Genomic DNA, 115,343 nt, shown 5'->3' with positions numbered 1-115,343 from the left:
AGCAGAAGATTTCGATCGGTCTGTTTCTTTGCGTTCACATACTGAGCATTGATCAGTACCGGATTCTGCAGAATGCCATCGGTATAATACAGACTGCAGTCTGCATGAGCACCATTGCAGAGTCTCCGGTCTGTTCTCTTCTGCTCTGCTTCCGATAAATAGGACTTTCCAAAGTTCAGCTGCATATAACTGTTCATTTTCTCCAGCGCTTTTTCATCCAGTACCACGACACTCTTTTTCTTCGGTCCATCCTGTTTCTTTTCTTCCGCTGACTCTTTTTCCTCCAGACTGACCACCTGCTGATTCACCTGATCTACCATCTGCTCCAGAACTGATTCATACATCTCTTCATCCAGGAAATCCTGCCAGGTAGCTTCTGCCAGCTCTTCTATCGAAGTATTCAGCACAAATTCCAGATCTCCATGTTTTCGTTCAAAAGAACGATCAATGGCAAAATTATAGATCCGGTCAACTGCCTGAATAATCTCCATAGTATCGGATGCCTCTTCCAGCGGATAGAGTACATCCAGCACATCCTGAATTCTTTTTTCAGCCGTTCCCTTTCCGTTTAAGAACTGACGGATGATCTCCAGCTTCACTCTTCCGATAAAAGAATCATTCATTTTTCGAAAATCTTTATCCAGCATTGCTTCAAATGCTTTCCTGCGAATGTTGCATACACCCGGTCTCTCTTCCACAATCTTCTGATACACTGCCAGATCTACACAGATCTGTGCAATATTCATCAGGACCGGCTCTTCGACTCCATAAAACAGCTTTTTCACAATATACATCGAGAGTGCATTGGTATCAAAATATTTGGCAAATGCTCCCTGCTTGATGGCGTCGTACATGGAAATATATTTACTTTTGGAAAACGAAGCTACATCCAGCCTGGTATTCAGTGCATAATCCCCACTCACTGTCCACATCAGATTGCGAATGCGATTCTCGATCTCCATTTCATACTCTTCTATTTCATAAGAAACTTCTTGCATAATAACCTATATACCTTTCTGTTTATCACTTCTATTATAATAGAAAGATTGCCTTTGTGCATCCTCCCATGTTAAAATGTGAAAAGAATCTTATACGAAAGGATCTTATCATGAAAAGGCATACCCGTATTTTACTTTTTGAATTTCTCCTTGTCCTGATTCTTCTGACTGCTTTTCCAGTTATCTCCAATGCCGCTTCAAAGGTTCCACGCAATAAATTGGTAACCGAACAGGGGACTTCTTACTATTATAATCACAAAGGGAAAATAGTCAGGGATCGCATGATTACATGGAAAAAGAATACCTACTATTTTGACAAAAACGGTCAGATGTACCGGAACCGTACTTTCTCTTATCAGGGGCACGTTTATCATGCCAGAAATAGCGGTGCTCTCGCCAGAAACACCTGGATCGACGGATATTACTATAACAGTTACGGACAGCGTACCGGAAAGCCTTTCAACAGTTCTTCTTCTGGAACAGCCTCTTCTGTTCTGAATAAGAAGCCGCAGAAAAAAATAATCTCCATGAAGAACATCCGTCAGAATCCTCAGCTGCCTACTGGCTGTGAGTCGGTTGCGCTTACCATTGTTCTGAAACATATGGGCTTTCCTTTATCCAAGACAACGATCGCTTCCAGATATCTGTCCAGAAGTAGTTCCAACTTTGTGACAAAGTTCTGGGGAAATCCATTCAGTGGATCTGGTGGCGGAATCTATGCTCCTGGTCTGACCATCACAGCCAATAAATACCTGAAAGCAAAAAAATCAGCCAAACGGGCTTATGATCTTACCGGCATTCGTTTTTCTGATTTGTATACCTATCTGGATAACAATATCCCGGTGATCGTCTGGAACTCCATGTATATGCGCAATCCGGTAGCCGTACATTCTTATCGCTACGCTGGCAAGACCTGGCACTTCTACCGTTCAGAGCACTGCGTTGTTCTGTGCGGTTATGATAAAAAGAATAAAAAAGTGCTGATCAATGATCCATTGAGCGGACTGGTATGGCGAAAAGCCAGTTCCTTTGAACGGATCTACAACAAACTAGGAAAAATGGCCGTTGTGATTCAGTAACGTATCGCTTTTAAAAAAATCCAGGAACAGATGTTTTTTCTTTCTGTTCCTGGATTTTTATTTTTATTATTGCTGAGCTTCTTCGCCTGTAATCTCAGTTTCTGTATGTTCTGTTGGCTCGGCTGACTGATCCTTCACAGCGTCCACTCCATCATCCTGTGCCTCGGTCTGCTGCTCTGCTGCTTCCACTTTCTCATCAACATTCTCCGACACATCTGTCTGTTCCGCTTCCTCTACTTCTTCCTCTTCCCGGCGTTCTACTTCATGGAAGATCTCCATGAACTCTTTTCCGGTGATGGTCTCTTTCTCTATCAGGAAAGCTGCGATCTCATCCAATGCCTTTCTGTGACTGCGCAAAAGTTTCAGTGCCTCTTCATATGCTTCTTTGATGATCTTCATCACTTCACGATCAATCTCGGTTGCCGTCTGGTCACTGCAATTCAGCACATTTCGTCCGCTTAAGTACTGGTTTTCCGGTGACTCCAGACCCACCATACCAAACTTGTCAGACATACCATACTGCGTAATCATGGCTCTTGCCATCTTGGTAGCCTGCTCAATATCATTGGCTGCCCCTGTGGTAATGCTGTTAAACACAATCTCTTCTGCTGCACGGCCACCGACGCACTCTACGATACGTGCCTGGATCTCTGCCTTGGTATTCAGATATTTTTCTTCCTCCGGTACATTCATCACATATCCCAGAGCGCCCATAGTCCTCGGTACAATGGTGATCTTCTGAACCGGTTCAGAATCCTTCTGAAGGGCACTGACCAGTGCATGGCCGACTTCATGATAAGAAACAATTCTGCGTTCTTCCTTGCTGAGAATCTTGTTCTTCTTCTCTTTACCCACCAGAACTACTTCCACAGATTCAAACAGATCCTGCTGGCTGACTGCGTTTCGTCCCTTTTTTACTGCAAGAATCGCTGCTTCATTAATCATATTGGCCAGATCCGATCCCACTGCACCTGAAGTAGCCAGTGCAATCGCTTCCAGATCTACGGTCTCATCCATCATCACATTCTTGGAATGTACCTTCAGGACATCGATACGTCCCTGAAGATCCGGCTTGTCTACTACTACCCGGCGGTCGAAACGTCCCGGTCTCAGCAGTGCCTGATCCAACACTTCCGGACGGTTAGTCGCTGCCAGAATCAGAAGTCCTGAGCCGCTGTCAAAACCATCCATCTCAGCAAGCAGCTGATTCAGTGTCTGTTCACGCTCATCATTGCCACCGCCAAACCGGCTGTCACGGCTTTTACCGATGGCATCAATCTCATCGATAAAGATGATACAAGGCGCATTCTTCTTTGCTTCTTCAAACAGTTCACGGACACGGGAAGCTCCCACACCCACGAACATCTCTACAAACTCAGAACCTGACAATGAGAAAAACGGCGCATGTGCTTCTCCCGCTACTGCCTTGGCCAGAAGTGTCTTACCGGTACCAGGAGGTCCCACTAACAGGGCTCCCTTCGGAAGCTTTGCTCCGATATTGCTATACTTGCCAGGATTCTCCAGGAAATCTACCACTTCCTGAAGGGACTCCTTGGCTTCATCCTGACCTGCCACATCTTTAAACGTAACGCCGGTCTCTTTCTGTGCATAGACTCTGGCTTTGTTCTTGCCGATACCCATGACACCGCCGCCTCCGCCGCCCATTCTTCTCATGGCAAATCCCATAATTACCCAGATCAGAATCAGTGGTAATACAAAAGATAAAATGCTGTACAGCAGTTCGGATGACATATCCGGGATCTCTTTCTTAAAGTCCACGCCTGCCTTCAGCAGCTTCTCAGATAAATTCGGATCGTTCACCACACCTGTATAATAGGTAAACTTCATTCCCTTCAGAGATGAGAAACCATATGGCTGCTGCTTCGGTGTGATCACATACTGGTTCGATTCTATCACAACGCTCTCTACTTCATCATTGTCCAGCATCTCCATGAACTTATTATACGTAATCTCCTGATTCGTCGTACCGTTCATCATGCTGTTAAACAATGCCATTACAATCAGCGTAATCACCGTTACAATCAAAAATATAATAATCGTCTGACCGTTTTTCGGTCCTTTCCGATTGCCCGGTCCATTATTTGGTCCATTTTGGTTATTGTCCATTTTTTTCCTCCTTAAGTGTTAAAAACACTCATTATTTAGTATAAGGATTATCCGGTCAGAAATCAATATACACTTTCGAAAAAGATTTCTTTATTTCATTAAAAAAGTATAAAAACAAAGGCACTGCCAGACAGTTTTTCCCATCCACAGTGTCTTTTTTCTACTATTATTCTACATTTTTCAGTGCCTCATCCATTGGCACCTTTTTTATCTTACAAAACTCCAGCAATGCAACCACCGCATAAGCAACCATACCTGCCCCAAACATCTGCACATAGATCATCGGATTCACCCACATGGTAATCCATCCTGAGATGCTGGACAACATCATTTCCCGAAACAATACTTCCATCACCGCACGTTCTGCCGGAAAACTCACCAACAGGCAGATTACCACCACAATGGTCGTAGACAGAATATACAGCCTGCTGATTTCCCAGTTAGTATAACCAAGAATCTTTACCATAGAAATAGACTGTGCATTTTTTTCAATAATGATCTTGGACAGCAGATAAATCAGTACTATATAGATCATGATGGCAAATCCATTTACCATTTCCATCATACTTCCCATAGATACATCCAGCTGACGGGATATCTTCGTCAGAGCATCCAGATCCACCACGGATCCTATATATTTCTTTCGGATATCCGTAATCGGCGTGTCGGAAAAATATCCGCTGTAGTAATCATCCTCCAGATCAAATGTCTCATTCAGCTTATCCCTGGACATAAAGATACAAAGTCCTGCCGTATAGTCATAGATGCCGTCCACTGTAAAGGAATATTCATCCTTTTCATATTTTTCCTTTAAAGTAATGGTGTCTCCCGGTCTGATCCTGAACTTATCCGCATAGGCACTGGAAATATAAACTCCGTCTCCCAGATCTGCTGTCACGTATTTGCTGTCCTTCTCCACTCCATACAGCAGCACCTCTTCTGACTTATACTTGCCCGGCAGGGTATTCAACGCATAGGCAGAAAACTTCTCCGCTGTCTCATTATCGGTACGCACTTCTGCATAGAACGTCAGCAGATTCAACAATTCCTCCAGCTTACTTCCTGTCATGGCTCCCATCGGTACCTGCAGCATATACTGATAATTGGCCAGCATATTTTCCTGTATCTCCGTCTGATAATGAGCTAATGTAGATGGAAGCAAGAGTCCAAACATTAATAACAGATTGGCAAACAAAATGCCGATTAAGAGCACCAGATAATTGCTCATATTCTGAAAAATGACTCTCAGCCGGAATCTCGAAAAAATCTTGATATGAGGACTCAGCCGCATGGCTCGTTTCTGTTTCTTTCCAGACAGATCCCTGCGCAGGAACTTCAGCGGAGACAGACGCAGCTTTTGCCGCAGTACGCAAAAGTTAACCACCAGCATAATCAACACCGGTACGACTGTTGTCAGTAGAAAAGCTTCTGCATTCCATACGGTCTCATAGGTTGGAAGGCTGTAGCTTCCATAATACATGGCTGCACACACATTTTTCAGTACCGTATACCCCAGCACATTTCCTGCCAGTGCCCCAGCCAGAGTGACCAGAACCGGCAATGTCATATAATGAGAGATCAGTTCCCGTCTGGTATAACCGGAAGCCCTTAAGATTCCGATCACGGCTGCTTCTTTTCGAATAGTATTGCTAATGGTGATACCAAACACAAAGGCCATAATTACCATGATGATATAAAGCAGCATAATCATCATGGCTTTATCACCGCCCATATCCTCACCGGTAAATGTAATCGCCTGATTCGTATATCTCGGCACAAAGGATTCCAATGATACAATCTTGCCAGTCTCCTCCATCAGATCTTCGGAAATCTCTTTTTCTTCCACTTCATCCGCCGGTTCCTGCTCATATTTCCAGGAATAATTGTATTGCAGTTTGTCCTGATTCAGAGTATCAAATTCCTCCGGGGTCACCACACCCACTCCGAATTTTACTGCATCGAACATAGAATCACTATTATTCTGAAACAGACAGCTGTAATCTGACAGTGCCACAAGCCCGGTGATCTTCCAGGAACGTTCCCCACCGGTGATGGTATCTCCCACCGCCAGCTGATTGTTATCAGCATACATACGATCGATGGCAACTTCCCCGGCTGCTTTTGGAAGTTCGCCTTTCATCAGGCATACTTTATTGATTTCTTCACGGTTTTTAAAAAATCGCATGGTACTTTCGTTGTCCAGTGTTGCTTCTATATAATAGTTCTCATACAGCGTAATCCCCAGCTTCTCAATATCTTCTCTCTGACTGCGGTATATCCTGTCTGCGGTGCGGAAATTGCCATCCTCTATATTGTATTTCTCGAATCCATCCTGATAAGCAAGCAGCATACTGTTGTCTGCCACCAGGAACCCGGATACAAATCCAATTGTGGCCACCATAAGCAGAAATATTACGATATATTTTCCGAATTCGCTTCGAATCTCTCTCGGAAGACGTTTGTGCAAAGGATTTTTCATAACACGTCCTCCTTACCAGTCCAGCTCATCGGCAGAAACTTTATGTTCATTCCGGTAATTTTTCCGGATCATGCCATCACGCAGCTTTACTACCCGGTCAGCCATGTCCTTAATGGCATCATTATGCGTAACCATCACAATCGTATTGCCATACTTCTGATTGACCGTCTCAATAAGCCTGAGAATTTCCTTGGATGTGTTGTAGTCCAGCGCACCGGTCGGCTCATCACACAGCAAAATATCCGGGTTCTTTACAATGGCTCGGCCAATGGCACACCGCTGCTGCTGTCCTCCGGATAATTGATTGGGCAGTTTTCGCTGATGTTCGTAAATTCCCAGTGTATGAAGCAGTTCATCCACATCCAGAGGTTGATCGCTCAGGTAAGCCCCTACCTCCACATTTTCCCGCACTGTCAGATTCGGGATCAGATTATACATCTGAAAAATATAGCCAAGATGTTTTCTGCGATAAACAGACAGCTTTTTTTCCGACATTTCTGCCAGACATTCCCCGTCAATGATCAGCTTTCCTCCATCTGCACTGTCAATTCCTCCGATAATATTCAAAAGTGTGGATTTTCCAGAACCGGAAGGCCCCAGCAGTACACAAAACTCTCCTTTTTCAATTTCCAGATCCAACCCTTTTAATACATCCACACGACTGTCTCCCGATCCAAAAGATTTTTTAATTCCCTGGATTTGTAAAAACATAAATTTCCTCCTCACTATGTTCCCTTTTTACTATCTCTCATCTAACACATGTTGTTTTTCCCTAACTCTATGTTAGTTTCAACTCACCTCATTGTCAATTGTTTTTCGTACTTTCGTGAATTTCCTGTAAAAATATCTGGTAAAAATGAACCGGTTAGTATATGATAATTACGTTGTAGAAAAATCGAGTTAATATATAAGGATAGGATGAAACATGAAAATAGGATTTGATAATGACAAATATCTGAAAATGCAGTCAGAGCACATTAAGGAACGAATCAGTCAGTTCGGTAATAAGCTTTATCTGGAATTCGGCGGCAAGCTTTTTGATGATTACCATGCTTCCCGTGTACTTCCAGGCTTTGCCCCGGACAGTAAGCTGCGTATGCTGATGCAGCTTTCCGATCAGGCGGAGATCGTGATCGTCATCAGTGCCGGTGATATTGAAAAGAACAAGATCCGCGGTGACCTGGGCATCACTTATGATTCTGATGTTCTTCGTCTGATTGACGTTTTCAAAGAACGCGGTTTATATGTGGGAAGTGTTGTCATCACACAGTATGCAGGTCAGAACAGTGCCGATGTCTTTCGCAGCCGTCTTCAGAAGCTGGGTATCAAAGTATATACCCATTATGTGATCCCTGGCTACCCGAGCAATATTCCTCTGATCGTCAGTGATGAAGGTTATGGAAAAAATGATTATATCGAGACTACCCGTCCGCTGGTTGTCATCACTGCACCTGGACCAGGAAGTGGAAAAATGGCCACCTGTCTGTCTCAGCTGTACCATGAACACAAGCGGGGCATCCATGCAGGCTATGCGAAGTTTGAGACCTTCCCGATCTGGAATATTCCACTGAAGCATCCGGTAAATCTGGCTTATGAAGCTGCTACTGCTGATCTGAACGATGTGAATATGATTGATCCGTTCCATCTGGAAGCCTATGGCGAAACAGCCGTTAACTACAATCGTGATGTTGAGATCTTCCCGGTACTGAATGCCATGTTTGAAAAGATCTCCGGTGAAAGTCCATACAAGTCCCCTACCGATATGGGTGTGAATATGGCCGGAAACTGCATCTGTGACGATGAAGCCTGCAGGGAAGCTTCCCGTCAGGAAATTATCCGTCGTTACTACAATTCTCTGAACGGACTGGTGTATGGTTCTTCTACTGAAGATGAAGTCATGAAGATTGAGCTGATCATGAAGCAGGCCGGTATCAGTAAAACAGACCGAAAGGTTGTCAATGCTGCTCTGCTGCGTAGTGAAGAGACCGAAGGTCCTGCTGCTGCCATGGAACTGAATGACGGAACCATCGTTACCGGTAAAACCACCGATCTTCTGGGTGCATCCGCAGCTCTTTTACTGAATGCACTGAAAGTACTGGCCGGTATCGACCATGAAAAGAACGTGATCTCTCCTGCTGCTATCCGTCCGATCCAGAAACTGAAGACAGAATATCTTGGAAGCCGCAATCCTCGTCTTCACACCGATGAAGTTCTGATTGCCCTCTCTACCAGTGCTGAAAATAATCCAGATGCACAGGCTGCTCTGGATCAGCTGCCAAAACTGGCCGGCTGTCAGGTACACACTAGTGTACTGCTCTCCAGCGTGGATATTAAGACCTTTAAACGTCTGTCTATCCAGTTCACTTCCGAGCCGGTATACGAAAGTAAACGAAATTTTCATTAATAAAATGAATCATTTTCATCAGAACTAATCATAAGTAAATTAGGATTTTCCATTCCTTTTTGGGGAAAAATCCGCTATAATCAGTTGCATGGTATGATTACATGCCATGCAATTTTATATTGCTATGTTGCACAATGGGGTGTAATCTTCCTTAGGAGATTACACCCTTTTTGCTGATTCAAAACAACTGTTCATACCTCACTGTCCCGCGAGGTGTTTTAGTATGTATCTGTGAAGGTACTGAACAGATACGATTTAAGGAGGAACTGATTATGCCAGTAAAATATGTATTTGTAACGGGCGGTGTTGTATCCGGTCTTGGGAAAGGTATCACCGCTGCATCTCTTGGACGTCTCTTGAAGGCCCGCGGCTATAAAGTCACCATGCAGAAATTTGACCCATATATCAATATTGACCCAGGTACCATGAACCCAATCCAGCACGGAGAAGTCTTTGTCACGGATGATGGTGCGGAGACAGACCTGGATCTTGGACATTATGAACGTTTTATCGATGAGAGCCTGACTAAGAATTCCAACGTTACCACCGGAAAGATTTACTGGTCCGTTCTTCACAAAGAGCGCCGGGGGGATTTCGGCGGAGGTACAGTACAGGTTATCCCTCATATTACAAATGAGATTAAGAGTCGTTTTTACCGCAATTACAACGAAAATGAAACTCACATTGCTATCATCGAAGTAGGCGGTACTGTGGGTGATATTGAGAGTCAGCCATTCCTGGAAGCAATTCGTCAGTTCCAGCATGATGTGGGTCGGGAAAATGCTATTCTGATTCATGTATCCTTAATTCCTTACCTGAAAGCTTCCGGCGAAATGAAAACCAAGCCTACACAGACCAGTGTCAAGCAGCTGCAGGGCATGGGAATCTGGCCTGATATTCTGGTATGCCGTTCTGAGCATCCACTGGAAGATGGCCTGAAGGAAAAAATTGCTCTGTTCTGTAACGTACCGGTCAGCCACGTTCTTCAGAATCTGGATGTGGAATATCTCTATGAAGCACCACTGGCCATGGAAGAAGAACATCTGGCTCAGGTAGCCTGTGAATGTCTGAATCTTCCTTGCCCGGAACCAGATCTGGACGACTGGAAAGCCATGGTAGAGGCACTTCGTCATCCGACTAAGGATGTGACCGTTGCTCTGGTAGGTAAATATATTCAACTGCATGATGCTTACATCAGTGTGGTAGAAGCTCTGAAACATGGTGGTATCGCAGAACATGCGACCGTTCATATTAAATGGATTGACTCCGAACAGTTAAATGAAGGAAATGTGGATGAAATGCTGGGAGATGTCAGTGGTATTCTGGTGCCTGGCGGATTCGGCGGCCGTGGTATCGATGGAAAGATCGTTGCCATTCATTATGCACGTACCCACAAGATTCCATTCCTGGGACTGTGCCTTGGCATGCAGCTGGCTATCGTAGAATATGCCCGCAATGTGGCAGGTCTGAAGGATGCACACAGTATCGAACTGGATCCAGGCACTTCCCATCCGGTGATTGCACTGATGCCAGATCAGGAAGATATCGAAGACATTGGCGGAACCCTGCGTCTGGGATCTTATCCATGTGTTCTGGACAAAACCACGAAAGCTTATGAGCTTTATGGTACCGATCAGATCGCAGAACGTCACAGACATCGTTACGAAGTCAACAATGATTACCGTAAGATCCTGACTGACCATGGTCTTACTCTCTCTGGACTGTCACCGGATGGCAGAATTGTAGAAATGATCGAGATCAAAGATCATCCATTCTTCATCGCCACCCAGGCACACCCGGAACTGAAATCCAGACCAAACCGCCCACATCCTTTATTCAGAGGATTTGTGAAAGCATCCATCGAAAAAAATTAAACCATTGGGGACGGAGTTTTGTGGCTTTTTAAGCTACAAAACTCTTTTTTCCTGACACAAGTCCGAAATCAGACTATGCTAAGGATTGCTGTTTTCATGAAAGCAGAATGGGAACTGTTATAAAATTGTATTTTATACAGAAGACTGAGTAGTATTTCCCTGACAGCATTTATGCTGTAGAATGTATCGGCGACCTGACTTCACTTCTATATTTTAGCAGAAAATATGGCATTATGCCTGATTTGCTTTTTTCTTCGTCTGTTCTGCATTATTCTGCATCTGCAGCCAGATCAGACCGATCATGAATAAAATGGTTCCTACCACGATGTAGATACTGATCTTCTCATGGAAGAACAGGACACCCCACATGATCGCAAAGATCACCATAGTACTCTGAATCAGCGGCACCATATACAATGGAACCAGTGGCAGTGCCTTAGCATTTAGATAGAAGCCCAGTCCGGTGATCACACCAAAGGCCATCATAGCAATGATGCAAGCTGCATTCGGGCGAACCTGAAGGGCGCCGTCTGCGATCTTGGGTACCAACGGGCAGAAAGAAAATACGGCAGAAAACAGGAAAATTGTCAGGTTGCTGTCGATAATATCCATCTTGTCACCGATCATCTTCTGAGCCAGTACATGTGCTCCGGCGCAGAAACCTGATACGATAAACATCAGAGTAACCAGCACGTTTTCATGTAAAAATACGGACAGGTCTTTTCCATTCCAGGAAATACACAGTACACCAACCATACATATCATAATACACAACACTTTTTTAAATGTCATTTTGTCCTTGAACAGGATCACACTGGATAAGGTCAGAAAAACCGTCTGAGCTGGCTGCGTAATAATGTTGCCGTAGGATGGTCCTAAGGTAAATCCTGTATTTTCCAGTAGATATGCCATCCATTTGCTGACTGCTCCGAACAGTATCCAGCCAATAAATATTTTGACAGCCACCTTATAATCCTTGCGAAATGGCTGTCTCAAAATTAATTTTAATAAAATCAAAAAAATAACTCCGAAAAAGAATCGGAAAAATGTCACAAATGCCGCATCAAAGTATGGACTGATCATGCGACTGCAGGTGCCGCCAAAGCTGAACATCAGGGCCACTGCAAGCAGATAAAGGTATCCCATTATTGTATTCCTCACTCAAAAACTCAAACGTGCTTTTTGCACATTTTTCAGTATAAAATATAGGAAGAAAAATGTCCAGAAAAAATGGAGAAGCACATAGTAAAATGTTACTTCTCCACCATCTTCTTATTATTTCTCTGCCGGCTTCACTGAGCGAAGTATGGAATCCATATAATGCAGCGACCCTTCATCATCTGTATTTAGCATAATCATGTAGAGTCTGTCATCATTTCCTCCAATAAAAGATGTCAGGCTGATTTCTTCCTCCGGAACAGTACAGGTCTCGCATAAAATACCATTGATCTTCATCTGCTTCACATCACTGTAACCTGCTTCCCGATAACTTTCTGCAATTGCATCACTATCCAGCTTTGTCTTATCAATCAGCGCATAATTGACAATAAGAGATACATCCTCTGATTCACATTCTGCTTTATATAAAATTCCCTGCTCTGTTTCCTCATCTGTCAGATTGTAATAATCCCAATAAGATGGAAGATAAATCTGAAATTCGTCCTCAAAGGATACCCAGGTTCCCTCATATTCAGCCTTGCTTTCGTCAAATGTATACTCTTCCACAGCATTATCCGCTTCCTTCGAGTTCTCCTGACTGTCACCGCCAATTTTTCCGGCTATAGTGCCACCTTTATCTTCTTTCTTTCCTTCTGCTGCATTTTTGGCAATTCTGGCAGCTTCTGCACTATCTTCCATCTGCTCATAAAACTCATCATCCGGTTTTGCTGTCAAGGTGATGCTGTCACATACTTCATCCAGTTCTCCCAACAGCTGATCAAATTCCGCTTTTACATCTGTATCCTTTGTATACGCCTGATAATCAGTCGGCGTGGAATAATAAAAATTCAATGCCTCTTCTTCATCGAATCCAATATACTCATATCCCGGATTATCTTTAAAATCTGTGTTTACCGAACAGCCAATCTTCAGCAATTCTCCTCCTGCGTCATAACCGTCTTTCTTATATTTCTCATAGCTGTCCTTATGATAAAAGGTAACATAGCTTTCTTCTGCTTCTACTGTTACATTCTGATACCAGTCCTCTGGCATCTCTAATTTTATGCCATTTTCAAAATAATAAACATACTTTCCGTTTTCTGCCTGATAATCATAAAAGTCTTCAAAATCACCTGCAAATGCTGTCATTGGAACGACCATCACGGCCAAAGCTGTCATTGCTGCTGTTGCTTTCTTCTTCATAACTGACATCCTCCTGTTCTGCTTCCTACTGTTTCCACGTTGCATTCGGTCTCAAATTTCTGCTTTTCTATGCTTCCATTCTATCATCCATTCTGATATGACTCAATTCTTTTCTGTAAACAGGCAGGAAGCTGAATCATAAGTTCTGCGAAACCTGCTTAATATGCAATGATCTCGTATCCGTCTTCCGTGATCAGCACCTGGATCTCCCACTGTGCGGATGGTTTGCCATCTTCGGTATAGACCGTCCAGCCGTCTTCTTCATCCTGGAAGATATCAGCACTTCCCATGTTGATCATCGGCTCGATGGTGAACATCATACCTGGTACCATCAGCATCTCTTCGCCTCGTCTGGATACGTAGCTTACCCACGGATCTTCGTGAAACTCCAGTCCTACCCCATGTCCACCGATCTCACGCACTACGGAATAACCATGTGCCTGTGCATAATCATTGACAGCCTGTCCCATGTCACCTAAAAAGCCCCATGGTTTTACTTCTTTCAGTCCCACTTCGATACTTTCTTTTGTCACTTCCACCAGTTTGCGTTTTTCTTCCGATACTTCTCCGATACAGAACATTCTGGAGGAATCCGAAAAATAGCCATTCAGAATTGTGGATACATCCACATTTACGATATCGCCTTCTTTTAATACCACTTTATCAGATGGGATTCCGTGGCATACCACTTCGTTGATGGAAGTACACACGCTCTTCGGAAATCCTTCATAATCCAATGGTGCCGGAATACCACCCCGCTTTGTAGTCTCATCATATACCCACTGATCAATCTCTTCCGTGGTTATCCCTGCTTTGATATGCTCTGCCACATAGTCCAGCACTGCAATATTAATCTTCGCGCTTTCTTTGATCGCTGCAATCTGTTCCGGTGTCTTGATCATAGAATGATCTGGCACCTCTGCTCCTTCTCTCTCAAACTGTGCAATCTTCTCATCAAATGCTTCATGGCACTTTTTATATTTTTTCCCACTGCCACACCAGCAGGCATCATTTCTTCCAAGCTTCAACTCTATTACTTCCTTTCCTTCCAGACCAGGTTCTGTCTGACTCCTCGTTTGTAAAAACTGCGAAAAGCCGGCCGTAATCACAGCCAGCTTTTTCGTTTCATTTTTTCAATTATGCATGAATTCCGGTTACTTCGTAATCCTGTGCTTCTACTGCATTTTTCAGTACGTCATCTGCCACTTCACTGCTCATGGTCACTACAGCAGTTCCGCTCTCATGACTTACCACTGCTTCTGTTACACCATCGATTGCTTCCAGAGTCTTCTTTACTCTTGCTTCGCAGTGTCCACACATCATACCTTTGATTTCCATTGTCTTTGTCATTTTGTCATTCTCCTTTTCTTCTTTTTCTATACTCTCTATATTCGAATCATTCTGTAACTTTTCCTGATGGGCATTCCCCTTCTTACTTCTGTGCTTCTTGTCTTTTCTTGCGTCGTACATGGAAAACAGGTTCAGACGCAGGGCATTACTTACCACGCAGAAACTGGAAAGGCTCATGGCCGCTGCTCCGAACATCGGATTCAGCTTCCAGCCAAATATAGGATACCACAAACCTGCCGCCAGTGGAATACCAATTATGTTATAAAAGAATGCCCAGAACAGATTCTCATGAATGTTGCGTAAGGTTGCACGGCTCAGACGGATAGCCGCCGGCACATCCAGCAGACGACTCTTCATCAGCACCACATCCGCCGCATCAATAGCGATATCTGTCCCCGCACCGATGGCAATCCCAATATCTGCACGAGTCAGAGCCGGTGCATCGTTGATACCATCACCTACCATGGCTACTTTTCCTTTTTCTTTCAGTTTCCGGACTACTTCTTCTTTTCCATCCGGTAAGACCCCTGCAATGACCTCATCCACACCAGCCTGTTTTCCGATGGCTTTTGCAGTCCGTTCATTGTCACCAGTCAGCATAACTACATGAATACCCATATTCTTCAGTTCCTGAATGGCCTGATAGCTATCTTCCTTGATGACATCTGCTACAGCAATCATGCCCAGAAGTTCCTCATCTCTTGCAAAGAAAAGAGGGGTCTTTCCTTCCTCCGCCAGACGGTCTGCCACATTCTGAATATTAGCCGGGATCTTCACTCTGTTCTCAATGAACTTCCGGTTGCCACCGGTCAGCTTTCTTCCATCCAGCGTTCCAGTCAGACCATTTCCGGCTACTGCCTCAAACTCGTCCACTGTTCTGCCAGACAGATTCTTTTCTTTTCCTCTCTGTACAATGGCTCTGGCCAGTGGATGTTCACTCTTCTGTTCCAGATCAAAAGCTGCCTGAAGCAATTCTTCTTCGCTGTGTCCATCTGCCGGAACCATATCCGTCACCTGCGGTTCTCCACTGGTGATTGTTCCGGTCTTATCCAGTGCTACCACATCGGTTTTTCCGGTTTCTTCCAGAGACACGGCTGTCTTAAACATAATACCATGTCTGGCACCCATGCCATTTCCTACCATGATCGCCACCGGAGTGGCCAGTCCCAGAGCACACGGGCAGCTGATTACCAGAACAGAAATACCTCTTGCCAGTGCAAATCCCACACTCTGTCCGGCCAGCAGCCAGATCAGGATCGTAGCCACTGCGATCGTAATAACAGCCGGAACAAAAACTCCAGATACCCGGTCCGCTACTTTAGCAATCGGTGCCTTGGTAGCTGCCGCATCACTGACCATCTGGATGATCTGAGATAAAGTAGTATCTTCTCCAACTCTGGTTGCTTCACAGCGCAGGAAGCCAGACTGGTTCAATGTTGCAGCTGATACACTGTCTCCTGTTTCCTTATCCACCGGAATACTTTCGCCGGTCAGTGCTGATTCATTCACCGCACTGGTTCCTTCCAGTATGATACCGTCTACGGGTATATTCTCTCCTGGTCGTACCACGAACTGATCTCCGATCCGTACCTGCTCGATTCCTACTTCAATCTCCACTCCGTCCCGCAGAACAGTAGCCATCTTTGGCGCAAGCTTCATCAGGCTCTTTAATGCATCTGTGGTCTTGCCCTTGGATCTGGCCTCCAGCATCTTTCCTACCGTAATCAATGTCAGGATCATGGCTGCTGATTCAAAATAAAACTCATGCATATAGCTCATCACAGCCTCTGCATCTCCTGCCATCTGTGCTCCTGTCATGGCAAACAATGCGTAAACACTGTAAATATAGGACGCACCTGATCCCAGTGCTACCAGAGTATCCATATTCGGTGATTTATGAACCACACCCTTGATTCCGTTGATAAAAAACTTCTGATTGATCACCATAATCGCTGTGGTAAACAACAATTGTACCAGCCCCATAGCCACATGATTACCATCAAAGAAAGACGGCAGAGGCCAGTTCCACATCATATGTCCCATCGACACATACATTAGTGGAATCAGAAGCACCAGGGATGCAATCAGTCGCTTCTTCATCTTTGGTGTCTCTGTGTCTTTTAGCATATCGTCATAATTCGGAGCCGATGCTGTCGCTGTTCCATTCTCTTTCTTTTTCAGTGATGCTCCATAACCGGCATCGGTCACTGCCTGGATAATGGCCTCCGGAGCAGCCGTACCCTCTACTCCCATGGAGTTTGTCAGCAGGCTGACTGAACAGGAGGTCACACCCGGCACCGCCGAAACAGCTTTTTCCACACGGGAACTGCAAGCTGCACAGCTCATTCCTGTTACCTGATATTGTTCCATTTTCTTCACCTTCCTTATATTACTTCATCAGTTTCGGCAATACATCTACCAGTTCCTGAATGACTTCATCATGCCCTTCCCGGATATTCTCTGCCACACAGGTCCCGATGTGATTCGCCAGCAGTTTCTTATTAAAACTGTTCAATGCTGCATTAATCGCTGACACCTGAACCAGAATATCGATACAGTAAGCATCCTTCTCCAGCATTCCCTGAATGCCCCGCACCTGCCCTTCGATCCGCTTCAGGCGGTTCATCAGATCCCGATATTCTTTGTCAGACCGCTCTTTATGTTTTTCACAGCAGCAACAGACTTCTTCTTTTTTATCTTCTCCCATTTTTCATCTCCTGTTAAATCATTGCTTTTCACAACAGCATTATCATACCCCTGCGGGGTATTTTTCTTTACAGTTTGTAATATATACCCCCATAGGGTATTTGTCAATGCTTAGATACAAATTTTATAAAAAAAACACTGCATAGTATTTCTCTACTACCATGCAGTGTTCTTGATCGTTCTTATATTCTTACAATGCTTTTTTGATGGCGTTCATCAGTTCCTCATAGGTCTCATAAGCCTGCAGTTCCGGATGCTCTGCCTTGATCTCCGGTGTACTGCGGAATAAGAATCCAGCCTTGCTTGCTCCGATCATCCCCAGATCGTTGTAGCTGTCTCCGCTGGCAATTGTCTCAAATCCAATGGACTGTAATGCCTTTACCGTGGTCAGCTTGGTTTGGTCTACACGCATACGAAAACCAGTAATCTCTCCGTTCTCTGCCACTTCCAGTGTATTGCAGAAAATCGTCGGCCAACCCAGCTTCTTCATCAGCGGCATGGCAAACTGTTCAAAGGTGTCACTGATGATGATCACCTGCGTCATAGAACGTAGTTCATCCAAAAATGCTTTTGCTCCTGGTATCGGCTCAATCTTCTCAATCGTCTGCTGAATCTCCTTCAGCCCCATTCCATGCTGCTTTAATACATCCAATCTGTACTTCATCAGCTTGTCATAATCCGGTTCATCCCTGGTTGTCTTCTCCAACTCCGAAATACCACTTTCTTTTGCAAACTCAATCCATATTTCCGGTACCAGAACACCTTCCAGATCCAAACATACAATATTCATAATCTTTCGCCTCCAGCTTTCTCATTTTCAGACACGTATTCGTTAATTTCTATCCTACAACACCTGTTTTCATTCGTCAAATCCTTTTCCGGAAAACATCATAAAAAAAGATCACAGCACCTGTTCTGAAAACAGACACCATGATCTCTTTTTTACTTTTCGACTGCTGTTGTCGCGCCGAATATGGTATGACGATACTTGCTCAGTGCTCCGTAAAGAATCATTCCCAGCACACCGCAGGAAATCACTTCACCAATTCCGACTGTCAGCATCATAAACGGGATCGGCAGATTTACTCCATATCCATAATAAAGAGTAAACGGAACGATCAGGGCATTTGCCACAATCGGAGGTACCGGAGCCAGCCACTTACTGCTATTTCGCAGCTTGTAGGTAAATACTGCACCGATCAGTGTTGCAATACTTCCAAAGATCACATCCATCAGAATTGCTCCTCCCAGGAAGTTGGAAATGATGCATCCCACAAACAGACCCGGAATCGCTGCCGGTGTAAATACAGGTAAAATCGTCAGGGCTTCTGAAATGCGCACCTGCACCTCTCCAAAGCTGAATGCTGCAAATACAGTGGTCAGCACTACATACACTGCTGCAATTGCTGCAGCCTGTACCAGAAATAAAGTACCTTTGTTTTTCATATTCTCTTTTCTCCTTTAGTTTTGTTTTACGAGTGGAAGGTCACGAACACTCGGCACATTTATAGGCGGTGACCGCCTTGCAAGCCCTGTACGACCTTGTTTTTGTGGGCTTACAACGTGTGTGAGTATAACATAGTACTCACAAAAAAGCAAGCCCCGAATCTCTTCAGAGCCTGCTTTGTTTCTTACTTTTTCTCTTATTTGCAGAGTTCTTCTGCCATGGCGTCCAGCTGCTGAAGATTTTCTTCTTTTACTGCTGACATAATGGTGCAGCTGTTTTCCAGCCATGTGATATCTTTGCTCTTTTCAAATTTTGCACGAATGACTTTTCCTGCCATTGGTGCCCAGGAACCATTCTCAATAATACCAATCGTACGATTCTGATAGTTACGTTCTACCAGTTCTTCTACGAAGGTTCTCATAAATGGGAATGCTTCTCCGTTATAAGTCAGGGAAGCCAGCACCAGCTTGCCATAACGGAAGGAATCTTCTACTGCTTCTGCCATATCGCAGCGTGCCAGATCAAAGAGAGATACCTTCGGGCAGCCTTTTTCTTCCAGCTTCTGTGCCAGAATCTCTGCTGCTTTCTTTGTATTTCCATAAACTGAAGCGTAAGCAATGACAACACCTTCTGATTCTACTTTATAAGAAGACCAGATATCATATTTTTCAATATAATGTCCCAGGTTCTCTGTCAGAACAGGTCCATGAAGCGGGCAGATGATCTGAATATCCAGTGCTGCAGCCTTCTTCAGTAAAGTCTGTACCGGTGCACCATACTTTCCTACGATACCGATATAGTAACGACGTGCTTCGCAATCCCAGTCTTCTTCCACATCCAGTGCGCCAAACTTTCCAAATCCGTCTGCGGAAAACAGTACTTTTTCTGTGCTCTCATAGGTAACCATGACTTCTGGCCAGTGTACCATCGGTGCAAATACAAAATTCAGTACATGCTTTCCAAGTTCCAGTGTTCCGCCGTTCTTTACTTCCAGCTTCTGATCCTTCAGATCCATCTCAGGGAAGAAATTTGCCATCATGCCAAAAGTCTTCGCATTTGCTACAACGGTAGTCTCCGGGTATGCTTTCATGAAATTGCAGATATTCGCTGCATGATCTGGCTCCATATGCTGTACTACCAGATAATCCGGCTTCCTTCCATCCAGAACTTTAGCAACATTTCCCATCCATTCTTCTGTAAAATGGATATCTACTGTATCCATCACTGCAATCTTCTCATCCATAATTACATAAGAATTGTAAGCCATACCATTCGGCACATCATACTGTCCTTCAAACAGATCCACCTGGTGATCATTCACTCCTACATAAAAAATACTATCTGTAATAAACATAGGTCTTCTCCTCCGTTCGTAGCGTAACTATTTATTTTCCATTTTCAATCGCCATGCCCTCATTGTAGCACAGGCACTCACTTTCTTCAATGTACTTTTCTTTTATATTTCCGTAAAAGAAAATCGTTCTTTTGTGCCGGTAGCATCCACATCATAGACCAGTGTTCCATCCTTCAGTTCCTGCTTCTCCCAGGTCAGTTCCTGATCCTTCACCTTGCTCCGGATCCAGGCATCTGTATCTTCTGTCTCAATCTCTTCGATAAAAATATCCCGCATCTGGTTGTTAGCACATTCATTAAAAATCTCCCATACTACCTCATAGCTCTTTTTCATGCCTGTTCCCCACTCTTTCTGTACTTCTTTACGGTCTGATGGAAAATATTGCGTATCTTGGACTTACGTTCGGTACCGTATCCTTTAAATCCCTTGACACGGTTCAAAGCTGCACGATGACCGCTGCCCATGCGCTTTGTCACACGTTCCAGACTTTCTCTGATAAAACGAAGTCTTTCCTCTGCCAGACGATCGCTGGCTGCCTGTTTCTTTTCCTCCAGAGCCTCTCCTGCTGCCTGACTCCTCTGCTGCACGGTACTGACGAACTGCTCCATATGCTGGTTCAGTGCTTCTTCCATAGCTGCTACATTCCGTTCAAATCCAGTCAGTGCAGATACGGTCAGTGTGGCATCTGCTGCCAGCAGAGCCATGAAAATCAACGAAAACAACTCCATCAGAATCGGAGTAATCCATGTCGTAGCATCCCTGGTGACCGGTGCGATCACATAGATAACCAGCAGCCCTGCCACACCAAATCCTACCGAAGCCGGAAAGCAGACTCTTCCGTTGATATTCAGTGGCACATCACTATAATCCCACCAATATGCATGAAACAGCTTCTCCAGCCCCCAGGAAGTTACATACTCCAGTACAATGCTTCCAAAAAACGCTACCAGAAATACCTGCCACCAGGTATAACTGATCTCACCCTGATTCTGACTGGTAAACCAGTCCATTAATGCCATAATCGTTGCTGCTCCTACTCCATAGATCGGACAGACCGGACCATACAGAAAGCCTCTGTTCTGCCAGGATCCGCTCTTCACGGTGCAAAAAATGGATTCATAAATCCAGCCCATGCAGCTGAATATGACAAAATATACAAAATACTTACTGATCCACATATGATTCTTCCCCTTACTGTCGGTTTTGGTTACTGCCATCATTCTAACACAGGCAAATCCTTCTTTACAAGTTCCAACATTCTTCCTGGCTTTTCCAGGATTCCCATAAATACAGGCTTTCCGACTGTCAAGTAGAAAAACCCGCTATTTTTTTCTCCGATTTTTAGTAATTATTTTCCTTTTCATTTCCTGTATAATGAGTTATCATAGTACTCGGGCACCAGATATTGTGTTTGCATAATATAATTAAAACTATATCTGGTTGCCAGAGCAGAGCTTTTTCTGTTAGAGTTTTGCCCTTTATTTTAAAGCATTTTATTCTGTCCGGTCTGTCCATGGCAGAATATTTTCTTGATTAACATAAGTTTTTTAGATCTGAGGGGTAATTATGAGTACAACTATCACAACCAATGTTATTAAACGAAATGGAGAAGAGGTTCACTTCGATCTGGATAAAATCGTGAACGCTATTAAAGCAGCGAATAACGAAGTAGACCGCCTGCATCAGCTGAATGATTATCAGATTATGGCCATTGCTGATACCATTTCACAGCAGATTCATCGGATGACCCATGCGGTGAACGTGGAAGATATCCAGGATATGGTAGAGACCGGTATCATGGAGATGCGTGGGTATGAGGTAGCACAGAAGTATGTCCGCTACCGCTACAAGAGAGAGCTTTCCCGGAAAAGTAATACCACTGACAATGGTATTCTGGCACTGATTGACCATATGAATGAAGAAGTCAAGCAGGAAAATTCCAATAAGAACCCGGTGATCAACTCTACCCAGAGAGATTATATGGCTGGTGAAGTCAGCAAGGATCTGACCCGCCGCGTTCTGCTTCCGGAAGATATTGTGAAGGCACACGAAGAAGGTATTATTCATTTTCATGATTCTGATTATTTTGCTCAGAAAGAGCATAACTGCGATCTGCTGAATCTGGAGGATATGCTTCAGAATGGTACTGTCATCAGTGAAACTATGATTGAGAAGCCACACAGCTTCTTTACTGCCTGTAACGTTACCACACAAATTGTTGCACAGGTAGCCAGCAACCAGTATGGCGGACAGTCTTTCACCTTGTCTCATCTGGCACCTTTTGTCGATATCAGCCGCCAGAAGCTGCGTAAAGCGGTTATCGCAGAGCGTACCGAATGTGGTGAGTCTCTGGATGAGACGATTATCAACAAGATTACCGAACGCCGTCTTCGTGAAGAAGTCAAGAGCGGTATCCAGACGATCCAGTATCAGCTGATCACTCTGATGACCTGTAACGGTCAGGCTCCTTTCGTTACGATCTTCATGTATCTGGATGAGGTTCCGGAAGGGCAGACCAGAGATGATCTGGCTATGATCATTGAAGAAGTACTGATCCAGCGTATGCAGGGTGTGAAAAATGAAAAGGGTGTATGGATTACTCCTGCATTCCCAAAGCTGATCTACACACTGGATGAGGACAATATTACCGAAGATTCCAAGTACTGGTATCTGACAGAGCTGGCTGCAAAATGTACTGCCAAGCGTATGGTTCCGGATTATATTTCTGCCAAGATCATGCGCGAGCTGAAGAACGGCAATGTCTATACCTGTATGGGATGCCGCTCTTTCCTGACAGTGGAAGATTCTCAGCGCAATCCGGATGGCAGCCACAAGTTCTACGGCCGTTTCAATCAGGGCGTAGTTACCCTGAATCTGGTAGATGTAGCATGTTCATCCGATGGTAATATGGATAAATTCTGGAAGATTCTGGAAGAACGTCTGGAGCTCTGCCACCGTGCTCTGCGCTGCCGTCATGAGCGTCTGCTTGGCACCGTATCCGATGTGGCACCTATCCTGTGGCAGCATGGTGCACTGGCCCGCCTGAAAAAGGGTGAGACCATCGACAAATTATTATACAATGGTTATTCCACCATCTCTCTTGGCTATGCCGGCCTTCATGAGATGTGTGTATGTATGACTGGCCACTCTCACACTGCACCGGAAGGACATGACTTTGCCCTTGCTGTCATGCAGAAGCTGAATGACAAGTGTAAGGAATGGAAAGAGGCCGAGAACATCAGCTATTCTGTTTACGGTACTCCACTGGAATCTACTACTTACAAGTTCGCCAAGTGCCTGCAGAAGCGTTTTGGCATTATCCCAGGCGTTACCGATAAGAACTATATCACCAACAGCTATCATGTACATGTCGCAGAAAAGATCGATGCCTTTAACAAACTGAAGTTCGAGTCGGAATTCCAGAAGCTTTCTCCTGGCGGAGCCATCAGTTATGTGGAAGTACCGAATTTGCAGACCAACATTCCAGCTGTTCTGTCTGTGATGAAGTTTATCTATGAGAACATCATGTATGCTGAGCTGAATACCAAGAGTGACTACTGCGAGAACTGTGGCTACGATGGTGAGATCAAGATCGTGACCGATGATTCCGGCAAACTGGTCTGGGAATGCCCAAACTGCGGCAACCGTGATCAGGCAAAGCTTTTTGTAGCAAGAAGAACCTGCGGATATATCGGTACTCAGTTCTGGAATCAGGGACGTACACAGGAGATCAAAGACCGAGTGCTTCATATGTCCTGTGGAACGTGTGAGTAAGTTTCCCGAAAAACGAAAAAAAGGATTCGATCAGATCGGATCCTTTTTTTAGGAGATCTAGCGCTCACTTACAAGGAGGTATTTAAGTATGTATGTTGGCGAAATCATGAAAGCGGACTGTGCAAACGGAACCGGTACCAGGGTATCTGTCTTTGTATCCGGCTGCCTGAATCATTGTAAAGGATGCTTCCAGCCACAGACCTGGGACTTCCATTATGGAATACCGTTTACGCAGGAACTGGAAGATATGGTACTAAACGAGCTTTCCGAATCTTATTATGAAGGCCTGACCATTCTGGGTGGCGAGCCCTTTGAGCTCCAGAACCAGCCAGATGTTCTGGCTTTGATTCTCCGGGTCAAGAAAGAACTTCCAGAAAAAAATATCTGGATGTACACCGGATATACCTATCATCAGGATCTGGTACCGGGCGGCTGCCGTTATATCCCAGATGTGACAGACACAATTCTGGATCATATCGATGTTCTGGTAGACGGCCGGTTTGTAGAAGAGAAAAAGAATCTTTCTTTATACTTCCGCGGTTCCGAAAACCAGCGGATCATTGACATGAAAAAGACACGTGCCGGGAATGAAGTTATATTGATACCATTTCCATAAACATTTACAGGATCTGAAAAATATCAGATCCTGTTTTTTTGGGAGTATCCCAAACAGGTACCTGACAGACAAGCCCAGCTCTTTCACAAAACTATGTGAAAGAGCTGGGCTTGTCTTGTAGTTATCATGAAATAGCTTTTTACTCTGTCTCTGCTTCTGTAAACTTTTCTTCTGCACTTTCTATTTCTGTAGATGTCTCTTCTTCTCTGCCAAGGTTCTCGCTGCAGAACAGTTCGATACAGTTATCCATCATTTTGTCATCATAGTCTTTAGAAATAGCTGCTGCATTCCAGTATACGCAGTTCCCTTCAAACCAGCTTTTCCAGTTTCTCTGCGATACTAATTGACTCCATGATGTTCCCTTCGGTTTTGCACCAACCTGAGGTGTCTTTATCGTGGAGTAGATTACTCTGCTACTTCCTGTCTTTCCGGGGACAATCTGATTTCTTTTCACATCCTCCCGGCCACGATTTTCACTCACTTCTTACTTTCCGGGGACATAACCTGAAAAGGGCGTAAGTTCCTGGCACAAAAGCCAGAAACTTACGCCCTTATAGCCTCTATTATCCAGAAGGGATACAAATGGTCCAGTAGCTACACGAACTGATTCCGCTGTGCATCGTATTCGTAGTCGATGCCTGCCAGCTTCTTTACCAGGTCTTCCTGATCTACTTCCAGTCCTTCTGCCAGGGCTTCCAGACTTGGATAGAAGTCTCTCAGCTGTGTATTTACGTAACTTAATAATATCATTGGATCTTTTGGTATCATGCCTGCTCCTCACCATGCTCGATTCTGGTGACCAGTGCTCCATCCTGCGCATCAATCACGATCGTGTCGCCGCCTCGTACTTCTCCGGACAGGATCTCTCTGGCTGCCAGTGTCTCTACGTTTTTCTGAAGGAATCTCTTCAGCGGACGTGCGCCATACATCGGCTCATAACCACCTTCAATGACGAAGTTCTTACCGGCTTCTGTCAGCTTCAGGGAAATCTCCTGCCCGGTCAGTCTCTCATTGATTTCATCCATCATCAAGTCAATGATATGACCAATGTTATCTTTTGTCAACGGCTTGAACATAATGATCTCATCCAGACGGTTCAGGAATTCTGGTCTGAAATGTGCACGCAAGTCATTCATCACCATCTTTTCTGCTTCTTCTGAAATCTCACCGTTGTCATTGATACCATCCAGCAGATACTGAGAGCCAATATTGGATGTCATGATCAGAATGGTATTCTTAAAGTCTACCGTACGTCCCTGTGAATCGGTAATACGTCCGTCATCCAGTACCTGAAGCAGTACGTTAAAGACATCCGGATGTGCCTTCTCGATCTCATCAAACAAAACTACGGAATATGGTTTTCTACGAACTGCCTCTGTCAGCTGACCGCCTTCTTCATAGCCTACATATCCTGGAGGAGCTCCGATCAGTCTGGATACGGAATACTTCTCCATGTACTCACTCATATCGATACGTACCATATTCTGTTCATCATCGAACAGACTCTGTGCCAGTGCCTTCGCCAGCTCTGTCTTACCAACACCGGTAGGTCCCATGAACAGGAAGGAACCGATTGGCTTGCCAGGATCTTTGATACCGGCCTTGGATCTCAGGATCGCATCTGTTACCTTCTGCACACCATCGTCCTGACCAACGACTCTCTTGTGCAGTTCTTTATCCAGATTCAGGATCTTGCTTCGTTCACTCTCAGTCAGCCTGGCTACCGGAATACCAGTCCATCTGGAAATGATCCTGCTGATCTCCTCTTCTGTTACACTTTCATGTACCAGGGAAAGATCTTTATTCTTTACCTTCTCTTCTTCGATCTTCAACTGCTGCTGCAGCTTCGGCAGTTCTCCATATTGAAGTTCTGCTGCCTTATTCAGATCATAATTTCTCTTTGCCAGCTCGATGTCTTTATTCATCTGCTCGATCTGCTCACGCAGCTTTGACAGATTCTCTACTGAATTCTTCTCATTATCCCACTTTGCCTTCATATTGGCAAATTCAGCCTTCAGTTCAGCCAGCTCCTTTTGAAGTACCTCCAGACGGTCAGCACTCAGATGATCTGTCTCCTTCTTCAGGGCTGCCTCCTCGATCTCCATCTGCATGATCTTACGGGACAGCTTATCCAGCTCTGTCGGCATGGAATCCAGTTCCGTCTTGATCAGGGCGCAGGCTTCATCCACCAGGTCGATAGCTTTATCTGGAAGGAAACGATCGGAAATATATCTGTGTGACAGGGTTGCTGCCGCTACCAGTGCACTGTCTGTGATCTTCACGCCATGATATACCTCATAACGATCCTTCAGTCCACGCAAGATAGAGATGGTATCCTCTACGGTCGGTTCATCTACCATGACCGGCTGGAAACGACGTTCCAGAGCCGGATCCTTCTCAATGTACTTCCGGTACTCATCCAGTGTGGTAGCACCGATACAATGCAGCTCACCACGAGCCAGCATAGGCTTCAGCATATTGCCCGCATCCATGGCACCATCTGTCTTACCTGCACCAACAATCAGATGCAGCTCATCAATAAACAGGATGATCTCACCTTCGCTGTTCTTCACATCCTCCAGGACTGCTTTCAAACGTTCCTCAAACTCACCACGGTACTTGGCACCTGCTACCAGTGCTCCCATATCCAGTGAGAAAATCTTCTTATTCTTCAGGCCTTCCGGTACATCTCCACGTACAATACGCTGTGCCAGTCCTTCTACTACTGCCGTCTTACCAACACCAGGTTCACCGATCAGAACCGGGTTGTTCTTTGTCTTCCTGGAAAGGATCCGAACGACATTACGAATCTCGGCATCTCGTCCGATGACCGGATCCATCTTCTGCTGACGTGCCTTCTCCACCAGCTCCTGTCCATATTTGCTTAAGGTATCATAAGTAGCTTCCGGATTATCCGAAGTCACTCTCTGATTGCCCCTTACGGTAGACAGAGCCTGCAGGAAACGTTCACTGGTAATCCCATATTCACGAAACAGCTCTTTCACTGTTCTGCTTGGATGATGAATCATGGCAAGGAACAGATGCTCTACTGAGACATATTCGTCTCCCATGTTCTTCGCCTCATCCTCTGCTGTGATCAGCACCTGATTCAGATCATTACCGATATATGGCTTACCACCGGATACCTTGGTTCTCTTCTCAATGGCAGATTCTACGCTGTTGGCAAAATACTGCGGCTGAATCTCCATCTTCTCAATCAGTTTCTTAATCAGACTGTCTTCCTGATTCAACAATGCATACAGCAGATGCTCCTGTTCTACTTCCTGATTGCCGAACTGATATGCGATCTTCTCCAGATCATTCACTGCCTGTAATGACTTCTGTGTAAATTTATTAATATTCATAACTGTCACCTCCTGCTGTCGGAATGTTCTATCAAATTTAAGTAATAACAAACAAATATCTGCATTTCATTATCTGTTCTATAACTACTATAACACAAGTTTTTAAAAAAGCAAGTACTTTTTTTATTTTTTTAAAGTACTCGCTTTTTTAATTTACAGTTCTTCCACAGCTTCCATGCTGCCATCACCTGCTCCGGCCTCTCCGCCTGATGCAGCGCCGGAAGGATCCGGCGTTACTGTTGTGCCGCCATCTCCGCTGCTGTCTCCTGAGGTATCCGGCGTAGAAGTGTCCGGTGTGAAAGACGTATCTGGTGTGGAAGACGTATCCGGTGTGGAAGACGTATCCGGTGTGGATGTGTCCGGTGTATAGGACGTATCTGGTGTGGATGTATCCGGCGTATAGGATGTATCCGGCGTATAAGACGTATCCGGCGTATAAGACGTATCTGGTGTATAAGACGTATCTGGTGTATAAGAAGAATCTGGCAGTTCACTGACAAAGTCTTCTTCGTAGTATTCGTCTTTTCCGTTCCGGTTTTCACTCTCTTCGCTCTCTGTTTCTTCTACCTCTCTGGCTTCAGATTTATCTTTATAGGTATGTGCCAGACCTTTCAGAATCGTCTCCAGTTCTTCATCTGTCACCACCTGTTTTTTACAGAGTTCCCGGTATGTCATCACATCATCACGGAAATCTTCCCAGTAGTCTTCATGTTCTGTATAATATATCGGGCAGTCTTTTCCAGTCACATCATGGTGACGGATGATCTGTTCTCTGCCCAGATTGTAAGTCTCCGTCAGATATGCCGTCAGCTTCACCAGCGAAATATACGTATCCTTCAGGAATTCTCCTGTGGTATCCATGTGACAGTTTTCAATGGAAATTGACTCGTGGTTCTCCTGGTTCGATGCATAGGCTACTTCCCCGTCCGGTACACACTGAATGATTTCCCCTTCCAGTCCAACCACGTAGTTAGCACTCATATAACAGTTCTGAAGATCCTTCAGACTCTCGAAATAATCATGATTCTCCTGTGCCGTTGTCTTAGGATTGCCCAGATAATGAATGACTATGTATTTGATTCCGTCTGTCTTCTCTCCGGGTCTGGAATAATCATTCACCGTAAGCAGCTGTTCAGACACATCCGGCTTTGGTACTTCATAGTTTACCTGCTCTGTTTCACTTGTTTTTTCCGTTTCACTCTCTGTTTCCTGTTGCATATCCATTTTTTCCTCTGCCAGATTCATAGCTACCGTCACCCCGGTTGCAGAAATCACTACAACCAGCAGCAGCAGCCAGAACAGCAGTCTGCCAATTTTTCTTTTCTTCATTTCTCTTTCTCTTCTTTTGTTTTCTTATTTCTGCGGAAGTTCCGCTTCTATATCGGTCAGTTCTTCCAAGAGCTTTAGCGCCCGTTCGTATTTGGCCCGGCGCCTCTGGTCTTTTTCTGTAGGATTGGGTATTCTGGAAATATCCATATTATGCATCAGATCTGCACGTTTCACCACTGCTGCCATCGTATTTCCTGCTACTCTTCGGATATAATCCAGATAGGCCTCATCATTCCCATCCTCATGGGTAAGAACAAGGATCGCATCTACGATTCTTTCAGGGAATCCTTCCCGTCTTAAGTCCTCTGCAGTTATTTCACTGTCTTCCAGCGTATCATGCAGCATGGCAACAATCTTCAGTTCCGTGGTATCTACCTGGGATGCCACATACAACGGATGCTCAATATACGGATTCCCGCCTTTATCCGTCTGTCCCTTGTGTGCTTCCTGTGCAATCCATATTGCCTTTTTATATAAGCTTTCCAGATTTTCCATCATTTTTTAAAATCTCCCATAACGGTTTCCCAGTTTCTACAGCCAGCTTCTTTGCACTCTCATATTCAGGGTAATCCCGGTATCCATCTTCCAGTATCACACGCTTCACCTGAAGTTCTCCGTAAGCAGTCGGCACCACAGCCTTCTCTCTCTTCAGAATTCTTCTCTGATCCAGATGCCTGCGAATCCCAATGGTCGTTGTGTGCAAAAAGATCAGTCTCTCCATCTTTTCTGTATCTTCCGGTCTTGCCAGTACCGTCAGGCACCATGCAGGGCGGTTTTTTTTCATAAAAATCGGTGTATAAAAAGCATCCAGCGCACCGTTTTCCATCAGGATCTCCATTGCTGCTCCCAGCATCTCTCCGGTGCAGTCATCCAGATTGGTCTCCAGCACCATGATCTCATCCTGTTCCGTATAGTTATCAGAAACAGTCTCCTGATATCCCAGCGTCACCTTCAGCAGATTCGGGATCTTCAGGATCTTCGTTCCGGCTCCCCATCCCATTTTATCAATAGTCATCACTGGCATAGTGCCAAAGGAATCTGCCAGTTCGGATATGATCGCTGCTCCCGTTGGGGTCACCAGCTCAGTATCCACATCAATCTGGCGAATCAGCACATCCGATTCTGCAAAGATTTCACATACTGCCGGCACCGGCACTGATAACATTCCGTGCTGGCAATGGACAAAGCCATGCCCGTCCTGTACTACGGAAGCGCAGATACGATCTGGCTTCAGCATCGTGATCAGGATCGCACTTCCCACAATATCCACAATCGAATCCACAGCGCCTACTTCGTGGAACTGTACTTCTTCCATATCCCTGTGATGTACCTTAGCCTCTGCTCTGGCCACTCTGGTAAAGATGCGAAGGGAAAGATCCTTCACTTCTTTTGACAGCTCACTGTTCTGAATCATCTGACGGATATCCCGGAAACTCCGGTGAAAATGTCCGTGTCCATGATCGTGACTATGATCATGCGTATGTTCGTGATCGTGTTCATGCGTATGATCATGAGCCTGCTCCTGTCCGGTCAGAATCACATTCACATGTGTTGCTGTTATGGCATTTCTCTGAGTTGTCTCAAAAGCGATCTCATATCCTTCCAGATGAAGTTTTTCCAGCTCTGCCAGGAACACTTTCTTATCTGCACCCAGGTCAAGCAATGCACCAAGAGTCATATCTCCACTGATTCCTGCGCTACAGTCAAAATACAATATTTTTTCTCTCACTTATCTTCCTCCCGTTTTCCAGTCAGACAGTTGATGCTGTGCGCCATATAGCCGGCACCGAATCCATTATCAATGTTCACCACACTGGTTCCGCTGGCACAGCTGTTCAGCATAGCCAGAAGTGCTGTCATACCGCCCAGGTTGGCTCCATATCCCACCGAAGTTGGCACTGCAATCACAGGCTTATCCGTCAGTCCGCCAATCACAGAAGCAAGTGCTCCCTCCATTCCGGCCACTGCTACAATCACACTGGCACTTTCGATAATATCCAGCCTGGCAAACAGTCTGTGAATCCCGGCCACGCCTACATCGCAGACCTCTTCGACTTCATTTCCAAGGAATCTGGCAGTCTGTGCCGCTTCCCTGGCCACCGGAAGATCTGAGGTACCGGCACAGGCCACCAGAATCTTTCCTCTATTCAGTGGGAATGGCTCTGGCTGATACACCATAATCTGGGACATTTCATCATACTCCAGTTCCGGGCACACCTCTCTGGCAGCTTCATATTTTTCCCTGCTGCATCTGGTTCCAAGGATATGCTTCTGTCCGTGTTCTCTCATATTCTGCACAATCCCCCGCACCTGTCCTGCGGTCTTGCCGGCACAGTAGATCACTTCTGGCACACCGGTGCGTTCTTCCCGTTCATAATCAATGTTGGCATACTCCAGTTCCTGCTTTTCTTCTCCATTTTGCAGCAGCTGCTCTGCCTCTTCTACGGTAATCTCCTTTTTTTCCAATCTTCGTAAAATGTCTGTTGTATTCAAATCTGTGTCACTCTTTTCTGTTTTTGTTCTATGCAGGGTAAGACACCGGTCACGGTGTTGTCCGCACCTTTTTCAGCAGCGCAATCTCTGCTGCATAGCCGACATCGTCATTCGGTGTCTCCAGTATAAATGGAAGTTCCTTTAAAACTGGATGATTGATGACTCCCGCCAGTGCTTCCAGTCCGATCTTTCCCTCTCCGATTCTGGCATGACGATCCTTATGGCTGCCTCGTTCATTCATACTGTCATTCAGATGAACAGCCTTCAGGCGTTCCAGTCCGATCACCCGGTCAAACTCATCCAGTACCCCGTCCAGATCTCCGGCAATATCATAGCCGCCATCCCATACATGACAGGTATCCAGGCAGACACCCATCTTGTCCTGAAGCTCTACACGATCCAGAATTGCCCTGATCTCTTCAAAGGTTCTTCCCACTTCACTGCCTTTTCCGGCCATGGTCTCCAGAAGAACCGTGGTTGTCTGTTCCTGTGTCAGGACTTCATTTAACATCTGTGCTATATAATCGATCCCCACATCGACTCCCTGCTTCACATGACTGCCCGGATGGAAATTATAATAATTCCATGGTGTATATTCCATACGCTTCAGATCATCCGCAAAGGTATTCTTTGCAAATTCTCTTAACGCCGGATCCGCAGAGCAGGGATTCAGGGTATAAGGCGCATGGGCCACCAGCTTCTGAATCTGATGTTCTGTTGCATACTGCAAAAAAGCTTCCACATCCTTCGGATCTATTTCTTTTGCTTTTCCTCCTCTGGGATTGCGTGTAAAAAAAGCAAAGGTATTCGCTCCCAGTTTTACAGCCATTTTTCCCATGGCTTCATATCCTTTTGCGGAAGAAAGATGATTTCCAATCTTAAACATGTCATTTCTCCGTTTTCCAAAATTCATTTTCATCAAAAAAACTATTTGCAGTATAGCATGAAAAAGGAGTACTGTTCAATGGCAGTACTCCTGTTTTTTTACTTTACCTCAATTAATTCGTACTCATCGGTACCCAGACCAAGCTTCTTGGCATGCTCAATACAGCTTACCCAATTGGTATCTGGATGACTCATATGGAAATGATCATGGTGTTTACTTTCTTCCTCATGTTCTTTCACATGCTCTTCCAGTACACTTCCATGGATCACCGGCTGCGCATTTACTGCATCTGCACAGGCCTTGTCCAGTGCTACCGGGTCAAAGGATGCAAACATACCTACATCCGGTACAATAGGAAGGTCATTTTCTGCATGACAGTCACAGTTCGGAGATACATCCATAACCAGACTGATATGGAAAGCCGGACGATTGTTGATGACTGCTTTTGAATATTCTGCAATCTTGCAGTTCAGGATATCATTCGCCTCATCGCTGGCTGCCAGAACAGCATCCTTCGGACAGACTCCGATGCAACGTCCGCACCCTACGCACTTGTCATGATTGATAGATGCCTTCTTGTCTGTCACAACAGCTGCGCTGTGTGCACAGATTCTGGAGCAGGCTCCACATCCGATACAAAGTTCCTGGTCTACATGTGGCTTTCCGGCACTGTGCATCTCCATCTTACCGGCACGGGAACCACATCCCATACCAATGTTCTTCAGCGTGCCACCAAATCCGGTTGCTTCATGTCCCTTAAAATGTGTCAGTGTAAGGAATACATCCGCATCCATAATGGCGCGTCCGATCTTCGCTTCTTTTACATATTCGCCGCCTTCTACCGGTACCAGAACGTCATCTGTTCCCTTCAGTCCATCGCCAATCAGGATATGGCATCCAGTCGTATATGGTGTAAAGCCATTCAGATAAGCACTCTCGATGTGATCCAGTGCATTCTTACGGCCACCTACATACAGCGTATTGCAGTCTGTCAGGTATGGTTTTCCACCCAGTTCTTTTACAATATCTGCAATGGTTCTGGCATAGTTTGGACGAAGAAATGCCAGATTGCCAGGTTCACCGAAATGAATCTTGATCGCTACATACTTATTCTCAAAATCAATGTTCGCAATACCGGCTTTTTTTACCAGTTTCGTCAATTTCAGCTGCAGATTGGTATTCGTCCCGGTACGCAGATTGGTGAAGTATACTTTTGATGCTTCCATATTAATAATCTCCTTTTATTATTTTTCTTTATTGTAAGAGCTGCTCCGAATTGTGTCAAATATAAATATCCGGACAGACCTTTTTATTTTATTTTTCCGGTCCTGCCAGATTCCGTTCAATGGCTTCCTGCTGGTTGATGATATGCGTTCTCATCACCTGTCCGGCTTTTTCTTTGTCCTTTTTTTTGATGGCCTTACGGATCGCATCGTGCTCATCGATCAGCAGCTTGTACATTCTCTTATCCTTCATATATTCCATACGGTAGCGGTACATCTGCTCTCTTAAGTTCAGCAGCATCTGCTGCAGTCTTTTATTATTGGTCGCCGAATAAATAATCTCATGGAACTGCATATCCGCTCCCACACACCCCAGCAGATCATCTCCTTCTGCACAGCGCTTAAAATCATTGGCTGCCTGCTTTAATGCCTTCAACTGTTCTTCTGTTGCACAGTCGCAGGCTTTCTTTACGGCCAGTTCCTCCAGTGCTTCCCGCACTTCCAGTACATCATTCAGATCCTGAATAGTGATATCCGCAACGATCGCCCCTCTTCGCGGAATCATAATCACCAGACCTTCCAGCTCCAGCTTTCTTAAGGCTTCCCTTACCGGAGTTCTGCTGACACCAAGCTTCTGTGCCAGCTGGATCTCCATCAGTCTTTCTCCTGGCTTTAATTCTCCCTTAAGGATCGCATTTCGAAGGGTCTGGAAAACCACATCACGCAATGGGAGATATTCGTTCATATTTACCTGAAAATTATCCATCTTTTTTCCTCCGTATTTTCGTCCAGATTTTATTGCCGTACCAGATAAACCTGCTTTGCTGCTTTTTCTTTTTTCAGCAGACGACAGACTTCCTGCGCTTTGTCTTCTTTTTCAAATATTCCAAATACGGTTGGGCCGCTTCCGCTCATCATCGCCCCCATTGCACCGTATTTCATCATCGTATGCTTGATCTCATCTATAACCGGATAAGCTGGTATCGTCACAGTCTCCAGAACGTTTCCCATCCTGGTCACCAGCTGCTCCAGATTGTTCTCCCGCAGTGCCTGTACCTGTCCGTCAATATCCGGATGTTCGGTAAGTTCTCCCACCTTCAGGTTGCCATATACGAATTTTGTCGATACATGGATCTTCGGCTTGGCAATCACCAGGCTGCAATGTGGCATGGCTGGGAGTGGGGTCAGTTCTTCTCCGATCCCCTCTGCCAGAGCCGTACCTCTCATAATACAGAATGGCACATCCGCACCGATCTTTACGCCACGTTCCATCAGCTGCTTTTTATTCAGCCCCAGCTGGAATATTCTGTTCACACCTACCATGACGGCAGCAGCATCTGTACTTCCTCCGGCCATTCCCGCTGCTACCGGAATATACTTCTGAAGTTCAATCTCCAGACCACCATCCACCTGGAATTCATCCATCAGCAGCTTCGCTGCACGATACACCAGATTGTCCTCATTCACCGGAAGATACGACAGATTCGCAGTCACTGTGATGCCAGGTTCCGTCTTTTTGCGTAACGTGATCATATCATACAGATTGATCATCTGCATAATCATTCGTACCTCATGATACCCGTCTTCCCGCTTTCTTACCACGTCCAGTCCAAGATTAATCTTGGCTTTTGCTTTCAATTTCAGTTCTCTCATATGTATTTCCCTCGTACATTGTATACAGTTATGTTTCTATTCTATCATCTTTTTTCTGATTGTCAATCAGCTAGTTAGTTCAATAAAACAGTTTTTACAATGATCAATCCGATTCCTGGTCTTACCTCTTTTTCTTCTATCTGGTTCAGCTGACAGATCCGCTCCGGAGTCGTATAGTATCGTTTGGCAATACTCCATAAAGTGTCTCCCGGCTGCACAATGTAGCCCACGATTCCAGGCATCTCCTGTATCTTTCTCAGATCCATTTCTCTGATCTCGATATCTGTGATAAATGCCTCCTGCTGTTCTTTTACCACAAAAAGTTCCATAGACACTGTTGCCTTGATCTCTGCGGTTTCGCTGTCCAGCATATTGACGCCCAGCTGCTCCAGATGATTCTGAATTCGGAACCGACAGTGTTCATCCAGCTGTTCCATTGACGCCAGCTGTTGAAATGGTACTGCTGCTTCCATCACTGCATACGGATTCTTATCATCTGAAGACAGATACAGCACCTGCACCATCACAGCGCCCTCCAGCATCAGTCCCTTTTCCGTTATGCGCACATCATCCATCTTTACCGTACCTATGCTGCTGCAGACCTGCAGGATTCTTGGCTGCGTGGCCGTAAGTCTCCCTTTTCCGCCTGCTTTGATACGAAAGCTGCTCTTTGCCACCAGGCTTTCATACTGACTGATCTCCCGGCCTGGAACCAGTTCTTTTACCGGCGAATATATATCCGTCAAAATGCCTGCACGTTCTTCTTCATATAAATGGATGGCCATTCCCAATGCTGCTTCTATAGAAAGCTGCCTTTTTTCTCCATCATAGTCCTCTGCCACTTCTATGCTGCAATGTTCCATCTGCACCTCTACCTGAGAGACCAGATCTGCTCCTGCCCCCGGACAATCCAGATTTCCCTGGAACGGAACTGCCGACTCCAGCCACTGAAGTCCCGCCTGTTCTTCCTCCCCTTCATATAAAAGAAACAGAAACAATTCTCCACGAATGGACAGTTTGCCATCTTCCGGCCGCACTTCAATTCCACGCAGCTGCACACTGTCCCAGAGGATCGTTCGAATCGTAGATTTGCTGGATGGCAATGTCAGACTTTCCTTCAACCGGTAAATATCTTTTTTACATTCCTTCAGTTCCAACAGCTCCAGTTCTTTTTTCTGAATGCTCACATCCGCTATTCCATGTAATTCTACTGCTGCCTGAATCTCTTTGCTTTCTTCTAAGTGAAATACAAAGGTGATCAGTCCTCTGATACTTACTTTTCTGGAATTGATCAGTGAGACAGTGATATCCTCCAGTTCCCATCCTACCTGTACGTTTTCTTTTCTCACTTTTCCCTCCAGCATCCGGCTCTCCTGAAAAGGAATCGTCTCTTCCAATCGGTGAATCCGATGCTCCTGCGTATCATCCTGATACAGAATCTGCACCTTCCACTGACCATTTAAAGTAATCCGGCTATCTTCTGTCTGTATTTCATCCACATTCAGCATGGCCTTTTTCCACACTATTTTACCGGCATCCGGCAGGCTGTCCGGCACGATACAATCTTCCTCCAGTGTCATCTGGTCTGTGGTACTTCCGTTTTCTCTCAGCAGTCTGATATTCTTTTTTAACAGATCCATCTTGCACCTCCCTGATCTCTCACTATTCAAACAGGATACTTTCTCCGGTTTTCTCCAGCCTCACAACGATATATGGCCAGGTTGCCTCTTCCGGCAGGGCTTCCCCGGAGGATGGCCCCAACAGCTCAAACCGGATATGAATGCCATCCTCATCCAGATAACAGTATTTTGTTGTGATGCTATATCCACCGGTTTTCTGCTCGCCAAATCCACGGGCGATATAAAGCATTCCGTCTTTTTCATAACTTAGCTTCATTTCCTTGGTTTTATTTTCCTCAATCACCTCAGCCAGTGGCTGTGGAATCTCATCTTCCTTCAACACAGTACATTCCAGATCCTGATGCTGGTCAGACTGCTTCTTTGCCACGCTGCAGCCTGCCAGCAACAGGATTGCCCCCAGAAGCAGCAGCCATATTCCATATCTTCGCATTTCAGACATAACATCTCCCCTTCATTCTTTCTTTTCTACTATCTTTATGAAGGAGTCTCTGGGAATATGTTTTTCTGATTGCAAGATGCCTGGATTTTCAGTATACTGTTACAGAAGCAATTGAAAATTTATAAAAACAGAAAGGAAATCATTATGATACGACTGATCATCGTAGCACTGACGCTTGTACTGTTTCTGATTCTGTCCATCCCGGTTCTGATCGTAGAATGGATCATTGGAAAGTTCAATCCCCGTGCAAGAGATATTTCCTCCCTGCGCATCATACAGGGAGTATTCAAACTGATTTTCTGGGAAACCGGTTCTCATCTGACTATTATCGGAGAAGAGAACATACCGAAGGGCGAAACGGTTCTCTATGTGGGAAATCACAGAAGCTATTTTGATGTGGTGACGGCTTACAGCCGATGTCCGGATCTGACCGGCTTTGTTTCTAAGGATAATCTGGAAAAAATCCCACTGCTGTCTGCCTGGATGAGACGTCTTTACTGCCTGTTCCTGAATCGTTCCGATATCCGTCAGGGGCTGAAAACCATTCTGACCGGTGTGGAACAGATGAAGTCCGGTATTTCCATGTGTATTTACCCGGAAGGGACCCGGAATCATGAAGAGGAACTTCTTCCATTTAAAGAAGGCAGTCTGAAGATGGCTGAAAAGACAGGATGTGCTATCATCCCCATGGCTATCTGCCACAGTGATGATATCTTTGAGAATCATATGCCATGGATCCGCCCAGCCAATGTCATTCTGGAATATGGCAAACCGATTTATCCAAAAGAATTATCCAAAGAAGACCGAAAATTCCTGGGTGCTTACACAAGAGATGTGATCACAGAAATGTATCAGAAAAATAATTAAACCAACGGGGACGGTGTTTTCTGGCTCTAAAGAGCCAGAAACCCCCGCCCCCGTTGGCTTAGAAGTTTCCAGTCTCTTCCTGGAAATCAGCAAATTCATCTTCTGTACCATCTTCATTCTGTTCTTCTGCCGGAGCTTCCTGAGCTGTATCCTCGCTCACTGCCGCTTCTGACTCCAGATCTGGCTGTTCTACGCCAAATCCTGCTTCCAGAATAACCATGATACTACGATAAACAACCACTGCATCATTGTTCTCCAGCTGAGAATCTTCCAGAATCTTCTCAGAATCTTTCAGAACCAGTCTTCTGACATATTTATCCATCTGTACCAGATCTGCCTCTTCATAATGTTTATCTTCTGCCAGATCCTGCGTCTCTTCTACAATGTTCTGAGGAATCTCTGTATCCAGTGCCTCTTCCTGCGCAACCTTATCTGCTCCTTCTGCCAGTACCTTCAGCAGATATTTTTCTACTGCTTCTGGCAGCTTCTTTGCAGCCTCTTCGGTCAGATATACCACGGTTCCGTCATCTCCGGTTACCTGCTTCTCTGTATAAGCCTGATCCAGATTGGACTTCACTTCATCATAGATTGCTTTCTTTTCCGGATCCAGATCCTCTGCTTTGATTGTGCTTTCTGTTTCTGCTCCTGCTTCTGTTGCTGCCTCTGTAATTGCTTCTGTCTCAGCAGCTTCGCTGGTTACTGTTCCATCTCCGGTTGCTTCCGGGATACCAGTTCCATTATCACCTTCTGTCTCAGCCTCTGTCTGTTCCAGAACAGTCTGTGTGGTCGTAGATTCTGATGCATTGGTAGAATTTGGATCCAGTGCAGAAATATCAGTATTATCCAGAATATTTTCTGTCTGATCCTGTGCACCGTCAATGGTAATATCAGCATTATCCTGTGCTGCTTCACTTTCCTGTGTCTGTTCTTCCGCTGCGGCCTCAGCTTCCTGTGCCTTCTTCTCTGCTTCCGCCTGCTGTTCTTCTGATGCGCCTGCATCTCCGGCTACGTTCGCCTGTACACGCTCCAGTGTTGCCTTCAGCTGTGTGATATCGTAATCCTGCTGTGCAATCTTCTGCATCAGGGCTGCGATCTCGTCACTCTGATCCTGACTCATGGTCACATCATAATTATTAGAAACATTGTTCACGATATTGTTGATCTCTCCGATATCGGTCACATTATTCTCAATTACCTGCAGCTTCGTCTCATTAATCACTGCAGTTGCCTTACTCTGTCCCACTGCATCTGCCAGATTACCGGTAGTCACCAGTTCTTCATTGGCCAGATCTTTCTTTTCCTCATCCAGCGTCACATCACTGGCTGTCTCGTAAGCCATGATTACTCCGGTCAGTGCTCCGGTTCCGGATACTTCAAACGGAGATGCCGCTACTACCTGACAGTTGGTTACTCCGGAAGTTGACAGGGTAGATGCAATCATGTTACAGGTTACCCAGCTTAAGTTCGCTGTCTTGACCTGAATGCCACCCTTGGTAGTCGGTGCTACCAGTGCGCAGCTAAAGGTCTTTGTTCCGATCTGTTCCAGTGGAACATAGGAACCCAGATGTTCTCTTTCATCATTATTGTTGATATAAATAATATCCACAGTATCTGCACTGACACCAAAATATTTCATCATCGTGTTCTGCTGATCCTGTGTCAGATCCGCTCCCAGTGTCACCACTCTGCGGCTGTCTGCCATAGCCGGTACGGCACAGCCAATGGTAAGTGCCAGAACCAGTGCAATACTGCTCAGTATTCTCTTTTTCATATTCTTATCCTCCTTTTACTCCTGCTTTGTCAGCACTTCGACTATTTTTTCGAAATGCATAAAATGAGATGCCTTCACCAGAATCGTGTCTCCCTGTTTCAGACACTGTTGGAGACTGTCGATTGCCTCTTCCAGTGTCTGCTTATGGATCACTTCCATCTGAGGGTTCGTCTCTTTTGCAGCCCTTGCCATGCCTTCTGATAAGGCACCTACGCAGATCAACAGCTGAATTCCCTGCTGTCCTGCTGCCACACCTACTTCTTCGTGAAGTTGCTGCTCATTCTCCCCCAGCTCTCCCATATCTCCCAAGATCGCCACTTTTCTTCCCAGTGCATCGCCAAGGACCTTTAAAGATGCCTTCATTGATACCGGGTTTGCATTGTAACAGTCATCTACTACCGTATAGTTATCTGTCTCGATAATGTGAAATCTTCCACTCAAAGACTCCAGCTTCTCGATTCCCCGTTTGATTTCCTCTGTCGTCATCCCAAGGGACAGGCCAACGGCCGTTCCTGCCAGTGCATTATATACCATGTGGTATCCCGGAATCGGGATAGTCACATCAAAATCGCCCTGTCCGGTACAGATTCGGCAGGCGATCCCCTTCAGCCCCAGGCTGTGGATCTGTGTGGCAGAAATCATTCGGTCACTGTCGATTCCAAAAAAGACCGGTTGTATGCCTTTAACTTCCCGTAACGTGGCCAGCTTATCATCATCACCGTTGAGTACGATTGTTCCAGCCGGCGCCAGATAATCAAAAATCTCTGTTTTGGCTTTCAGGATGCCATCCCGGTCACCCAGGAACTCCAGATGGCATTGTCCAATATTGGTTATCACACAAATATCCGGTCTGGCAATCTTACTCAGACGATGCATCTCACCAAAATGACTGATCCCCATCTCCAGAACGGCGATCTCGTCTTCCTCTCTCAGACGAAATACCGTCAGCGGAAGTCCCAGTTCATTGTTAAAGTTCCCAAGAGTCTTGAGAACTCTGTACTTCTCTGACAATACGGAAGCGATCATCTCTTTGGTACTGGTCTTACCCACACTTCCCGTGATACCTACCACTTTGATATCCAGCTGTTTTCTGTAAAATTCTGCAATATCTTTGATCGCCTGCAGCGAAGAATCCACCTGTATGTATGCACCAGCCGGAGCTTCTAATTCCTGCTCGCTGATCACACACAGTGCCCCCTGTTCAAATACGGCCGGGATAAACTTATGGGCATCCACCCTTTCTCCCTTAATTGCCACAAACAGGCTGTCTTTTCCTGCTTTGCGGCTGTCCGTCGTGATCTCTGCGATCGTTTTTTCTTTTGCTGCTTCTGTGCCGTGATAGATACCGCCACAGGCATCAGCAATATTTCCAAGTGTCATATTTTTCATATGGAGTATGCTCCTACTTATTCTCTAATGATACACTGATCAGCTTATCACACAGATCAGCGAAAGACATTCCCAGTACTTCCGCTTCCTGTGGAAGAAGGCTGGTCGGTGTCATGCCCGGAAGTGTATTCGCCTCCAGACAGTACATATTATGGGATTCGTCCATCATAAAGTCCAGTCTTGCATAATTCTCCAGGCGAAGCACCTGATATCCCATCTCTGCAATACGCTGCATCTTTCTGGTCAGTTCTTCTGATAATTCTGCCGGACAGGTCTCAATGGTGCTGCCTGCCTGATACTTATTCTTATAATCATAGAATCCTACAATCGGTGCAATCTCAATAATCGGATAGGCTTTTCCATTTACTACACCTATAGAGAATTCTCTTCCCTTCACATACTCTTCCACAACCAGCTTATCTTCATAAGAAAAGCCATTCTTCAGAGCCTGAGCAAATTCTTCTTCTGTCTTTACAATATAGACACCTACACTTGAGCCGCCACATGCGGTCTTTACCACACATGGGAACGTAAAGCCCAGTTCTTTTGCACTCTTTTGCACATCCTTCTTATGAAGAATGATCCCCTTCGGCGTCGGAACTCCGTTCTCCATGAACAGCTGCTTGGTAATGCTCTTATCCATAGCCAGTGCACTTCCCAGGTATCCACTTCCAGTATACGGAATACCCATGAGATCAAACGTGGCCTGCACACGGCCATCTTCTCCACATGCTCCGTGAAGTGCCAGGAATACCACATCCGCCGCATTACAAAGTTCCAGAACCTTTGGTCCGAAGAATGACTTTCTCTCCTTCTGGATCTTCGTTATCTGATCATTAAAGCTGCTCATATATGCGACCTCTTTTTCCAGATCAAAGGGGTCGGTAAAAATCGTATCCACATCTGTGTCTTCTCTCCCACAAAATACATCCACTAAAACTGCCTGATGTCCTTTGCTTCTCAGTGCTTCACATACTTTACTACCGGATACAATAGAGATTTCTCTTTCTGTACTGGTTCCACCTGCCAGAACTACTATTTTCATTTTTCTGCTACCTCTTTTTCATTTTATCTCTTTCCAGTATACTCAAAAGGAAGTAATAACACAAGTGCATTATTACTTCCTCTATCTTAAGATTTTATGATGCCAGAGCCATTTCTTATCTTTCTTCCAGAATCTTATCAATACTTACCAGTTTCACACTCAGTACAAAGACTTCTGCCGCTGCTGCCAGATCTTCCGGTGTCGGGAACGATGGAGCAATACGGATATTGCTGTCCTGTGGATCCTTTCCATATGGATAGGTTGCGCCGGCCTTGGTCATGATCACACCGGCCTCTTTTGCCTTGGCAACAATGGCCTTGGCACATCCCGGAAGCGCATCAAAGGAAATGAAATATCCTCCCTTTGGTCTGCTCCAGCTTCCGATCTCCAGTCCGCCCAGCTCACGATCCAGGACGCCCAGCACTGCTTCGAACTTCGGACGCAGGATTGCTGCATGCTTCTTCATATGTTCTCTCATACCATCCATATCTTTGAAGAAACGTACATGGCGCAGCTGATTCAGCTTGTCATGACCGATAGTCTGATAATTCATAAATCTTCTTGCATCTGCCAGGTTGGCTTCTGATGCTGCCATAGCGGCAATACCAGAGCCAGGGAAGCTTACCTTGGATGTGGAAATAAACTTATAAACCAGATCCGGGTTGCCTGCTTTTTCACATTCAGAAAGCAGTTCCAGAATCACATCCTGATCATCATCGTATAAATGGTGAATGGAATATGCATTATCCCAGTAAATACGGAAGTCTGGTGCTGCCGGCTGCAGATGTGCGAAACGCAGTACCGTATCATCAGAATAAGATACTCCAGATGGATTGGAGTATTTCGGTACACACCAGATTCCCTTGATATATGGATCTTCGGATACCAGCTTTTCTACCATATCCATGTCTGGACCAGTCGGAAGAAGTGGTACATTGATCATCTCGATACCGAAGAACTCGGTAATTCCAAAATGTCTGTCATATCCAGGTACCGGGCACAGGAACTTCACTGGTTTATCCAGCTTGCTCCATGGTGTGTGTCCACATACACCCATAACCATGGCACGGGCTACTGTATCAAACATCACATTCAGACTGGAGTTGCCATAAATCAGAATATTCTTTTCCGGAACTTCTGACATATCTGCCAGCAGCTTTCTTGCTTCCGGAATACCATCCATCACCCCATAGTTTCTGCAGTCTACTCCAGATTCGCAGACCATATCAGACTTGCTGTTCAGTACATCCATCATACCGTTAGACAGATTCAGCTGTGCTGCTGAAGGCTTTCCTCTGGACATATCCAGCTTCAGGTTTCTGTCCTGAACCTCTTTAAACTTCTGCTCCAGCATGTCTTTCTCATGCAATAACTGTTCTTTGCTCATTTCCTTGTAACCAGACATCTTTTTTTCCTCCTCGTAAAACATATCATAATCTTAATCTTTCTCAGGCCGGTTGAAGAATCCTTCCTGACCAAGTTCCTGTGTCTGCATCGTTCCTCTGACCTTAAACTTCAGTTCTGGATTCTTGATGCTTACCCTGGTCTGATCCGGTACCGAAGAAGTAACAAATGCATTACTTCCAATCACGGCACCTTCACCGATCACAGTCTCCCCACCCAGGATAGATGCACCGGAATATACCGTTACATTGTCCTTCAGGGTCGGATGACGCTTGGTACTGCGCAGGGACTGGCCGCCTCTTGTGGATAACGCTCCCAGAGTCACGCCCTGATAGATCTTTACATTATTACCAATCCTTGTTGTTTCACCAACTACCACGCCGGTTCCATGGTCGATAAAGAAGTATTCCCCGATGGTTGCTCCCGGGTGAATATCAATCCCGGTAAGATTGTGAGCATACTCTGTCATAATACGCGGGATCATCGGTACCTTCAGTAAAAACAGTTCATGTGCCACCCGGTTCACCGTAATGGCAAACACCCCTGGATAGGAAAAGATCACCTCATCGGTATTAAATGCAGCCGGGTCACCATCATAGGCCGCCTGTACATCTTTGGCCAACATACCACGGATCGCCGGAATACGCTCCAGAAACTGAACTGCTATCTGTTCTGCTTTCTCTCTGGCTTCTTTTTCCGAAAGATTGTCACCAGACACATACTTCAGTGCTTTCTTTACCTGCTTCGTCAGATTATACTGAATATCTTCCAGCAAATCTCCTACATAATATTTGACACTGTCGTCACTGAGCTTTTTCTGACTGAAATAGCCCGGGAACAAAACTTTCCGAATATTCTCCAGAACCTCTATAATCACTTCCCGATTCAGGTGATTCTCTGAATCGATATTACTGATAATCGGATATTCTTTGTAATTTTCTAATATTGATGTTACCAGTCTGTCCATATATCCTCCATACTCTAAAAAAACATCATTACTAGGGAGTATAACACATTTACTTTTGCATATGCAAGAATTCTGGCTTTTCCTCTCATAAAAAAATCTTGAGTCAAATATGAAAATTTTCTGCTTGACATATTTCGTTCTATCTATTATAATCTTTCATGTGTCAAGCGAAACATGCTTTTCACTAAGCCCAGATAGCTCAGTTGGTAGAGCAGAGGACTGAAAATCCTCGTGTCACTGGTTCGATTCCGGTTCTGGGCATTTGATTCACTTCAGTGTTTCATTTTATATGATTTGCGGGTGTAGTTCAATGGTAGAACACCAGCCTTCCAAGCTGGATACGTGGGTTCGATTCCCATCACCCGCTTTTTTCATGCCTGTTTTTCTGGTATTCAAACGTAACAATAGCCCACGGTGTTTGCCGTGGGCTTTCTATTTTTATTCCAGATACAGGCACGGATCCGTGACCTGTCCATCTTTTTTCATTGCAAAATAAAGGTTGCTTCCTTCCTCGCAGTAATACTTGGTCGGTTCACTGACATATCCCAGCAGCTCACCCTGTTCTACTACGTCTCCCTGTGCAACTGCCACTTCCTTCAGCTGTCCATAAATCAGTTCATAATTATCACCAATATTCATAGTCAGTGTGGTTCCCGTCTCTTCATTGATATCTATGCTTTCCACAATTCCTTTGGCAGCTGCAACCACCGGATTGCCTGTCTGACTGCCGATGATCAGTGCCGGATTATATTTGTACTCATTGAGTGTCTGGAAATATACGGTTCCATCCATGCTGTAGTCCATCAGAATACTTCCGGCTGCAGGCCAGCTCAAAGAGGAGTCTTCTGTAAATTGAACCGTAGGAGAAATTACGCTTCCTGAAAGTACTTCCTGGGTATCTTCTGTCATCGCATCGCTCTCTGTGGAAACTTCTCTGGTATGCCTGCCGTCTGCCTCAGTCTCATTTTCCTGAGCACTGTCTGTACCGGCTGTATGCTCCCCGCCATCGGCGATCTGCGCCTGCACGCTCGTAGTATTTGCTATCTGCGCTGCATCCTTCTTCCCGTCGTCTATCTGATCCACAGTTGCCAGTGATGCATTCTTTGCACTGTCCACCGTTTCCGTCTGACTGGTCTGCGTGCTTTCCTTCTGTTCCTCTGTCTCTGTTGTCACCGGATAACTTGTCCGATAGGATGCAAAGGCCACAATCCCCACCAGTGCCAGTGTCAGTACCCCAAGTGTTCCTCTTTTTCTGATAAAATCGAATATCTTTCCTTTTTCCATCGCTTTCACCTCGTAATACAATTTCTATATCGTTCTATTTCCAGTATTACCATTTGCGATGGATTTATACGTTTTTTGTATCTGCTCAGCGCCTTCACAGTGAATTCTGAACATTCACGTTTTTCAAGATATGTCTGCTATGGATTCCAGCTTCGTCTGGTCAAAAAAATACGCCAGTATCTCCCGGTAACCAGTACCATTTTTCGCCAGCTGTTGTGCGGTATACTGACTCAGGCCCAATCCATGCCCGATTCCTCTTGTGATCACAAAGACACCATCTCCATTTTTCTCAACTCGAAAATTCGAAGAAGGCAGTCCCAGTTTGATCCTGAATTCTTCGCCGGACATTTCGGTATCATTCAGCTTCAGACGCAGTACATATCCGGCGCTGTCTTTTTCTTCGATTTCCATATTTCTCCAGGATTCATCAATCTGAATACTTTGTCGATACTGTGGCGCATCCTTATCTCCCGGACAGGCTTTCCCTGTCAGATATGGATAATCCTCTGACCGGAACACTTCTCTTGCTTCTCTTGTCTGCCCGGCACTGACCGGATGACAGGAAGCCAGAATCGGTTTCCCCTGCCATGTTAAAATCTCTCCCTTCGTCTCCTTCTGTGCTTTCCGGAATGCATCTCCATTTCTCATAAGTTCTATCTCTGCCAGTGACATTCGCTCCTTTGGCCGGACACCACCGTTTTGCAGCTGACGATACGCATTGGTGCGCACCAGAACCATCTGCGCCTTGATTGCTTCCAGCTGCGCATCTGCAGGCAGCTCAGACGCCGTCACCTCCAGTACATATTCTTCCAGACTGATCTCCTCTGTCTTATCTCCACTTTCTATGGAAATATACTTCGTCTCATCCTGTATCGCCTGATAGATTCGGCTCATTCTGCTATTTAACAATAATGTAATGGCACAAGGCAGTAAAATCACCACCAGCAGAACCGTCAGAACCTGTTCCGTATAAAATTTCAGCTTCATACACATACCCTCCCAGGATATTATATGAACAGAGAAAGGAAGTTATACACAAAAAGGAACCATACATGATATGTGTACAGTTCCTTTTTACAACTCATTCCTTGTTTTACACTGAACGAATCTTTATTTTACTTTTACAGTTTCTTTCTGCAGGTGCCAGATCTCATCCACGTACTGCTGAATCGTTCTGTCAGATGTGAACTTGCCACTGCATGCGGTATTCAGCATCGCCATCTTAGCCCATCCTGCTTCGTCTCGGTATGCTTCTTCTACACGTTTCTGTGCATCTGCATAAGAACGGAAGTCAGCCAGAATGAAGTAAGTATCTGCGCGGTCGCTGCTCTTAGTGTTCAGCAGAGAATCATAGATCTCACGGAATCTTTCCGGATCATCTGGCGCATATTCTCCATTGATCAGCTGCATCAGCACACGTCTGATATCCTGATCGCTGTTGAAGATATTTTCTGGATGGTATCCACCATTCTGTTCATAGTTGATAACCTCATCTGCAGTCAGACCAAAGATAAATGCGTTTTCTTTTCCAACTTCTTCTACGATCTCAACGTTAGCACCGTCCATGGTTCCTAACGTAGGAGCACCGTTCAACATGAACTTCATGTTACCGGTTCCGGATGCTTCCTTGGAAGCTGTGGAGATCTGTTCGGATACATCTGCTGCTGCAAAGATCCATTCTGCATTGGATACACGGTAATCTTCGATGAAGACTACTTTCAGTTTATTCTTAATAGAAGCATCATTGTTGATCACATCTGCCACAGAGTTGATCAGCTTGATGGTCAGTTTTGCACGTCTGTAACCAGCTGCTGCCTTGGCACCGAAGATGAATGTTCTTGGGTAGAAATCCATTTCCGGATGGTCTTTGATCTGGTTGTACAGATACATTACATGAAGGATGTTCAGTAACTGACGTTTGTATTCATGAAGTCTCTTAACCTGTACATCGAAGATAGAACGCGGATCCACTTCGATACCATTGTGTTCCTGAATGTATTTTGCCAGACGCACTTTATTCTGGTATTTAATATTCATGAATTCCTGCTGCGCCTTTGGATCGTCTACATAGACTTTCAGCTTGGAAAGCTGTGGCAGATCGGTGATCCATTCGTCTCCGATATGCTCTGTGATCCAGGATGCCAGCAGTGGATTGCCGTGAAGCAGGAAACGTCTCTGTGTGATACCATTTGTCTTATTATTGAACTTCTCTGGCATCATCTCATAGAAATCTTTCAGTTCCTGATGCTTCAGGATCTCAGTATGAAGCTGTGCAACACCATTTACTGAGTAGCCTGCTGCGATAGCAAGATGTGCCATCTTCACCTGTCCGTCAAAGATAATAGCCATCTTGCGTACTTTTTCGAAATCACCAGGATATTTTGCTTCAATCTGTGCTACAAAACGACGGTTGATCTCTTCAATGATCTGATATACACGAGGAAGCAGTCTGGAGAACAGCTCAATTGGCCATTTTTCCAGAGCTTCTGCCATAATCGTATGGTTGGTATATGCACATGTCTTGGAAGTCACTTCCCATGCTTCATCCCATGTCAGACCCTCTTCATCCAGAAGGATACGCATCAGTTCGGCAACTGCTACCGTTGGATGAGTATCATTCAGCTGGAAGGTTGCTTTTTCATAGAACTTACGAATGTCATCATGATTCTTCTTATATTTGGCAATTGCTTCCTGTACACTTGCAGAAATGAAGAAATACTGCTGTTTCAGGCGTAGCTCTTTTCCTGCATAGTGATTATCATTTGGATACAGAACTTCTACGATGTTGCGTGCCAGGTTTTCCTGTTCTACTGCCTTGCGGTAGTCGCCCTTGTCGAAAGAATCCAGCTGGAATTCGCTGATTGCTTCTGCATCCCAGATACGTAAGGTATTTACGATATTGTTATTGTAACCAACGATCGGGAAATCATATGGTACGGCACGCACTGACTGATATCCTTCCTGTTTGTAGTAGTTACGTCCGGTCTTCTCATCATATTCTACACGAACATAACCGCCGAATTTTACTTCTTTTGCATATTCCGGGCGGCGCAGCTCGAATGGATTGCCATCTTTCAGCCAGTTATCCGGTACTTCTACCTGATATCCGTCTTCAATCTTCTGTTTAAACATACCATAACGGTAACGGATACCGCATCCGTATGCCGGATAGCCCAGAGTTGCAAGAGAATCCAGGAAGCACGCTGCCAGACGTCCAAGTCCACCATTACCAAGAGCTGCATCTGGCTCCTGATCTTCGATCACATTGATATCCAGGCCAATCTCTTCCAGCGCTTCTTTTACTTCATCGTAAATCGTCAGGTTGATCATGTTGTTGCCCAGTGCACGACCCATCAGGAATTCCATGGACATATAATATACATACTTTGGATCATCCTTCTCATACTGTTCCTGAGTTGCCAGCCAGTTCTCAATGATCTCATCTTTTACCGCATAAGATACTGCCTGAAAAATCTGCTGCTGTGTAGCTTCTTCCAGATTCTTACGATATAAAGCTTTTACATTGGCTTTTACTTCTCTGATAAACTCTTTCTTATTAAACTTCTTAGCTGTCATTCGCTTCTCCCTTCATTCTCTACTGCTTTTCAACAGCCATGGTAACTTTTTCACCATTGATATTCCAGTCTTTTTCATAACCACTGGTGCTGCCGAGTACTATGTCGTTGGCCAGTACTGCAGATTCGATTTCTTCTCTGTGGGCGCTTAAGATCTGTTCGATCTTCTCATTACCCTTCGCATAGACAACAATTCTGTCCATCACCTGGAAGTCTGCTTCTTTTCTCATTGTCTGTACTTTACTGATCAGCTCATTGACAAATCCTTCTTCAATCAGTTCCGGAGTCAGCTTAATCTCAAGAACAACCGTAACTTCATTATCCTGCTCTGTCACGTAATCTTCAGACTGTGCTGTTTCAATCAGCAGATCATCACTCGTTAATACTACATCAGTATCGCCTTCCATGTCAAGGTGAAGGGCACCGGTCTCTTTCAGTTCTTTCATAGCCGCCTGACCATCCAGAGCGGATAACTGCTGACGGATTGCGCCAAGAAGCTTGCCATATTTCGGTCCCACTGTCTTCAGCTGTGGCTTAAAGATATAAGATACAAAGCCATCTACTTCATCGGTAAAGGTTACCTGTTTGCTGTTTAATTCATCACGGATAATGTCTGTAAAGTATTCAGACAGAGCCTTTGGTGCCTTTACATACATATTGGCAATCGGCTGTCTGTTCTTGACATTGGCTGCATTTCTTGCTGCACGTCCAAGTACTACTACTTTCAGTACTTCATCCATATCAGCTTCCAGTTCCGGATCAATGTGTGCTTCATCTGCAACAGGGAAATCGCAGAGATGTACACTTTCCGGTGCTGTCTTATCAATGCTGCATACCAGATTCTGATAAATCTGTTCTGTCATGAACGGAATCATCGGTGCTGCTGCTTTTGCAACGTTAACAAGAGCCGTATACAGAGTCATGTATGCATTGATCTTATCCTGTTCCATGCCTTTTGCCCAGAAACGTTCACGGCTGCGGCGTACATACCAGTTACTGCAGTCATCTACGAATTCCTGAAGTGCTCTTGCCGTTTCCGGAATCTTGTATGCTGCCAGGTCTGCGTCCACGGTCTTGATCATGGTGTTCATCTTGGACAGGAGCCATTTATCCATAACGGATAATTTATCATAATCCAGTGTATATTTAGTTGCATCAAATTCGTCAATATTCGCATACAGTACGAAGAATGCGTAGGTATTCCACAGAGTACCCATGAACTTGCGCTGTCCTTCCTGAACAGCTTTTCCATGGAAACGGTTTGGCAGCCATGGTGCACTGTTGATGTAGAAATACCAGCGGATCGCATCTGCACCGTATTTTTCCAGTGCATCGAAAGGATCTACTGCATTTCCTTTGGACTTACTCATCTTCTGTCCATTTTCATCCTGTACATGTCCCAGAACGATAACATTCTCATAAGGCGCTTTGTTAAACAGCAGTGTAGATTCTGCCAGCAGAGAATAGAACCATCCACGAGTCTGGTCTACTGCTTCTGAGATAAATTTTGCAGGGAACTGCTTTTCAAATACGTCTTTATTCTCAAATGGATAATGATGCTGTGCAAATGGCATTGCTCCTGAGTCGAACCAGCAGTCGATTACTTCCGGTACACGGTGCATCTGTTTTCCACATTTCGGACACTTGATAGTGATTTCATCAATGTAAGGTCTGTGCAGTTCTACCGTCCTGGCAGCTTCGTTTCCACTCATCTCAAAAAGTTCCTGACGGCTTCCGATGGAATGCATATGACCACATTCACACTCCCAGATGTTCAGCGGAGTTCCCCAGTAACGGTTACGGGAAATACCCCAGTCCTGAACGTTCTCCAGCCAGTCGCCGAAACGTCCTTTTCCGATACTTTCCGGGATCCAATTGATGGTGTTGTTGTTGCGGATCAGATCATCTTTGACTGCTGTCATCTTGATGAACCAGGATTCGCGGGCATAGTAGATCAGTGGAGTATCACATCTCCAGCAATGTGGATATTCATGTTCAAACTTCGGTGCATCAAACAGCAAACCTCTGTCGTCCAGATCTTTTAATACTTCCGGGTCTGCTTTCTTTACAAACAGTCCGGCAAATGGAGTCTCTTCAGTCATTTCACCTTTTCCATTTACAAACTGTACAAATGGCAGATCATATTTGCGGCCAACTTTAGAGTCATCTTCACCAAATGCAGGTGCGATATGAACTACGCCAGTACCATCTGTCAGTGTTACGTAGGTATCGCAGGTAACAAAGTGAGCTTTCTTATGCTGTTTTTCAGCCACATCTGCTGCGCACTGGTATAATGGTTCGTATTCCTTGTATTCCAGGTCAGTTCCTTTGTAAGTCTCCAGTACTTCATAAGCTGGTGTCTCTTCGGTTCCCAGTTTGCCAAGGATGGTATCCAGCAGAGCTTCTGCCATATAATAAGTATATCCGTCTGCTGCTTTCACTTTTACATAAGTCTCATCTGGATTCACACAAAGTGCAACGTTGGATGGCAGTGTCCAAGGTGTGGTCGTCCATGCCAGAATGTAAGCATCTTCCCCTTTTACTTTGAAACGTACCACTGCGGAACGCTCTTTTACTGTCTTGTATCCCTGTGCTACTTCCTGTGCAGAAAGCGGAGTACCACAACGAGGGCAGTAAGGAACAATCTTGAATCCCTTGTACAGAAGCTTCTTATTCCAGATCTCTTTTAAAGCCCACCATTCTGATTCGATGTAATCATCATGGTAAGTAACATATGGGTTATCCATATCTGCCCAGAAACCAACGGTGCCGGAGAAATCCTCCCACATTCCTTTGTATTTCCAGACGCTTTCCTTACATTTGTTGATAAACGGTACCAGACCATATTCTTCGATCTGCTCTTTGCCGTCCAGTCCCAGCATCTTTTCTACTTCCAGCTCAACAGGAAGCCCGTGGGTATCCCATCCGGCTTTACGAGGAACCATTTCCCCCTTCATAGTATGATAACGTGGAATCATGTCCTTGATTACACGAGTCAGTACGTGACCAATATGTGGCTTACCATTTGCTGTTGGCGGTCCATCATAGAATGTGTAAGTCGGGCCTTCTTTACGATTTTCCATACTTTTTTCAAAAATGTGATTCTCTTTCCAGAACTTTTCCACATCTTTTTCTCTCTCAACAAAATTGAGATCGGTAGATACTTTCTTGTACATGATATTTTTCCTTTCTGTATATATTTAGATAACGTAACCTTTTATGGAATATGGCTTGCCATATTACAGAAAAAGCTCCCATCCGTAAAAGGACGAGAGCTCGTTATACCACCTGTTACTCTTCTGGATACGTCAGATTGTGCCTGTATATCCGCTCCCTGTAACGGGGGAATCCGTCAGAATCTAGTCTGTAGTTGGTTGCTCATTTCGATTCTGAAACTCAGAAGTGATCTTCCATCTGCCTTACTCGGTCCGGACTTTCACCTGCTCCGGCTCGCTGTGCCTTTCACAACAAATGTACTGTCTTCGTCATGGTTTTTACCATCATTTTGGTTTCACGGTAATAATAGTACCCCAGGAAACCGCTAAAGTCAAGGGAAATCCCGTTTTCTGTTTGCATTTTAGTCAATCATACATGACCAAATCGTAATTGACTAAAATACAATTTTCATCTTTTCTGATACCTATATCTGCAGTTCCTCTGAATTCGCCAGATACGTCTGTGTATACAAAATGACAGTGTCGCCTTCCTGCAGGAGCATCGTTCCATATGGGATCAATGCCTTACCGTGGCGTTTTACCAAAACAATGACACTGTGCCTGGATATATCCAGATCGCAGATCCGATGTCCGGTCCATGAATGGCGTTTTTCCAGTGTTACCTCTTTTAATGTGATCCGCTCGCTGTCAGGTACAGATTCTGCACCAATCACCAGTACATCTCCTGCCTTCAGTTCCAGATCCCCATTGGGGATCAGGACGTTTTTATTACTCTGTACTACTGCAATAATAATATGCTTTGGCAGATGCAGATCCCTGATTTTTCGTCCACACCAGCCATCCTGTGACGTCAGCGGAATCCGGATAAAATGGATGTCCTCTTCTTTTCCGTACTCGCTCATGCGTTTGATACGGGAATACTGGTCAACGAAGCCGGCTGAAATAATACCTGTAGGGATGGCCACCATTCCAACTCCAAGAAAGGCAATAAAGATACCAAATATTTTGCCCATTGTGGTGACAGGATAGATATCTCCATAGCCTACCGTCAGCAAAGTGGAGGCCGCCCACCAGATACCGGAAAAAGCATTGGTAAATACTTCCGGCTGAGCTTTATTTTCCAGACTGTACATACACAGACTGGAAGAAATCATCAGTACCAGTATAATAAAGACCGAAGACATCAACTGCTGTTTTTTACTGATAATAACTTCGGTAATCACATTCAGCGAATCATAATAGGCATTAATCCGGAACAGCCGGAAAATACGGATGATTCGCAGCATTCGGAACGCCACTGCCCCTGACGGGAAAAAGACTGGCAGATAATACGGAATAAACGACAACATATCTACAATACCAGAAAAGGACAGCAGATACTTTCTCACTGCCCCCAGCTCTGATTCATTCGGATACAGACACTTTGCTGTAATCACACGCATCAGAAAGTCTACTGCAAAAAATGCAACCGTCAGGCGTTCTATCGTAAGAAGGAGACTTCCATATTTCAGTGCCCAGTTGTCAAACGTATACAGGATGCTGACTGTCAGATTTAATATGATCGTAAAAGTGTTAAGCACATCATAGCCCCAGCAGGCAACATCATAATTGCAGCCAATTTCAATTAATTCATAAAGACGTCTGCGACGCTTCTCCCATTCTGGTTTCAAAGAGATTCCTCCTTGTAAAAATATTAATTTTATTTTACAGGAATGAACCGTAAGCGTCAACGCTGGTACTTGCATTATTCCCAGATTTTGTTATACTGTTAGCAGGGTCAGTTTTCGACCTTTTTCTTTTATAACACAGACTTTTAGGGAGGATTTTTATGAGCAGCTTTTTTAATATGGACAGTCCGATTATGCGCTTTCTGGGCAGGCTGGCTGATGTGATGATTCTGAATATTGTGTTTCTGATTACCTGTCTCCCGGTGGTGACGATCGGAGCTGCGTGGACTTCTCTCAGCTATGTTACTCTGAAGATGTCACGGGATGAGGAATCTTATATTGTAAAGAGTTATTTTAAGGCTTTCCGGCAGAACTTCCGGCAGGCTACTGCCATCTGGGGACTGGCTCTTGTCGCCATGTTTATTTTCTACATGGACTTTCATATTATTCGCAGCATGAACCAGTCCATGGCGCAGGTGATGTTCATTCTGCTGGCTGCCATTGCCATGCTGGCTGCTCTGACATTGTTATATGTATTTCCGGTACTTGCCAAATTTGACAATACTATCCTGAACACGATCAAAAATGCCTTTTTTATGGCAATCGGCAATCTGCCACGTACCCTGCTGATGGCTGCAGTCATCGTTGGCTCTATTGTACTGACTTTCCTGTCACAGCAGACCATTGCTATCGGGCTTTTGGTATGGATCATGTGTGGATTTGCACTGATCGCATTTCTCAATGCACATATCCTGGTGAAAGTATTTGACCGTTACATACCAACGGATGAGGAAAGTTCTGTCGAATCTGTCATTGATGGTTCTGTTTTCCAGAATCTGCATCCGGTAGATTCAGCTGAAGATGACGATACTTCTTTATAAAATCTTTTGTTCGAGTTCAAAAGGGGCTGTCTATTTCCCGACAGCCCCCTGTTCTAACATGTTCATTTGATGGACGATTTTATCCTGCGAACAATAAACCTTATTATTCACTGTCTGTAAAGACTGAAACTGTCTTAAATCAAATTATGCTCTTTGCGAAGTTCTTCTTCTATCTTTTTACCTTCTTTTTCTTCTGCTTCCTTCCGAAGTTCTTCCTTCATTTTTTCGTATTCTTTTTCCCCCATCTGATATAGCCTCCAGCAGGATTGCATATTAAAATCCCCCTCTGATCTGATATTGCATCAGACCAGCGGAGGATTCTTTTTTATCTTTCCTGATCATACTTTACAAATGCATCTACCTTGGGCTGTGAACCGCAGCCTTTTACGAATTCATTTGTAAGGAATTCGGTTGTCAGAAATTCTCTTTCCTTGCATCCTGTTGTAAATGCACCCATGCAGATGATGTTAGCGTCATTACTCAGTCTTGCTCTCTGGGCAGAGTAATAATCTGTTACCAGTGCTGCATAGGCACCTTTCACTTTATTTGCTGCGATGGACATTCCGATTCCGGTTCCGCAGATCAGGATACCACGGTCATATTCACCGGCTGCTACGGCTTCTCCGACTTTTATGGCAACATTGGCATATATCGGATCTTCACTTCCAAAGTCTGAGACTTCTCCGTATCCTTTTGCTTTTATGTAGTCCATCAATTCTTCTTTTTCTTTCTGTGCATTCGGGTCACAGCCTATTGCAATTTTCATTTTGACACCCCCCGGATTCCTTATTCTAATACGGATTTCATACCATCTGCCATTGCCTTCAGCATGATACAGCAGGATGTTGCTCCGGCATCCAGAACACCTCTGGAACGTTCACCCAATCTGCTGGAACGGCCATACTTTGCAACCATGTCTTTTGTAGACTCTTTTCCTGTCTCTGCACAGTCCTTCATTTCATCCANTTCATGCACTCCACGCATGGATTTAAGGTATCTACCAGTGTCTTGTCTCCAGGTCTTGCATCCACGATGCCATACAGTCCTTCCAGTCCTGCTTCCAGCATTTTTGCAAATACTTCCAGGGTAATGTCTTCTTCCTCTTCAGCAGAATCTGCCATGTCCATGAAAATGGTTCCATAGATCGGTCCCATAGATCCGCCGATCTCATTCAGCAGAACCATTCCAAGGTCATTCAATCCGTCTGTAAATGTGGTTTCATCTTCTCCCAGACGTTCCCCATAGGTAACAAATCCTTTGTTCATATTCATTCCATGGTCTCCGTCACCGATCAGGCCATCGATATCACCCAGATACTGTTTATTTTCATGAATAGCCTGTACCATATTCAGCAGAATCGGACGGCCTTTTGCGTTTTTTACTACCATTTTTCCGCGCTCCTTTTAAACCTGTGTCAGACCCATTGTATTGCAGTCCAGATCAATCAGTTCTTTTAATTCATCATCCAGTTTCATAACGGTTAAAGTTGCTCCCATCATGTCCAGAGAAGTAAAATAGTTACCTACATATGCTTTATGAATGCGAATGCCTTTTTCCACAATCAGTTTTTCAATTTCATTATACAGTACATATAATTCCATAACCGGTGTAGCACCCAGACCGGATACCAGAACAACTACTTCATCGCCGGATTCAAACGGGTAATCTGGTAATACGATATCTGTCATCCGTTTTGCCATCTTATCCGCAGTTTCCAGTTCACATACTTCGATTCCAGGCTCTCCATGATGTCCGATTCCCACTTCCATGGTTCCATCTTTGATCTCAAAATTTGGATGTCCAACTGCTGGCAGGGTACAAGGGGTCAGACCGATTCCCACACTTCTGGTGCTGTCGATTGCTTTCTGTGCAGCTGCAATGACTTCATCCAGATCTCCGCCAAGAGATGCCTTTGCACCGCCACATTTCCACATCAGAATTTCTCCGGCCACTCCGCGGCGTTTTTCTCTCTGATCCTTTGGTGCAGAAGCCACATCATCATTGGCAACTACTGTTTTGACTGTCAGGCCTTCTTTTTTCGCCATTTTCACAGCCATTTTTACATTCATGTTATCACCGGAATAATTTCCGTAGAGACACGCTACACCTTTTCCGCCATCTGCTGCTTTGAATGCATCCAGAAAAGCTGCTGCTGTAGGAGAAGAACAAATCTCGCCAACTGCTGCGGAATCACACATATTCTTTCCAACATATCCGATAAATGCAGGTTTATGTCCTGATCCGCCACCGGTTACCACACCAACTTTTCCTTCTACAGGTGCATTGACTGCTGCCAGTACTCTTGGATGGCTGGTTTTCTTTACGATATCACCATGGGTTTTTACAAACCCTTCCAGCATTTCGTCTACAATATTATCCGGATTATTTAAAATTCTCTGCATAATTTATTTTTCCTCTCTCCTATTTAATTGTATATCCGCCATCAATCAGTAAGTTGTGACCGGTGATCATTGCTGCGCCTTTACTGCAAAGGAATGCGATCACTGCTGCGATCTCTTCCGGTTCTGCAAATCTCTCTGCCGGAATCTCTTTCTTGAATGCATCTCCTACCGGGCCATCCCATGCCTTATGTCCGAGTGCTGTTAATACTACGGTTGGTGCTACGGCATTGACACGAATACCGTATTTGCCCCATTCCATTGCCATCACTTTTGTCATGGCAATAATTCCGCCCTTAGCGGCACAATAAGCCACATGTTTATCCAGTGCAATAACACCTGCCTGAGAAGCAATATTTACAATACTTCCCTTCACTCCGTTATCAATCATATATTTTCCAACAGCCTGTGCCATAAAGAAGCTTGCTGAAAGGTTGATATTGATGGTTCTGTTCCAGAAATCTTCGCTGATAATTTCTGCACTTTCCAGTGCTACGATTCCTGCACAGTTTACCAGTATATCAATCTGTCCGAAGGCTTTTACGCCTTCTTCGATAACATGCTGTCTGTATTCTGCATCACATACGTTTCCGGCAACTCCGATTGCCTTATCGCCGCCCATTTCTTTTGCAATATTATTTACTTCAGGATTTAAATCTGCCAGAACTACATTTGCTCCCTGCTTTAAGAAAAATTCTGCTGTTTCATTTCCGATTCCGGCAGCACCACCTGTAATGACTGCTGTTTTTCCTTTCAGTCCAAGATCCAGTGACATAATTTCTTCTTTTGAAAAATTTGGTAACATAATTGTACTCCTCCGATTCTGTTCTGTTTTTATATCAGTTATTTTTGTTTAAGAAAGGCGGGGACTTCACGCCACCCGCCCCATTTGATTTATCTTAGTATCTGTCAACGTATTCGTCCGCGTTGTCCGGTGTAATCATCTGGAAAGGAATCCAGATTTCTTTTTCCACTTCTTCTCCATTTAAGTATGCAACTGCTGCATCGATTGCACCTGAGATCTGGCCTTCTGCATCCTGGAAGTCAGAAGCAATCATTCTGCCTTCTTTTACAGCTGCAACTGCATCTGTGATACCATCAATACCGATACATGGGATATCATATCCTTCTGCTTCAATGGCCTGACGTGCGCCAAGTGCCATTTCATCATTTTCAGCAACAACGGCATTGATTTCATCGCCATATGTGGTCAGCCATGTCTCCATAAGTGTCATAGCTTCAGAACGTGACCAGTTTGCTGTATTGTATTCCAGCACTTTGATGTTTTCATGATCTGCCAGTACATTGTTGATACCTTCCCATCTCTGAAGCTGTGCTGACTGTCCCATAGGTCCTTCAATAATTACGATATTAAAATCATCAGACTTCATATAATCGATCATGTACTGCATAATTTCTTCACCGGCGCCAACGTCCTGTGAGCCAACATATGCGGTAAGAAGATCTGTGTTAACCATTGTATTTACACCAAAAACAGGGATTCCGGCTTTGTCTGCTGCTTCTACGCAGGCTACACATGCATCTGCATCCTGAGGATTCAGAATAATAGCATCTACACCATTGGCGATCATGGTTTCAACCTGGTCAAGCTGTGTAGCAGCATCATTATTTCCATCGTAAGATACATAATCAATACCGTTTTCTTCACAGTACTTGGTCGCATAATTATCCATTCTCATACAGAACTCAGTCTGCAGTGTATAGTAGGTTGCACCAATTGATACGGTATCTTCTGCCATTGCTGCTGTTCCTGCTCCCAGTGCCATTACCATTGTTCCTGCCAGTGCCATTGCGATTTTCTTGTTCATTTCCTTTTCCTCCTTTTAACCCTTATATAGTTTTTGTAACCGGATTACTCGATTTCCGATCACCCTTTTAACAGATCTTCTGCGATCTGCCAAATACATAATTCAAGACTGCCCCATCAATCTGAACTTAATCCATCCATCATAACTGCTGCGATTACTACGAAACCTTTTACAATCATCTGATAGTAAGCAGATACACCCAGCATATCCAGACCGTTTGACAAGCAGACCATCAGGAGAATACCTACGATAGTTCCCCAGAGTCTTCCTTTTCCACCTGCAAGAGAGGTACCACCGATTACAACCATTGCGATCGCATCTGTTTCATAACCGTCACCGGTATTCGTTACACCGGATGTTACACGGGCTGTTGTAATAATTCCTGCCAGTGCTGCCAGTATTCCGGATAAAATATATACAGAAGCTGTAATTTTCTTTACATCAATACCGGAAACTCGTGCTGCTTTTGCATTACCGCCGACTGCAATGACATATCTTCCATATCTGGTTTTGTACATCAACAGGAAACAGCCGATCAGAATGATGGTAAATACGATAATTGGAATAGGAATTACATTAAATACCATTCCACCACCGATTGCCTTAAAAGATTCACTTAAGTTTGGAATCGGCTTTGCATTTGTTAATATGTAGGTAAGACCTTTGGCTACACTCATGGAACCAAGTGTTCCAACGAATGCCGGTACCTTCAGGTATGCTATACAGATACCGTTGAATAATCCGACTGCAAATCCCATCAGCAGACCTACCAGAACCGCTACGATCCACGGCATATTCATGGATGCCTGTGCGAAGTATGCAGAATACATACCGGCACATCCCATTACCGCTCCTACAGAAAGGTCAATGCCTCCTGTCAGACAGACAAATGTCATACCTATGGCAAGAAGTCCGTTGATCGATGCCAGTCTCAGTACATTTCGTATATTTAATGGACTGATAAATCTTGGTTTAATAATTGTAATGATGATACAGAGCACAAACAGTGCAACTAATGATCCATATTTGGAGATAAAATTTTTCCGCGCCTGTGCCTTCATGGACGCGCTCATTTCTCCTGTATTTTTCATCTTCCCTTACCTCCTCCTTAGGTTACATATGCTGCATAGCTAATTTCATCAGAGACTTCTGATTAAATTCATTTTTGGATAATTCCCCACTCATTTTGTGGTTACTCAATACCAGGATTCTGTCTGACATACCCATGGCTTCCGGCAGTTCCGATGAAATCATAATAATTGCTTTGCCTTCTGCAACAAATTCATTCATCAGTTTATAGATCTCTGCCTTGGCACCGACGTCAATACCTCTGGTCGGTTCATCAAAAATAATCACATCCGGATTTTTCAGCATCCATTTGGCAAGAACCACTTTCTGCTGGTTTCCTCCAGAAAGATTCTTTACTGCCAGATTCGGACTGGTTGTTTTTACTTTCAGATCTGTAATCTCTTTTCCAACTCTGTCCTTTTCTTCTTTCTGTTTTATAAAAATCTTTCGGCTCAGCTCTTTCATCGAAGGTAATGTAATATTATGAGCAATGCTCATAGGAAGTACTAATCCCTCGCCCTTCCGGTCTTCTGTCACATAGGCAAGTCCGTTTTTAATTGCATCAACCGGTTTTTTGAATTCTACTTTCTGACCTTTCAGATAAACTTCCCCACTGTCCGGCTTTGTGATTCCAAACAATGCCTGCATCGTTTCCGTTCTTCCTGCTCCTACCAGTCCCACCAGACCGAGAATTTCGCCTCTGCGAAGTTTGAAACTGATATTTTCAAATACACCTTCCTGTGTAAAATTTTTTAATTCCAGAATGGTATCTCCGATTTCTACCTTTCTTTTTGGATACTGTTCTGTCAGTTCACGACCAACCATTGCCTTTACTACCATGTCATTGGTTGCTTCTTTTGTGTTCCAGGTTGCAATGCTTGCTCCGTCACGCAGGACCGTAATCTGATCGGTAATGGTATAGACTTCTTCCATTTTATGGGAAATATAAATGATACCTGTTTTTCTCATTTTCAGATCCCGGATAATGCCATACAGGTTTTCTACCTCTCTGTCAGTAATGGAGGATGTTGGTTCATCCATTATCAGGATTCGTGCATTTTGTGATACTGCTTTCGCAATTTCCACAAGCTGCTGATCTGCCACTCTTAATTTTCCCATCTTGGTTTTCGGATTCAGGTTAATGTTCAGATTCTTAAGAAGCTCTTCTGTGTCTTTATACATTTTCCTGTAATCAATAAATCCGTTTTTTACAGGCTCTCTTCCAAGATATATATTTTCTGCCACTGACATTTCTACAACGGAAGACAATTCCTGATGGATCATGGCAATTCCCAGTTTCTGGGCATCATGTGGAGATTCTATATTGACCTCCTGGCCATCAATCCTGATTGTTCCGCCATCACGTTTGTGGATTCCAACGAGTATGTTCATCATTGTCGATTTTCCTGCACCATTTTCTCCCATCAGTGCAAGAACGGTTCCGGCTTCCAGCGTCAGATCAACGGAATGAAGCACTTCATTTCCGTAGAAACTTTTGCGGATCCCACGCATTTCCAGTAACACACTCATATGTTCACCTCCTGTCTGATTTATGGTTCTTTGTAACTGTTCAGTACCTTCACATTGGGTTCTGAATAGTTATGGTTCTTTTTCATTTCGTTTCTGTTCTTTTGATGATTGCATTCTATCATGCGCCTGTTTTTTTCAAAAGGGGATTCCTTTTGGACAGAGAGGGGGTATTTTTGGATTTTGTATAGTTATTATCTGTTTCATCAATGTTTTTTGTCTATTTTTTCATTCTTCTCGTATTATATATGGAATTATTGTTATATTTTTATCATTTTTATATGCTTATTTGTGCGTTTTTGCTTCTGTAACTCAAAAAATGAACGGATGCATATCTCAACTTCAGATCATACATCCGTTCTCTCTTATTCCATCTCAAGTCTCACTAAGCAAGTATTCAAATTCTTTTCTGTTTAAAATTCCGATATTTTTTCCATCTTTTACAAAAACAAGCCGATCTGCCAGAAGAAGTACATTCTGATAATTCACTGTCACAATCACTACTGCAATTCCATGATCCAGCAATTCTTTCATCAATTGATAAATCAGTGTCCGCAATTTCAGATCTGTATTTAAAAACGGATGAATGCAGACGACGATATCAGGGTGTTGCAATAAAATACGTCCATATATCAATCGGTACTTCTGATAAATGGTCATGTTTTTCACTTCCGTGCCATTTTGCGGCATTTTTTCTCCCATTCGTTCTCTTGCAATTGCTTTTCTCGTCTCCTTACGATGCCACAGACCTTTGAGCAGATGATCCGATGTAAGACACAGATTATCCTCATAACTCATATTTTTAAACAGCATATTCTCTGCCGGATTATCCAAAACCACAGCTATTTTTCTGGTATCTTTCTTTCTATACGGCTTTCCCCTGTATAAAAGCTGACCGGAATCTCCCCGCCCTTCAGTAAAAGCATATTCCAGATCATCATAGATCTGTTCCCCTCCATCGTGGATGACCAGACATTCTCCCCTGCGAATGCTGAAAGATAACTCTTTTATTTTATTGTAGGAATAATCTTTGAATCGAAAGATCCTCTCCACATCAGGCGAATCTTCTACCTGCGCACTTCTTTTTATCATTCCCTGGTAAGACAGCATATAATTTCGCAATACCCGCTCTGTCAGGTTTCTTTTCTCCAGTATTTTCACAATCCTTCCGGTTTCCATAATGGCTGTTCTGTCACACATTGCACATAATTCATCCTGACATGTACTTACATACAAAAATGTATTACCTTTTCCCGCATAATACCGCACCACCTGATATAATCTGTCCATCTGATCCGGTGTGATTACAGAACTGGGATCTCTCAGAATAATCACATCTGCTCTGCTTACCACAGCTTTCAGTATTTCCAGTATATACCGTTCAAATACGGACATTTCTTCCAGTGATTTGTTGAACTGCACTCCTATTTTCAGTTCATCTGTCAGCATCTTCATCTGACTTTTTATAATCCTGTTATTAATCCAGATCCCTTTATATCCTTTTCTCAAAATAAAAATATTTTCTTCCGGCGACAGATACTTTACCAGTATATTCTCATAAGATATCATCAGGACATTGTTCTCTGTTTCTGTTCCAATAGAAAAGGAATTTACCAGCTTCTCACGGATATAGATTTGACCATATAATATAGGCAGATTCTTCTGCATCAGTTCCAGCATTTTATTCAGCCCAAAAGAATCCAGTGGCAAAAGTCCCATCACTTCACCCGCATAGATCTGCAGATTCAGATTATCCAATATGGTAATATCATTTTCTACATAAGTAACCCTCTGCATACGCAGCACTTCTTTTTTCATGTGCCATACCCTGTTTTTCAAGCGGAGTGCTGTCACGCCTCACACTTTATTAAAATCGACCTTTTTCAGTTCTCTCCGACTGGTTACAAGCGGCAGTTCAATCATTACATCGGTGCCCACTCCCGGTGTACTGTATACTGTCATGCCATATTCTTCTCCAAAAATCAGATGAATACGGTTATTCACATTCACCAGCGCAATTCCACCTTTTTTCTTTTTGTTATGCAGGCTTTCAAACAGGGACTGATTCAGCTTGCGGTTCAGATCATCCAGTGCCTCTGGCTGCATTCCAATCCCGTCATCACTGACTTGAATAATCAGCCTCTTCTCTGTACATCTGAGAGCAATCCGGACTGTACTAAAGCCCATTTTTCTTTCAATCCCATGAATAATACTGTTTTCCACCACTGGCTGAAGAGTCAGTTTTGGAAGCAGACAATGATTTAACAGATCATGCTCTTCTTCATCATATTCTATAGTGAGACCGATTCTTTCTTCAAACCGGTATTTCTGTATGAGGAAATAAGTATTGATATTATCCAGTTCTTCCTCCAGTGTCACCATATTTTCCATGTTGCTGATGGTATACCGGAAAAAATGTGCCAGTGCCTCTGTCATGCAGACTACACTGTCCATGCCCGCTTCCATTGCTTCACTTCGAATGCTCTCCAACGTATTATACAAAAAATGTGGATTAATCTGATTCTGAAGTGCCAGATACTGTGCCTGTCTTTTATTTTCATTCAGCATCTGTTCCGACTTCAGCAGCTGTATCAACTCTGAAAATATCCTGTCCACTTCTTTTGTCAATGCTATTTCACTGTCCTGAAGCCCATCTATGGTATATCCCTTCAGAAAAAGAGTCATATTATTCTCTATTTTTTTATATGGCAGTACCACCTGTCTGATAATCATCAGACCGAGTATCACCAGAAAGATTCCTATTACCAGAACCAATATCAGATCTATTCTGTTTCTGCGTTTGTCATACAGAAGCTTCAGCCAGAACATCCCACACAGAATCATTAAAAGTGATCCAAAAAATTTTACTCTGCTTATCAGATATTTCCAGTCTTCTCCCATGCTGTACCCCTAACCGTATAATTTTCTGTATTCTCCCGGCTTTAACCCGGTATACTTGCGAAACATAGACGTAAAATGCTTTACATCACTGTAACCTACTTTTTCGCATACCTCTTTTACGGTGTCTTTCGTATCCTTCAACAGTTCCTTGGCTTTTTCCATCCTCAACTGTATCAGATAGTCTGCAAACCCTGCGCCTGTCTCTTTTTTAAAGAAACTGCTGAAATAGCTGCTGTTGAATCCCACTTTATCTGCCACCAGTTCCAGCGTGATTGGCTCCATATAATGATTCTGCATATACTGTTTTGCGATACGAATTGGTTTACGCTCTTCCTCCTCAAACTGCTGTTTCTTTTTCTGCAGAATCTGAACCAGTGTATTCTCCAACACTCCAAATAACTGATCTGCCGAACTGCAGTGCCCGCATTTTTTCCGGAACAGAATCAGCTGGTCATGTGCCTCTTCGCTTTGCAGTGTATTCACTGCATGTGTACCGATCATCATAACTGCTTTTAACAGATCTTCACCTGTAATATTCTTTACTTTGAGAATGTCTGTTCCAAACTTTTCCACGCCTTCTGCAATAATCTTTTCATCACACAGATCGGAGGCCTTATCAAATATTCTGCAATATGGTTCCGTCAGTTCTCTGCAGTCAAACTGATTATTTACCGCCGGTGGATCCAGAAGCCGCTCACCGCCTTCCAGTAGTCTGTTATCCATGGCTCTCCTGCAAGAATCCAGACTGTCATACAGTTTTTCCGTATTGTCTACATCAATTCCCATTGCCACTGAATATCTGGCATCCCACAGCCTGAACCTTTTTGCATTAATCTGATCTATAGCGTATCTTACCGACTTCCTGAAAATATGACTGTTTTCCTTTTCATAATTGCAGAGAATATAGCAATAACACTCTTCCTTATAGATCTCCATATCATTGCAGGTACTTTTCAGCTCTGCCTTTAGAATTTCTTCCAGTTCCAGCATAATAGAGCGTACTGACTGAATATCATGTTTCTCCGTATCATAATCCAGTTTTAGTAATAATACCCGGAATATTCCGTCTGAAAAATGATACAGATACTGTCTGTTCACTTCATCTCTGTCCGGTATTGGTCTGCGTGGCGATGCCAGAAGCAGATCATAAAAAACGGCACATCTTTTTCGAATATTATCATCTTCCATATACTGCAAAAGCCTGTTGCTGGTATCAATCCGTTTTTTCTCCTGAATACATCTTGCTCCCAGTTTCTTTAAGGAAGCAGTCAGTTCATCCTGTTTAATAGGTTTCAGAAGATATTCACTTACGCCGTAATGAATGGCAGACTGTGCATATGCAAAATCTGCATACCCGCTGATAATCAGAACCTCCATAGAAATTTTCTGTTCCCTTGCCTGCCGTATAATCTCTATTCCATCACATCCCGGCATGCAAATATCTGTGATCAATATATCCGGTTTTTCTTCATTCACCATCCTCAGTGCATCTATGCCATTATTTGCCACCCCCACAAGCTGCATATCCAGCTCATCCCAATTCACCAGCATTTGTATAAGACGGCATATCTTTTTCTCATCATCCGCAATCAGTACCTTCAGCATGATATTTCCCCCTCCCAAAACCAGTTTTTGTATAATTTGTTTTTTATAGTCCTTACCCATTATATATGATTTATATAATTTTCACAAGACGTCAGCATGGCAAGAACATTTTCTTTCTATCTTATCCGACCTGTCTCTCAAAAGAAAGAATCCTTTTTTCCGATAAGACAAACCGGGACAGCTACCATTTTGTCAACTGTCCCGGTTTTAAAAATAATATGATATTTCATATATGGCCAAAACGCTATTCCCACAAGGTGAGAACCACGTCTGTATAACGCAAAAAACACCGCCCCCGTAGCTACTAAGTCTACAAAAGCAGTGCCTTCAGTGCGCGATCAGGGGTGCGGTCGTCCAGTGGACGACTCTGCCATAGGCAGAAGCACCGACCGAGCCGGCAGGCGAGATCGAACCCTGGGCACCCTGATTAAGAGTCAGGTGCTCTGCCAGCTGAGCTAATCGAAAACCCCTAAAATACAGTATTTTTCTATTATCGAGAGAAGGTTATGGCACATCGCTTTGCATATTTATATCGGATTTGTATTCAAAGTGTATTCAACAAAAAATATAGCATCTTTTTATCTAGAATTAAGCTACATCATAACGTCTTTTAACATCTTTTTATCAACTTTCATACACCTTTCTGATCTTATCCAGATACTCTGTAAATTCATCAACTACCTTCTGCGGCTTCAGGATTTTTACATCATTTCCAAATCCAAGCACCCAACCGAAAAACTGGTCACTAACTTCAATCGGTGCTGTAATGCTAAAATAATGTTCGTCTACCACATTATAAAGAATCCCTTTCTTTCCAAATCGGTCAATAACCTTATCGGATTAAGAAGGGGCGGAGAAATCCGCTCATAGAAAAAAGGATCCCTCGCAAGGTAGAAGGCTAACAAACCTTGTCCTTGCAGGGATCCTTTCAATTGCTACTGGAGAAGCCGAAATGTGGTATTAACCGACAACCCCCTTTTTTACGCTCTCATATATTCCATCCAGTGAAAAATATCCCGATAAACATCTTCCCGGTCTACTTCATTCAGTATCTCGTGCCGGTCCTGTGGATAGAGCTTCAGGGTCACATCCTTCATTCCCAGTTGTTTAAACTGTTCATATACCTTCTTTACGCTCTTTCCCGCATTTCCCACCGGATCATCTTCTCCTGCTACCAAAAATACCGGAAGATTCTTCGGCATTTTGTCCAGTATCTCTTCGTCACTTAACATATGGATACTATAGAACAGATTGTAATACCCATTTAATGTAAACCGATAGGTGCACAGCGGATCTTTTACATAAGCAGCCACATTTTCTTCATTCCGGCTGAGCCACTGCCTGCCTTTTAATGAACCAAACTTGCGGTTGTAGCCCCCAAACGCCATGGCATCTACCAGAAAACTGCGATAATGCCATCCAGTAAATAATGCCATGGTCTTACAAAGTGCCATTCCAAATGCTGTGGCGATCCGTGGCTGATGTCCGGTTCCCATAATGATGGCACCTGCCAGCCCGCTTCCATGAAGGCAGAGATACTGACGTACCAGGAAGGATCCCATGCTGTGTCCCAGAATAAAATATGGTACATCCGGAAAGCGTTTCTGTATCATCAGGCGCAGACGGTGAATATCCCGCAGCACCACTTTATTGCCTTCTTTTTCTGCAAAATATCCAAGCCATGAATCATCCTGTACAGACTTTCCGTGTCCCAGATGGTCATTTCCCACTACCACATATCCCTGCCTGGTCAGAAAAGCCGCAAACTCATCATAGCGATCTATGTACTCCACCATTCCATGGGAAATCTGAAGTACCGCAGCCGGCTTCTCATCTGGTTCCCAACAAATTGCATGAATCTGAGTCTTTCCATCATGAGACGGATAGGTAAATTCCACCTTTTTCATTGTTCTGCAACCTCCCTTTTAAAAAAGCCTCTGCCAGAATTGCAGAGGCTGTGTTTTATTGTTTTGCTAATATATCAGCTAACTTTGCAAACTGCTGAAGTGTCAGTGCTTCCCCCCGGATGCTGGCTGACACGCCTAAGGCTTCTATTGCCTGAGCAATCTGTTCCTTGGTGTAGTGCAGATCCGGTGCGTTATTTAATCCATTTGCCAGTGTCTTTCTTCGCTGGTTAAAAGATGCCCGGATCAGGCGGAACATCAGCTGTTCATTTTCAGTTGCCACAGGTGGCTCACTGTAGCGGGTCAGACGAATGACTGTACTTCCCACCTTCGGTCTTGGCATGAAGCAGTTCGGCGGAACATTGGCTGCAATATATGGTTCACAATAATACTGTACCGCCAATGATAAGGCACCATAATCCTTTGTTCCCGGTCCAGCCTGCATACGCATAGCTACTTCCTTCTGCACCATGACCGTGATACTCTCCACCGGCACATGAGACTCCAAGAGTCCCATAATAATCGGTGTGGTAATATAATACGGGAGATTTGCCACTACTTTTACCGGCTTTCCACCGTTCTTTTCTTTCACAATTTTACAGATATCCAGCTTCAGTACATCTTCATTGATCACTTCTACATTGTCATAAGAAGCAAGCGTCTCGTGCAGGATCGGGATCAATGTCTTGTCGATCTCCACTGCCAGGACATGTCCTGCTGCCTCAGCCAGATACTGGGTCATGGTTCCGATACCAGGTCCGATCTCCAGCACAAAATCATCTTTTGTGATATCCGCAGACGCAATGATCTTATTCAGCACATGACTGTCAATCAGAAAGTTCTGTCCGAACTTTTTCTGAAAGGTAAATTCATACTTCTGAATCACCTCTATGGTCTTCTGTGGATTCGATAATTTTTCGTTAAATTCCATACATTTATTCCTTTTCTAACCGGTACACCCGGCATGCATTCTCCCAGGTTGCCTGCTCTACTTCTTCCTCAGATAAACCTTTCAATTCCGCAATGGTCTGTATCACATATGGCAAATTCAAAGAAGAATTCCGTTTGCCACGGTTCGGCACCGGTGCCAGATATGGACAGTCTGTTTCCACCACGATACGGTCTATCGGAGTATCTGCTACCACTTCCTTTAGTACTCTGGCATTTTTAAACGTCACCACGCCTCCAACGCCAATGTAATAGCCAAGTTTCCGATATTCTCTTGCCATCTCTGCGGAACCGGAATAGCAGTGGATAATTCCCCCGGCAAATCCAGGTTTTCCGGCATGTTCTGCTTTCATCAGGTCAAAGGTATCCTGCGCTGCTTCACGGCTGTGGATATTTACCGGAAGATTGCATTCCAGTGCCAGATGGAGCTGCTCTGCAAACCACTTTTTCTGGATCTCACGGGACTCTTTATCCCAGTAATAGTCTAACCCTATTTCGCCTACCGCTACTGCTTTTTCATGGGACAATAACCCCTTCAGCCACTGCATCTTCTCTTCATTTAACTCACCGACTTCATCCGGGTGCACACCAAGCGCACCGTAGATAAAGTCGTATTTCCGCATCAGATCATACGTTGCCTGCACACCGCGAAGGCTGGCTCCCACATTCACAATGCGTCCTATGCCGCCGGACTGCATATTTTTCAGGAGCTCGTCGCGGTCTTCATCAAATGCCTCATCATCATAATGGGCATGGGTATCAAATATCATGTATAACTCCTAACTAACAGATTTCTGCACCTGCAGGCATCTTCTTATCCGGCACCATCAATGCCAGTTCTCCGTTCTCATCTTCTGCACAGAGAATCATACCTTCAGACAGCACACCTGCCAGTTTCGCAGGTTTCAGATTTACCAGTACCATGACCTTCTTTCCAACCATTTCTTCTGCACTGTAATGTGCTTTAATACCGGATACGATCTGTTTTACCTGGCTTCCGATCTTCACCTGGCTGCAAAGGAGCTTTTTAGACTTCTTTACTGGTTCGCAGGCAATGATCTCGCCAACCTGGAACTGCATTTTTTCAAAGTCTTCAAAGGTGATCTCTGCCTTTGGTTCGATATCGATGACTGGTTCTTCCGGCTTTTCCTGCTGTCCGGAAACTGCCTTCTGTGCTGCCTGGAGCACTTCTACCTTTTCCATTACTTCCTTCAGATCCAGTCTTGCAAAAAGGATCTCTGGTTTGTCTGTTACTTTTGTTCCACTCTCGTAGAGACCAAACTGGTTCATCTGTTCCAGACCTCTCTTCTGTGCATTCAGCTGTGCCAGAATCTTCTTAGATGTTCCAGGCATGAAGGATTCCAGAAGTTCTGCACCGATGGCAATGCTCTCTACCAGATTGTACAGAACAGTTGCCAGACGATCCTGCTTGCTTTCCTCTTTTGCCAGAGCCCATGGCATCGTCTCATCAATATATTTGTTGCAGCGTTTGAACAATACAAAAATCTCGCTGATGGCATCTGCTACACGAAGCTGTTCCATCTTCTCAGTTACTTTACCCGGTGTGGCCAGTGCAACTGCCTTCAGTTCTTCATCTACCGGCTCTGTCAAACCCTTATTGGCAACGACGCCGCCAAAGTATTTATTAGACATAGAGATGGTTCTGTTTACCAGATTTCCCAGGGTATTGGCCAGATCGGAGTTCAGACGTTCTACCATCAGTTCCCAGGTAATGACACCATCGTTTTCAAATGGCATTTCGTGAAGTACGAAGTAACGGACTGCGTCCACACCAAAGAAATCTACCAGATCATCTGCATAGATCACATTTCCTTTGGACTTACTCATCTTGCCGTCACCCTGCAGCAGCCATGGATGTCCAAATACCTGCTTTGGTAATGGCAGATCCAGTGACATCAGGAAGATCGGCCAGTAAATCGTATGGAAACGAATGATATCCTTACCGATCAGGTGCAGATCTGCCGGCCAGTCTTTTTTGAACTGTTCAGTGCTGTTGCCGTCACAGTCATAGCCGATACCGGTGATGTAGTTGGTCAGCGCATCCAGCCATACATAAGTAACATGCTTCGGATCAAAGTCAACCGGAATGCCCCATTTGAAAGAGGTTCTGGATACACACAGATCCTGCAGTCCTGGAAGCAGGAAGTTGTTCATCATTTCATTCTTTCTGGATACCGGCTGAATAAATTCCGGATGGGTGTTGATATGTTCAATCAGCCTGTCTGCATATTTGCTCATCTTAAAGAAATATGCTTCTTCCTTTGCCGGGGTTACTTCACGGCCACAGTCCGGACATTTGCCATCTACCAGCTGAGATTCCGTAAAAAAGGATTCACAAGGGGTACAGTACATTCCTTCATAATATCCTTTGTAGATATCTCCCTTGTCATACATCTTCCTGAATATCTTCTGAACCTGTTTTTCATGATCTTCATCTGTGGTTCGGATAAACTTATCATAAGAGGTATCTACCAGATCCCATATTCTCCTGATCTCTCCTGCGACTTTGTCTACATATTCCTTTGGTGTGATACCTGCTTCTTCTGCCTTCAGTTCGATCTTCTGACCATGTTCGTCTGTACCGGTCTGTAAAAATACATCATAGCCCTGTGCTCTCTTGTAACGGGCAATGGCATCTGCCAGAATAATCTCGTATGTGTTGCCGATATGTGGTTTGCCAGATGCATAAGCAATGGCAGTGGTCATATAAAACTTTTTCTTTTCCATTTTTAATCTCCTTCCATGACTAAGATCTATGAAATAAAAAACCCATCTTCTCAAACCGAGAAGACAGGTCAATACCCGTGTTACCACTTCACTTTATCCATACCTCGCAGTATGAACCTCTGCGGGTGCGTCTACACCCTTCCGCTATAACAGGCGATCCTGTCGCAGCCTATATCAGGACCTCATCACCCCGGTCTTCATAGTCGGTGCGCCGCTCCGAAGCCATTTTCCATCTATCGGTGCATATCCCTCTCAGCCTGTGGGAATTCTCTGTAATGTCCCGTATAAATGTACTCTCTTCATCCATGCGTTTCCATTTGCTTTTAGGCTAACACAGGAATCTTTTTCTGTCAAGGCTGGTCTTGCTTTCGCAACATCTCTTCTTCAAATATATCTTTCAAAGTACTCAATGCTGTACGGAAAGAACTCCAGGTCAGGCTTTTACTGCCCTCTCTCCGGTCAATCATCAGTTCCCTGTTCAGTTTTCCATTTCTTCCACGCTTCAGTTCATACCGGAAAGGCAGCCCTGATACGGTACGAAACGGATAATTCTGCCATTTTCTTTTCATCTCTTTCTGATACAGTCTCATGCTTCTTCTCTGCACTCACACTTTTATCAGGAGTCTCTGGTTAGGCCAGTGTCGTCTTCTTCAGATCTTCTCTCAATTCGTCCTGAATATCCTTCAGACACTCCAAAAGCAGTGGATTGAACTGTCCACACTCCCCTGCGAGTATCATTTCCATAGTCTTTTCATGAGAAAAAGCCTTTTTATATACTCGTTCGCTGCTCAATGCATCATAGACATCAGCCAGTGAAACCACCTGCGCTGCAATCGGAATCTCTTCCCCCTTCAAACCATCCGGATATCCCCTGCCATCATAGCGTTCATGGTGCCAGCGGCAAATCTGACAGGCAATCTTAATCAATTTTTCATTCTGATAGATTCCCATACTTTCCAGCATATCTGCACCGATCAGCGTATGCGTCTTCATAATCTCGAATTCTTCCTTCGTCAGTTTCCCCGGTTTATTCAGAATCTTATCATCGATACCGATCTTTCCAATGTCATGAAGCGATGAAGCAGTGGTAATCAGGCTTCGATCTGCTGCCGTCAGATTGTATTTGCCTGTTTTTTCTACCAGACGCTCCAGAAGGCGTTCTGTCAGTATATTAATATGAAGAACATGCTGACCACTTTCTCCATTTCGAAACTCCACAATATGACTGAGGATGCTGACCATCATCTTATTGTTTTTCTCTTTTTCATAGTTCTGGTCGCTGATCAGCCTGGTCAGCCTTCTCTGCTTGGCATACAGCTTAATCGTATTATATACACGGCGATATACGATTCTGGCATCAAACGGGCGATTGATATAGTCAGAAACTCCCAGTTCATAAGCTCTCCGAATCGTATTCTGACTATCCTCACTGGAAATCATAATAACCGGAATATCATTAATCAAATGCTTTCGATTCATCGCAGACAGAACTTCAAATCCATTCATTTTCGGCATGACAATATCCAGAAGCACCAGTGAGATCCCGGTTCCGTACTGGGAAAGCATTTCCATGCACTGTTCTCCGTTCTCTGCCTCCAGAATATCGAATTCATTCTCCAACATAGCCGAGAGCAGTTCCCTGTTTATCTCAGAATCATCTACAAGCAAAATCTGAGAACGCAGTCTGGTGTGGATACCTTCGCTGTTCTGATTACCCGGCAATGGTGACATCTCTGTCACGACCATATTCTTACTGCTCTTTGCCTGATACATCAGTTGATCTGCACGGTCTACCGCACGATCCAGTGGTTCATTCGCCGACACCAGTCCGCCTATGCTGACCGAAAGATGCAGATTGGAATACCCGGGCACGGCAGCTTCGCTGATCTGCTTCTGTATCTGATGAAGCTTCTCATCAAAGACCTCTTCCGTCACATCATACATCAGAAGCAGGAACTCATCTCCTCCATAACGTACCAGCACATCCGTCTTTCGGATAAACTTCCGAATCACCTTCACCATAGTCTCCAACGCAATATCGCCTGCATTGTGTCCACAGGTATCATTGCAAAGTTTAAAATCATCCATATCGATCATGGCTACACCTGCCAGATCAGTTCTGCCTTTTAATTCATCTTCAAAGTAACGACGGTTATAAGCTCCGGTCATTGCATCTTTGTAAAGCTCATCATTATATCCTGAGAGCTTACCAGCCAGCTTCCTTCTTCCATCGGCATCCAGCAGAGAATCTTCATACATCTTCTTAACCAGTTCCATAACGTATGGTTTTCCATCAATCTCCACATATCTGGATATTACCTGATAGATATCATCTCCCTGAAACTCCAGCTTTGTCCGCTCTGTCTTTTCCTTCCATACCTTTAAAGAAATGCAGTTCTCACAGAGGATGTCCTTCTTCCAGAACTTATAGCACTGACAACAGTCTGATACCGTTCCTGTCAGACGTCCCTTTTCCAGTGCTTTCATATCTTCCTCGCCCAGCAATCTCACCACCGAAAAAATCTTCCGGTAGTACTCCATCTCTTTTTCTGCTTCCTGTCTAGTCATCTGATAATCTTCTTTCATTTATAACTGTCAAAAAAGCGGCTTCCGATACTACATTGCTACGTTGTAGCATCTGGAAGCCGTAAATATTCCAAATACACATCTACTTTGTATTATACGAAACTCTTTTCATTTTGTCTACCGCAAATCCCTGCTTTCCTGGCTTAACAGACCTGTTTATATTCCATCAGCTTTTGTCTGGCCTCCCGGCTCAGGTGCTTTGGCACATCAATCTGTACCGTCACATACTGATCTCCATGAACGGATGGATTCTTCATAGACACAATTCCCTTGCCCCGCAAACGGATCTTCGTGCCAGACTGTGTTCCCTCTTTGATCTTGCAGATCACATCGCCATACAGAGTCTGTACTCTCGCTTCACCGCCAAAGACAGCGGTTGTATATGGAATGTTCACTGTCGTATACAGATCCTGTCCTTTTCGTTCATATCCAGACTTACTCTGCACATTGACTTTCAAAAGCAGATCTCCTGCCTCGCCGTTGCTTCCCGGCATTCCTTTACCTCGCAGACGAATCAACTTGCCGGTATCGATACCTGCCGGAATGTGCACCTGAAGGGAATGCTGAGTTCCATCTGGATTCTTCAGAGAAATCACCTTGTCGCAGCCAAAAACAGCATCTTCAAATCCAACTGTCACTTCCGCATTCAGATCTGCTCCCTTCTGCGGGCCGTATCCACTGTCAAAGCCAGCTCCATCCCAGCTGCTTCCGCCGCCAAAATTCATATGGTCACCCCAGTCAAATCCTCCGAAATGCATACTGCTGCCCCTTGCAGACCGTCTCGATCCGGATCCTCTGCCATGAAAAGCATTCTTGAACATATCTCCAAACAGATCATCCATATTACCTTCATAATGATACTCCCGGTATCCACCATTACCTCCCGTGAAATCCTGGTATCCCTCGGCACCGCCTCCCGGTGCTCCATTCTGATCAAACGCAGCATGCCCAAACTGATCATACAGTTTCTTCTTCTCTGGATCACTCAGGACATCATATGCTTCTGCGATCTCCTTAAACTTTTCTTCTGCTGCCGGATTTCCTGCATTGTTATCCGGGTGATATTTTTTCGCCAGTTTCCTATATGCTTTTTTTATCGCAGCGGAATCTGCGCTGCGACTGATTCCAAGTACTTCATAGTAATCTCTCTTTTCGCTCATGCATCTCACCTCCTGCATGTCATAATCACATAGGCTCTTTCTGTTCTATTTGTAATATAACACGTGTTTTTTCTGTTGTCAACGAATCACGAAAACATATTTTTGAAATTTATGTGAACAAAATCGTTTTATTTATTTTTTCCATAATATAAAAAGACAGTCTGAGCAGGCATAGATAATCGGCATCCTGGACTGGTACGCATCCAGAATAAAATCCAGTGATGCCTCATCAAAATGATATGACCAACGCATACCGCCGCTCTTCCGGCAATGACCAAGAGCTATGACTGCCTGAAAATAATAGGTCGGTAATTCCATAATATTGTTCATCACATTACTGACTCCGGCTTTAAATAATCCCTCCCGTACTACCACGCCCAGTTCGGATGTATCGTTTCGGTTCATTTTCAGATTAATCAGAATCCCGATATGCCCCTGATGTACAAAAGCTTTGCTGCCGTGAATATTGCTCTCAATCTCATTGCACAGGCTGATGGACGTATGCAGTGTATCCACACGTTCTTCCAGTGACAGGCATACCGCCACATAAGGGTCAGTCAGATTCCACCCCATCAGAGTGATTCGTTCACTGACCTCCTCCTGGCTGTGATTTTTTTCATTTACCAGATCTTCTAACAGATTTACCAGAATCTGATCATAGGTACGGTTGTTCTGATGCTTATAGTTCATGGCCCGTACAATGAATTCTGCCAGATACTCTGCTGCTTTCATCTGCCCTGGTTTAATTGCCGTATCCAGTTCACAGATCACCAGCCGCCCCATATACCGGCCGCTGGTATTCCAGAGATTCACATAAATATCCCGGTATCCTCTCAGATGATCCGGGAAAATCTGTGCTCCACGGGTGGTCATAGTATAACGGTATTCCGACGAAGTGCGAAACTCATTAATTGCATCCATCGGTGTAATATTGTTACCGGTATATTTGTCCTTTGTCCACTGAATCATCTCCGGTCTCAAATCCGGGCAGGCGATCTCAAAGAACTGGTCATCATGGACAAACAGAGGATTGTGAAAAAACTGCAGACTGGCATCACACAGTCTTTGGATATTTCCGCTGCGGATCATGATATTCTATTGGAAACCATTTAAGAAAATCATCAACGCACTGGTGGATATGGATGTAACCCCTTATCTCTATACCGAGGGCAAATACAATACCCGTCTGGAACAGCTCCGGGATCTGCCAAAGGGTAAATGCATGATTCATTTCGAAACCGTAGATATGAAAAAAGCAAAGGAGATCGTTGGCGGCAACTCCTGTATCGTAGGAAATCTCTCTGCTTATCTTCTGGAGATGGGTACACCAGAGCAGGTAACCGAAGAAGTGAAAAAATTGCTGGATATCTGTATGCCAGGTGGCGGTTATATCTTTGACTGCAACGGTTCTATTGATATTGCCAAAGAAGAAAATATCGATGCCATGTACAATGCTTTGCTGAAATACGGTAGTTATAAATAGTCTAAATTATTCAGGAACACTAAAAAAGCCGGGGCTTAAAATAAGTCCCGGCGACTATAAGGAGATTTCCTTAACCTTCAATGGCAATATAACCATCTTTTTCTATTTTCTCAGGTGCTTTCTTTGGCACGGACAGTTTCAGAATACCATCTTCATATTTTGCATGAATGTCTTCTTCGCTTACTGCATCGCCTACATAAAAGCTTCGGCTCATGCTGCCCGCATAGCGTTCACGCCTGATATAATTACCTTCTTTATCTTTTTCATCTTTATCCAGTCCCTTTGCAGCAGAAAGTACCAGATAACCATCTTTCAGCTGTACCTGAATCTCGTCTTTCTTAAATCCCGGAAGATCGACATCCAGTTCATAGCTTTTATCCGTTTCACGGATATCTGTCTTCATCATGTTCTGTGCATGTTTTCCATACAGAGGATTCTTCTTACCCCACAGCTGTTCACTGTTAAATGGGAAATTATCCCATACATCATCAAATAAGTTTTCTCCAAAAATACTAGGCATCATCATAAGTCATCTCTCCTTTGCTGTCAAATTCTGTTATTTATGTCAAATGATTACAATAAAATTCTTGTTTCAGGCAGCGTCCCTTCCGGGACGCCACCCTTTTATATCCGTTTCAGTAGCATTAGTCGGATCAGCCCTCAATAGTAATATACTTCGGGTCACTGGCTGCCGGTTTCGCTTCCTTCTTCGGAACGAAAAGCTTCAGGATACCATGTTTGTATTCACCTTTAATGTCTTCCTGAGTCACTTCTTCGCCTACATAAAAGCTTCGCTCGCAGGCTCCTGCGTAACGTTCACGTCTGATGTAGTGTCCCTTCTTATCTTCATCGTCTTCATCCAGACCTTTTGCTGCACTGACAGTTAAGTAACCATCTTTCAATGCAACTTTGACTTCCTCTTTCTTGAAGCCAGGAACATCAACAATCAGTTCATAACCTTCCGGTTTTTCCTTAATATCTGTCTTCAGGAGATTCTGTGCTCTTCTACCGTACAGCTTCTTTTCCACTTTCTTCTCATCTTTGTCATCATAATAGAATGGTGTAAAGAAATCATCAAATAAGTTTTCTCCAAAAATACTAGGCATTAACATAAGTCATATCTCCTTTCAAAAGCTCCCTGGATCTTCACGATCCAGTCTGCTGTATTATCATTTCTAGTTCTTCGAACATCTGGAATACCTTTTCTTTTATCTCTCTTCCTTTGTTCTATTTGTAATATAACACGCATTGTTAGCACTGTCAAGAGGTGAGTGCTAATTATTTTGTGAAGATTTTGTGAACGCTATAAGCCATGCAAAATGGTGAAAAAAGACGCCCTGCAAGTTTACTTGCGAGGACGTCTTTTTTGCTATTTTATAGGGCGACAGCCCTACAGCGAGGGAATTCTTTCCCGAGCTGTGCATGGCGTATCTCACAGCTTCACGGGGTTTTTTCACTTGCTTTTGCACGGAGGTTTCTTGATTTGACCACATTTTTACGACAAATTCTTTTGCATTTTCCCGGTTCTCCTGACTTTAACTAATATCATCCACACATAAAATCAAATACATAGTACTGTAAAATCGAAGTAAATATTTCTACCAACAGAACCTTTTATGACAACATCTCTTTCACACAAGTACTCCGATAATCACTCGGTGATATTTTATATCTTTCTTTAAATACTCGGTTAAATGTCCTCTGACTTTCAAATCCACTATCCAGACAAATGTTTGTAATAGAATCACTTGTATTTTCCAAACGATGGCATGCATGGTTCAGCCTTGCATCGTTAAGATATTGATTAAAGTTTTTATGGAATGTTTTGGAAAAGATCCTGGATAAAACATATTTGCTCACCCCCAGATCTTTTGCCATCTCTTCCAACGAAAATTTCTTCTTAAAATTTGCTGATATATAGGAAACTGTCTGATAAATAAGATCGTTGCTCCCCACATTACTCTTTTCTACCAAATTTAATTTTCCTATGCAGCGTGCCAACACAATTTGAAGATATGCCTGTGCAACAGTAATATCCGACTGTTCTGTCTCTAAAATCGCATTTATAACCCTATATACCTCCGGTTCAACCTTTTCCGCTTTGATGATCGGGTATTCAGGAGCCATGGATTGCATGATATCTGCAAATTTGGCAATCGTAAATGGCGATGCAATCAGATAAGTTGCTTTATTTACACCGGGTGTCAGTACCTGATAGTGATGAATAACATCTGGAAATACAAAGCCTATATCTCCTTTATCCATATGATATAGTTCCTGTCCGACACCAAGCTCTAATGCTCCACTTGTTACACAAACGATCTCCAATGCATTATGAAGATGTGGTTCAATATGTTTTGACTTCCTATTTATTGCTATGATCTCCTCTTTTGTGTCAACATATTTTAACTGCATGAAATACTCCCCTTTGCAACATTTGTCTATATCTTCTTTCGATTTAGCAAGCAATCCTTTTACACCTATCTTATAATCAACTTGTAAATAAGGAAAGGAGGAATTGCAAATGAGCAACCTAAAAAAATATCTGAATGACCTTTTAGTATTCTACACTGAATATTTTGAGCATCCTTACCATGTATAAATACTAAAAGGACTATTTTGTGAAAACTGAATATTTTCTTAAGGCCATTTCACAAAAATGAAGTGGTCCTTTTTTTATAAACTTTCAATAAATCTTTTGAATGCAGCTTTCCCTTCATCTGTTCTCTTGTAAACGCCTGCATCCTCCAGAACTTTCGCAAACACAATTCCAATTTCTTTCTGTATGATAGAATGAATATTACTATCTGTAATCTTATATTTTGGCATCCATCCCTCTGCCCATTCAGCATGGGCAGCCATTGTTTCATTCTGTCTCAGGTCTTCATGATTCAGAATTGCCTGTTCTAGTTCTACCATCTCTTTCTTCAATCTGGCAGGTAATACAGCCAGTCCCATAACTTCAATCAGTCCAATATTTTCCTTTTTGATATGGTGATACTCAGCATGCGGATGGAAAAGTCCGAGAGGACAATCAACAGTTGTGATATTATTACGCAAAACCAAATCCAGTTCATACAAATCTCCACGCATCCTTGCAATCGGCGTAATTGTATTGTGTGGAATACCATCCGTTTCACTGAAAATATTAACTTCTGGATCCGAATATCCACGCCACTTCGTAAGGATATGATTTGCAGCCGCTACAATACTATCCATTGCTCTCCCCTGCAAACGGATCACTGACATCGGCCACTTTACAATTCCTGCATGTATATCTGGATATCTCTCTAAGTCAAATTCCTGTTCATAAGGAGCTTTTGCCATAGCAAAGACATAACTGCCACCCTGAAAATGATCATGACTCAAAATAGACCCTCCTACGATTGGCAGATCTGCATTGGAACCTGCCATATAATGCGGAAACTGCTTAACAAAATCAAGGAGTTTATGAAAAGTTATCTCATTAATTGCCATCGGAATATGATTCTTATTAAATATAATGCAATGTTCATTATAATACACATATGGTGAATACTGCAAATAATACTGTTCTCCACACAGAGTAATTGGTATAATCCTGTGGTTTTGTCTTGCTGGATGTGAGAGGTGACCTGCATACCCTTCGTTTTCCCTGCAGAGCAGGCACGCCGGATATCCAGATTTTTTTGCAGTTCCAGCTTTTGCAATATCCCTTGGATCTTTTTCTGGTTTTGACAAGTTAATTGTGATATCCATCTTGCCAAATTCTGTATCAGTCTCCCACTTTTCATCCTTTATAATCCGATCTGTGCGGATATAGTTTGTAGCCTGGCTGAAATGATAATAAAATTCAGTTGCTGCCTTTGGGGATACCTGATATTTTTCTTCAAAAATTTTTCTCACCACGGACGGAGCAGGTGTTAAAATACCCATGATCTTTGTATCGAGAAGATCCCTCATTGTCACTGTATCATCTTCAAGAATTCCCTGTGACAACGCATACTCTAACAAATCATCCAAAACGAGCTGTAATTTTCTCGGTTTTCCTAGTTTCTCCGGTTCTTGATAATCTTGCCTTTGAAACAATTCCAATAAGCCGTTTGTAACATACACTTTATCTGCATCATCTATTAGTCCATTTTCTAGTCCATAAGCCACCAGTTCAGAAATCAGCTCATATACAGTATGAGAACCGATATAACCTGCTCCGCCCAATACTAAAATGCTACTCACAGATCATTTCTCCTTTTCTTTGTTTTTATGATTATAAAACTTTTATGCCACCATACTTACGAATTTTTAATACTTCACAGGAACCGTTTCCAAATATCTTATCCATCTCTTTTTGATAGTTAGACACCAGATAATTGGGAACAAATGCCTGTATAGTTCCTGCAAATCCTCCTCCATGCACTCTGCACACGCCTTTTTCTCCAAACATCACGTCACTTAATGCCAATGCAATAGACACATTCTGATGTTGCACATCGTGACATGTATATACGTTCTGAAGGTATTTAAAAGAAGAATCTCCGGATTCTTTCACTTTGGTCAGAAATTGTGGAAAATTATTCTTCCTTAGTGCATCTACTTCCTCTTTGACGCGCTCATTTTCGCATACAAAGTGTAATGCCCTGAGTGCAGCACGATCACCAGCACAGTCACGTATCTGTGTGATATTATTGATAATCTCTTCCTTGGATACCTCTCCTAAAAAGTTTTTTCCAAAACATTCCGCTGCCTTTTTCATTTCCTGTGGAATTGCTGCATAGTCTGGGGTTAAATCTGCGTGAGTGCCTTTCGTATCTGTAATGCATAAACTATATCCATATGTATTCAAATCAAACTTCAACTGTTCCACAATCGGATTTTCCGGATCTGCAAAATCAATATGTATCAGACTTCCTACTGAACATGCCATTTGATCCATTAAACCACATGGTTTTCCGAAATACACATTTTCTGCATACTGACCAATCTTGGCAATTTCTATCGGATTAACTTCACCACCATTGTACATATAGGAAAGAATCGTTCCAATAAGTGTTTCAAAAGCAGCTGAGGAAGAAAGACCTGCACCAATCAACACCTCACTGGTCACATATGCCTGAAATCCTCCAATTGCATGACCATCCATTTTCATCTTGGCAAGTACACCACGGATGAGTGCATTCGTGGTACCTTCTTCTTCTGTTTTTTTCGCCAGCTCATCCAGCTGAATGATAATCATACCACTATATCCATCTGACATCACTTTTACAATCGGCTCATCCAGTTTTCTTGCAACTGCAATTGCATCATTGTTAATGGATGCGGCCAGTACCTCCCCATGCTGATGGTCCGTATGGTTCCCTCCTATTTCACTTCTTCCAGGTGCACTGAATATCTCTATTTCACCTTCACCAAAAAATGTCTTGTAACTGTCGATTGCTTTCCGATATCGTTCCTTCTCATATGGAATCCGGTTCAAATCAACATATAATTCTGTTAATTTATTGTCGAAAAAAGTTCCATTCAATAATTCGATTGTTTTTTTTATTTCCATAATACCACCCCGATCACCTTATATATAGAAAAAGCACTGTCTCATCGAACAACAATCAGACAACGCTTTCTCCTGTCAATTCTAATTTATGTCTGATGCATCTGTTATTTCATCTGCAGCAATTCCTTTTTCTGCTTTCAGTTTTTTATTTGCATCTTCTACATTCATTCTTGAAAGTACAAACATAATCAATACATCAAAGATTAACGGAAGCCAAAGATACATAAACTGCATCATATCAAGTGCAGACTGCGGCTGAGTTGCATTTGTTCCGACATATCCACTGAACTCAAGCATCCATCCAACAACAGCGGTTCCAATACCTCCACCAATTTTTACACCAAGAGAAGTACAAGAGTACATCGTTCCGTCAATTCTCTTTCCCTGTGTAAGATAAGTGTATTCAGAGCAGGATGCGATAACTGCATTCATATCTCCCTGCCATGGTCCCTGACCTAATGCTGCAAGAGCTGTAAACGCCATCATCAGCGGAACACTGCCCATATATCCGGCAACAACAACAAGTGCTCTACCGATGACTGCTAAAACATAACCTCTTAAGTTCAGTTTGTACATACCTTTCCACTTACCAACTAATGTCGGTGTGAAAATCAGGGCAATGATCAGTGGAATATTTACTGCCCATGCAAATTGTCCAAACAAATTCTTATTTTTCAGTACCCATGTCATGTAATAAATGCCAGCTCCAATCATGGCACCATATAACTGCTGTAAAATATAGGTTCCACAAATCATCATGTAATATTTGTTTTTAACAAGAAGCTTGAATGCCTGTACCATTCCGTACTTTTCATTATCATCCTTTACTTCTCCTTCGTTAAGTTCTTCCTCAGGAAGTTCCTTAACAGAAAGTGCTGAAATCGTATTTACAACAAGACCAATGATTGCATAGATAATAGCAACCGTTCTCCATGCCGCAGCATCTCCACCACATTTATCTACAAATCCAACTGTAATCGCCTGAATCAGAAGACTTGTTGAAAATGCAAAAATAAAACGGTAAGATCCCATCTGCACACGCTCTTTGCTGTTCTTTGTAATCAGTGACGTAAGTGCTGAGTATGCAATATTGTTTGCTGTATAAAACACACCATTTAACAGTGTATAAGAAATAAAGAACCATGCATATTTAGCTGTTGTTCCCAAACTGACTGGTACTGCAAAGCAGCAGACCAGCGTAATGGCACAACCAATATATCCGTATAGCATCCATGGCTTCGCTTTTCCCATTTTACTGTGTGTTTTGTCAATCATTGATCCAAAAAATATATCCGTAAAACCATCAAATAGTTTTGATACGGCAATCAGGGTACCTACAACACCTGCAGCAAGTCCTACTGAGTCCGTCAGATAGACCATCATGAAAGATGTCAGGAACGCATAGACTACATTACCTGCAATATCACCTGATCCATATCCAATTTTGTTATACCATTTCAAATACTTTTTTTCTTCCATCGAATTTCTTTGCTCCTCCTCTTCATCGCACTTAGAATCTCAATATGTCTAACCGTATAATGTCTAATTCTAATTTTTTCTCTGTTTTTGTCTGATTGCTCTGTATATCCGGACTTTACATTACAATCAGACTATCCTTCCTTGTTTACGGGTTACATGAAACTTTATTATCCCTTTACATACGGTATCAGTGTAAACTGGAACCGGAATAATACATCATCAAATCGGTACTGATCCAATACAACTGGACCACAACTATTAGAACCAATGCCATTTAATGCGTAGTCAACGCAAAATACTACGCTATCGGATTCTGTCAGTTCATAATTATGTGTTTTCTTCTCAAGTTCTTCCTGTGTATAATAAGAAGCATTGAATGAGAAGGCATTTTCCGCGGATACCACAATTCCATATCGGCTGTTATTAAGCTCTACATATTCACAATCATAATGGCTTCCATTTTCCTGTGGGCGAATATAATCCTCATGCAAATCGTCTACATTTGCATGATACAAGCCGTGGCTCGCAGCCTGATGTTTATCACAATAGCTTTCCTGTGGTCCCATTCCAAAGTATCTTGCAGCTGAAAGTTTTTTATCCAGGAACATCCTCACACCAAATCTTGGCAGATCCGGAAATTCATCGTCTTTTGTTACTGCAATATCTGCATCAATCTTTCCAGCAGCTTCTATTTTCCATGTAATCGTCACATCAAGAATCTTCTGGACTGTCTCTGCCACAACGGATGCATGGCTTGTAATTTTCACACCATGTTTTTCCTGCACGACCTCTGTCGTGTAAGCTCTTGTATAAGCTTTATCATAGTGGGATTTCTTCCATTCAGACTTGATGTACATATCGTTATCTGTTGGAGCTCTCCAAATATTTAATTCCATCGGATGGTTCAAGTATTCCCGCCCTGCGAATTTCATCTCTGTAAAGAGTGCAGTACGTTTGTCTATGGTATAAGCAAATTCACGCCCCTTGATATGAATCTGTGTATCATTTTCATTTACCTGTAATTCAGAGTCCACTGCTGTTTTTTGTAGCCATTTCTCAGCAAGTTTACATTTTGCACCGTCTTTGCTTACCTCAATTTCATCGAATCCAAGAATATGGTCTTCATCCAACAGTGGCAATTCCTTTTTCAGATAGTAAATAAATTTTAAATAACATTTTCCACTCTCTGGCACATTGATTTTAAGGTTTATTTTTCCATCACTGTGTGGTGCTGCTGAAACTTCTGGAAGTTTACCTTTACTGATTACAAGCCCGTCCTGTGTCAGTTCATAACTGATCTTCACATAATCTTTCAAGTCATCAAAATCCATGTAGTTATGAAGCACCAGTTCTCCACTTTCTTTGTCATAGGAAATAACCCTTGCCGGGCGATAAACATTCTTGTATTCCAAAAGTCCTGTGTGTATCGTTCTGTCCGGATATACTAATCCATCCATACAGAAGTTGCCATCATGAATTTCTTCGCCATGGTCGCCCCCATAAGCATATATGGTCTTTCCATTCTCAGCAGTTCCATGAGCAATCGCATGGTCACACCATTCCCAGACAAAGCCGCCGCACATTTTATCATTATCCTGAATCATCTGGAAGTAATCCTCAAAATCTCCAGGTCCGTTTCCCATACTGTGACAGTACTCTACCAAAAGGAAAGGTTTGCTTCCATCTCTATCCAGATATTCCTGAATTTCAGAAAGTGCCGGGTACATCCGGCTGTACACATCCAGATTGCTGTAATCATATGTTTCATCATAATTACGGTATCTTGCGCTCTCATATTGTGTGATGCGGTCTGGATCAAAATTCTTTGTCCATTCCAATGCTTTTTCAAAGTTACAGCCATAAGCACTCTCATTTCCCATTGACCACATAACAATACAGAAACGGTTTTTGTCACGTTCCACCATGAGTTTTACACGATCAACGATTGCCTCTTCCCATACCGGATCATCTGCAATCTTCTCATTCCATCGTTTGAACCGATTGTAATCGGTGTCTTCTTTTCTGTAGATCATAAATGGACCATGAGCTTCAATATCTGCTTCATCTATCACCATGAATCCATACTTGTCACACATTTCATAGAAAAATGGTGCATTCGGATAGTGGCTGGAACGGATCGCATTAAAATTATGCTGCTTCATTAACGTAAGATCGGTTGTAATCTGTTCCGGACTGATTGTAAATCCAGTAACCGGATCGGAATCATGTCGATTGACACCACGGAATTTAATCTTCTGTCCATTTAGGTAAATGACCTGGTCTTTAATCTCTATCTTTCTTAATGCAATGTGGTCTACAATTACTTCATTCTCTGTTTCAAGAATCAGTTTATATAGATATGGATTTTCTGTATTCCAAAGTTCAGGACTTGCGATTTCTAATACAGCTGTTCCTTCTTCAGCAATACTTCCTAGTGCTACAACTGCTCCGTTTCTATCTTCAATCGAAATTTTTACATTTAACGGAGAGTAGAATTTCATTTCAATTTCTACTTTCGCAAGCATATCCTCAATTCTTGTTTTAATATGGTAATCACTGATTGCCTGTTTCGGGCGTTTCAAAATGTACACATCCCGGAAAATACCACTCATACGGAATTTGTCCTGATCTTCCAAATAGGAACCATCACACCACTTCATTACCAATACTGCCACCGTATTCGTTCCATCCTGAAGTACATCGGTAACATCAAACTCACTGGTCATATGTGAAACCTGGCTGTATCCTATGTAAGAGCCATTGATCCATACATAAAAGCAGCTGTCTACTCCTTCAAAGTTCAAAAAAGCTTTTGATGCTTTCTCATCTCTGCTGTACTCAAAATTATGTACATAGGCTCCACATGGAATATCCTGTGGCACATATGGTGGATCAAACGGAAACGGATACCGGATGTTTGTATACTGGTGCGTATCATATCCTGCCATCTGCCATACACTTGGAACCTGAATCTCATCAAAATTTTCTGTATCATAATTTTTCTCAAAGAAAGTTTCCTGCATGTCATAGATGCTGTTAAAATACTGGAACTTCCAGGTTCCGTTCAATAACTGCATACGATCTGATTCTTCTCTGTGTTCCACCAGGCTATCCATTCTTTTGGATGCCGGAATATAATAGGCTCTGGCTGGCATTGTGTTTTCGTGCAGCACACTTAAATTCTCATAATAACGTGGTACAATCATAAATACCTCTCCTTCAATATATATACATTTTTTTGTACTTAGTTACCCTGTAGCAAATATTGTTCTTTACTTTTATATTTACGTTTCTTTGTTTTTCTAAATCTATCTTATCCCAATCCGCAAAATATGTCTATGAATTTGATTAGACAAAACATGCACTAAATGATACAATAATAAAAAGCATGAAAAGAGGTGCTGCTCCATGTATATGAATAATGGTTATCTAAATCACTCACATATAGATTTCAAAGACAAAAGTCTTCCACTGATTGTAGGTAGCTGTGGTACTTACCGCCTTTCCAGTCATCCCAAGCTCCCAACCTACCGTCCAAGAGGACGTCTTGACTATCAGATCATATATATTACCGCAGGTTGTGGGCATTTTCATTTTGATAATGTAAATAACGAAACGATTGTTCCAGCCGGCAACATTGTACTTTACAGACCGAAAGAACTTCAGAAATATGAATATTACGGAGAAGATAAGACAGAAGTATACTGGATTCACTTCACAGGAAGCAATGTGAAAAATATCTTACGTCAATATGGGTTTCCGGATAAAGAACGTGTCTTTCAAGTGGGTACATCTAATGAATATGAACATATTTTCAAACGTATCATTATCGAGCTCCAACGCTGTCAAGATAATTATGAGGAAATGCTTGTCCTTTTGCTACGTCATCTTCTGATTAGTTTCCACCGGGAACTGACAAGAGAGCACATATTAAAAAATGAATATCTTGATCATGAGATGGATAATGCTGTTACCTTTTTCAGTGAAAACTACAATCAAAATATCAATATTGATGATTATGCTGCCTCACGAGGCATGAGTGTCAGCTGGTTTATCCGAAATTTCAAAAAATATACCGGTTCTACACCAATGCAATTCATTGTGGGAATCCGCATCAACAATGCTCAGATGTTACTTGAAACAACAACTTATTCCATCAATGAGATTTCTAAGATTGTCGGATATGATAACCAGCTTTATTTCAGCCGGCTTTTTCACAAGCTGAAAGGATATTCTCCAAGAGAATACCGAAAGCTGAGAAACAAATTCTGAAATCCACAAAGATTTTTTGTGAATGTTACAAATATTCCCCGAGCATCTGCGAAACGCATGCCTGTATGGTGTCTATAATTCTTTCACAATTGCTCTTTCGCATTCCCGCTGCAATACCTACTGCCAGAAGTTCCTTCCTGCCTGGATTTCGTCCGTTTCCATCAACTGTGGTCGTATGTTCCCCGTAATACGTATTACTGTAAGTAAGGTCATATGCCGGGCTCAATCTCCATTGCTCATTTATTTCGTCATATAAATATGTGAAGTTCTTTGAATGATCATCCCGGTTATGTGCAAACACATTAAAACACATGCGGCGGAACATATTCTCCACATCTTCTTTATTATCTCTGGTCAAAATCTTTGTAAGTTTCATCAAACTATGATAATCCAGACTTGGCTGTTCAAAATCCAGTTCCAGAAGTGCTGCTGCCGTCAGCATATGAAGTCTTTTTCCATCAGCCTCTCTGTCGAATCGACTGATTCCAAAATACCCCTTACATATATCTGATGGAAAAAGTTTCGTTTCACTCATTGTAATGCCACATTGTCTTGCGCAGCAGGAATAATCGTACTCCATCTTTCCTGCATCTTTTCCATCTACATGCGCAGGAAATTTTATAATCCACTGTTTTCGATCAATTGTCGTCATAATTTTGGGTCTGGCACCTCCACTGGTGCCACCAAGGCGATACAATTCATCCAGTTTATCTGAGTATTCTGTATTCAGTATCTTCGCACACTCTTCTACCAGTTCATCCAGATTCACAGGCTTTTGCTGCTCTGAAAAACTTTTTTCCGGATAATATGTCAATGCTCCCATTCCAGACTTTCCAACTATCGCCAATCGATCCAGAACTGTCAGTTCATCCAGGTTCTGTTTATGTTCTCGAAGTACTCGATTTAATAATAATCGTCCCCAGTTATCTGGAAGACTATCTGCAAAAACGCCAAAAAGTCCATCAAAATAATCTTTTGTTGGAATAAATACTTGTTTTTTTAAAGGCAATGAAAATGGACTAATAGAGAAACCATTTTCCAACCATTCTTCACAATATTGAAATGCCACTTTATGGTCAGCTGTCATTGCCAGTGTTCCTACATGTCTTTCATCATAGTATACCTGCAATGCATTATTTTGTCTCATTTATGACCTCCTGAATATCCCTGTAAGGTACCGTCGCAAAAAGATTTCTGATATCATCCGCTATATCCAGTGCCATAGCGATCTTCGTGAGGGATATCAGTGAAATCTGCCCTGAAGTCTCAAACCTTTTAATCGAACCATAGCTCACCCCACTCATAGAAGCCAGCTTCTCCTGGGAGATAGAACGACGCTTCCTGATATTCTGCACTCTCTGTGCAAGTTTCTGATCAAGTTCCTCTGCTGTTTCCCATATAAACTTCTCCATATCACCCTCCTTATTTGGATAATATTTTATCTAAAATAATCGATTTTCATTCAAATTAGATAATATATTATATATTATATATAATTATTTTATCATTTATACGCTCTTAATACAACTTTTTTAATTTAAGATAAACAAAAAGAAGCTCACATCACATAAAAGTGGTGTGAGCTTCAGACTGTCAAACAGACAGTGCACATCATTTCATGTAACTGGCTGCCATTTTACAGGCCCTGTAGCTTTGCGTCGCAGACTTTCGTCTGCTTTGCCGATCATTCTATTACAGTTTTTAAACTTATGCAAAAATACCGCTTTTATTATACTCCCACATTCTACTGCACACAAGAAAAATCTTCCCTTCTCTTTTACATAATCTTTCGGACTGACTGCTTCTGTTTTTAGTCATTATTACCTTAATAAAGAAAAAAGCACCGGCATAAACCAAATGTCATTCTTATCCAAACGACACTGGCATAAGCTGGCGCTTTTACTATACTTTTTTATTATCACTGCTTTCGTAATCCGCAACTGATTGCCTGTACCGGGCATGCCTGTCTGCAGCGTCCGCAACGAATACATTCTAAGCTGTTCGCATCTTCCACCGGATTCACTTCCATCTGACAGACTTTTGCGCATTTTCCACAATGAACGCATTTTTCCATATCTACATGATAACGATAAACGGATACCTTATTGAATATGGAGTAAAATGCCCCCAGTGGACAAATGTATCTGCAAAATGGTCGATATATGATCACAGACAATACTATTGTCACAATCAGAATTGCATTTTTCCATATATACAGCCATCCGATTGCACCACGCATAGCCTTATTCAGCAACACCAGTGGCAGTCCCCCTTCCAATGTTCCGGCCGGACAGATCAGCTTACAGAAATATGGTGCTCCCTGTCCCATGATATCGGTCACAAACATTGGCAGGATGATGACAAATACCAGAAAAATCACATACTTCAGCTTTCTCAGTACTTTATCCCCACGAAACGTCCGAATCTTTTTCGGAAACGGGATCTTATTCAACAGATCCTGAATCAGTCCAAATGGACACAGGAAACCACAAACCAGTCTTCCAAGCAGTGCTCCCACAAAAATCAGAAATCCCACTACATAATAAGCAAATTTAAAGTTCCAGCTTCCAATAACTGCCTGAAGCGATCCAATGGGACAGGCACCCGTCGCACCTGGACAGGAATAGCAGTTCAGACCAGGTACACATACATTTTTCATTTTTCCCGTATATATTTTCCCGGTTACAAAACCAGATACATGTGAGTTCGTCAACGCCGCCCATACCGTCTGAACCGTATGGCGCGGCCAGTTTTTTATCTTTGTGTTTTTATCCAATTCCAATACACTCCATGCAGATATTTACAGCTTTTGTCAGAACCACCATCATTTCTCCACGGTATATTCCAAATGCCATCATCAGGACGCCCACCGCTGCCAGTGCAAGTCCGGTTCCTCTTGATTGTGTCAGTTTTTTCATAGATACTCCTGTTCCTCTGCTGTGGCAGTTACTGATTGGTCTGCAGTTCTTTCAGCTGTTCTTCTACCGCAGCTTTCCACCCTTCCAGATCATTACTTCCCATAATCGGATCACTTACAATATTGCCATTCTTATCCACAAAGAAAGATTCCGGGAAAGACTGTAAGCCCTGAATACGTCCGTTCAGCTTTCCTGCATCCGGGATCAGCAGCGGATAGGTCACACCTGTCTTTTCCTGCAATACTTTTGCCTTTTCCAGCACAGCTTCGTCCGTATTTCCTTCTTCATCGACAGCATCAATGATCATTCCGACTACTCCACCCCCCTGATCTTTCATATCCTGATACAGCTGCTCCAGTTCCGGCATTTCATTGACACATGGGGAACACCAGGTCGTAAATGCATTCACAAGAGTCAGATCATAGTCACTGAATACGGATTCTGTATACGTATTTCCATTAATATCGGCAGTCTCAAACGTGCCTACATTTTCTGCATCCAGATTAGCGCCTTCTACAGGCAGGTCGAACGCCGATTGCTGATTGTTAAACGGAGTCATATCTGTAAGCGTAGTCTTGATCTGTTCTATCTCATCTGTCAGATCCTTGTCTGCATCTTTATTGGTACTGAGATAATATTTGAACTTTCCGTCTGCACTGGTCCCCAGCTCTTTGTGTTCTGTACAGCCGGTGATTTCATCCAGCTTATCTGTCACATCCGTACTATACACGCCCAGTGTGCCAACACGTTCTATACTGGCCAGCCACTCATCATATCCAGTTCCCAGCAGATTCACATCTTCCTCTTTCTGTTCATCTGTCAACTTATTCCAATGCAGAAAAGCATACTCCAGACCGCTCATATCCTCTGTCCACTCTTCTGCTGTCATCATAAGTACATCCGAACTATCCATCTGCTCTTTCAAAGTATCCGGAAGGGTAAAGTTCAGCCCCATATAAGGGAATTCATATTCATCCTGTACCTGGAATCCCATTTCACCGGCCTTTGCTGTTTTGCTGACTGGTGTCCCATCTTCTGCAAATACTGCAGTATCTGAATCCCCGGCCGGCACCATAGTAACTCCCGCTTCATCCGGATCAACAGTTAAGCCTTCCGTACTTTCTTCTGTTGCATTTTCTGTGGTATCTTCTGCCACAGCTGTCACAGCCATTCCATTTACCGTCAATACTCCTGCTGCCAGTAATACCATCCATCTTTTTTTGTTTTTCATATGTCTGATCCTTTTCTTTTTCATGCCTTATCCCATGGTTTGAAACAGGCTCTGTTTTGGTCTGTGGGTATTATAACATTCTTTCGCCTGAAAAGGTGTGAATATCTGATGAATTCACAGAAAAATCACTTTTTCATTCCACTGTAATGTACCGATAACTGCTGGCACTCTATGGGCAGAAGTGTTACAATACTATAAGAACAGACAACATGTTTTTTCCACAGGAGCATTGATTATGAATATGGAATTACGACCATCTCAGAAGCAGACAATCACTCACCAGATGATTCAGTCTTCTGAGATTTTACAGATGAATAATATGGAACTGGAAGTATATCTGCAGAATCTGGCACTGGAGAATCCTCTGCTGGATTTTGAAGAGCCACCGGAAGAAGATATACGGAAAAAGGAATGGCTGAATGCACTGGATGAACAGAACCGGGTCTATGAAAAGCAGGAACGGCAGGAGGCATCTGATCCCTGGAATCTGGATACAGCCATGACAGAAACACTGGAAGAATCTCTGCTTCTTCAGGTCAACGGGCTGGATCTCCCAGATGAAAAGGTTCGTATTTTGCATTTTCTGATTCAGAGTCTGGAGAACAATGGCTATCTGTCCACACCATTAGAAGAGATTGCCAGCGTCTGCCACTGTTCTCTTACGGAAGCAGCGGAAGCGCTTGCCCTTTTACAGACTCTGGAACCGGATGGCGTTGGTGCCAGAACATTAGGAGAATGTCTGTCCATTCAGTTGAAAAAAATTGCCCCAGATCAGGCGCTGGCTCTGCGGATTGTTCAGGACTATCTTGATCTGCTGGGGAAGAATCAGATCCCGGCTATAGCCCGTGCCCTGCATCGGCCGCAAAAAGAGGTGCTGGAAGCCTGCAGTCTGATCCGCTCTCTGAATCCCAAGCCAGGTTCTTCCTTTGGTGACCGTCATTATATGCCATACATCCGTCCGGAGCTGGTCATTATCCGATTTGACGGTTACTTTGATATTCTGCTAAATGATTCTTCTATCCCTGCGCTTCGCATGAATTCCTATTATCTGGAGCTGTTAAAAGAGGGGAAAACGGAAGATACTGCCCGGTATCTGAGGAAAAAAAAAGAAGAACTGGAACAGATTCAGTCTAGTATCCGCCATCGGTTCGGTACTTTGCTTTCTCTTGGGAAGCTGATCGTGGAGCATCAGCAGGATTTCTTTTTACATGGTCCAGGTCATCTGCACACGTTTCTTCAGACTACTGCCGCATCCATACTGGGAGTTCATGAATCTGTCATCAGCCGTGCTGCCCGTGACAAATATCTGCAGTGTCAGTATGGAATATTTCCCCTTTCTTACTTTTTTGTACAGGGAATGGATCAGAAAGATGAAGTGAAAAATAAGATCCGTGATTTTATTGAAAAAGAAGATAAATCTCACCCATACTCAGATCAGAAGATCTCTGATCTGCTGGCCGCAGAGGGAACGAATGTCTCCAAACGTCTGGTTACCAGGTATCGTACTGCCATGCAAATTCCTGCCATGAGCGGACGCAGATTTTACGAGAAATAACACGGAACAGATTATTACACTATCTGAATATGATCCGGCAGCTAAAAAAGCCGGTTCCGATGATTTTTATCACCGGAACTGGCTTTTTCTGAGAGTGTAGATAAAAAACTGTCAGATAATTGCTTTTTATACGTAAGCGATGCATTCTACTTCTACCAGTCCGCCCAGTGGAAGCTTTGCTACCTGTACACAGGAACGTGCAGGATATTCTTCACCAAAGTATGATTTGTAGATTTCATTTACTTTTGCAAAATCATTCATGTCTGCCAGGAAGATGGTGGTCTTTACAATCTTGCTGTAATCACTTCCTGCTTCTTTTAAGATTGCTCCCATGTTTTTCATAGAGCAGTGTGCCTGTGCTTCTACGCCTTCCGGCATTTTTCCAACAGCAGGGTCAATTCCCAGCTGTCCAGAACAATATACCATCCCGTTTACTTTTACTGCCTGTACATATGGTCCAACTGCTCCCGGAGCATTGGTTGTTGCGATAATCTCTTTTGCCATTATTTTACTACCTCTTTTCCTTTCTTTTTCAGAACAGATCCGTTTCTTACACCGGTATGTTCTCCGTGCTTCACTGCCAGTTCGCCATTTACCATAACGTATTCAATTCCTTCCGGATACTGAATCGGATCGGTAAAGGTTCCTTTGTCAATGACAGTATCTGGGTTGAAAATACAGATATCTGCGTATGCGCCTTCACGGATTTCTCCACGATCTGTCATGTTAAATGCTGTTGCCGGTTTCTTTGTCATTTTATATACTGCTTCTTCCAGTGTCAGAGCTTTGTCTTCACGCACATATTTTCCCAGGATTCTTGGGAATGCACCATATACACGAGGATGTGGTTTTCCACCAAGCAGACCATCTGTGCAGGCATTCATCTCAGGACGTTTCATGAAGAGCTGTACATGTTCTTCTGTTCCGTAGAAGTCTACCATTCCAACTGCATTTTCTTCTTCATAAAGAAGATCAAAGGTTGCTTCATATGGATCTTTTCCGCGAAGTTCTCCCAGCTGTGTCAGGCTTAAACCTACTGCATCCTGGTTCTTCTCTGTCTTTACACTGGTTACGAAAATCTTATCCAGACCTGCAAACTCTACGAAGTTATCCCATCCTGGAATTCCATGTTCAATATCATAAACCATTTTTTTGCGAAGTTCTTTGTCAGCCAGACGTTCCAGAACTTTATCTGTTCCGCCATCGTGTACCCAAGGAGGAAGAATTACGCCAAGCATGGTGCTTCCTGCCACGTATGGATACTGGTCGAATGATACATCAATACCTTCTTTTTCTGCTGTTTCCAGAAGACGTACCACATCATCAATCTTATCCCAGTTTTTCTTACCACATACCTTGAAATGTGAATAATGAATCTTTACACCAGATTCTCTTCCGATTTTAATAACTTCTTCCATGGAGTCCAGAATAGTATCTGCTTCACTTCTCTGATGGATTACAAATCTTCCGTCATATTCTGCTACCACTTTACACATTTCAATAATTTCTTTAGACTCAGAATATGCACAAGGCATGTAGATCAGACCGGTAGATAAACCGATTGCTCCTGCTTCCATTTCACGTCTGGTAATCTGGCGCATCTTTTCCAGTTCTTCTTCATTTGGAAGACGGTTTTCCAGTCCCATTGCCTCCATACGAATATTTCCGTGCGGAACCAGATAGCATTCGTTTAATCCTGGTTTTACATGCTCCAGCATCTTCAGATATCCTTCTGTCGTCTGATAGTTCCAGTCGATCTCATCGCTGTCTCCATCCAGTCCGGCCAGATTCTTTCTCCATGGACTGATATACTGTGGTGGGAGTGGTGCCATAGAGATACCGTCCTGTCCCAATACTTCTGTTGTAATACCCTGCATGATCTTAGGTCTTACTTCCGGATCTACCAGAATCTGAAGATCACTGTGGCTGTGTGTATCGATGAATCCAGGAGCTACTACCAGCCCTGTTGCATCAATCACTTCCATATCTTCTGTTGTGTCAATATTACCTATTTTTACGATCTTGTCATTTTCCACCAATACATCGGCTGCATAAGCTGGTTTTTTTGTTCCGTCTACTACTCTGCCACCTTTGATTAATTTTTTCATTTGTTTCACCCATTCCTTTCTGACAAACCTTCTATTCAGCTGTCTGCAGATCCTATTTCTGATCCGCAGACAGTCAGGTACTGTTTAATCTTCTTCCAGTTCAATTTCCGGAGCTGGTGCAACGCCCATACTTCTTTCAATTGCTGATACTACAAAGATTACGATCAGTGCTACGATACCACCAGGAACCATTGCGCTTAATCCCCATGGTGTATGTAAAACATAAATCCAGATAGCTGCTACAATTGTTCCGGATACGATAGAGATAAATCCTGCTCTCTGTGTTACGTTCTTGTAGAACAGACCACAGATAAATGCAGCGAACGGACCTGCACTTCTCAGTGCAAATGCACCCATCATAACGCTGATGATATTGGATGCTGTTAATGCTACGATCAGACCTACGCCTCCAACGATTACCATAACGATTCTGGATATCCAGATTTCTTTTGCATCATCTTGTTTTCCACCGTTGATATATGGACGGAACACGTCATTTGTGAACATCGTTGCTGTACCGATCATGTTACCGGATGCAGAACTCATAGTTGCTGCTACCACTGCTGCCAGTACGATACCTGCTACCACTGCCGGTGCAAAATTCATAGTTGCATCTGCAAGTGCGTTTTTCTGTGGGCCACTTGCATATCCATCGATACATACATAAGCCATCAGACCGATGATTGCAGGCACAATTGCGTATACAGCAGACAGCACACCTGCGATCAGGGAACCAAACTTTGCGGATTTTCCGTCTTTTGCGGAACAGTATGTCTGAACAATTTCCTGTCCGGTAGGGAAAGTCATAAAATACATTGCGATGTAACCAATTACAGTAGGTATACCAATCTTTGTCATACTAAGCAGATCCAGAGAAGCTCCTGTAGAATCTGTCACTGTTTTTGCTTTTGCAAACAGTCCTGCAAAGCCGCCTACCTGCTGGTTGCCAAGCATAACAAACATAGCTACTGCCATACCAACCGTAATTACAATTACGTGCATCAGGTTTGCTGCTGCTACTGACTGGAATCCACCTACCATGGTGTAAATGATAACTACGATCGTAATCACGATTGCAGCGGTACGGAAATCCAGTCCGGTTACTACGTTAATAATGGACGCTGTTGCAATAATCTGTGCTCCTGTTGCCATGAACAGAGCTGCGATAGAAGTAAATGCAGTAAAAATGTGGGAAGCTTTTCCGTAACGTTTTCCGATAATCTGTGGTACAGTACTTGCCTGTGCTTTACGGAAATATGGTGCAATAAAAGATACCAGTACAAATCCGATTCCGGCTGCAATCACATACCAGCATGCAGAAATACCATAGCTGTAAACATTGGTTGCAATACCGGTTGTACTAGCACCACCGGTATTCGCTGCGAACAATGTTCCTGCCAGTACTAAAGGTCCTAAGGACTTTCCTGCCATCAGGAAATCTTCGTTACTCTGTTTTGCCTGCTTTGCTGCTTTTCTTTTGGACACTACCAGACCTAATACAATGGTCAGTGCCATGTAAATAAAGATAATAATTAACGCTGTTGTCTGTTTTCCACTCATGTCTATAATCCCTTCTCCTGATCAAAATCCCCAATACTTATTTTAACAGTGCTTTCATGACTCCGTAGTAGCAGTCTGTTACTTTGGTCAGCTGGTCGATTTCGATATATTCGTTTACCGTATGTGCCAGATTTTCTTTGGATGGTCCAAGGCCAAAGGTCTTGATTCCGGCTTCCCCTGCGTAATGGCTTCCGTTTGTACAGAAGTTGTACTGTGTGATTTCCGGTGTGTATCCCATTCCTTCCAGTTCCTTCTTTACATCCTGTACGAATGCATCTTTTTCATCATACAGCCATCCTGGGAAGAATCTCTCGCCTGTGATCTCATTTCCTGTGTAGCACTGTTCTTTTCCAACTGCGTAGGAAACTTTTGCTTTTAACTGAGGATCTTCAGCCATCAGCTTGTCCAACAGTGCCTGAATCGGTGCCAGAACACTTTCTTTTGTTTCGCCAACCAGCAGACGTCTGTCATACGTAGCACGGCAGTATTCTGGTACTACAGATGCTCCTGGGTATGGCGCAGACTTGATATCGGTCAGCTCCAGAATACCATCGCCCAGTACCGGGTGATGTGTCGGCTCCAGAGTACGGATTGCTTCGATCACTTTTGCCATCTTATATACTGCGTTGATACCTTTTTCCGGGTTTGCAGAATGGCAAGGTTTTCCGAATGTTTCCAGAACGATTTCGCCGCGTCCTCTCTGTCCGATCTTGATGTTCAGCTGAGAAGCTTCACCAATGACTACATAATCCGGTTTTACAAAGCTGCTGATTTCGCGGGCTGCCACACCTTCAAAGCATTCTTCATGAACCACACCTGCTACATAGATTTCTCCTGCGAAATCTTTCTTCGTGTCTTCTGCAAATGCAGCTGCAGCAGTTACAAATCCTGCTACGGCACCTTTCATGTCACTGGTTCCTCTTCCGTAGATCTTTCCATCATGGATCTCAGCTGCGAAAGGCGGGTACTGCCATTCTGTTTCATCTGTTACCGGTACAGTATCGATATGTCCATCAAACAGGATCTTTTTACCTGGACGGTTACCTTTGATACATCCGATGACGTTTCCGTATTTGTCTACGGTTACAGAATCAAATCCTTTTTTCTTTAACTGTTCTTCCAGAACACCTGCCACACCGTCTTCATGTCCGGAATAGCTCTGCTTCTGGATCAGATGCTGACATAATTCTACTACTTCTTCCTGTCTTTCTTTGTTTAACATAATGTCCTCCTTTTCCTGTGCCTTTTTTATATGATTAGTTTTCGTGAGTACTTGGATATTTTCCATCCCATACAATTGCTTTATAGTTTTCCTGATCGGTATCCCCTTCTGTGCTGAAGAACAGTACGCGGGAGTTTTCATCAAGGCCAAGCTCTTTCTTCAGATCTGCCAGTTCCGGATTGGTCATGATCTCTGCCACGCATCCGAATGCTGCTGCTCCACTTTCTCCCGAGATCACACGGTCATCTCCTTTTGCGGGATTACCAAGAATACGCATTCCCTTTGCTGCCACATAGTCCGGGCAGGAAATAAAGTGATCTGCGTAATCGGAAAGGATCTTCCATCCGATACTGCAAGGTTCGCCACATGCAAGACCTGCCATGATGGTGTTCATATCACCGGTCACAAAATGACGTTCGCCGTCATTTGCTTCTGCGGTACGATACAGGCAGTCTGCCTTGTTCGGTTCTACAATGGTAATCACCGGTCTGTCTTCGCCATAGATTGCGGAGAATAATCCGGTTACTGCTCCGGCCATGGATCCAACACCCGCCTGAAGGAAGATATGAGTCGGTTTCTCAGGAAGCTGTTCCTGTGCTTCCAGTCCCATGGTTCCGTATCCCTGCATGATCCAGGTCGGAATATCTTCATATCCTTCCCAAGCAGTATCCTGTACCATTACCCAGCCCTTCTGCTCTGCCTGGCTGTTAGCCAGACGAACAGCTTCGTCATAGTTGAGATCTGTGATACTTGCTTCTGCCCCCTCTGCCCTGATGTTGTTCAGACGTTCCAGAGCGCTTCCTTTTGGCATATATACGACTGCTTTTTGTTTGAACTGGTTTGCTGTCCATGCCACACCTCTTCCGTGATTACCATCGGTAGCTGTTACAAAAGTGATATCTCCCAGTTCTTTTCTTGTCTCATCAGAAATCAGGGTTTCATAATTTACTTCTGAAATATCTTTTCCCAGACGGCCTGCCAGATAATTTCCGATTGCATAGCTTCCGCCCAGCACCTTAAATGCATTTAATCCGAATCTCCAGGATTCATCCTTTACATATACATCTTTTAATCCAAGGCATTTTGCAGTCTCTTCCAGATGTGCCAGTGGTGTCGGTGCATATACTGGAAAGCTTTTGTGAAATTCACGGATTTTATCAGCAGACTCTTTGCTGAATAATTTCAGGTCACATCCGCTGTTCTTTTCATGCTTCCGTGTCACCATCTTAAATGATTCTTTCATGCGTTCCTTCCTTTCTTTCGTACCAGATTTATTTATCTGGTATTTTTGCTTTCTGTCTATCTATACAGCAAGTTCCGTTCCCGTTTCTAAAAAAAGAGTAAAAATTTAAAAAAATAAAAAAGATCCATGAAATACAAGGCTTTTTCATCACCTGGTTTTTTGTATGAATCTTTTTCGGTTCTTATATTCTCTTTTCGATTCGCTGTTTTTTCTCATTTTGGGAATTATTTATTCTCAGAATGAGAATTCCATTCCCTTTTTCTCATTCTGAGAAACCAATGGGGACGGTGTTTTCTGGCTCTCCGTCCCCATTAGCTTTATTCCCCAATTTTTCGGTACAGGGTGGCAAGTCCGATGCCCAGTTGTCTGGCCGCTTCTTTTTTCCCCTGGGTGGTGTCTCCATATCTGGCAATGGCCTGACGAATGGCTCTCTGTTCCAGTTCTTTTAAGGTCAACACTTCTTCTGTCCCGCGCCCAGTCTCAGAATGTACTGTTCTTTCGTCCTCTTCTCCATCTGATGAGCTGTTTTTCTCCTCACTTTTTCCTCCCCGTTCTCTTACTTCCCGCGGCAATGTCTTTTCATCCAGGACTCCATCCGTTCCCATCATATTCACCATGAATTCCACCACATTCTCCAGCTCTCGCACATTGCCAGGCCATGGATACTGTCTCAGACAATTCAACACCGGTTCCGTAATCTTCCAGAAATATTTCTGAAAAAGCTTTGCATAATGAGTGGCAAAATGCTCTGCCAGCGGTGGAATATCCTCCATACGCTCTCTTAACGGTGCTATCTCTAATGGGATGACATTCAATCGATAATAAAGATCCTCCCGGAACTTCTTTTCCCGAATCATCTCCCTCAGATCTCGATTGGTTGCTGCCAGAATCCGCACATCAATGGGAATCACCTGATTGGAACCAATTCGGGTGATCTTCCGCTCCTGTAGTACCCGCAGCAGCTTCGCCTGCAGATACAGCGGCATATCTCCGATCTCATCCAGGAAAATCACACCTTTATTGGCCAGCTCGAACTTTCCGATTCGACCATGAGGATCAGCTCCGGTAAAGGCTCCCTTTACATAACCAAACAGTTCAGATTCCAGCAGTGCCTCCGGAATCGCTGCACAGTTAATCGCTACAAATCTTCCGGAATGACGATTGCTGGCATTCCAGATCGCTGTCGCCACCATCTCTTTTCCCGTACCACTCTCACCGGTAATCAGTACGGTAGAACTACTCTGAGCCACCTGCATGATCTCCCGCTTCATCTTCTGTGTTCCCTCACTGTCACCGATAATATTGCTACAGTCCAGTGTATGAACCGTGGAGGTCATTTCATAATACTTTTTCTGAATGGCTTTACTGTTCTCAAACAGAAGCAGTTTGGCATATCTGCCTTTTTTTTGTGGCAGGTCATAAAGATGTCCCATGATCGAGAACTCCCTGTCCCCAACTTTCATTTTATATTCATTCTGGTAATTCATGCGGTCACCGGTTGCCTCGATCTCCACATAGGTTCCTTCCGGCATATCCAGTTCCAGCTGCTTTTTCGCTGCTTCATTGGACGTGGTGATCACATGGTCATCCCCGATAATGACGATTCCCTGATCAATATATCCGATCGTGCAATCCAGTGTATCCAGAAGCCGGTTCTTGTTATCCATCTCACGATATTCCCTGGCTTTAGTTGAAATAAAATCCGCAATCTGCTCCAAAAATTCCAGATAAAGCTGCTCATCCCCCAGGATTCGTTCTTTCTGTTCCCGGCTGCTGCCGACCAGGCCAATGATCCCGATAATCTCCATCCCCATACGTACTGGCATGGAGATCTCAATTTCTTCCTGGCAGTCATTACAATGAGGACAATTCTGACAGATCAGTTCCCGCCCTGGAGAATAAATAATCTGACGGCGCCCGGTTTTCAGCACCTGTCGATATACATATCCCTCTGCTGACATATCCTGATTCACCAGTTCACTGAACATCCCTGTCCCTGCCACACGATACAGACGATTATCCACCACTTCCACATCAACACGGGAAATCTTCGATAACACATCCGCGTACTTTGCTACTGTATCCTGAATTTTTACTAAAATACTTTCCATGTCAGCCCTCTTTCGTATGATCTAACCCATCGGCTTTCTACATTTTATCAAACCCACACATCTTCCGCAAGGCATACGCATTTTTTCTTCTCTTCTTATTGCAGAAATACTTTCTTTTCATTATACTGGAAAAGGTGGATTCTGTTGTTTTTCAGGCCCGCTACAAAACTATGGGAGAGAATTGTTATGAATATCACTACAGATAAACTATTCAGTCTTTTAAAAGAAGGAATCTGGAAATGTCTTGCCAGAATCGGCATTCTGCTGCGGTGGATCGTTCTGGCCGGAGCTGCCGGTGTGGTGCTTGGACTGATCGGAGGAGGCTTTGCCCGCTGTATCACCATCGTAACCGGATTTCGTATCACACATCTATGGATGCTGTATCTGCTGCCTGTTTCCGGCCTCGCAATCGTAGCCATGTACAGATTAGATCCTTCCAAATCTGGAACGAACAGAGTACTGGAAGGTATCTCTGGTGGGAAATATGTTCCTCTACGTATGGCTCCACTCATCATGATTTCCACTGTGCTGACTCACGCCTTTGGTGGTTCTGCCGGAAGAGAGGGAGCTGCCCTGCAGCTGGGAGGCAGTATCGGTGGTACCCTTGGAAAATGGCTCAAAATGGATGAGTACGATCAAAAGATTATGATTATGTGCGGTATGAGTGCCGCTTTCTCTGCATTGTTCGGTACCCCGCTGACAGCTACCGTTTTTTCTATGGAAGTCGTCAGTGTCGGCATCATGCAATATGCTGCGCTGGTTCCATGCTCTATCGCAGCACTGACTGCCCGGGAAATGGCTATTCTGGTGGGTGCGGAAGGAGAACACTTCGCTATTCCGACTGGCATTCCTATGAATGCGAAGAATATCACGCTGGTAATTATTCTCGCTTTACTCTGTGCAGCCGTCAGTATTTTATTCTGTGCTGTCCTGCACCGCACAGAACATCTGTATCAGAAGTATGTACCAAATGAATGGATCCGCGTAGTCTCCGGTGCGCTGCTGATTATCCTGCTGGTAAATCTCCTTCACACTACTGACTATCTGGGTACCGGCATGAATATCATTACAAAGGCAATCTCCGGCGAAGTGGTTCCCACTGCTTTTCTGTTGAAGATGATCTTTACCGCCATCACCCTTGGCTGTGGTTTCAAGGGTGGTGAGATTGTTCCTACCCTGTTTGTGGGTGCTACCTTTGGATGCATCTTCGGTCAGCTGACCAGTTTTGATCCATCCCTGGCTGCAGCCTGCGGTATGGTTTCTGTCTTCTGCGGTGTGACCAACTGCCCAATCAGCAGCCTGTTCCTCAGCTTTGAGCTGTTTGGCTTCGACTGCATGCCATTTTTCCTGCTGGCCATCGGTATCGGATATCTGGAATCCGGATACTTCGGACTATATCACAGCCAGAAAATTCTGTACTCCAAGACAAAACTGCAGTTCATTAATACAAGAACCAAAGAATAATAGATCGAGTAGGAGGGGATTTTAATTAAATCCCCGACCTCTCACACCACCGTGCGTACCGTTCGGTACACGGCGGTTCAACCAACTTAACAAGTAACACGCCTTTCGACGTAGTAATCTAACATAGAGACTAATCCAAAACGAGTTAGTCTTTCTTTGGTAACAGCCATATTCATAGCACCGCCTTGGCAAACATGTGCGATATGCGCACCATAATAAGCTGTGGACCATGCAAATTTTCTGCTGATACCGAGTTTAATCAAGTTCTTAGCTCTATTCTGAGGTGTTTTCCATTGTTTCCAGATGCACATGCGTAGGCGGAATCTAATATTCGAATCCAACTTCGCACATAATCCTTTCATGCTACCTATCTTAAAGTAATTAATCCATCCACGAATCAGTTCGTTGAGTTTCTTCACTTTATAGGCGTTGTCTACTCCCCAACTTCGGCAAGTAAGTTCTTTCATTCTCGCCTTGAATTTCACTATTGATTTTGCGTGTGGTTTTGCTCTGTATTCTTTAGCAAATGAGTCGTAATAGAATCCAAAGCCGAGATACTTAATACCCTTAGGTTTATCAATCTTGCTCTTGGTAGCGTTCACCTTTAATCCGAGTCTATCCTCGATGAATCGAGTGACACTCTTCATAACACGCTCAGCCGCCTGTCTGCTTCCGACCATAATAATACAATCGTCCGCATATCGAACAAAATCCAGCCCCCTTGCTTCCAACTCCTTATCCAGTTCATTGAGCATGATGTTTGCCAACAGCGGGGAAATATTCCCTCCCTGTGGTGTTCCGATAATAGAATCTTCATACTCATCACCTATCATGATTCCACTGACTAAGAACTTTCTAACGATAGAGATAACGTCTCCGTCCTTGATTGTCCGACCGAAAATGGTCATCAATTTGTCATGGTCTACGGTGTCAAAGAACTTAGCTAGGTCGATGTCTACTATCCAACTGTGGCCATCATTCATCATTTCAAGTGCTTTAATGACCGCCTGCTGTGCACATCGATTGGGACGGAAGCCGTAGCTATGCTCATGAAACTGTTCCTCAAATATCGGAGTAAGCACCTGCGCAATTGCCTGTTGTACAAATCTGTCTGTGACCGTGGGTACTCCAAGATTTCGTACACCTCCGTCTGATTTGGGTATCTCCACCCGTCTGACCGGTTTCGGCTTGTATTTCCTTGTCCGCAATTGTTCCTTGATTGTTTCGCCGTTTTCCGAAAGGTAATCTTTCAGCTCGGTGTATTCCATTCCGTCTACACCGGCTGCACCTTTGTTTCTGACGACTTGCAGAAATGCAGCATTGAGGTTATCTTTGCTCAAAATCTGCTCCATAAGACTACTTGTGTCCATGCGTTGTTTCCTTTCTGCCCCTTTTGCCTTTGCCATCTTTGACGTCATCGACAGATGTTGCTCAGGCTACGAAGTGGAACGTACTTCAACTGATTGATTGTTCGCCCCTTCACTCCATTCCCATTACAGGAACTTCTTCGCTACTATGGGCTCTGCTGACTTCTCGCAGTTCGTTGTTACTAGGCTAATGGAACCTCTGTGAGACCTCCACGCTTAAGGTGCGCGCTCTTTCCTCTCATCTATCCGCCACATTTACTCGTACTTCCAGCAACTTTTGGACTTCATCTCTTTGGGCAGACTTATCCGTATTTCCGAGCCTTATATGTGATTTCTGTCCGTCGGACCAAGAGTTTGCTTACAGCTTCCTTCAGATTCCACCTCACGATGAACACCCTTGCTGTTCAGCTATACACTTCCTCGTTGCCTAGGCGTGTTCGGGACTTACACCCGTTAGAGCGCGCCCATGGCGCGCAAACCCAAAAAAGCGGCACCCCTGACCGGGATGTCGCTTTTTTTGGTCCTTTGCAGCCCATTTATATAAGAATATATATTTCATAACAAATAAAACTGCCAGTACATGGTAAACGCTTACAGTATATGCATCCTTGACGTAATCGAGTAGGAGGCTAATCCTTAGTTGATTAGCCGACCTCTCACAGCACCGTACGTACGGTTCCGTATACGGCGCTTCTCTAGTTTTCACACACTATTCGATAGTAGTCAAGCATGGCTGCCAGATGGATTCTCTCCCTTGTACAGTTCAGATTCGGGCATCCAAACCAGTGGATTATCTGCATTTCTTTCATTTTCAGTTCTGTCATAAACTGCTCCTTTCCGGGCATTTCTCCCTGTAAACATTGTTATCAATTTCATTCGTCCGGCGGTCTGGCGTGCGCTTTCCTGTCATCTGCAGTCGTCTCAGACTGCCTCTGCCTGCAAACTCCTGGTAGACTTCCAGGGTGCACTTATCATTTGTGATATTTTTTTGCATTTTTATCATTTTTTCTGGCAAATAAAAAAAGCTGCACCACCATTTCTGGTAATGCAGCCTTAAGCATATTTTGATTCTTCTTATGAGCGTATAAAGCAAATCGCCCAATGACAAATCTTCCGACTAGCCATTAAGCGATTAAACTGAAATTTGTTACTCGTGTTTAGTGTCTTACAAAAGTAAAACCCAAAGCATCCTTTATCGTCTTAAATTCCATAATTATGCCCGGCATGGATGAAATCTTCGGTTTCAATGTCAGATCAATTCGTCCATTTCCTGACTCTTTATTTGATCTTATATAATATCGAGAGGACAATCCTTCTATATTCTCTTCGTGCACCCATATTCTCTGATCAAGAAGGGATCCTTACTATTCTTCTATTTCTATCTTAAAAATATTTAGTACGTCTACATCAGGGCACGAAAACTTTATAACACCATCTGGCTGGCTAGGAAGTTTTCCTCCATATCTCAAAATATCTATATAAGGAAACGCTACATGCATTGCCATGGGACATAGATTTCCTCTTTCAGTATCAAAATCATAGCTGTCGCCAACTTTATGCCCTCTGTGGCATCCCATAGTTCCCTTTTTTTCTACTAAGGTTATTCTAATCTTTGGTTTATTCATTACCTTGTCACCTCGCTTAAATCCAAGTCTGTCAGCATTATCATATGTATGATGATGGTAATTAAATAGCAGATTCTATCCACAAATTCATCGGATAATCCAGATGATCATCTCATATCCAAGCACTTTAGTATTTGATTCCATCCCAGTACATAGGACTTGTCACTTCCGCGATTTCCGGAAGCTGTACATCCTTTAACGCCCATTTCTCAAATTCCTTAAATCCGGTACGGTCAACGATATAGCCGATATGTTCTTTTCCTCCCGGTGCATTTGGATCGATATATTCTTTGATATAATCATAGGTATTGCAGATGATCTTAATGATACTTTCTTCATCGATCCATTTGATCCAGTCCTGTCCCAATCTTGGATTTTTCTTTCCGGTCCTTCCAAGCAGTGTTAATTTATAATACTTTTTATCTGATCTCGTCCATGCATAGTTCGGACATACAAGCACACACTCTCCGCATCCTAAACATTTTTCGTGGTTTCTATCAGGATGGAAATTCTTCATTTCAATCGCTCCAACCGATTTTTTCCTGCATGTTTTTTCACAGGCTCCGCAGCTTACACAGCGGTTTGGATCAAACTGAGGGACAGTCATTCCAATTATGCCAAAATCATGCATACGGACTTTACAACAGTCGTTTGAACATCCGGTGAGCGCTATCTTAACATGAAGATCATTCGGGAATATCACTTTTTCGATCTTTCTTGCAAATTCTGTTGTATCATAGTTCGCAAATGGACAGATCGTGTTTCCAACGCATGCCATGATGTTTCTCGTTCCAGAAGATTCATAACCGGTACCCGGTTCTTTTTGATTTACATTTGTTCCTTCGATGATCGGCTGAAGCAGTTTATTTACTTCATCCATCTTCTCATATGGAATTCCAGGAATTTCAAATCCCTGACGGATCGTCAGATGGACTGTTCCATTTCCATAAGTATCTGCTATGTTCTGAATATCACAAAGAAGCTTTGCATCCATTCTGCCGCCCGGAACACGGACCCTGGCTGCAGCAAGGCCTCTCTCCTTTGTAACTCGAAATGCATTTTTCTTTAATTTTTTTGTATTAATATCCATCGTATCCACCTCTGTTAATCAATCAGATTTTTGCCTTCTGTATAATTGAATACCGGACCGTCAAGGCATACATATTTGTCCCCGATTCTGCAATGTCCGCATTTACCAAGTCCGCAGCACATCTTTCTCTCCTGTGAGATCCAGATATGTTCTTCCTTAAATCCTCTTTCAAGAAGTGCTTTGACAGAAAAACGCATCATGGCCGGTGGTCCAACGACAATTGCATGCGCTGTATTCACATCTGACAGTTCAAGCCCAGGAATAAATGCCGTAGCCAGACCAACCTTGTGTTCCGGTGTCTCTGTTCCTGCATCAAGTGTCTGGATCACATGTAACTTCTTTCGCCAATAGGTGAAATCATCACGGAACAGAATATCCTTTTCTGATTTAAATCCGGTGATGATGGTAAAATTCCTGCATTCATCCGGATGATCAGCGAAGTAAGAAATCACACCTCTGACAGGCGATACCCCGGTTCCACCGGCAACGATCACAAGTTCATTTCCCTTATGATCATTTACTTCAAAACCATTTCCATATGGTCCGCGAAGATAGAAATATTCTCCTTTATATTTTTCAAATACTTCGTTTGTAACTTTTCCAACTTTTCGGATCGTAAGATCTACATAACCATCACCGATCCCACTGACAGAGATCGGAGCCTCTCCAAATTTTGGAATGGATACTTCAAAAAACTGTCCTGGTTTTACTTCTCCGTAATACGACATTCGGAATGTGTATTCTATCTCCGTATGTTTCACGATCTCCAGAATCTCAGATTGAAATGGAACATAATCATTTCTATTCATGGTCAATTACCTCCTGCATTCCTGCTTCCAGTTTGTTCAGACAATGGGAATAAGATATATATTCCGGACAGATTGCGTCACATCTGCCGCAGCCTACACACATATGATGTCCGGTTCTCTTTGTATAATCATAGATCTTATGGAGTACTTTGAATCTCATACGTTCCCCATTTGTTTTACGATAACTGCCACCGCCTGCTACATCTGTATATCCATCCACCATACAGGATGCCCATACTCTGCGGCGTTCTCCCATTTTTCCATTCTCGTCATGATACAGATCCTGCATGGTAAAACAGGTACAGGTTGGACAGACAAAATTGCAGCGACCACAATTGATGCATCTGCTGTTGTACTCCTGCCACATGGAACTTTTTATAATTCTCTGGTCAAGGTTTGCCGGAATATGAACCGTTGTCTGATTCTCAGTCACATACATAGGCGTAATATCTGCTCTTTCTGTTTTCCGTTCAGCAAAAAGGGAATCCAGATTTCTGTTTTTCACATCAACCTCATATTTTCCTGCTATTTTGTTAACAGCAAGGTCATATGCATCTGTTTTGTTAGTTCCCATGGAAACACAAAAACAGGTCTGATCGCTGCTGTTACATCCCATCAATACGATCAGTGTGCGCTCTCTTAAACGCTGATAATAATAATCCGGTGCGCCGTTTTTCAGATACATTTCATCAAGTCTCTCAAGCGCATGAACGTCACAGCTCCTCACAAAGATCACAGCTCCTTTTTTTCTTGCAGAAGCTTCTGTTACCGATTCTTCCGTAAAGAAAAACAGCGTCTCCGAAACAGGTAACAGCACTTCTTTAAAAGAATAGTCAGACTTTCTGTCAAATATGATTTCCTCCACACTGTTTATTTCCGCATAGCGGACGCAGTCTGTATCTGACAATCTGCCGCCTCCACAAAATACTTTCGGTGCATAGATCAGATACTCTTTTTTCAAGGTCTCTAAGACCTGATTCATATCATTCGTATCCAGGATATATCCCATAGTTTCCTTCTCCTTTCAGGCAGTCCATTTTTTCGTAACAAAAAAGAACTTGTTCTGATATTAATTTATCAAAACAAGTCCTTTTCCTCCGTGATTCAAATCACGCCTACTAAATTTTTATTCATGTGCATGATCCAGCAGGTCCTTCATATCTTTGATAATAAAATATCCTTTTTGAATCTCCAACAGCCCTTCCTCTTTCAGTGATTTAATGACTCTCGATGTGGATTCTCTTTTAGCACCTACCATATCAGCCAACAATGTGATCGATAATTCGAATTTCACTTTCATTCCATCATCGACTACTTCGCCAAAATCTCTTCCCAGCTTCCATAATTTTGCAGCGACCTGTGAGGTCAGATTGCTTCTGTTTGTTGTATTGGACAGCTGACGGTATAATCTCCGGATTTTTTCTGCTTCCGAGCAGATAATTGCTCTTGCAAGTGTATCATCTTCGAGTAATTCAAGAAAATGATTACGCTGGATGACCAATACGATACTCTCTACAAGCGTCTGACAGCTGATGGAGGCAATCTCCTGTTCAAGGATTACTTCATTGAGTATCTCACCTTTTCCACACACGAAAACTACTTTTCTGTTTCCCTGGTGATTATAGCGATATAAGATAACATTACCTGAAACCAGCAGATATATAGATTTCACCTGTTCCCGTTCACGAAACAGAATTTGCTGCTCCGAATATTTCTTTAATATAGCATAAGATATTATTTTACTCTTCATTTTGGGTGAAGCTTTTTCAAAGATAGCTATTCTCTCTATTGCATCATATATCGTCATGAAACCACTTTTCTCCTCGGATAAAATTATTATCGTTTTCTGTTATTACTGTTTTTGGGGATCAGCTTTTTCACAATTTATTATATTACAAATCTCACATTTAGTTAAATGATATTTTTCATAGCCCTTACCGCGTAATTACTTCAACAAAGCTGCAAGGTCTTCCTCTGGAGTAGTAATCGGTGCAATGCCGTAATTCTCTACCAGAAAGTTTAAAATATTAGGTGACACAAATGCAGGAAGAGATGGGCCGAGGCGGATGTTCTTGATTCCAAGATGAAGTAGTGTCAGCAGGATGCACACAGCCTTCTGCTCATACCAGGAAAGTACATAGGAAAGTGGAAGATCATTCACGCCACATCCAAATGCATCCGCAAGAGCTACTGCTACCTGGATTGCACCATAGGCATCATTGCACTGTCCCATATCCATAAGCCTTGGTAAGCCGCCAATTGTTCCAAGGTCAAGATCATTGAAACGATACTTTCCACATGCCAGTGTAAGCACAATGCTGTCATCCGGTGTCTGTTTTACAAACTCTGTGTAATAATTTCTGCCCGGTTTTGCTCCATCGCATCCAGCTACCAGGAAGAAATGCTTGATCGCACCATTTTTTACTGCTTCCACTACAGTTCCTGCATTTTCAAGGATGAATCCATGACCGAAACCTGTAGATACTTCTGTTCCGCCATTAATTCCTGTAAATACCCTATTCTCAGCAAAGCCACCAAGCTCTAATGCTTTTTCAATAACAGGGGTAAAATCTTTTTCTTCACCAATATGCACTGCACCTGGGAATGCAACCACTTCTGTTGTAAACACTCTGTCTGCATAACTTGCTTTTGGAGGCATCAGACAATTGGTTGTAAAAAGGATCGGTGCAGGAAGATCAGCAAACTCTTTCTGCTGGTTCTGCCATGCTGTTCCAAAATTGCCTTTTAAATGAGGATACTTCTTTAATTCAGGATAAGCATGCGCTGGCAGCATCTCACCATGGGTGTAAATATTGATGCCTTTCCCTTTTGTCTGCTCTAACAGAAGCTGGAGATCTTTCAGATCATGACCTGTCACTACGATAAATGGACCTTTTTCCACAGTAAGCGAAACGGTAACTGGTACAGGATTTCCGTAAGTTTCTGTGTTTGCTTTATCAAGAAGAGCCATACATTTCAGGTTGATCTCACCGACCTTTAGTACAAGCGGAAGGAGTCTTTCTGCCTCCTCTTCATATCCAATCGCAAATAATGCCTCGCAGAAAAACTTATTTACTTCTTCATCTGTATATCCCAATACTGCTGCATGGTATGCATAAGCAGCCATTCCTCTGATACCAAATAAGATCAGAGACTTCAGGGACCGAATATCCTCGTCGGCATCCCACAGCTGATTCATATCATATTCATCATTTCTTCCGCATGGAGAACCGCAGGTACTGCAATCCGGAACAAGCTTCTGTTTTTCAGCCCGGACTTTTTTAATCATTTCACGGATAGAATCATCATCAAAGCTGACATTTGTGATAGTGGTAAATAACCCTTCGATAATTGCCTGATAAGTACTATCTGCCAGAACTGTTGACCCTTCTGTGGCTCTTGCAAGACCGACCAGGGCTCCTGTCAGTTCATCCTGTAATTTTGCAGTACCTGATTTCTTTCCACATACACCTGCATTTCCGGTACATGCGCTGCATCCTGCAGTCTGTTCACACTGATAACAAAACATTTTATTTTCCATAATATATACTCTCCTTTTACCATTTTATATTCTTACTATCGGTCAGAGGCGCCGATGCTTTAACAACAATCAATTCCAGCGTATCGTCATCTTTATTACAAATATTCATTTTTGTTTGAAACGGAATTTTCAAAACGGTTCCTGCCGGATATTCGTGTGTTTCCTGTTCTCCAAGCTTAGCAGACAGCCTTCCTCGGACAACTGTCATATACACACCTTGGGCATTAGAAACATGCTCCGGCAGACATTCTCCTTTATTCAGGATCATATGCATATAATGGATATTTTCATCCATTATGATTTTTTCAATCGTCTTTTTATTTTCCTGCGTTAATTTATAAATCTGTTCAACCATGTGGAAACCTCTTTTATCTTTCTTCAATTGCCTGGACTGGACAACTATTCATCGCATCATTTGCGGATGACACATCGTCAGCATCAACTTCCTGATCAACTGCCTCAGCCACACCTTCCTGATTCATGTAGAACACCTTTGGACACAGTCCATTACACAATCCGCAGCCAATACATTCTTCATTTACAAAATATTTCATTATCAGTCCTCCTTATACCTTCACATCCGGATTTTTCTCTCCGAATTTTTCTTTTAAAAGCTCTGCGATCTCTGCTCTGTTCTTTCCCTGTTTTTCCATCTTTTTGGTTGTTTTATATGCTGCAAATAAAGCAGATGGCCCAATTTCAGAACTGAAATACCCTATCCCCTGGATTCCCCTTACATCTATTTTCTCAAATTCTTCTATTCTATCTTTCCAATATTCATATGCCATATTTTGTTTCCCTATTCCTTAATGGTTCCATCAATTCCAACTGTCACCACCTGCCATGGAATGAATCTCCCGCTTGCCTGTAATGCTTTCTTTGCTGCCATTTCCAGACCACCGCAGCAAGGGACTTCCATTCTAACGATCGTCACCGACTGAATAGCATTCTTTGCAATAATTTGCGTCAACTTTTCACTGTAATCCACTGCATCCAACTTTGGACATCCGATCAGGGTAACCTTTCCCTTCATGAAATCGTCATGCATAGATGCATAAGCATAGGAAGTGCAGTCTGCAGCAATCAAAAGCTTCGCGCCCTCAAAGTACGGAGCCTGGATACGTGCCAGCTTGATCTGAACCGGCCAGTTCGAAAGTCTGGAAAATGGCTTTTCTGTTAATTGCTGTTTTTCTTCCTGCACCTCTTCCCTCTGAATCTTCATTACTCTGGAACCCGGGCAGCCACTATGCTTATATAACTCTTTAGGCGTATGCTCTTTTTTCACTGCGGCTTCATCATATTCAGGAGCTTCGCGCTCTTCAAATGTAATGGCTCCGGTTGGACATCCCGGAAGACAGTCCCCAAATCCATCGCAAAAATTCTCTCTTACTAACTTTGCCTTTCCGTCAATAATATCGATGGCTCCTTCATGACATGCATCGGCGCAGATTCCGCATCCATTACATTTTTCCTCATCTATATGGATAATCTTTCTGATCATTTTATGTACCTCCTTGTGATTCTTTTTTTCTTTGTTTTGCTTTTCTGATGTCATCATAGTATAATAAACAAAACTTGTATGTTTGATTTCAAACAAATGGAGAAAATTTATGAAAAAATATATTTCAGTTTTACGGACAAGTCCTTTTTTTTCAGGACTTACAGACGAGGAGATCCTTTCCGTGCTTCATTGCGTAAATGCCACCTCTATTGTCAAAACAGAAGGAACCTATATTTTCCGTGCCGGTGATTCTACAGAAGAGATGGGACTTGTTTTATCCGGTTCTGCTCTTATTATTCAGGAAGACCTGTGGGGACACCGAAACATCTTATCACGTTGTAAAACCGGCGATTTCTTTGGAGAGCCTTATGCCGCCAAACCTGGTTCTGTGTTAAATATCAGTGTTGTTGCAGAAAAAAACTGTGAGATTCTTATGCTTAATGTCAGGCGTCTGCTTGTCACCTGCCCTACAGCCTGTGATCATCATCAGAAATTAGTCCGAAATCTGGTAAGTGTTCTGGCCAATAAAATCCTGATCTTCAATGACAAAATCACTCACATAAGTAAACGCACTACAAGAGAGAAACTGCTTTCCTACTTATCGTCAGAGTCCATTAAGCACTCGTCTCTGTCTTTTGATATTCCTTTTGACCGCCAGCAATTGGCAGACTTTCTCTGTGTAGAACGCGCTGCAATGTCTGTTGAATTATCAAAACTACAAAAGGAAGGATTGTTAAAAACCAACAGGAACCATTTTGAACTCCTGACTTGATAATATATAATTCGATTCTGAATATCAGTATGCCGGAAGATACCAATTTATCAGAACATAGTGAAGTATTTTTCCCATCGCAAGCATGATTATTCAGCGACTGCAAAAGAATTTAATTGTTCGTATGGGCAGGTTTATTCATGGGTAAATAAGTATAGCAAAAAAGG

Annotated in this window: 98 protein-coding genes, 2 tRNA genes, 2 pseudogenes and 1 riboswitch (1 of these 103 running past the window's edge); of the genes and pseudogenes, 15 read left to right on the top strand and 87 right to left on the bottom strand. The window is 43.5% G+C overall.

Annotation, left to right across the window (positions count from 1 at the left end):
• Positions 1–962 carry the 5' portion of a cobaltochelatase CobT-related protein gene (locus tag OCV47_RS06800; RefSeq protein ID WP_262654457.1) on the bottom strand. Its footprint begins 778 nt before the window's first position, so 962 of the gene's 1,740 nt are visible here — the first part of the coding sequence; its start codon is at positions 960–962; its stop codon lies beyond the left edge, outside the window.
• 146 nt (positions 963–1,108) lie between these two features.
• Between OCV47_RS06800 and OCV47_RS06795 the strand changes: the two genes are divergently transcribed.
• Positions 1,109–2,077 (top strand): C39 family peptidase, encoded by a 969-nt coding sequence (locus tag OCV47_RS06795; RefSeq protein WP_262654456.1) that lies wholly within the window; start codon positions 1,109–1,111, stop codon positions 2,075–2,077.
• 66 nt (positions 2,078–2,143) lie between these two features.
• Here the strand turns inward: OCV47_RS06795 and ftsH are convergent, their stop codons facing one another.
• The 3 genes from ftsH to OCV47_RS06780 form a co-directional block, all read right to left on the bottom strand.
• A complete protein-coding gene (gene ftsH, locus OCV47_RS06790; RefSeq protein WP_262654455.1) occupies positions 2,144–4,204 on the bottom strand; it encodes an ATP-dependent zinc metalloprotease FtsH in 2,061 nt (686 codons plus the stop codon).
• 166 nt (positions 4,205–4,370) lie between these two features.
• Positions 4,371–6,683, bottom strand: coding sequence for an ABC transporter permease (locus tag OCV47_RS06785; RefSeq protein ID WP_262654454.1), 2,313 nt, complete (start codon positions 6,681–6,683; stop codon positions 4,371–4,373).
• Between the two features lie 12 nt (positions 6,684–6,695).
• Positions 6,696–7,394, bottom strand: coding sequence for an ABC transporter ATP-binding protein (locus tag OCV47_RS06780; protein WP_262654453.1), 699 nt, complete (start codon positions 7,392–7,394; stop codon positions 6,696–6,698).
• A 214-nt stretch (positions 7,395–7,608) separates the two neighbouring features.
• On the opposite strand from OCV47_RS06780, the gene OCV47_RS06775 reads away from it, so the two are divergent.
• Both OCV47_RS06775 and OCV47_RS06770 read left to right on the top strand, forming a co-directional pair.
• The gene (locus tag OCV47_RS06775) at positions 7,609–9,087 is read left to right on the top strand and encodes a DUF1846 domain-containing protein (protein WP_256297717.1); all 1,479 of its coding nucleotides are present in this window, start codon (positions 7,609–7,611) and stop codon (positions 9,085–9,087) included.
• A 272-nt stretch (positions 9,088–9,359) separates the two neighbouring features.
• A complete protein-coding gene (locus tag OCV47_RS06770; protein WP_262654452.1) occupies positions 9,360–10,961 on the top strand; it encodes a CTP synthase in 1,602 nt (533 codons plus the stop codon).
• Between the two features lie 231 nt (positions 10,962–11,192).
• Here the strand turns inward: OCV47_RS06770 and OCV47_RS06765 are convergent, their stop codons facing one another.
• From OCV47_RS06765 to OCV47_RS06720, 10 genes and pseudogenes are all read right to left on the bottom strand, one after another.
• Positions 11,193–12,107, bottom strand: a complete 915-nt coding sequence (locus tag OCV47_RS06765) for a DMT family transporter (protein ID WP_262654451.1) — start codon at positions 12,105–12,107, stop codon at positions 11,193–11,195.
• A 129-nt stretch (positions 12,108–12,236) separates the two neighbouring features.
• On the bottom strand, positions 12,237–13,322 hold the full coding sequence (locus OCV47_RS06760) for a hypothetical protein (RefSeq protein ID WP_262654450.1): 1,086 nt from the start codon (positions 13,320–13,322) through the stop codon (positions 12,237–12,239).
• A gap of 158 nt (positions 13,323–13,480) precedes the next feature.
• A complete protein-coding gene (locus OCV47_RS06755) occupies positions 13,481–14,356 on the bottom strand; it encodes a methionyl aminopeptidase (protein ID WP_262654496.1) in 876 nt (291 codons plus the stop codon).
• Positions 14,357–14,459: 103 nt separating this feature from the next.
• Complete coding sequence (locus tag OCV47_RS06750) at positions 14,460–17,042, bottom strand: heavy metal translocating P-type ATPase (protein WP_262654449.1); 2,583 nt, start codon at positions 17,040–17,042, stop codon at positions 14,460–14,462.
• Between the two features lie 19 nt (positions 17,043–17,061).
• Complete coding sequence (locus tag OCV47_RS06745) at positions 17,062–17,379, bottom strand: metal-sensing transcriptional repressor (RefSeq protein WP_262654448.1); 318 nt, start codon at positions 17,377–17,379, stop codon at positions 17,062–17,064.
• A gap of 189 nt (positions 17,380–17,568) precedes the next feature.
• Complete coding sequence (gene thrH / locus OCV47_RS06740; RefSeq protein ID WP_262654447.1) at positions 17,569–18,168, bottom strand: bifunctional phosphoserine phosphatase/homoserine phosphotransferase ThrH; 600 nt, start codon at positions 18,166–18,168, stop codon at positions 17,569–17,571.
• A gap of 152 nt (positions 18,169–18,320) precedes the next feature.
• The gene (locus tag OCV47_RS06735) at positions 18,321–18,824 is read right to left on the bottom strand and encodes a QueT transporter family protein (protein WP_256297732.1); all 504 of its coding nucleotides are present in this window, start codon (positions 18,822–18,824) and stop codon (positions 18,321–18,323) included.
• A 200-nt stretch (positions 18,825–19,024) separates the two neighbouring features.
• A pseudogene (locus OCV47_RS06730) lies at positions 19,025–20,179 on the bottom strand (FprA family A-type flavoprotein); the annotation flags it as partial.
• Positions 20,180–20,281: 102 nt separating this feature from the next.
• Positions 20,282–20,512 carry a hypothetical protein gene (locus tag OCV47_RS06725; RefSeq protein ID WP_117449242.1) on the bottom strand — a complete coding sequence of 77 codons (231 nt, stop codon included), beginning with the start codon at positions 20,510–20,512 and terminating at the stop codon, positions 20,282–20,284.
• The gene (locus OCV47_RS06720; RefSeq protein WP_262654445.1) at positions 20,509–21,357 is read right to left on the bottom strand and encodes a putative ABC transporter permease; all 849 of its coding nucleotides are present in this window, start codon (positions 21,355–21,357) and stop codon (positions 20,509–20,511) included. The genes OCV47_RS06725 and OCV47_RS06720 overlap by 4 nt, the downstream gene beginning before the upstream one ends.
• A gap of 388 nt (positions 21,358–21,745) precedes the next feature.
• Between OCV47_RS06720 and nrdD the strand changes: the two genes are divergently transcribed.
• Together nrdD and nrdG are read left to right on the top strand one after the other, a co-directional pair.
• Complete coding sequence (nrdD, locus tag OCV47_RS06715; protein ID WP_262654444.1) at positions 21,746–23,953, top strand: anaerobic ribonucleoside-triphosphate reductase; 2,208 nt, start codon at positions 21,746–21,748, stop codon at positions 23,951–23,953.
• An 88-nt stretch (positions 23,954–24,041) separates the two neighbouring features.
• Positions 24,042–24,569 carry an anaerobic ribonucleoside-triphosphate reductase activating protein gene (gene nrdG / locus OCV47_RS06710; RefSeq protein ID WP_262654443.1) on the top strand — a complete coding sequence of 176 codons (528 nt, stop codon included), beginning with the start codon at positions 24,042–24,044 and terminating at the stop codon, positions 24,567–24,569.
• Between the two features lie 139 nt (positions 24,570–24,708).
• Here nrdG and OCV47_RS06705 read toward each other — a convergent pair whose 3' ends face one another.
• From OCV47_RS06705 to OCV47_RS06645, 13 genes are all read right to left on the bottom strand, one after another.
• Positions 24,709–25,050 carry a hypothetical protein gene (locus OCV47_RS06705; protein ID WP_262654442.1) on the bottom strand — a complete coding sequence of 114 codons (342 nt, stop codon included), beginning with the start codon at positions 25,048–25,050 and terminating at the stop codon, positions 24,709–24,711.
• A 113-nt stretch (positions 25,051–25,163) separates the two neighbouring features.
• Positions 25,164–25,337 (bottom strand): DUF4250 domain-containing protein, encoded by a 174-nt coding sequence (locus tag OCV47_RS06700; protein WP_256300004.1) that lies wholly within the window; start codon positions 25,335–25,337, stop codon positions 25,164–25,166.
• Complete coding sequence (gene clpB, locus OCV47_RS06695; protein WP_262654441.1) at positions 25,334–27,934, bottom strand: ATP-dependent chaperone ClpB; 2,601 nt, start codon at positions 27,932–27,934, stop codon at positions 25,334–25,336. Before clpB ends, OCV47_RS06700 begins: the two co-directional genes overlap by 4 nt.
• Positions 27,935–28,087: 153 nt before the next feature.
• Complete coding sequence (locus OCV47_RS06690) at positions 28,088–29,263, bottom strand: peptidoglycan recognition protein family protein (protein WP_262654440.1); 1,176 nt, start codon at positions 29,261–29,263, stop codon at positions 28,088–28,090.
• Between the two features lie 24 nt (positions 29,264–29,287).
• Entirely contained in the window at positions 29,288–29,761 is a 474-nt protein-coding gene (locus tag OCV47_RS06685; RefSeq protein ID WP_262654439.1) for a GTP pyrophosphokinase, read from the bottom strand.
• Complete coding sequence (gene larC / locus OCV47_RS06680) at positions 29,733–30,992, bottom strand: nickel pincer cofactor biosynthesis protein LarC (RefSeq protein ID WP_262654438.1); 1,260 nt, start codon at positions 30,990–30,992, stop codon at positions 29,733–29,735. Before larC ends, OCV47_RS06685 begins: the two co-directional genes overlap by 29 nt.
• Positions 30,989–31,756, bottom strand: a complete 768-nt coding sequence (gene larB, locus OCV47_RS06675) for a nickel pincer cofactor biosynthesis protein LarB (protein WP_262654437.1) — start codon at positions 31,754–31,756, stop codon at positions 30,989–30,991. The genes larC and larB overlap by 4 nt, the downstream gene beginning before the upstream one ends.
• A gap of 49 nt (positions 31,757–31,805) precedes the next feature.
• Positions 31,806–32,642, bottom strand: coding sequence for a deoxyribonuclease IV (locus OCV47_RS06670; protein WP_262654436.1), 837 nt, complete (start codon positions 32,640–32,642; stop codon positions 31,806–31,808).
• A 98-nt stretch (positions 32,643–32,740) separates the two neighbouring features.
• Positions 32,741–33,868, bottom strand: a complete 1,128-nt coding sequence (locus OCV47_RS06665) for a DUF362 domain-containing protein (protein ID WP_117448240.1) — start codon at positions 33,866–33,868, stop codon at positions 32,741–32,743.
• 88 nt (positions 33,869–33,956) lie between these two features.
• On the bottom strand, positions 33,957–34,631 hold the full coding sequence (locus tag OCV47_RS06660; protein WP_117448241.1) for a GntR family transcriptional regulator: 675 nt from the start codon (positions 34,629–34,631) through the stop codon (positions 33,957–33,959).
• Between the two features lie 29 nt (positions 34,632–34,660).
• Positions 34,661–35,518 (bottom strand): 4-(cytidine 5'-diphospho)-2-C-methyl-D-erythritol kinase, encoded by an 858-nt coding sequence (gene ispE / locus OCV47_RS06655; protein WP_262654435.1) that lies wholly within the window; start codon positions 35,516–35,518, stop codon positions 34,661–34,663.
• A 74-nt stretch (positions 35,519–35,592) separates the two neighbouring features.
• Positions 35,593–37,158, bottom strand: coding sequence for a DUF3794 and LysM peptidoglycan-binding domain-containing protein (locus tag OCV47_RS06650; RefSeq protein ID WP_262654434.1), 1,566 nt, complete (start codon positions 37,156–37,158; stop codon positions 35,593–35,595).
• Between the two features lie 22 nt (positions 37,159–37,180).
• Positions 37,181–37,597: a protease complex subunit PrcB family protein gene (locus tag OCV47_RS06645; RefSeq protein WP_262654433.1), complete on the bottom strand. Its 417-nt coding sequence runs from the start codon at positions 37,595–37,597 to the stop codon at positions 37,181–37,183.
• A gap of 144 nt (positions 37,598–37,741) precedes the next feature.
• Here OCV47_RS06645 and OCV47_RS06640 point away from each other — a divergent pair, with 144 nt between their 5' ends.
• Positions 37,742–38,464, top strand: a complete 723-nt coding sequence (locus OCV47_RS06640) for a lysophospholipid acyltransferase family protein (RefSeq protein ID WP_117448343.1) — start codon at positions 37,742–37,744, stop codon at positions 38,462–38,464.
• 58 nt (positions 38,465–38,522) lie between these two features.
• Here OCV47_RS06640 and OCV47_RS06635 read toward each other — a convergent pair whose 3' ends face one another.
• The 5 genes from OCV47_RS06635 to epsC form a co-directional block, all read right to left on the bottom strand.
• On the bottom strand, positions 38,523–40,235 hold the full coding sequence (locus OCV47_RS06635; RefSeq protein ID WP_262654432.1) for a DUF1002 domain-containing protein: 1,713 nt from the start codon (positions 40,233–40,235) through the stop codon (positions 38,523–38,525).
• A 15-nt stretch (positions 40,236–40,250) separates the two neighbouring features.
• Complete coding sequence (locus tag OCV47_RS06630) at positions 40,251–41,624, bottom strand: UDP-N-acetylmuramoyl-tripeptide--D-alanyl-D-alanine ligase (RefSeq protein WP_262654431.1); 1,374 nt, start codon at positions 41,622–41,624, stop codon at positions 40,251–40,253.
• A gap of 13 nt (positions 41,625–41,637) precedes the next feature.
• The gene (locus OCV47_RS06625; protein ID WP_256299966.1) at positions 41,638–42,669 is read right to left on the bottom strand and encodes a D-alanine--D-alanine ligase family protein; all 1,032 of its coding nucleotides are present in this window, start codon (positions 42,667–42,669) and stop codon (positions 41,638–41,640) included.
• A 115-nt stretch (positions 42,670–42,784) separates the two neighbouring features.
• Positions 42,785–44,074: an aspartate aminotransferase type Ic gene (locus tag OCV47_RS06620; protein WP_262654430.1), complete on the bottom strand. Its 1,290-nt coding sequence runs from the start codon at positions 44,072–44,074 to the stop codon at positions 42,785–42,787.
• Between the two features lie 33 nt (positions 44,075–44,107).
• Complete coding sequence (gene epsC, locus OCV47_RS06615; RefSeq protein WP_262654429.1) at positions 44,108–45,040, bottom strand: serine O-acetyltransferase EpsC; 933 nt, start codon at positions 45,038–45,040, stop codon at positions 44,108–44,110.
• 188 nt (positions 45,041–45,228) lie between these two features.
• Here epsC and OCV47_RS06610 point away from each other — a divergent pair.
• Together OCV47_RS06610 and OCV47_RS06605 are read left to right on the top strand one after the other, a co-directional pair.
• Positions 45,229–45,301, top strand: a tRNA-Phe gene (locus tag OCV47_RS06610).
• A 35-nt stretch (positions 45,302–45,336) separates the two neighbouring features.
• Positions 45,337–45,407, top strand: a tRNA-Gly gene (locus OCV47_RS06605).
• 71 nt (positions 45,408–45,478) lie between these two features.
• Here OCV47_RS06605 and OCV47_RS06600 read toward each other — a convergent pair.
• From OCV47_RS06600 to OCV47_RS06580, 5 genes are all read right to left on the bottom strand, one after another.
• Positions 45,479–46,324, bottom strand: coding sequence for a M23 family metallopeptidase (locus tag OCV47_RS06600; RefSeq protein WP_262654428.1), 846 nt, complete (start codon positions 46,322–46,324; stop codon positions 45,479–45,481).
• 123 nt (positions 46,325–46,447) lie between these two features.
• Positions 46,448–47,311, bottom strand: a complete 864-nt coding sequence (locus OCV47_RS06595) for a SpoIID/LytB domain-containing protein (RefSeq protein ID WP_262654427.1) — start codon at positions 47,309–47,311, stop codon at positions 46,448–46,450.
• Positions 47,312–47,434: 123 nt separating this feature from the next.
• Positions 47,435–49,900 carry a glycogen/starch/alpha-glucan phosphorylase gene (locus OCV47_RS06590; protein WP_262654426.1) on the bottom strand — a complete coding sequence of 822 codons (2,466 nt, stop codon included), beginning with the start codon at positions 49,898–49,900 and terminating at the stop codon, positions 47,435–47,437.
• Between the two features lie 19 nt (positions 49,901–49,919).
• Positions 49,920–53,075 (bottom strand): isoleucine--tRNA ligase, encoded by a 3,156-nt coding sequence (gene ileS, locus OCV47_RS06585; protein WP_262654425.1) that lies wholly within the window; start codon positions 53,073–53,075, stop codon positions 49,920–49,922.
• Between the two features lie 464 nt (positions 53,076–53,539).
• On the bottom strand, positions 53,540–54,745 hold the full coding sequence (locus OCV47_RS06580; protein ID WP_262654424.1) for an ion transporter: 1,206 nt from the start codon (positions 54,743–54,745) through the stop codon (positions 53,540–53,542).
• Positions 54,746–54,903: 158 nt separating this feature from the next.
• Between OCV47_RS06580 and OCV47_RS06575 the strand changes: the two genes are divergently transcribed.
• Entirely contained in the window at positions 54,904–55,623 is a 720-nt protein-coding gene (locus OCV47_RS06575; protein ID WP_262654423.1) for a YesL family protein, read from the top strand.
• Between the two features lie 325 nt (positions 55,624–55,948).
• Here OCV47_RS06575 and OCV47_RS06570 read toward each other — a convergent pair whose 3' ends face one another.
• From OCV47_RS06570 to OCV47_RS06480, 19 genes and pseudogenes are all read right to left on the bottom strand, one after another.
• Entirely contained in the window at positions 55,949–56,389 is a 441-nt protein-coding gene (locus tag OCV47_RS06570; protein ID WP_249308262.1) for an RpiB/LacA/LacB family sugar-phosphate isomerase, read from the bottom strand.
• Positions 56,390–56,409: 20 nt separating this feature from the next.
• Positions 56,410–56,888: pseudogene (locus tag OCV47_RS06565) on the bottom strand (dihydroxyacetone kinase subunit L).
• A gap of 138 nt (positions 56,889–57,026) precedes the next feature.
• The gene (locus tag OCV47_RS06560) at positions 57,027–58,025 is read right to left on the bottom strand and encodes a dihydroxyacetone kinase subunit DhaK (RefSeq protein ID WP_249308280.1); all 999 of its coding nucleotides are present in this window, start codon (positions 58,023–58,025) and stop codon (positions 57,027–57,029) included.
• 19 nt (positions 58,026–58,044) lie between these two features.
• Positions 58,045–58,827 (bottom strand): GolD/DthD family dehydrogenase, encoded by a 783-nt coding sequence (locus OCV47_RS06555; protein ID WP_117448254.1) that lies wholly within the window; start codon positions 58,825–58,827, stop codon positions 58,045–58,047.
• 94 nt (positions 58,828–58,921) lie between these two features.
• On the bottom strand, positions 58,922–59,851 hold the full coding sequence (locus tag OCV47_RS06550) for a substrate-binding domain-containing protein (protein WP_117448255.1): 930 nt from the start codon (positions 59,849–59,851) through the stop codon (positions 58,922–58,924).
• Between the two features lie 116 nt (positions 59,852–59,967).
• The gene (locus tag OCV47_RS06545) at positions 59,968–60,942 is read right to left on the bottom strand and encodes an ABC transporter permease (RefSeq protein ID WP_262654422.1); all 975 of its coding nucleotides are present in this window, start codon (positions 60,940–60,942) and stop codon (positions 59,968–59,970) included.
• A 22-nt stretch (positions 60,943–60,964) separates the two neighbouring features.
• On the bottom strand, positions 60,965–62,449 hold the full coding sequence (locus tag OCV47_RS06540; protein ID WP_283243058.1) for a sugar ABC transporter ATP-binding protein: 1,485 nt from the start codon (positions 62,447–62,449) through the stop codon (positions 60,965–60,967).
• Between the two features lie 372 nt (positions 62,450–62,821).
• On the bottom strand, positions 62,822–64,264 hold the full coding sequence (locus tag OCV47_RS06535; protein WP_262654421.1) for a sugar ABC transporter ATP-binding protein: 1,443 nt from the start codon (positions 64,262–64,264) through the stop codon (positions 62,822–62,824).
• Positions 64,265–64,303: 39 nt separating this feature from the next.
• Positions 64,304–65,347 (bottom strand): sensor histidine kinase, encoded by a 1,044-nt coding sequence (locus tag OCV47_RS06530; protein WP_262654420.1) that lies wholly within the window; start codon positions 65,345–65,347, stop codon positions 64,304–64,306.
• A gap of 9 nt (positions 65,348–65,356) precedes the next feature.
• Positions 65,357–66,952, bottom strand: a complete 1,596-nt coding sequence (locus OCV47_RS06525) for a response regulator transcription factor (protein ID WP_262654419.1) — start codon at positions 66,950–66,952, stop codon at positions 65,357–65,359.
• A 624-nt stretch (positions 66,953–67,576) separates the two neighbouring features.
• Complete coding sequence (locus OCV47_RS06520; RefSeq protein ID WP_470358375.1) at positions 67,577–67,744, bottom strand: WCX domain-containing protein; 168 nt, start codon at positions 67,742–67,744, stop codon at positions 67,577–67,579.
• Between the two features lie 188 nt (positions 67,745–67,932).
• Positions 67,933–68,859 carry a lysophospholipase gene (locus OCV47_RS06515; RefSeq protein ID WP_262654418.1) on the bottom strand — a complete coding sequence of 309 codons (927 nt, stop codon included), beginning with the start codon at positions 68,857–68,859 and terminating at the stop codon, positions 67,933–67,935.
• 55 nt (positions 68,860–68,914) lie between these two features.
• Complete coding sequence (gene rsmA, locus OCV47_RS06510) at positions 68,915–69,787, bottom strand: 16S rRNA (adenine(1518)-N(6)/adenine(1519)-N(6))-dimethyltransferase RsmA (protein ID WP_117448261.1); 873 nt, start codon at positions 69,785–69,787, stop codon at positions 68,915–68,917.
• Positions 69,788–69,791: 4 nt separating this feature from the next.
• Positions 69,792–70,574 (bottom strand): TatD family hydrolase, encoded by a 783-nt coding sequence (locus tag OCV47_RS06505; RefSeq protein WP_262654417.1) that lies wholly within the window; start codon positions 70,572–70,574, stop codon positions 69,792–69,794.
• Positions 70,575–70,587: 13 nt separating this feature from the next.
• On the bottom strand, positions 70,588–72,552 hold the full coding sequence (gene metG, locus OCV47_RS06500) for a methionine--tRNA ligase (protein ID WP_262654416.1): 1,965 nt from the start codon (positions 72,550–72,552) through the stop codon (positions 70,588–70,590).
• A gap of 350 nt (positions 72,553–72,902) precedes the next feature.
• On the bottom strand, positions 72,903–73,142 hold the full coding sequence (locus tag OCV47_RS06495; protein ID WP_262654415.1) for a hypothetical protein: 240 nt from the start codon (positions 73,140–73,142) through the stop codon (positions 72,903–72,905).
• 40 nt (positions 73,143–73,182) lie between these two features.
• Entirely contained in the window at positions 73,183–75,120 is a 1,938-nt protein-coding gene (locus OCV47_RS06490; protein ID WP_317244142.1) for a diguanylate cyclase domain-containing protein, read from the bottom strand.
• Positions 75,121–75,281: 161 nt separating this feature from the next.
• Positions 75,282–76,298, bottom strand: coding sequence for a DnaJ C-terminal domain-containing protein (locus OCV47_RS06485; RefSeq protein WP_262654413.1), 1,017 nt, complete (start codon positions 76,296–76,298; stop codon positions 75,282–75,284).
• Positions 76,299–76,430: 132 nt separating this feature from the next.
• The gene (locus OCV47_RS06480; RefSeq protein ID WP_262654412.1) at positions 76,431–77,387 is read right to left on the bottom strand and encodes a hypothetical protein; all 957 of its coding nucleotides are present in this window, start codon (positions 77,385–77,387) and stop codon (positions 76,431–76,433) included.
• On the opposite strand from OCV47_RS06480, the gene OCV47_RS06475 reads away from it, so the two are divergent.
• Positions 77,386–77,781, top strand: a complete 396-nt coding sequence (locus OCV47_RS06475) for a uroporphyrinogen decarboxylase family protein (protein WP_256299897.1) — start codon at positions 77,386–77,388, stop codon at positions 77,779–77,781. The two genes, OCV47_RS06480 and OCV47_RS06475, sit on opposite strands and share 2 nt — an antisense overlap.
• 70 nt (positions 77,782–77,851) lie before the next feature.
• On the opposite strand, the gene OCV47_RS06470 is transcribed toward OCV47_RS06475, so the two are convergent.
• The 7 genes from OCV47_RS06470 to OCV47_RS06440 all read right to left on the bottom strand — a co-directional run bounded on the left by OCV47_RS06470 (position 77,852) and on the right by OCV47_RS06440 (position 87,993).
• Positions 77,852–78,307: an Hsp20/alpha crystallin family protein gene (locus tag OCV47_RS06470; protein WP_262654411.1), complete on the bottom strand. Its 456-nt coding sequence runs from the start codon at positions 78,305–78,307 to the stop codon at positions 77,852–77,854.
• Between the two features lie 127 nt (positions 78,308–78,434).
• Positions 78,435–78,893, bottom strand: a complete 459-nt coding sequence (locus tag OCV47_RS06465; RefSeq protein ID WP_256299894.1) for an Hsp20/alpha crystallin family protein — start codon at positions 78,891–78,893, stop codon at positions 78,435–78,437.
• A 502-nt stretch (positions 78,894–79,395) separates the two neighbouring features.
• A complete protein-coding gene (locus OCV47_RS06460; RefSeq protein ID WP_262654410.1) occupies positions 79,396–80,196 on the bottom strand; it encodes a helix-turn-helix domain-containing protein in 801 nt (266 codons plus the stop codon).
• Between the two features lie 261 nt (positions 80,197–80,457).
• Positions 80,458–81,996, bottom strand: coding sequence for a UDP-glucose--hexose-1-phosphate uridylyltransferase (galT, locus tag OCV47_RS06455; RefSeq protein ID WP_331481242.1), 1,539 nt, complete (start codon positions 81,994–81,996; stop codon positions 80,458–80,460).
• 31 nt (positions 81,997–82,027) lie between these two features.
• Positions 82,028–83,308: a galactokinase gene (locus tag OCV47_RS06450; protein WP_262654409.1), complete on the bottom strand. Its 1,281-nt coding sequence runs from the start codon at positions 83,306–83,308 to the stop codon at positions 82,028–82,030.
• A gap of 81 nt (positions 83,309–83,389) precedes the next feature.
• Entirely contained in the window at positions 83,390–84,787 is a 1,398-nt protein-coding gene (locus OCV47_RS06445; RefSeq protein ID WP_262654408.1) for an MFS transporter, read from the bottom strand.
• A gap of 167 nt (positions 84,788–84,954) precedes the next feature.
• Positions 84,955–87,993 carry a glycoside hydrolase family 2 TIM barrel-domain containing protein gene (locus OCV47_RS06440; protein ID WP_262654407.1) on the bottom strand — a complete coding sequence of 1,013 codons (3,039 nt, stop codon included), beginning with the start codon at positions 87,991–87,993 and terminating at the stop codon, positions 84,955–84,957.
• Positions 87,994–88,195: 202 nt separating this feature from the next.
• Between OCV47_RS06440 and OCV47_RS06435 the strand changes: the two genes are divergently transcribed.
• Positions 88,196–89,059, top strand: coding sequence for an AraC family transcriptional regulator (locus OCV47_RS06435; protein WP_262654406.1), 864 nt, complete (start codon positions 88,196–88,198; stop codon positions 89,057–89,059).
• Positions 89,060–89,084: 25 nt separating this feature from the next.
• Here OCV47_RS06435 and OCV47_RS06430 read toward each other — a convergent pair whose 3' ends face one another.
• From OCV47_RS06430 to OCV47_RS06410, 5 genes are all read right to left on the bottom strand, one after another.
• Positions 89,085–90,206 carry a type II toxin-antitoxin system HipA family toxin gene (locus tag OCV47_RS06430; RefSeq protein WP_262654405.1) on the bottom strand — a complete coding sequence of 374 codons (1,122 nt, stop codon included), beginning with the start codon at positions 90,204–90,206 and terminating at the stop codon, positions 89,085–89,087.
• Positions 90,193–90,471 (bottom strand): helix-turn-helix domain-containing protein, encoded by a 279-nt coding sequence (locus OCV47_RS06425; protein ID WP_262654404.1) that lies wholly within the window; start codon positions 90,469–90,471, stop codon positions 90,193–90,195. Before OCV47_RS06425 ends, OCV47_RS06430 begins: the two co-directional genes overlap by 14 nt.
• A gap of 204 nt (positions 90,472–90,675) precedes the next feature.
• Positions 90,676–90,751: riboswitch (cyclic di-GMP riboswitch) on the bottom strand.
• A gap of 226 nt (positions 90,752–90,977) precedes the next feature.
• On the bottom strand, positions 90,978–91,835 hold the full coding sequence (locus tag OCV47_RS06420) for a 4Fe-4S binding protein (protein WP_117448299.1): 858 nt from the start codon (positions 91,833–91,835) through the stop codon (positions 90,978–90,980).
• Positions 91,828–91,977 (bottom strand): CD1871A family CXXC motif-containing protein, encoded by a 150-nt coding sequence (locus tag OCV47_RS06415; RefSeq protein ID WP_256297821.1) that lies wholly within the window; start codon positions 91,975–91,977, stop codon positions 91,828–91,830. Before OCV47_RS06415 ends, OCV47_RS06420 begins: the two co-directional genes overlap by 8 nt.
• Before the next feature lie 28 nt (positions 91,978–92,005).
• On the bottom strand, positions 92,006–93,208 hold the full coding sequence (locus OCV47_RS06410) for a TlpA disulfide reductase family protein (RefSeq protein ID WP_262654403.1): 1,203 nt from the start codon (positions 93,206–93,208) through the stop codon (positions 92,006–92,008).
• Positions 93,209–93,443: 235 nt separating this feature from the next.
• Between OCV47_RS06410 and rpoN the strand changes: the two genes are divergently transcribed.
• Positions 93,444–94,763, top strand: coding sequence for an RNA polymerase factor sigma-54 (gene rpoN, locus OCV47_RS06405; RefSeq protein WP_262654402.1), 1,320 nt, complete (start codon positions 93,444–93,446; stop codon positions 94,761–94,763).
• Between the two features lie 126 nt (positions 94,764–94,889).
• On the opposite strand, the gene OCV47_RS06400 is transcribed toward rpoN, so the two are convergent.
• From OCV47_RS06400 to OCV47_RS06375, 6 genes are all read right to left on the bottom strand, one after another.
• Positions 94,890–95,267: a RidA family protein gene (locus OCV47_RS06400; RefSeq protein WP_117448303.1), complete on the bottom strand. Its 378-nt coding sequence runs from the start codon at positions 95,265–95,267 to the stop codon at positions 94,890–94,892.
• On the bottom strand, positions 95,267–96,871 hold the full coding sequence (locus OCV47_RS06395) for an N-acyl-D-amino-acid deacylase family protein (RefSeq protein WP_262654401.1): 1,605 nt from the start codon (positions 96,869–96,871) through the stop codon (positions 95,267–95,269). Before OCV47_RS06395 ends, OCV47_RS06400 begins: the two co-directional genes overlap by 1 nt.
• Positions 96,872–96,955: 84 nt before the next feature.
• The gene (locus OCV47_RS06390; RefSeq protein ID WP_262654400.1) at positions 96,956–98,431 is read right to left on the bottom strand and encodes a sodium:solute symporter family protein; all 1,476 of its coding nucleotides are present in this window, start codon (positions 98,429–98,431) and stop codon (positions 96,956–96,958) included.
• Positions 98,432–98,468: 37 nt separating this feature from the next.
• On the bottom strand, positions 98,469–99,653 hold the full coding sequence (locus OCV47_RS06385) for a YgeY family selenium metabolism-linked hydrolase (RefSeq protein ID WP_117448305.1): 1,185 nt from the start codon (positions 99,651–99,653) through the stop codon (positions 98,469–98,471).
• A 34-nt stretch (positions 99,654–99,687) separates the two neighbouring features.
• Positions 99,688–100,896 carry a diaminopropionate ammonia-lyase gene (dpaL, locus tag OCV47_RS06380; protein WP_117448306.1) on the bottom strand — a complete coding sequence of 403 codons (1,209 nt, stop codon included), beginning with the start codon at positions 100,894–100,896 and terminating at the stop codon, positions 99,688–99,690.
• A gap of 317 nt (positions 100,897–101,213) precedes the next feature.
• Positions 101,214–103,007 (bottom strand): sigma-54 interaction domain-containing protein, encoded by a 1,794-nt coding sequence (locus OCV47_RS06375; protein ID WP_262654399.1) that lies wholly within the window; start codon positions 103,005–103,007, stop codon positions 101,214–101,216.
• A gap of 186 nt (positions 103,008–103,193) precedes the next feature.
• Between OCV47_RS06375 and OCV47_RS06370 the strand changes: the two genes are divergently transcribed.
• Positions 103,194–104,471, top strand: coding sequence for a chloride channel protein (locus OCV47_RS06370; RefSeq protein WP_262654398.1), 1,278 nt, complete (start codon positions 103,194–103,196; stop codon positions 104,469–104,471).
• Positions 104,472–104,557: 86 nt separating this feature from the next.
• On the opposite strand, the gene ltrA is transcribed toward OCV47_RS06370, so the two are convergent.
• From ltrA to OCV47_RS06305, 13 genes are all read right to left on the bottom strand, one after another.
• Positions 104,558–105,841, bottom strand: a complete 1,284-nt coding sequence (gene ltrA / locus OCV47_RS06365) for a group II intron reverse transcriptase/maturase (protein WP_262654493.1) — start codon at positions 105,839–105,841, stop codon at positions 104,558–104,560.
• 692 nt (positions 105,842–106,533) lie between these two features.
• A complete protein-coding gene (locus OCV47_RS06360) occupies positions 106,534–106,662 on the bottom strand; it encodes a hypothetical protein (protein ID WP_262654397.1) in 129 nt (42 codons plus the stop codon).
• Between the two features lie 333 nt (positions 106,663–106,995).
• A complete protein-coding gene (locus OCV47_RS16025) occupies positions 106,996–107,172 on the bottom strand; it encodes a PD-(D/E)XK nuclease domain-containing protein (protein ID WP_262654396.1) in 177 nt (58 codons plus the stop codon).
• A gap of 30 nt (positions 107,173–107,202) precedes the next feature.
• The gene (locus OCV47_RS06350; RefSeq protein ID WP_262654394.1) at positions 107,203–107,463 is read right to left on the bottom strand and encodes a TIGR04076 family protein; all 261 of its coding nucleotides are present in this window, start codon (positions 107,461–107,463) and stop codon (positions 107,203–107,205) included.
• Positions 107,464–107,590: 127 nt separating this feature from the next.
• On the bottom strand, positions 107,591–108,553 hold the full coding sequence (gene asrC / locus OCV47_RS06345; protein ID WP_262654393.1) for a sulfite reductase subunit C: 963 nt from the start codon (positions 108,551–108,553) through the stop codon (positions 107,591–107,593).
• Positions 108,554–108,567: 14 nt separating this feature from the next.
• Positions 108,568–109,362: an anaerobic sulfite reductase subunit AsrB gene (gene asrB / locus OCV47_RS06340; protein WP_262654391.1), complete on the bottom strand. Its 795-nt coding sequence runs from the start codon at positions 109,360–109,362 to the stop codon at positions 108,568–108,570.
• Positions 109,355–110,371 carry an anaerobic sulfite reductase subunit AsrA gene (asrA, locus tag OCV47_RS06335; protein WP_262654389.1) on the bottom strand — a complete coding sequence of 339 codons (1,017 nt, stop codon included), beginning with the start codon at positions 110,369–110,371 and terminating at the stop codon, positions 109,355–109,357. The genes asrB and asrA overlap by 8 nt, the downstream gene beginning before the upstream one ends.
• 117 nt (positions 110,372–110,488) lie before the next feature.
• Positions 110,489–111,169 (bottom strand): Crp/Fnr family transcriptional regulator, encoded by a 681-nt coding sequence (locus tag OCV47_RS06330; protein ID WP_262654387.1) that lies wholly within the window; start codon positions 111,167–111,169, stop codon positions 110,489–110,491.
• Between the two features lie 138 nt (positions 111,170–111,307).
• Positions 111,308–112,903 (bottom strand): hydroxylamine reductase, encoded by a 1,596-nt coding sequence (gene hcp / locus OCV47_RS06325; protein ID WP_262654385.1) that lies wholly within the window; start codon positions 112,901–112,903, stop codon positions 111,308–111,310.
• Positions 112,904–112,919: 16 nt separating this feature from the next.
• Positions 112,920–113,258, bottom strand: a complete 339-nt coding sequence (locus OCV47_RS06320) for a cupin domain-containing protein (protein WP_262654383.1) — start codon at positions 113,256–113,258, stop codon at positions 112,920–112,922.
• A 13-nt stretch (positions 113,259–113,271) separates the two neighbouring features.
• Positions 113,272–113,457, bottom strand: a complete 186-nt coding sequence (locus OCV47_RS06315; RefSeq protein ID WP_262654382.1) for a ferredoxin — start codon at positions 113,455–113,457, stop codon at positions 113,272–113,274.
• Positions 113,458–113,469: 12 nt separating this feature from the next.
• Entirely contained in the window at positions 113,470–113,691 is a 222-nt protein-coding gene (locus OCV47_RS06310) for a hypothetical protein (RefSeq protein WP_262654381.1), read from the bottom strand.
• An 11-nt stretch (positions 113,692–113,702) separates the two neighbouring features.
• On the bottom strand, positions 113,703–114,404 hold the full coding sequence (locus tag OCV47_RS06305; RefSeq protein WP_262654379.1) for an ATP-binding protein: 702 nt from the start codon (positions 114,402–114,404) through the stop codon (positions 113,703–113,705).
• Positions 114,405–114,513: 109 nt separating this feature from the next.
• Here OCV47_RS06305 and OCV47_RS06300 point away from each other — a divergent pair, with 109 nt between their 5' ends.
• Positions 114,514–115,176 carry a Crp/Fnr family transcriptional regulator gene (locus OCV47_RS06300; protein ID WP_262654378.1) on the top strand — a complete coding sequence of 221 codons (663 nt, stop codon included), beginning with the start codon at positions 114,514–114,516 and terminating at the stop codon, positions 115,174–115,176.
• 60 nt (positions 115,177–115,236) lie between these two features.
• On the top strand, positions 115,237–115,343 hold a 107-nt coding region (locus OCV47_RS16170), incomplete at its 3' end, for a helix-turn-helix domain-containing protein (protein WP_262654492.1).

It is taken from the genome of Muricoprocola aceti (assembly GCF_025567005.1).
Lineage (GTDB): Bacteria > Bacillota > Clostridia > Lachnospirales > Lachnospiraceae > Marvinbryantia > Marvinbryantia aceti.
The sequence above is the reverse complement of the archived record's forward strand: the minus strand, read 5'-3'. Positions and strand labels throughout refer to the sequence as shown.

Excerpts from the sequence above, each read along its gene's own strand:
- OCV47_RS06795 (WP_262654456.1), top strand. The coding sequence starts at position 1,109 with ATGAAAAGGCATACCCGTATTTTACTTTTTGAATTTCTCCTTGTCCTG.
- ftsH (WP_262654455.1), bottom strand. The coding sequence starts at position 4,204 with ATGGACAATAACCAAAATGGACCAAATAATGGACCGGGCAATCGGAAA.
- OCV47_RS06785 (WP_262654454.1), bottom strand. The coding sequence starts at position 6,683 with ATGAAAAATCCTTTGCACAAACGTCTTCCGAGAGAGATTCGAAGCGAA.
- OCV47_RS06780 (WP_262654453.1), bottom strand. The coding sequence starts at position 7,394 with ATGTTTTTACAAATCCAGGGAATTAAAAAATCTTTTGGATCGGGAGAC.
- OCV47_RS06775 (WP_256297717.1), top strand. The coding sequence starts at position 7,609 with ATGAAAATAGGATTTGATAATGACAAATATCTGAAAATGCAGTCAGAG.
- OCV47_RS06770 (WP_262654452.1), top strand. The coding sequence starts at position 9,360 with ATGCCAGTAAAATATGTATTTGTAACGGGCGGTGTTGTATCCGGTCTT.
- OCV47_RS06765 (WP_262654451.1), bottom strand. The coding sequence starts at position 12,107 with ATGGGATACCTTTATCTGCTTGCAGTGGCCCTGATGTTCAGCTTTGGC.
- OCV47_RS06760 (WP_262654450.1), bottom strand. The coding sequence starts at position 13,322 with ATGAAGAAGAAAGCAACAGCAGCAATGACAGCTTTGGCCGTGATGGTC.
- OCV47_RS06750 (WP_262654449.1), bottom strand. The coding sequence starts at position 17,042 with ATGGAACAATATCAGGTAACAGGAATGAGCTGTGCAGCTTGCAGTTCC.
- OCV47_RS06745 (WP_262654448.1), bottom strand. The coding sequence starts at position 17,379 with ATGGGAGAAGATAAAAAAGAAGAAGTCTGTTGCTGCTGTGAAAAACAT.
- thrH (WP_262654447.1), bottom strand. The coding sequence starts at position 18,168 with ATGAATATTGTATGTTTGGATCTGGAAGGTGTTCTGGTACCGGAAATA.
- OCV47_RS06735 (WP_256297732.1), bottom strand. The coding sequence starts at position 18,824 with ATGAAAAACAAAGGTACTTTATTTCTGGTACAGGCTGCAGCAATTGCA.
- OCV47_RS06725 (WP_117449242.1), bottom strand. The coding sequence starts at position 20,512 with ATGAAAAAGAGCTATGAGGTAGTATGGGAGATTTTTAATGAATGTGCT.
- OCV47_RS06720 (WP_262654445.1), bottom strand. The coding sequence starts at position 21,357 with ATGTGGATCAGTAAGTATTTTGTATATTTTGTCATATTCAGCTGCATG.
- nrdD (WP_262654444.1), top strand. The coding sequence starts at position 21,746 with ATGAGTACAACTATCACAACCAATGTTATTAAACGAAATGGAGAAGAG.
- nrdG (WP_262654443.1), top strand. The coding sequence starts at position 24,042 with ATGTATGTTGGCGAAATCATGAAAGCGGACTGTGCAAACGGAACCGGT.
- OCV47_RS06700 (WP_256300004.1), bottom strand. The coding sequence starts at position 25,337 with ATGATACCAAAAGATCCAATGATATTATTAAGTTACGTAAATACACAG.
- clpB (WP_262654441.1), bottom strand. The coding sequence starts at position 27,934 with ATGAATATTAATAAATTTACACAGAAGTCATTACAGGCAGTGAATGAT.
- OCV47_RS06690 (WP_262654440.1), bottom strand. The coding sequence starts at position 29,263 with ATGAAGAAAAGAAAAATTGGCAGACTGCTGTTCTGGCTGCTGCTGCTG.
- OCV47_RS06685 (WP_262654439.1), bottom strand. The coding sequence starts at position 29,761 with ATGATGGAAAATCTGGAAAGCTTATATAAAAAGGCAATATGGATTGCA.
- OCV47_RS06670 (WP_262654436.1), bottom strand. The coding sequence starts at position 32,642 with ATGTTTAAGATTGGAAATCATCTTTCTTCCGCAAAAGGATATGAAGCC.
- OCV47_RS06665 (WP_117448240.1), bottom strand. The coding sequence starts at position 33,868 with ATGGAAGCATCAAAAGTATACTTCACCAATCTGCGTACCGGGACGAAT.
- OCV47_RS06660 (WP_117448241.1), bottom strand. The coding sequence starts at position 34,631 with ATGGATAATTTTCAGGTAAATATGAACGAATATCTCCCATTGCGTGAT.
- ispE (WP_262654435.1), bottom strand. The coding sequence starts at position 35,518 with ATGAGAGAACTGAAATTGAAAGCAAAAGCCAAGATTAATCTTGGACTG.
- OCV47_RS06650 (WP_262654434.1), bottom strand. The coding sequence starts at position 37,158 with ATGGATCTGTTAAAAAAGAATATCAGACTGCTGAGAGAAAACGGAAGT.
- OCV47_RS06645 (WP_262654433.1), bottom strand. The coding sequence starts at position 37,597 with ATGTCTGAAATGCGAAGATATGGAATATGGCTGCTGCTTCTGGGGGCA.
- OCV47_RS06640 (WP_117448343.1), top strand. The coding sequence starts at position 37,742 with ATGATACGACTGATCATCGTAGCACTGACGCTTGTACTGTTTCTGATT.
- OCV47_RS06635 (WP_262654432.1), bottom strand. The coding sequence starts at position 40,235 with ATGAAAAAGAGAATACTGAGCAGTATTGCACTGGTTCTGGCACTTACC.
- OCV47_RS06630 (WP_262654431.1), bottom strand. The coding sequence starts at position 41,624 with ATGAAAAATATGACACTTGGAAATATTGCTGATGCCTGTGGCGGTATC.
- OCV47_RS06625 (WP_256299966.1), bottom strand. The coding sequence starts at position 42,669 with ATGAAAATAGTAGTTCTGGCAGGTGGAACCAGTACAGAAAGAGAAATC.
- OCV47_RS06620 (WP_262654430.1), bottom strand. The coding sequence starts at position 44,074 with ATGTCTGGTTACAAGGAAATGAGCAAAGAACAGTTATTGCATGAGAAA.
- epsC (WP_262654429.1), bottom strand. The coding sequence starts at position 45,040 with ATGGACAGACTGGTAACATCAATATTAGAAAATTACAAAGAATATCCG.
- OCV47_RS06600 (WP_262654428.1), bottom strand. The coding sequence starts at position 46,324 with ATGGAAAAAGGAAAGATATTCGATTTTATCAGAAAAAGAGGAACACTT.
- OCV47_RS06595 (WP_262654427.1), bottom strand. The coding sequence starts at position 47,311 with ATGAAGCTGAAATTTTATACGGAACAGGTTCTGACGGTTCTGCTGGTG.
- OCV47_RS06590 (WP_262654426.1), bottom strand. The coding sequence starts at position 49,900 with ATGACAGCTAAGAAGTTTAATAAGAAAGAGTTTATCAGAGAAGTAAAA.
- ileS (WP_262654425.1), bottom strand. The coding sequence starts at position 53,075 with ATGTACAAGAAAGTATCTACCGATCTCAATTTTGTTGAGAGAGAAAAA.
- OCV47_RS06575 (WP_262654423.1), top strand. The coding sequence starts at position 54,904 with ATGAGCAGCTTTTTTAATATGGACAGTCCGATTATGCGCTTTCTGGGC.
- OCV47_RS06570 (WP_249308262.1), bottom strand. The coding sequence starts at position 56,389 with ATGAAAATTGCAATAGGCTGTGACCCGAATGCACAGAAAGAAAAAGAA.
- OCV47_RS06560 (WP_249308280.1), bottom strand. The coding sequence starts at position 58,025 with ATGCAGAGAATTTTAAATAATCCGGATAATATTGTAGACGAAATGCTG.
- OCV47_RS06555 (WP_117448254.1), bottom strand. The coding sequence starts at position 58,827 with ATGTTACCAAATTTTTCAAAAGAAGAAATTATGTCACTGGATCTTGGA.
- OCV47_RS06550 (WP_117448255.1), bottom strand. The coding sequence starts at position 59,851 with ATGAACAAGAAAATCGCAATGGCACTGGCAGGAACAATGGTAATGGCA.
- OCV47_RS06545 (WP_262654422.1), bottom strand. The coding sequence starts at position 60,942 with ATGAAAAATACAGGAGAAATGAGCGCGTCCATGAAGGCACAGGCGCGG.
- OCV47_RS06540 (WP_283243058.1), bottom strand. The coding sequence starts at position 62,449 with ATGAGTGTGTTACTGGAAATGCGTGGGATCCGCAAAAGTTTCTACGGA.
- OCV47_RS06535 (WP_262654421.1), bottom strand. The coding sequence starts at position 64,264 with ATGAAAAAAGAAGTGCTGCGTATGCAGAGGGTTACTTATGTAGAAAAT.
- OCV47_RS06530 (WP_262654420.1), bottom strand. The coding sequence starts at position 65,347 with ATGGGAGAAGACTGGAAATATCTGATAAGCAGAGTAAAATTTTTTGGA.
- OCV47_RS06525 (WP_262654419.1), bottom strand. The coding sequence starts at position 66,952 with ATGCTGAAGGTACTGATTGCGGATGATGAGAAAAAGATATGCCGTCTT.
- OCV47_RS06515 (WP_262654418.1), bottom strand. The coding sequence starts at position 68,859 with ATGAAAAAGGTGGAATTTACCTATCCGTCTCATGATGGAAAGACTCAG.
- rsmA (WP_117448261.1), bottom strand. The coding sequence starts at position 69,787 with ATGGAATTTAACGAAAAATTATCGAATCCACAGAAGACCATAGAGGTG.
- OCV47_RS06505 (WP_262654417.1), bottom strand. The coding sequence starts at position 70,574 with ATGATATTTGATACCCATGCCCATTATGATGATGAGGCATTTGATGAA.
- metG (WP_262654416.1), bottom strand. The coding sequence starts at position 72,552 with ATGGAAAAGAAAAAGTTTTATATGACCACTGCCATTGCTTATGCATCT.
- OCV47_RS06495 (WP_262654415.1), bottom strand. The coding sequence starts at position 73,142 with ATGAGACTGTATCAGAAAGAGATGAAAAGAAAATGGCAGAATTATCCG.
- OCV47_RS06490 (WP_317244142.1), bottom strand. The coding sequence starts at position 75,120 with ATGACTAGACAGGAAGCAGAAAAAGAGATGGAGTACTACCGGAAGATT.
- OCV47_RS06485 (WP_262654413.1), bottom strand. The coding sequence starts at position 76,298 with ATGAGCGAAAAGAGAGATTACTATGAAGTACTTGGAATCAGTCGCAGC.
- OCV47_RS06475 (WP_256299897.1), top strand. The coding sequence starts at position 77,386 with ATGATATTCTATTGGAAACCATTTAAGAAAATCATCAACGCACTGGTG.
- OCV47_RS06480 (WP_262654412.1), bottom strand. The coding sequence starts at position 77,387 with ATGATCCGCAGCGGAAATATCCAAAGACTGTGTGATGCCAGTCTGCAG.
- OCV47_RS06470 (WP_262654411.1), bottom strand. The coding sequence starts at position 78,307 with ATGATGATGCCTAGTATTTTTGGAGAAAACTTATTTGATGATGTATGG.
- OCV47_RS06465 (WP_256299894.1), bottom strand. The coding sequence starts at position 78,893 with ATGTTAATGCCTAGTATTTTTGGAGAAAACTTATTTGATGATTTCTTT.
- OCV47_RS06460 (WP_262654410.1), bottom strand. The coding sequence starts at position 80,196 with ATGCAGTTAAAATATGTTGACACAAAAGAGGAGATCATAGCAATAAAT.
- OCV47_RS06450 (WP_262654409.1), bottom strand. The coding sequence starts at position 83,308 with ATGGAAATAAAAAAAACAATCGAATTATTGAATGGAACTTTTTTCGAC.
- OCV47_RS06445 (WP_262654408.1), bottom strand. The coding sequence starts at position 84,787 with ATGGAAGAAAAAAAGTATTTGAAATGGTATAACAAAATTGGATATGGA.
- OCV47_RS06440 (WP_262654407.1), bottom strand. The coding sequence starts at position 87,993 with ATGATTGTACCACGTTATTATGAGAATTTAAGTGTGCTGCACGAAAAC.
- OCV47_RS06435 (WP_262654406.1), top strand. The coding sequence starts at position 88,196 with ATGTATATGAATAATGGTTATCTAAATCACTCACATATAGATTTCAAA.
- OCV47_RS06430 (WP_262654405.1), bottom strand. The coding sequence starts at position 90,206 with ATGAGACAAAATAATGCATTGCAGGTATACTATGATGAAAGACATGTA.
- OCV47_RS06425 (WP_262654404.1), bottom strand. The coding sequence starts at position 90,471 with ATGGAGAAGTTTATATGGGAAACAGCAGAGGAACTTGATCAGAAACTT.
- OCV47_RS06415 (WP_256297821.1), bottom strand. The coding sequence starts at position 91,977 with ATGAAAAAACTGACACAATCAAGAGGAACCGGACTTGCACTGGCAGCG.
- OCV47_RS06410 (WP_262654403.1), bottom strand. The coding sequence starts at position 93,208 with ATGAAAAACAAAAAAAGATGGATGGTATTACTGGCAGCAGGAGTATTG.
- rpoN (WP_262654402.1), top strand. The coding sequence starts at position 93,444 with ATGAATATGGAATTACGACCATCTCAGAAGCAGACAATCACTCACCAG.
- OCV47_RS06400 (WP_117448303.1), bottom strand. The coding sequence starts at position 95,267 with ATGGCAAAAGAGATTATCGCAACAACCAATGCTCCGGGAGCAGTTGGA.
- OCV47_RS06395 (WP_262654401.1), bottom strand. The coding sequence starts at position 96,871 with ATGAAAAAATTAATCAAAGGTGGCAGAGTAGTAGACGGAACAAAAAAA.
- OCV47_RS06390 (WP_262654400.1), bottom strand. The coding sequence starts at position 98,431 with ATGAGTGGAAAACAGACAACAGCGTTAATTATTATCTTTATTTACATG.
- OCV47_RS06385 (WP_117448305.1), bottom strand. The coding sequence starts at position 99,653 with ATGTTAAACAAAGAAAGACAGGAAGAAGTAGTAGAATTATGTCAGCAT.
- dpaL (WP_117448306.1), bottom strand. The coding sequence starts at position 100,896 with ATGAAAGAATCATTTAAGATGGTGACACGGAAGCATGAAAAGAACAGC.
- OCV47_RS06375 (WP_262654399.1), bottom strand. The coding sequence starts at position 103,007 with ATGGAAAGTATTTTAGTAAAAATTCAGGATACAGTAGCAAAGTACGCG.
- OCV47_RS06370 (WP_262654398.1), top strand. The coding sequence starts at position 103,194 with ATGAATATCACTACAGATAAACTATTCAGTCTTTTAAAAGAAGGAATC.
- ltrA (WP_262654493.1), bottom strand. The coding sequence starts at position 105,841 with ATGGACACAAGTAGTCTTATGGAGCAGATTTTGAGCAAAGATAACCTC.
- OCV47_RS06360 (WP_262654397.1), bottom strand. The coding sequence starts at position 106,662 with ATGACAGAACTGAAAATGAAAGAAATGCAGATAATCCACTGGTTTGGA.
- OCV47_RS06350 (WP_262654394.1), bottom strand. The coding sequence starts at position 107,463 with ATGAATAAACCAAAGATTAGAATAACCTTAGTAGAAAAAAAGGGAACT.
- asrC (WP_262654393.1), bottom strand. The coding sequence starts at position 108,553 with ATGGATATTAATACAAAAAAATTAAAGAAAAATGCATTTCGAGTTACA.
- asrB (WP_262654391.1), bottom strand. The coding sequence starts at position 109,362 with ATGAATAGAAATGATTATGTTCCATTTCAATCTGAGATTCTGGAGATC.
- asrA (WP_262654389.1), bottom strand. The coding sequence starts at position 110,371 with ATGGGATATATCCTGGATACGAATGATATGAATCAGGTCTTAGAGACC.
- OCV47_RS06330 (WP_262654387.1), bottom strand. The coding sequence starts at position 111,169 with ATGACGATATATGATGCAATAGAGAGAATAGCTATCTTTGAAAAAGCT.
- hcp (WP_262654385.1), bottom strand. The coding sequence starts at position 112,903 with ATGGAAAATAAAATGTTTTGTTATCAGTGTGAACAGACTGCAGGATGC.
- OCV47_RS06320 (WP_262654383.1), bottom strand. The coding sequence starts at position 113,258 with ATGGTTGAACAGATTTATAAATTAACGCAGGAAAATAAAAAGACGATT.
- OCV47_RS06315 (WP_262654382.1), bottom strand. The coding sequence starts at position 113,457 with ATGAAATATTTTGTAAATGAAGAATGTATTGGCTGCGGATTGTGTAAT.
- OCV47_RS06310 (WP_262654381.1), bottom strand. The coding sequence starts at position 113,691 with ATGGCATATGAATATTGGAAAGATAGAATAGAAGAATTTGAGAAAATA.
- OCV47_RS06305 (WP_262654379.1), bottom strand. The coding sequence starts at position 114,404 with ATGATCAGAAAGATTATCCATATAGATGAGGAAAAATGTAATGGATGC.
- OCV47_RS06300 (WP_262654378.1), top strand. The coding sequence starts at position 114,514 with ATGAAAAAATATATTTCAGTTTTACGGACAAGTCCTTTTTTTTCAGGA.